The sequence below is a fragment of the Streptomyces sp. NPDC104381 genome (assembly GCF_055583745.1).
This window is the reverse complement of sequence record NZ_JBVJNK010000005.1, coordinates 332,363-447,318: the sequence shown is the minus strand read 5'-3', so window position 1 is coordinate 447,318 and position 114,956 is coordinate 332,363. Positions and strand designations below refer to the sequence as shown.

At 70.9% G+C, this 114,956-nt stretch carries 94 protein-coding genes, 3 pseudogenes and 1 riboswitch; of the genes and pseudogenes, 58 read left to right on the top strand and 39 right to left on the bottom strand.

The genetic code is table 11. The features are described 5' to 3' along the window. Positions 1–319: 319 nt before the first annotated feature. Positions 320–1,033, bottom strand: a complete 714-nt coding sequence (locus ACZ607_RS19740; protein ID WP_469736211.1) for a FadR/GntR family transcriptional regulator — start codon at positions 1,031–1,033, stop codon at positions 320–322. A gap of 171 nt (positions 1,034–1,204) precedes the next feature. Here ACZ607_RS19740 and ACZ607_RS19735 point away from each other — a divergent pair, with 171 nt between their 5' ends. Together ACZ607_RS19735 and ACZ607_RS19730 are read left to right on the top strand one after the other, a co-directional pair. Then, a complete protein-coding gene (locus ACZ607_RS19735) occupies positions 1,205–2,494 on the top strand; it encodes an SLC13 family permease (protein ID WP_469736209.1) in 1,290 nt (429 codons plus the stop codon). Positions 2,495–2,594: 100 nt separating this feature from the next. Then, the gene (locus ACZ607_RS19730; RefSeq protein ID WP_469736207.1) at positions 2,595–4,049 is read left to right on the top strand and encodes an acyl-CoA synthetase; all 1,455 of its coding nucleotides are present in this window, start codon (positions 2,595–2,597) and stop codon (positions 4,047–4,049) included. Positions 4,050–4,284: 235 nt separating this feature from the next. Here the strand turns inward: ACZ607_RS19730 and ACZ607_RS19725 are convergent, their stop codons facing one another. Together ACZ607_RS19725 and ACZ607_RS19720 are read right to left on the bottom strand one after the other, a co-directional pair. Then, positions 4,285–5,694: a cation:dicarboxylate symporter family transporter gene (locus ACZ607_RS19725; protein ID WP_469736205.1), complete on the bottom strand. Its 1,410-nt coding sequence runs from the start codon at positions 5,692–5,694 to the stop codon at positions 4,285–4,287. A 317-nt stretch (positions 5,695–6,011) separates the two neighbouring features. Further along, the gene (locus ACZ607_RS19720) at positions 6,012–7,076 is read right to left on the bottom strand and encodes a GNAT family N-acetyltransferase (protein ID WP_469736203.1); all 1,065 of its coding nucleotides are present in this window, start codon (positions 7,074–7,076) and stop codon (positions 6,012–6,014) included. Between the two features lie 30 nt (positions 7,077–7,106). On the opposite strand from ACZ607_RS19720, the gene ACZ607_RS19715 reads away from it, so the two are divergent. Beyond that, positions 7,107–7,562: a MarR family winged helix-turn-helix transcriptional regulator gene (locus ACZ607_RS19715; protein ID WP_469736201.1), complete on the top strand. Its 456-nt coding sequence runs from the start codon at positions 7,107–7,109 to the stop codon at positions 7,560–7,562. Between the two features lie 457 nt (positions 7,563–8,019). Here the strand turns inward: ACZ607_RS19715 and ACZ607_RS19710 are convergent, their stop codons facing one another. After that, positions 8,020–8,649 carry a TetR/AcrR family transcriptional regulator gene (locus ACZ607_RS19710; protein ID WP_469736625.1) on the bottom strand — a complete coding sequence of 210 codons (630 nt, stop codon included), beginning with the start codon at positions 8,647–8,649 and terminating at the stop codon, positions 8,020–8,022. A gap of 258 nt (positions 8,650–8,907) precedes the next feature. Next, positions 8,908–10,143, bottom strand: a complete 1,236-nt coding sequence (locus ACZ607_RS19705) for a helix-turn-helix domain-containing protein (RefSeq protein ID WP_469736199.1) — start codon at positions 10,141–10,143, stop codon at positions 8,908–8,910. A 330-nt stretch (positions 10,144–10,473) separates the two neighbouring features. Here ACZ607_RS19705 and ACZ607_RS19700 point away from each other — a divergent pair, with 330 nt between their 5' ends. Beyond that, a complete protein-coding gene (locus ACZ607_RS19700; RefSeq protein WP_469736197.1) occupies positions 10,474–11,082 on the top strand; it encodes a helix-turn-helix domain-containing protein in 609 nt (202 codons plus the stop codon). Positions 11,083–11,378: 296 nt separating this feature from the next. Here the strand turns inward: ACZ607_RS19700 and ACZ607_RS19695 are convergent, their stop codons facing one another. The 4 genes from ACZ607_RS19695 to ACZ607_RS19680 all read right to left on the bottom strand — a co-directional run bounded on the left by ACZ607_RS19695 (position 11,379) and on the right by ACZ607_RS19680 (position 15,521). Then, the gene (locus tag ACZ607_RS19695; protein WP_469736195.1) at positions 11,379–12,743 is read right to left on the bottom strand and encodes an NAD(P)/FAD-dependent oxidoreductase; all 1,365 of its coding nucleotides are present in this window, start codon (positions 12,741–12,743) and stop codon (positions 11,379–11,381) included. Between the two features lie 179 nt (positions 12,744–12,922). After that, positions 12,923–13,987 (bottom strand): dihydrodipicolinate reductase, encoded by a 1,065-nt coding sequence (locus ACZ607_RS19690; RefSeq protein ID WP_469736193.1) that lies wholly within the window; start codon positions 13,985–13,987, stop codon positions 12,923–12,925. Positions 13,988–14,188: 201 nt separating this feature from the next. Continuing rightward, positions 14,189–14,671 (bottom strand): hypothetical protein, encoded by a 483-nt coding sequence (locus tag ACZ607_RS19685; RefSeq protein WP_469736191.1) that lies wholly within the window; start codon positions 14,669–14,671, stop codon positions 14,189–14,191. 4 nt (positions 14,672–14,675) lie between these two features. Then, entirely contained in the window at positions 14,676–15,521 is an 846-nt protein-coding gene (locus ACZ607_RS19680; RefSeq protein ID WP_469736189.1) for an APC family permease, read from the bottom strand. A gap of 621 nt (positions 15,522–16,142) precedes the next feature. Here ACZ607_RS19680 and ACZ607_RS19675 point away from each other — a divergent pair. The 15 genes from ACZ607_RS19675 to ACZ607_RS19605 all read left to right on the top strand — a co-directional run bounded on the left by ACZ607_RS19675 (position 16,143) and on the right by ACZ607_RS19605 (position 34,778). Further along, on the top strand, positions 16,143–17,678 hold the full coding sequence (locus tag ACZ607_RS19675; protein WP_469736187.1) for a flavin-containing monooxygenase: 1,536 nt from the start codon (positions 16,143–16,145) through the stop codon (positions 17,676–17,678). Then, positions 17,671–18,606: an alpha/beta fold hydrolase gene (locus ACZ607_RS19670; protein WP_469736185.1), complete on the top strand. Its 936-nt coding sequence runs from the start codon at positions 17,671–17,673 to the stop codon at positions 18,604–18,606. Before ACZ607_RS19675 ends, ACZ607_RS19670 begins: the two co-directional genes overlap by 8 nt. Continuing rightward, entirely contained in the window at positions 18,590–19,984 is a 1,395-nt protein-coding gene (locus ACZ607_RS19665; RefSeq protein ID WP_469736183.1) for a flavin monoamine oxidase family protein, read from the top strand. The genes ACZ607_RS19670 and ACZ607_RS19665 overlap by 17 nt, the downstream gene beginning before the upstream one ends. Then, positions 19,981–20,685 carry a transporter gene (locus ACZ607_RS19660; RefSeq protein ID WP_469736181.1) on the top strand — a complete coding sequence of 235 codons (705 nt, stop codon included), beginning with the start codon at positions 19,981–19,983 and terminating at the stop codon, positions 20,683–20,685. The genes ACZ607_RS19665 and ACZ607_RS19660 overlap by 4 nt, the downstream gene beginning before the upstream one ends. 26 nt (positions 20,686–20,711) lie before the next feature. Further along, complete coding sequence (locus tag ACZ607_RS19655) at positions 20,712–22,070, top strand: NAD-dependent succinate-semialdehyde dehydrogenase (RefSeq protein WP_469736179.1); 1,359 nt, start codon at positions 20,712–20,714, stop codon at positions 22,068–22,070. Positions 22,071–22,098: 28 nt separating this feature from the next. Further along, positions 22,099–23,214 carry a Zn-dependent alcohol dehydrogenase gene (locus ACZ607_RS19650; protein ID WP_469736177.1) on the top strand — a complete coding sequence of 372 codons (1,116 nt, stop codon included), beginning with the start codon at positions 22,099–22,101 and terminating at the stop codon, positions 23,212–23,214. A 17-nt stretch (positions 23,215–23,231) separates the two neighbouring features. Then, positions 23,232–24,488, top strand: coding sequence for an aspartate aminotransferase family protein (locus ACZ607_RS19645; RefSeq protein ID WP_469736175.1), 1,257 nt, complete (start codon positions 23,232–23,234; stop codon positions 24,486–24,488). 98 nt (positions 24,489–24,586) lie between these two features. Beyond that, the gene (locus ACZ607_RS19640; RefSeq protein WP_469736173.1) at positions 24,587–26,143 is read left to right on the top strand and encodes a long-chain-fatty-acid--CoA ligase; all 1,557 of its coding nucleotides are present in this window, start codon (positions 24,587–24,589) and stop codon (positions 26,141–26,143) included. Positions 26,144–26,185: 42 nt separating this feature from the next. Continuing rightward, positions 26,186–27,859: a class I adenylate-forming enzyme family protein gene (locus ACZ607_RS19635; RefSeq protein ID WP_469736171.1), complete on the top strand. Its 1,674-nt coding sequence runs from the start codon at positions 26,186–26,188 to the stop codon at positions 27,857–27,859. Positions 27,860–27,870: 11 nt separating this feature from the next. Further along, positions 27,871–29,727, top strand: coding sequence for an SDR family NAD(P)-dependent oxidoreductase (locus tag ACZ607_RS19630; RefSeq protein ID WP_469736169.1), 1,857 nt, complete (start codon positions 27,871–27,873; stop codon positions 29,725–29,727). Beyond that, positions 29,724–29,915: a hypothetical protein gene (locus ACZ607_RS19625; RefSeq protein WP_469736658.1), complete on the top strand. Its 192-nt coding sequence runs from the start codon at positions 29,724–29,726 to the stop codon at positions 29,913–29,915. The genes ACZ607_RS19630 and ACZ607_RS19625 overlap by 4 nt, the downstream gene beginning before the upstream one ends. Then, the gene (locus ACZ607_RS19620; RefSeq protein WP_469736623.1) at positions 29,861–30,577 is read left to right on the top strand and encodes a phosphotransferase family protein; all 717 of its coding nucleotides are present in this window, start codon (positions 29,861–29,863) and stop codon (positions 30,575–30,577) included. The genes ACZ607_RS19625 and ACZ607_RS19620 overlap by 55 nt, the downstream gene beginning before the upstream one ends. 392 nt (positions 30,578–30,969) lie before the next feature. Further along, the gene (locus ACZ607_RS19615) at positions 30,970–31,836 is read left to right on the top strand and encodes a phytanoyl-CoA dioxygenase family protein (protein WP_469736167.1); all 867 of its coding nucleotides are present in this window, start codon (positions 30,970–30,972) and stop codon (positions 31,834–31,836) included. A gap of 73 nt (positions 31,837–31,909) precedes the next feature. Next, positions 31,910–34,099, top strand: a complete 2,190-nt coding sequence (locus ACZ607_RS19610; protein WP_469736165.1) for an ATP-binding SpoIIE family protein phosphatase — start codon at positions 31,910–31,912, stop codon at positions 34,097–34,099. A 52-nt stretch (positions 34,100–34,151) separates the two neighbouring features. After that, entirely contained in the window at positions 34,152–34,778 is a 627-nt protein-coding gene (locus ACZ607_RS19605) for a TetR/AcrR family transcriptional regulator (RefSeq protein ID WP_469736163.1), read from the top strand. Between the two features lie 64 nt (positions 34,779–34,842). Here ACZ607_RS19605 and ACZ607_RS19600 read toward each other — a convergent pair whose 3' ends face one another. After that, positions 34,843–38,058: a bifunctional cytochrome P450/NADPH--P450 reductase gene (locus ACZ607_RS19600; RefSeq protein ID WP_469736161.1), complete on the bottom strand. Its 3,216-nt coding sequence runs from the start codon at positions 38,056–38,058 to the stop codon at positions 34,843–34,845. A gap of 253 nt (positions 38,059–38,311) precedes the next feature. Here ACZ607_RS19600 and ACZ607_RS19595 point away from each other — a divergent pair, with 253 nt between their 5' ends. Next, the gene (locus ACZ607_RS19595) at positions 38,312–39,373 is read left to right on the top strand and encodes a zinc-binding dehydrogenase (protein ID WP_469736160.1); all 1,062 of its coding nucleotides are present in this window, start codon (positions 38,312–38,314) and stop codon (positions 39,371–39,373) included. 85 nt (positions 39,374–39,458) lie between these two features. On the opposite strand, the gene ACZ607_RS19590 is transcribed toward ACZ607_RS19595, so the two are convergent. Together ACZ607_RS19590 and ACZ607_RS19585 are read right to left on the bottom strand one after the other, a co-directional pair. Further along, positions 39,459–40,148, bottom strand: coding sequence for a DUF1345 domain-containing protein (locus ACZ607_RS19590; RefSeq protein WP_469736158.1), 690 nt, complete (start codon positions 40,146–40,148; stop codon positions 39,459–39,461). Positions 40,149–41,027: 879 nt separating this feature from the next. Further along, on the bottom strand, positions 41,028–41,279 hold the full coding sequence (locus ACZ607_RS19585; RefSeq protein WP_469736156.1) for a ricin-type beta-trefoil lectin domain protein: 252 nt from the start codon (positions 41,277–41,279) through the stop codon (positions 41,028–41,030). A gap of 852 nt (positions 41,280–42,131) precedes the next feature. Between ACZ607_RS19585 and ACZ607_RS19580 the strand changes: the two are divergent. After that, positions 42,132–42,278 (top strand): annotated as a pseudogene (locus tag ACZ607_RS19580) (IS701 family transposase); the annotation flags it as partial. Positions 42,279–42,733: 455 nt separating this feature from the next. Beyond that, positions 42,734–43,588 (top strand): DUF6924 domain-containing protein, encoded by an 855-nt coding sequence (locus ACZ607_RS19575; protein WP_469736154.1) that lies wholly within the window; start codon positions 42,734–42,736, stop codon positions 43,586–43,588. Positions 43,589–45,593: 2,005 nt separating this feature from the next. Here the strand turns inward: ACZ607_RS19575 and ACZ607_RS19570 are convergent. Beyond that, positions 45,594–46,559 carry a pirin family protein gene (locus ACZ607_RS19570; protein ID WP_469736152.1) on the bottom strand — a complete coding sequence of 322 codons (966 nt, stop codon included), beginning with the start codon at positions 46,557–46,559 and terminating at the stop codon, positions 45,594–45,596. A gap of 120 nt (positions 46,560–46,679) precedes the next feature. Between ACZ607_RS19570 and ACZ607_RS19565 the strand changes: the two genes are divergently transcribed. Then, positions 46,680–47,048 (top strand): tetratricopeptide repeat protein, encoded by a 369-nt coding sequence (locus tag ACZ607_RS19565; protein ID WP_469736150.1) that lies wholly within the window; start codon positions 46,680–46,682, stop codon positions 47,046–47,048. A 107-nt stretch (positions 47,049–47,155) separates the two neighbouring features. Here the strand turns inward: ACZ607_RS19565 and ACZ607_RS19560 are convergent, their stop codons facing one another. Beyond that, complete coding sequence (locus ACZ607_RS19560) at positions 47,156–47,851, bottom strand: TetR/AcrR family transcriptional regulator (RefSeq protein WP_469736148.1); 696 nt, start codon at positions 47,849–47,851, stop codon at positions 47,156–47,158. Between the two features lie 75 nt (positions 47,852–47,926). Continuing rightward, complete coding sequence (locus ACZ607_RS19555) at positions 47,927–48,679, bottom strand: SDR family oxidoreductase (RefSeq protein ID WP_469736146.1); 753 nt, start codon at positions 48,677–48,679, stop codon at positions 47,927–47,929. A gap of 188 nt (positions 48,680–48,867) precedes the next feature. Here ACZ607_RS19555 and ACZ607_RS19550 point away from each other — a divergent pair, with 188 nt between their 5' ends. After that, a complete protein-coding gene (locus ACZ607_RS19550; RefSeq protein ID WP_469736622.1) occupies positions 48,868–49,422 on the top strand; it encodes a GNAT family N-acetyltransferase in 555 nt (184 codons plus the stop codon). Between the two features lie 110 nt (positions 49,423–49,532). On the opposite strand, the gene ACZ607_RS19545 is transcribed toward ACZ607_RS19550, so the two are convergent. Both ACZ607_RS19545 and ACZ607_RS19540 read right to left on the bottom strand, forming a co-directional pair. Continuing rightward, the gene (locus ACZ607_RS19545) at positions 49,533–50,198 is read right to left on the bottom strand and encodes a 4'-phosphopantetheinyl transferase family protein (RefSeq protein WP_469736144.1); all 666 of its coding nucleotides are present in this window, start codon (positions 50,196–50,198) and stop codon (positions 49,533–49,535) included. Next, a complete protein-coding gene (locus ACZ607_RS19540; RefSeq protein WP_469736142.1) occupies positions 50,195–51,100 on the bottom strand; it encodes a metallophosphoesterase family protein in 906 nt (301 codons plus the stop codon). The genes ACZ607_RS19545 and ACZ607_RS19540 overlap by 4 nt, the downstream gene beginning before the upstream one ends. A 176-nt stretch (positions 51,101–51,276) precedes the next feature. Between ACZ607_RS19540 and ACZ607_RS19535 the strand changes: the two genes are divergently transcribed. The 4 genes and pseudogenes from ACZ607_RS19535 to ACZ607_RS19520 all read left to right on the top strand — a co-directional run bounded on the left by ACZ607_RS19535 (position 51,277) and on the right by ACZ607_RS19520 (position 53,611). Beyond that, on the top strand, positions 51,277–52,164 hold the full coding sequence (locus ACZ607_RS19535; protein WP_469736140.1) for an SDR family oxidoreductase: 888 nt from the start codon (positions 51,277–51,279) through the stop codon (positions 52,162–52,164). Positions 52,165–52,215: 51 nt separating this feature from the next. Then, positions 52,216–52,586 (top strand): annotated as a pseudogene (locus ACZ607_RS19530) (VOC family protein). A gap of 81 nt (positions 52,587–52,667) precedes the next feature. Further along, positions 52,668–52,769 (top strand): annotated as a pseudogene (locus ACZ607_RS19525) (cysteine hydrolase); the annotation flags it as partial. Positions 52,770–53,011: 242 nt separating this feature from the next. Further along, positions 53,012–53,611: a flavodoxin family protein gene (locus tag ACZ607_RS19520; protein ID WP_469736138.1), complete on the top strand. Its 600-nt coding sequence runs from the start codon at positions 53,012–53,014 to the stop codon at positions 53,609–53,611. A gap of 16 nt (positions 53,612–53,627) precedes the next feature. Here ACZ607_RS19520 and ACZ607_RS19515 read toward each other — a convergent pair whose 3' ends face one another. After that, positions 53,628–54,020, bottom strand: a complete 393-nt coding sequence (locus ACZ607_RS19515) for an SgcJ/EcaC family oxidoreductase (protein ID WP_469736136.1) — start codon at positions 54,018–54,020, stop codon at positions 53,628–53,630. Between the two features lie 34 nt (positions 54,021–54,054). Next, a complete protein-coding gene (locus ACZ607_RS19510; RefSeq protein ID WP_469736134.1) occupies positions 54,055–55,227 on the bottom strand; it encodes an epoxide hydrolase family protein in 1,173 nt (390 codons plus the stop codon). 158 nt (positions 55,228–55,385) lie between these two features. Here ACZ607_RS19510 and ACZ607_RS19505 point away from each other — a divergent pair, with 158 nt between their 5' ends. After that, complete coding sequence (locus tag ACZ607_RS19505) at positions 55,386–56,597, top strand: phospholipase D-like domain-containing protein (RefSeq protein WP_469736132.1); 1,212 nt, start codon at positions 55,386–55,388, stop codon at positions 56,595–56,597. A 78-nt stretch (positions 56,598–56,675) separates the two neighbouring features. On the opposite strand, the gene ACZ607_RS19500 is transcribed toward ACZ607_RS19505, so the two are convergent. Next, positions 56,676–56,963: a DUF4190 domain-containing protein gene (locus tag ACZ607_RS19500; RefSeq protein ID WP_469736130.1), complete on the bottom strand. Its 288-nt coding sequence runs from the start codon at positions 56,961–56,963 to the stop codon at positions 56,676–56,678. A gap of 175 nt (positions 56,964–57,138) precedes the next feature. Here ACZ607_RS19500 and ACZ607_RS19495 point away from each other — a divergent pair, with 175 nt between their 5' ends. Then, complete coding sequence (locus ACZ607_RS19495) at positions 57,139–57,567, top strand: hypothetical protein (protein WP_469736128.1); 429 nt, start codon at positions 57,139–57,141, stop codon at positions 57,565–57,567. A gap of 33 nt (positions 57,568–57,600) precedes the next feature. Here ACZ607_RS19495 and ACZ607_RS19490 read toward each other — a convergent pair whose 3' ends face one another. Next, the gene (locus ACZ607_RS19490; protein ID WP_469736127.1) at positions 57,601–58,557 is read right to left on the bottom strand and encodes a MerR family transcriptional regulator; all 957 of its coding nucleotides are present in this window, start codon (positions 58,555–58,557) and stop codon (positions 57,601–57,603) included. Positions 58,558–58,648: 91 nt separating this feature from the next. On the opposite strand from ACZ607_RS19490, the gene ACZ607_RS19485 reads away from it, so the two are divergent. The 5 genes from ACZ607_RS19485 (at position 58,649) to ACZ607_RS19465 (ending at position 65,225) form a co-directional block, all read left to right on the top strand. Beyond that, a complete protein-coding gene (locus ACZ607_RS19485) occupies positions 58,649–60,190 on the top strand; it encodes an alpha/beta hydrolase (RefSeq protein WP_469736125.1) in 1,542 nt (513 codons plus the stop codon). Between the two features lie 271 nt (positions 60,191–60,461). Next, complete coding sequence (locus tag ACZ607_RS19480) at positions 60,462–61,727, top strand: NAD(P)/FAD-dependent oxidoreductase (RefSeq protein ID WP_469736123.1); 1,266 nt, start codon at positions 60,462–60,464, stop codon at positions 61,725–61,727. Beyond that, entirely contained in the window at positions 61,724–62,932 is a 1,209-nt protein-coding gene (locus ACZ607_RS19475; RefSeq protein ID WP_469736121.1) for a lycopene cyclase family protein, read from the top strand. Before ACZ607_RS19480 ends, ACZ607_RS19475 begins: the two co-directional genes overlap by 4 nt. Further along, positions 62,929–63,663: a methyltransferase domain-containing protein gene (locus ACZ607_RS19470; protein ID WP_469736119.1), complete on the top strand. Its 735-nt coding sequence runs from the start codon at positions 62,929–62,931 to the stop codon at positions 63,661–63,663. Before ACZ607_RS19475 ends, ACZ607_RS19470 begins: the two co-directional genes overlap by 4 nt. Next, positions 63,660–65,225: an FAD-dependent oxidoreductase gene (locus tag ACZ607_RS19465; protein ID WP_469736117.1), complete on the top strand. Its 1,566-nt coding sequence runs from the start codon at positions 63,660–63,662 to the stop codon at positions 65,223–65,225. The genes ACZ607_RS19470 and ACZ607_RS19465 overlap by 4 nt, the downstream gene beginning before the upstream one ends. Positions 65,226–65,228: 3 nt before the next feature. Here the strand turns inward: ACZ607_RS19465 and ACZ607_RS19460 are convergent, their stop codons facing one another. From ACZ607_RS19460 to ACZ607_RS19445, 4 genes are read right to left on the bottom strand one after another with little or no spacing between them, the layout of a single operon-like run. Then, positions 65,229–66,236 carry a DUF5914 domain-containing protein gene (locus ACZ607_RS19460; protein WP_469736115.1) on the bottom strand — a complete coding sequence of 336 codons (1,008 nt, stop codon included), beginning with the start codon at positions 66,234–66,236 and terminating at the stop codon, positions 65,229–65,231. Next, complete coding sequence (locus tag ACZ607_RS19455; RefSeq protein ID WP_469736113.1) at positions 66,233–67,219, bottom strand: phytoene/squalene synthase family protein; 987 nt, start codon at positions 67,217–67,219, stop codon at positions 66,233–66,235. Before ACZ607_RS19455 ends, ACZ607_RS19460 begins: the two co-directional genes overlap by 4 nt. Next, positions 67,216–68,751 (bottom strand): phytoene desaturase family protein, encoded by a 1,536-nt coding sequence (crtI, locus tag ACZ607_RS19450; RefSeq protein ID WP_469736112.1) that lies wholly within the window; start codon positions 68,749–68,751, stop codon positions 67,216–67,218. Before crtI ends, ACZ607_RS19455 begins: the two co-directional genes overlap by 4 nt. Further along, positions 68,748–69,881: a polyprenyl synthetase family protein gene (locus ACZ607_RS19445; RefSeq protein ID WP_469736110.1), complete on the bottom strand. Its 1,134-nt coding sequence runs from the start codon at positions 69,879–69,881 to the stop codon at positions 68,748–68,750. Before ACZ607_RS19445 ends, crtI begins: the two co-directional genes overlap by 4 nt. Positions 69,882–70,300: 419 nt before the next feature. Here ACZ607_RS19445 and modA point away from each other — a divergent pair, with 419 nt between their 5' ends. Genes modA through ACZ607_RS19430 form a run of 3 tightly spaced genes read left to right on the top strand, consistent with a single transcriptional unit; the run spans position 70,301 to position 73,067 of the window. Continuing rightward, positions 70,301–71,125, top strand: a complete 825-nt coding sequence (modA, locus tag ACZ607_RS19440; RefSeq protein WP_469736108.1) for a molybdate ABC transporter substrate-binding protein — start codon at positions 70,301–70,303, stop codon at positions 71,123–71,125. Further along, the gene (gene modB / locus ACZ607_RS19435; protein ID WP_469736106.1) at positions 71,122–71,982 is read left to right on the top strand and encodes a molybdate ABC transporter permease subunit; all 861 of its coding nucleotides are present in this window, start codon (positions 71,122–71,124) and stop codon (positions 71,980–71,982) included. The genes modA and modB overlap by 4 nt, the downstream gene beginning before the upstream one ends. Then, positions 71,979–73,067: an ABC transporter ATP-binding protein gene (locus ACZ607_RS19430; protein WP_469736104.1), complete on the top strand. Its 1,089-nt coding sequence runs from the start codon at positions 71,979–71,981 to the stop codon at positions 73,065–73,067. Before modB ends, ACZ607_RS19430 begins: the two co-directional genes overlap by 4 nt. A 25-nt stretch (positions 73,068–73,092) precedes the next feature. Here ACZ607_RS19430 and ACZ607_RS19425 read toward each other — a convergent pair whose 3' ends face one another. Further along, the gene (locus ACZ607_RS19425; RefSeq protein WP_469736102.1) at positions 73,093–74,646 is read right to left on the bottom strand and encodes a glycoside hydrolase family 43 protein; all 1,554 of its coding nucleotides are present in this window, start codon (positions 74,644–74,646) and stop codon (positions 73,093–73,095) included. 317 nt (positions 74,647–74,963) lie between these two features. Further along, positions 74,964–75,183: riboswitch (cobalamin riboswitch) on the top strand. A 159-nt stretch (positions 75,184–75,342) separates the two neighbouring features. Here ACZ607_RS19425 and metE point away from each other — a divergent pair. Together metE and ACZ607_RS19415 are read left to right on the top strand one after the other, a co-directional pair. Then, positions 75,343–77,661, top strand: coding sequence for a 5-methyltetrahydropteroyltriglutamate--homocysteine S-methyltransferase (metE, locus tag ACZ607_RS19420; RefSeq protein WP_469736100.1), 2,319 nt, complete (start codon positions 75,343–75,345; stop codon positions 77,659–77,661). A 210-nt stretch (positions 77,662–77,871) separates the two neighbouring features. Then, on the top strand, positions 77,872–78,699 hold the full coding sequence (locus ACZ607_RS19415; RefSeq protein ID WP_469736098.1) for an aldo/keto reductase: 828 nt from the start codon (positions 77,872–77,874) through the stop codon (positions 78,697–78,699). Between the two features lie 86 nt (positions 78,700–78,785). On the opposite strand, the gene ACZ607_RS19410 is transcribed toward ACZ607_RS19415, so the two are convergent. Beyond that, positions 78,786–81,134: a GH92 family glycosyl hydrolase gene (locus ACZ607_RS19410; protein ID WP_469736096.1), complete on the bottom strand. Its 2,349-nt coding sequence runs from the start codon at positions 81,132–81,134 to the stop codon at positions 78,786–78,788. A 227-nt stretch (positions 81,135–81,361) separates the two neighbouring features. Here ACZ607_RS19410 and ACZ607_RS19405 point away from each other — a divergent pair, with 227 nt between their 5' ends. Beyond that, positions 81,362–82,537, top strand: a complete 1,176-nt coding sequence (locus ACZ607_RS19405; RefSeq protein WP_469736094.1) for a PP2C family protein-serine/threonine phosphatase — start codon at positions 81,362–81,364, stop codon at positions 82,535–82,537. 43 nt (positions 82,538–82,580) lie between these two features. Here ACZ607_RS19405 and ACZ607_RS19400 read toward each other — a convergent pair whose 3' ends face one another. From ACZ607_RS19400 to ACZ607_RS19380, 5 genes are all read right to left on the bottom strand, one after another. After that, positions 82,581–83,186 carry a class F sortase gene (locus ACZ607_RS19400; RefSeq protein ID WP_469736092.1) on the bottom strand — a complete coding sequence of 202 codons (606 nt, stop codon included), beginning with the start codon at positions 83,184–83,186 and terminating at the stop codon, positions 82,581–82,583. A gap of 89 nt (positions 83,187–83,275) precedes the next feature. Further along, entirely contained in the window at positions 83,276–83,662 is a 387-nt protein-coding gene (locus tag ACZ607_RS19395) for a hypothetical protein (protein WP_469736090.1), read from the bottom strand. 102 nt (positions 83,663–83,764) lie between these two features. Next, the gene (locus tag ACZ607_RS19390; protein WP_469736088.1) at positions 83,765–85,783 is read right to left on the bottom strand and encodes a sensor histidine kinase; all 2,019 of its coding nucleotides are present in this window, start codon (positions 85,781–85,783) and stop codon (positions 83,765–83,767) included. Beyond that, positions 85,767–86,489 (bottom strand): response regulator transcription factor, encoded by a 723-nt coding sequence (locus ACZ607_RS19385; RefSeq protein ID WP_469736086.1) that lies wholly within the window; start codon positions 86,487–86,489, stop codon positions 85,767–85,769. The genes ACZ607_RS19390 and ACZ607_RS19385 overlap by 17 nt, the downstream gene beginning before the upstream one ends. A gap of 138 nt (positions 86,490–86,627) precedes the next feature. After that, entirely contained in the window at positions 86,628–87,920 is a 1,293-nt protein-coding gene (locus ACZ607_RS19380) for a YeeE/YedE family protein (protein WP_469736084.1), read from the bottom strand. A 570-nt stretch (positions 87,921–88,490) separates the two neighbouring features. Here ACZ607_RS19380 and ACZ607_RS19375 point away from each other — a divergent pair. Beyond that, entirely contained in the window at positions 88,491–89,159 is a 669-nt protein-coding gene (locus tag ACZ607_RS19375) for a hypothetical protein (RefSeq protein ID WP_469736082.1), read from the top strand. Further along, positions 89,156–89,980 (top strand): class I SAM-dependent methyltransferase, encoded by an 825-nt coding sequence (locus ACZ607_RS19370; protein WP_469736081.1) that lies wholly within the window; start codon positions 89,156–89,158, stop codon positions 89,978–89,980. The genes ACZ607_RS19375 and ACZ607_RS19370 overlap by 4 nt, the downstream gene beginning before the upstream one ends. Positions 89,981–90,004: 24 nt before the next feature. Here ACZ607_RS19370 and ACZ607_RS19365 read toward each other — a convergent pair whose 3' ends face one another. Next, on the bottom strand, positions 90,005–91,144 hold the full coding sequence (locus ACZ607_RS19365) for an FAD-dependent oxidoreductase (RefSeq protein WP_469736079.1): 1,140 nt from the start codon (positions 91,142–91,144) through the stop codon (positions 90,005–90,007). A gap of 170 nt (positions 91,145–91,314) precedes the next feature. Between ACZ607_RS19365 and ACZ607_RS19360 the strand changes: the two genes are divergently transcribed. Then, positions 91,315–91,911: a TetR/AcrR family transcriptional regulator gene (locus ACZ607_RS19360; RefSeq protein WP_469736077.1), complete on the top strand. Its 597-nt coding sequence runs from the start codon at positions 91,315–91,317 to the stop codon at positions 91,909–91,911. 86 nt (positions 91,912–91,997) lie between these two features. On the opposite strand, the gene ACZ607_RS19355 is transcribed toward ACZ607_RS19360, so the two are convergent. Continuing rightward, the gene (locus tag ACZ607_RS19355) at positions 91,998–93,038 is read right to left on the bottom strand and encodes an NAD(P)-dependent alcohol dehydrogenase (RefSeq protein ID WP_469736075.1); all 1,041 of its coding nucleotides are present in this window, start codon (positions 93,036–93,038) and stop codon (positions 91,998–92,000) included. Between the two features lie 170 nt (positions 93,039–93,208). Between ACZ607_RS19355 and ACZ607_RS19350 the strand changes: the two genes are divergently transcribed. From ACZ607_RS19350 to manD, 6 genes are all read left to right on the top strand, one after another. Then, positions 93,209–94,192 carry a helix-turn-helix domain-containing protein gene (locus ACZ607_RS19350; protein ID WP_469736073.1) on the top strand — a complete coding sequence of 328 codons (984 nt, stop codon included), beginning with the start codon at positions 93,209–93,211 and terminating at the stop codon, positions 94,190–94,192. Between the two features lie 80 nt (positions 94,193–94,272). Continuing rightward, complete coding sequence (locus ACZ607_RS19345) at positions 94,273–95,064, top strand: FadR/GntR family transcriptional regulator (protein WP_469736071.1); 792 nt, start codon at positions 94,273–94,275, stop codon at positions 95,062–95,064. A 214-nt stretch (positions 95,065–95,278) separates the two neighbouring features. Beyond that, entirely contained in the window at positions 95,279–96,598 is a 1,320-nt protein-coding gene (locus ACZ607_RS19340; RefSeq protein ID WP_469736069.1) for an ABC transporter substrate-binding protein, read from the top strand. After that, the gene (locus ACZ607_RS19335; protein WP_469736067.1) at positions 96,598–97,557 is read left to right on the top strand and encodes a carbohydrate ABC transporter permease; all 960 of its coding nucleotides are present in this window, start codon (positions 96,598–96,600) and stop codon (positions 97,555–97,557) included. The genes ACZ607_RS19340 and ACZ607_RS19335 overlap by 1 nt, the downstream gene beginning before the upstream one ends. After that, positions 97,554–98,420 carry a carbohydrate ABC transporter permease gene (locus ACZ607_RS19330; protein ID WP_469736065.1) on the top strand — a complete coding sequence of 289 codons (867 nt, stop codon included), beginning with the start codon at positions 97,554–97,556 and terminating at the stop codon, positions 98,418–98,420. The genes ACZ607_RS19335 and ACZ607_RS19330 overlap by 4 nt, the downstream gene beginning before the upstream one ends. A gap of 36 nt (positions 98,421–98,456) precedes the next feature. Continuing rightward, positions 98,457–99,671: a D-mannonate dehydratase ManD gene (gene manD, locus ACZ607_RS19325; RefSeq protein ID WP_469736063.1), complete on the top strand. Its 1,215-nt coding sequence runs from the start codon at positions 98,457–98,459 to the stop codon at positions 99,669–99,671. Between the two features lie 54 nt (positions 99,672–99,725). Here the strand turns inward: manD and ACZ607_RS19320 are convergent, their stop codons facing one another. Further along, a complete protein-coding gene (locus ACZ607_RS19320) occupies positions 99,726–103,679 on the bottom strand; it encodes a glycoside hydrolase family 2 TIM barrel-domain containing protein (RefSeq protein ID WP_469736061.1) in 3,954 nt (1,317 codons plus the stop codon). 412 nt (positions 103,680–104,091) lie between these two features. Between ACZ607_RS19320 and ACZ607_RS19315 the strand changes: the two genes are divergently transcribed. From ACZ607_RS19315 to ACZ607_RS19295, 5 genes are all read left to right on the top strand, one after another. After that, complete coding sequence (locus ACZ607_RS19315; protein WP_469736059.1) at positions 104,092–105,309, top strand: WS/DGAT domain-containing protein; 1,218 nt, start codon at positions 104,092–104,094, stop codon at positions 105,307–105,309. Positions 105,310–105,358: 49 nt separating this feature from the next. After that, positions 105,359–105,769: a phage holin family protein gene (locus ACZ607_RS19310; protein ID WP_469736057.1), complete on the top strand. Its 411-nt coding sequence runs from the start codon at positions 105,359–105,361 to the stop codon at positions 105,767–105,769. Beyond that, positions 105,766–106,245: a DUF3618 domain-containing protein gene (locus ACZ607_RS19305; protein WP_469736056.1), complete on the top strand. Its 480-nt coding sequence runs from the start codon at positions 105,766–105,768 to the stop codon at positions 106,243–106,245. Before ACZ607_RS19310 ends, ACZ607_RS19305 begins: the two co-directional genes overlap by 4 nt. Continuing rightward, a complete protein-coding gene (locus ACZ607_RS19300) occupies positions 106,242–106,508 on the top strand; it encodes a DUF4235 domain-containing protein (protein WP_469736054.1) in 267 nt (88 codons plus the stop codon). The genes ACZ607_RS19305 and ACZ607_RS19300 overlap by 4 nt, the downstream gene beginning before the upstream one ends. Positions 106,509–106,736: 228 nt before the next feature. Further along, complete coding sequence (locus tag ACZ607_RS19295) at positions 106,737–107,339, top strand: histidine phosphatase family protein (protein ID WP_469736052.1); 603 nt, start codon at positions 106,737–106,739, stop codon at positions 107,337–107,339. Here the strand turns inward: ACZ607_RS19295 and ACZ607_RS19290 are convergent. The 4 genes from ACZ607_RS19290 to ACZ607_RS19275 all read right to left on the bottom strand — a co-directional run bounded on the left by ACZ607_RS19290 (position 107,334) and on the right by ACZ607_RS19275 (position 110,518). Next, positions 107,334–107,675, bottom strand: a complete 342-nt coding sequence (locus tag ACZ607_RS19290) for a hypothetical protein (RefSeq protein ID WP_469736050.1) — start codon at positions 107,673–107,675, stop codon at positions 107,334–107,336. The genes ACZ607_RS19295 and ACZ607_RS19290 overlap by 6 nt on opposite strands. Then, on the bottom strand, positions 107,672–108,430 hold the full coding sequence (locus ACZ607_RS19285) for a CbtA family protein (protein WP_469736048.1): 759 nt from the start codon (positions 108,428–108,430) through the stop codon (positions 107,672–107,674). Before ACZ607_RS19285 ends, ACZ607_RS19290 begins: the two co-directional genes overlap by 4 nt. A gap of 209 nt (positions 108,431–108,639) precedes the next feature. Further along, complete coding sequence (locus tag ACZ607_RS19280; protein WP_099175851.1) at positions 108,640–108,861, bottom strand: CbtB domain-containing protein; 222 nt, start codon at positions 108,859–108,861, stop codon at positions 108,640–108,642. A gap of 235 nt (positions 108,862–109,096) precedes the next feature. Continuing rightward, positions 109,097–110,518, bottom strand: a complete 1,422-nt coding sequence (locus tag ACZ607_RS19275) for a short-chain fatty acyl-CoA regulator family protein (RefSeq protein WP_469736046.1) — start codon at positions 110,516–110,518, stop codon at positions 109,097–109,099. A 434-nt stretch (positions 110,519–110,952) separates the two neighbouring features. Between ACZ607_RS19275 and aceA the strand changes: the two genes are divergently transcribed. From aceA to ACZ607_RS19260, 3 genes are all read left to right on the top strand, one after another. Beyond that, positions 110,953–112,245, top strand: a complete 1,293-nt coding sequence (gene aceA, locus ACZ607_RS19270; protein WP_469736044.1) for an isocitrate lyase — start codon at positions 110,953–110,955, stop codon at positions 112,243–112,245. A gap of 103 nt (positions 112,246–112,348) precedes the next feature. Continuing rightward, positions 112,349–113,929 (top strand): malate synthase A, encoded by a 1,581-nt coding sequence (gene aceB / locus ACZ607_RS19265; RefSeq protein ID WP_469736042.1) that lies wholly within the window; start codon positions 112,349–112,351, stop codon positions 113,927–113,929. Next, a complete protein-coding gene (locus ACZ607_RS19260; protein ID WP_469736040.1) occupies positions 113,926–114,795 on the top strand; it encodes a 3-hydroxybutyryl-CoA dehydrogenase in 870 nt (289 codons plus the stop codon). Before aceB ends, ACZ607_RS19260 begins: the two co-directional genes overlap by 4 nt. The last annotated feature ends 161 nt before the right edge of the window (positions 114,796–114,956 follow it).

Here is a 114,956-nt window from a genome sequence, read left to right as displayed (position 1 = left end):
CAACCGGAACGGCGACCACCGGAGGCGACCGCGGAGCCGGACCGATAGGGCTGTCGGGAGACCCCGGGGCCGCGCGTGGCCACCTGCGCCGGGGGCGCACGGCGCAGTCAGCTGGCAGCGGGCAGCTGGCAGGCGCTGGACCGATGGACCCGCCACTGCCCCGGAGGGAAGCCGACGCTCCCGTCACCGTCACCGTCGGCAGCGGGCATTCGGCGTGGAGCGAGCCGGCGCCCGGAGGGTTCCGGTTGTCCCGGTCAGGGGCGGCCTGGTCGGTCGACGGCAGGACCGGACCGCGAGCCGGTTGCCGGGACGGGCCGTGTCAGCCTTCTCCGCTCTCCGGGTCCCAGTCGAGCAGCCGGACCTTCGCGACCGTCCGCACATGGCGGCGCATCGCCGCGGCGGCCCCCCGCCCGTTGCCCGCTTCGATCGCCTCGAAGATGGCCATGTGCTGCGCGAACGACTTGGAGGGGCGCCCCGGTTGGCGCAGTGACTCGTGGCGGGACTCCGTGATCTGCTCGGCGATCGAGCGCATGAACTCCGCGAGGAGCGTGCTGTGGGCTGCTGCCGTCACGGCGGCGTGGAAGCGACGGTCGCCTTCGACGCCGTGCTCGCCTCGCTCGATCTCCCGCGCCATGAAGTCGAGGGCGGCGCGGACCGCGGCAAGGTCCTCGTCCGTACGGCGTTCCGCAGCGAGTTCGGCGAGCTTGGTCTCCAGGGCTTCGCGTGCCTCGAGAACGTCGGGCAACCGGCGCCGGCGTTCGACGAGCTGCTCGACGGGTTCGGCGACGTCGAGGCTGTCGCCGACGAGGTAGGTGCCGCCGCCGTGGCGTACTTCGACCAGGCCCTGCACTTCGAGGACGACGATGCCCTGTTTGACCGAGGCGCGGGAGATGCCGAGGCGCTGGGCGAGTTCGCGCTCGGGTGGGAGACGGTCGCCGGACGTGAGGCCGGACTCGGTGGCGTAGGTGCGCAGGCGGTCGATGACCTGTTCGTAGAGGCGCGTGCGCCCCACGGGCCGCAGTGCTTCAGACATGGCCCGTCCCCCTCCCGTGGATCTCCGCAGCGTAGCAGCGGAGTTGGACAAGTGGCTGAGCCAATGTGCGCGCACCCTCTTGACGAGGATGGACACGCCCCCGACTCTGTGGATCACCAATCGGCCGAGTGGCTGAGCCACTTGGCCAATCCTGCACCCGGGGAGCCCCCGATGTCCGCGGAACTGATCTCGATCCTTGTCCTCGTAGTGGTCTTCGTGATCGCCACCACCCGCTCGATCAACATGGGGGCGCTCGCCTTCGCCGCGGCGTTCGGCGTCGGTGAACTCGTCGCCGACCTCGACGCGGACGGCATCTTCGCCGGATTCCCGGGCGACCTCTTCGTCGTCCTGGTCGGCATCACCTACCTCTTCGCCATCGCACGGGCCAACGGCACCACCGACTGGCTGGTGCATGCCTCCATCCGCTTGGTCGGCGGGAGAGTCGCGCTGATCCCCTGGGTCATGTTCGTGATCACCGGCGCCCTTACGGCGATCGGCGCCGTCAGCCCGGCCGCGGTCGCCATCGTCGCTCCGATCGCGCTCAGCTTCGCCGCGCGCTACGGCATCAGCCCGCTCCTCATGGGCGCGATGGTGGTTCACGGCGCGCAGGGCGGCGGGTTCTCGCCCATCAGCATCTACGGCTCGATCGTCAACGGAATCGTCGAGCGCGAGAACCTCCCGGGCAATGAAGTCGCCCTGTTCCTGGCCTCCTTGGTGGCGAACCTGATCATCGCAGCCGTCGTCTTCGTCCTGTTCGGCGGCCTGAAGCTGGCCCGCCACCGCACCGACGCCGGCCGCACCGGCACCGACAGCGACAGCGACAGCGACAAGGGGGCGACCTCGGAGTCCACCGAGGAGAGCCGCCTCACTCCGCCCCGTATCGCCACCCTCATCGCCCTTGTCGCCCTGGTTGTCGCCGTGCTCGGCTTCGACCTCGACGCGGGTCTCACCGCCGTGACGCTCGCCGTCGCACTGAGCGCCATCTGGCCGGTCACCAGCCGCAAGGCCGTCAGTGAGATCGCCTGGCCGACCGTACTCCTCATCTGCGGTGTCATCACCTACGTAGGCGTCATGGAGGAGATGGGCACCATCAAGTGGGCGGGCGAGGGCGTCGGCGACATCGGCATACCCCTGCTCGCGGCCCTCCTGCTCTGCTACGTCGGCGCCATCGTCTCGGCCTTCGCCTCCTCCGTCGGCATCATGGGCGCCCTGATCCCGCTGGCCGTCCCGTTCCTCGCGCAGGGCGAGATCGGCGCGATCGGAATGATCGCCGCGCTTGCCGTGTCGGCAACGGTCGTGGACGTCAGCCCCTTCTCCACGAACGGCGCCCTCGTGCTGGCGGCCGCGCCGGATGTCGACCGTGAACGGTTCTTCCGGCAGTTGATGGTCTACGGCGGCGTCATCGTCGCCGCGGTCCCCGCCATCGTCTGGCTGGTCCTGGTGGTACCCGGATTCGGGTGACACGCCCGAGGAAGCCCTGCCCCGCCCGTGGAGCCGCCCGCCGACCGATGAGCGGCGGGCGCTCCGCGCCGCCTGAATTCCATGAATCGGAGTACGACACGTGAGTCACCGGACCACGCCCCTGTTCCCCGCCCTGGCCGAAGGCTCGTCCCGGCCGGCCCTGACCTTCGGCGCGCGCACGCTCTCGTACGAGGAACTGGCCGAGTCCGCCGGCTCTCTGGCCGCGCTGCTCGGCCAGGCTCCCAGGGTCGCCGTCTGGGCGACACCGACTCTTGAGACGGCGGTCGGCGTGGTGGCGGCACTGCTCGCCGGCATCCCTGCCATCCCGCTCAATCCCAAGGTCGGCGAGCGGGAGCTCACCCACATCGTCAGCGACAGCGAACCGTCACTGGTCCTGGCCAGGCACGGCGACGAGCTGCCGCCCGCGCTGTCCGAGTTGGTCCGCATCGACATCGAGGCCACGGCCACCACGGACCATGAGCACACCTGGACCGAACCCGCTCCCGACCATCCGGCCTTGATCGTCTACACCTCCGGCACCACCGGACCGCCCAAGGGCGCCGTCCTGCCTCGTCGAGCGCTGTCCAGCACCCTGGACGCCCTGGAGGACGCCTGGCAGTGGACCTCGCAGGATGTTCTCGTGCACGGGCTTCCCCTGTTCCACGTCCACGGATTGATCCTCGGCATCCTCGGCCCGCTGCGGCGCGGCGGATCGGTGCGCCACCTGGGCCGGTTCAGCACGGACGGGGTGACCAGGGAACTGAGCGCCGGGGCCACGATGCTCTTCGGCGTACCGACGATGTATCACCGGATCGCCGAGCGACTGCCTGAGGACCCCGCACTGGCCGAGGCGCTGGCGGGAGCGCGGCTACTCGTGTCGGGGTCCGCCGCACTTCAGGCCCGCGACCACGAACGGATCCGGACCGCGACCGGACGGGCCGTGATCGAGCGGTACGGAATGACGGAGACGCTGATGAACACCAGCGTCCGCGCGGACGGCGAACCCCGGGCGGCCGCGGTTGGCGTACCGCTGCACGGCGTCGAACTGCGCCTGGTCGACGAGAACGGCCTCGAACTCCCGGACGAGCCGGATCAGGTGGGCGAGATCCAGGTGCGCGGCCCGAACCTCTTCCTCCAATACCTCAACAGGCCGGACGCCACCGCCGCCGCCTTCACCGACGACGGCTTCTTCCGTACGGGCGACATGGCGGCACGGGACCCGGACGGCTACGTACGGATCGTGGGCCGCAAGGCCACCGACCTCATCAAGAGCGGCGGCTACAAGATCGGCGCGGGAGAGATCGAGAACGTCCTCATGGAGCACCCGGCCGTACGCGACGCCGCAGTGACGGGCGAGCCCGACCCCGACCTGGGCGAGCGAATCGTGGCGTGGATCGTGCCCGGGAATGCTGAACAGCCGCCTACGGAGAAGGAACTGGCGGACCACGTGGCGGCTCAGCTCGCCCCGCACAAGCGCCCACGCATCGTCCACTACCTCGCCGAGCTGCCGCGCAACGACATGGGCAAGCTCATGAAGAAGGCCCTCCATGCCTGACCCCGGCCCTGGGCCCCGCCTCACCGATGCCACCGCGTCCGCGGCCCACGTGGAGTGGTCCTGAGGTGTGCGCTGCTGCGCAGGAGCGGGCCGAGGTGCAAGTGGGGGTCCCAGCGACGGGACACGAGTGGCCGCCCGACGAGGAGCTCAGGCGGCCGCCACATCGGGCTGGCGTGCCGAAGCCACGCCTACGGCCTGGGCCGCCCACGCGCGGCTGGCCGGGCGTCGTGCCGAATCAGGACGGCAGCTTCTGCATGTCGCCGTCTGCGGACGCCGAGAACCCCTCTTCTCGCGCCGGTCCCTGCTCCTGCCCCTGCTCCTGCTCCTGCTCCTGCTCCTGCTCGGGAACGAACGCGATCTCACCGTCAAGGACCTTGCGGGCGCGTTCGTGGTCGAGGGCCTTCTCCCACGTGGACACGGCGAACACAGCTACGCAGTTGCCCAGGAGGTTGGTGGCCACCCGCATGGTGTCCATGATGCGGTCGACCCCGAGCAGCAGTGCAACGGCACCGGCCGGGATGACTCCGAGCGCGGAGGCGGTGGCGGACAGCGCCAGGAAGGCCGAGCCCGGAACGCCGGCCATGCCCTTGCTGGTCAGCATCAGGACGAGTACGACGGTGACCTGCTGGCCGAGAGTCAGCTCGACGCCTACTGCCTGAGCGATGAACAGGGTGGCGATCGACAGGTAGATGGACGCGCCGTCGAGGTTGAAGGAGTAGCCGGTGGGCAGCACCAGCCCGACCGAGTCGTCGCGGCACCCTGCCTGTCGCAGCTTTTGCATCATGCGGGGCATGACCGTCTCGCTGGAGCCGGTTCCCAGCGCCAGCACAAGCTCCTCGCGCGTGTAGCGCACGAACTTCCACAGGTTCACGCCGGTGAACAGTTTCAGGGTCATTCCCAGGAGAAGCAGGAAGAGCAGGGCTACGGCGTAACACACCCCGATGAGTTTCCCGTAGGTGGAGAGGGCGCCGAGGCCGTACTCCCCGACCAGGTGTGCGGTGGCGCCGAACACGGCCAGGGGCGCCAGGCGCATGACGAAGCCGACGATGGCGAAGATCACGTGCTGAACCTGGTCCACGGCAGGGAGAACGGCCGGCACCTTGGTGTGTCCCAGGTGCAGCAGGGCGGCACCCACCAGGCAGGCGAGGACCAGTACCTGCAGCAGGGAGTTCTCGGCGAAGGCGCCCACGGCGCTGTCGGGGAGTGAGTGCAGCAGAAACTCGCCGGTCGAGGGCAGTTCGGCGTCTCCCGTCTTCTCGTTGACGGCCGAGGCGTCCAGGGAGGCCGGATCGACGTTCATCCCGTCACCCGGCCGGACGAGGTTGCCTGCCAGGAGCCCGAGCACCAGGGCTACGGTCGTTGCCGCCTCGAACCAGATCAGCGCCTTGAGGCCGATCCGCCCGAAGGACTTGAGATCGCCGGCCTTGGCGATGCCGGTGACCACCACACAGAAGACCAACGGGGCGATCATCGCCTTGATCAGCCGGACGAACCCGTCACCGAGCGGCTGTACGGCGGAGCCGACGTGCGGCCAGGCAGCCCCCACGACGACACCGAGCACGAGTGCGCCGAGGACCTGCGCGAACATGGAACTTCCGAGCGCTTTGGCGAGACGACGGAGCGGGGACGGGCCGCGTGCCGGCATGTTCTACACCCTTCACTATTCCGCATTGTGGAATGAATATTCCGATGACCTTGGGTGCTTACTATTCGGCGGCCCGGTCACTCAGGGGAAGGGCTGAGTCCGCATCGGCAGAAATTTAGGTGGATCCTCCAACGACCTACGCGTCGAGGTTCGCCCGCCGCCCGGGTCGAGGGCCGTCGGTCGCCTGACGGGTCGTCTGAGCATGAGATCTTGGGCTGACGTCTCGGCCGAGATCATGCTCAACGGGCGACGGGACGGGGTGGCGCGCCAGTTCGGTCCCCGTCCCAGCTCGGCGAGTACACCAGCTGGACGGGCACTCAGGCACGAACGGGCTTCGCCAAGTTGACGTCGCCGCCCTCGCCGAGGCCGGCGACACGGACATAGCCATGGCGCCGGTAGAAGGAGAGATTGCGGTGGCTGGCAGCGCCGGTGGAGAGGACGATCCGGGTACAGCCCTCGCCAACCGACTCGGCTTCACGCAGCAGCCAGCCGCCTATGCCGAGTCCACGCAAGTCGGGGGCGACAGCGAGTCGCCCGATGCACAGGTCACTCCCGGCTCGTCGGGTGCGCACCACGCCCAGTAGCCGGCCGTCACGCCACAGGCCCGTCGTGTGCCAATCGGCCAGCCACACGCGGACATCTGCGAATGACTCATGGAGTGCGGGAATGGCCAGCGTCTCGTTGGCGAGCGCCTCCTCCATCCAGCAGCAACGCTGCAGCACGATCACTTCGGGGGCGTTGCGCGGGCCCAGCCGACGTGCGTACGAGCCGGGGAGTGGCCCTTGGACAGATGCCGGGTGCTCGCGCTCACGCATCGGGTTCAGGGCGTGAGCGAGCCGGACGAGTTCCGCCAGCAGACCCTGCGCCGCTTCCGCGTGACGGGGAGCAGGCTCCAGACCCTTGCCGCCCGTCACCTCCGCGATCCGCAACGCAACGGTGGCTCCCAGGGGGACCAGCCTCAAGGTACTCACCACCTGCTTGGCATGCTGAACCGCTCGGGTGCCGGCCGAGGTATGGCCGTAGCTGACGAAGCCCACCGGCTTCCAGGCCCATTCGGGCCCCAGGTAGTCCAGAGCGTTCTTCAGGGTCGCCGGCATGCCGTAGTTGTACTCGGGCGTCACGACTATGAAGCCGTCAGCCTCATCGACCATCCGGCTCCAGCGGCGGGAGTGCTCGTGGCGATGGATCCCGCTGGAGGGATGCTCCTCCTCATCCAGGAACGGCAGATCGAGGTCACCGATCGATACGGGGACAAGGTCCACCCCGAGCACCTCGGAGCTCGGCGCGAGCGTGTCCGTCAGCCAGCGCCCGACTGCGGGACCGAGCGCGTTGGGACGAGTGCTGCAGACCAGGACGAGGACACGCAAAATTTTCATTGACATGGAAACGAAAGTAGACAGTAGATTGATTACATGTCAACGAAAAATGAAAGCGACTGGCTCGCGCCCGACGAGGAGCGCGACTGGCGGGCGTACCTGCGTATGGTCGCCACCGTCCAGGTCCGCACCGCGCATGATCTGGCCACCCTCGGCCTCTCCGAGCCGGACTACGAGGTACTCAGCACCCTGTCCGAACGAACGAACGGCACCAGCACACTGCATGAGCAGGCCACCAAGATGGGCTGGTCGCGCAGCCGCCTGTCCCGGCACGCCTCCCGCATGGAAGCCCGCGACCTCATCCGCCGCGCACCCGACCCGGCCGACGGCCGAGGCTGTCTGCTCGCCCTTACCTCCACCGGCCGGCAAACACTCCGGGACGCCGCCCCCCACCACGTCGCGTCCGTGCGCCGGCACTTCGTCGACCGCCTCACACCCGACGAGCTCACCACCCTCGGCCACATCGCGCGCAAACTGTCGAAGGACGAGTAGGACAGCGCCGCACACGATCACCAAACCGGCCGCCGCTCAGATGGCCGCGAAACCCGAAGACAGCACGCGAGCATCCTGCGGGCACCCCGCATTTCGGGCGTGCGTGATGTCCGCACAGCTGGCCGGCTCGGCCGGACGGGCGGGCGCGAAGGTGCACGAGCGTGGCCAACAGGCGGTCATGACGACCAGATTGCGCTTGGCCCCGGCGCCAACGGCCCGGCGGCGAGGTCGAGACGTCAGCACAGCCTGGTGCCACTCGTGCCACAACAGGCCGAGTTCAGCGCCGAGTTCCGCGATCACGTCGGGCGTAAGCCCGGTGATCCGCCGGCTTCGGATGCTTGCCGCCACGCGTCCGGTTCCCCACCACACGGACCATGATCAACAATCAAGGTATCGACGCGCTACCGCCAACCATGCACGAGCTCGCGCGTCGGCTCCGGGTGAGGCATGGCTGCAATCACTCGTTCTGAAGCGGTGTCCCGTACGTGGCATCAAGCACCAGAGCGAGCAGCCGGTCGGGCTGTTCCGCGTCGTGGCTGCGAGCTGTGGACAGCGCGATCCCGACGACAAGTTGGATCAGGTCGTCGGCGGTCAGGCCGGCGCGTGCCGTGCCCCGCCGCTGGGCCTGGGCAAGAAGACCGGCTGCGGCGTCCAGGATCAGCCGGTGACAGTCGATCCCCAGCGCGACCGGCTCCTCCACCATCAACGCGCCCCCCAGGCCTTGGTTGAGCCTGGCATGAACGAGAAACGCGCGCAGCCATTGCGCCAGCGCGTCGTCGGCGGGTTCCGACGAGGACAGCGTCGCGGCGAGCTCGCACAGCGTCTCGATCCGGCCTTCGAGGACCGCGGTCAGCAGGGCGGAGCGGTTCGGGAAGTGACGGTACAAGGTGCCCGGGCCGACGCCCGCTCGGCGGGCGACCTCGTTGGAAGACGCCTCGGGTCCGGCTTCGGCAAATACTTCCTGCGCTGTGGCGATGAGACGTTCCCGGTTGAGTCGCGCATCGGTACGCCGCAGTCGTCTCGGCCCAGGTTCTCGGCGCCCTGTTGGGGTCGGTGCCGGTCGTGCTGCTCGGCTCGGCGTACGTATCCCGGACCGGGCGGTACGGCGCCTGCGTGCACTCATGTGGCGCAGTGGTTCGGTGCTGCTGGCGCAGGGCTGGTGGCCGGGCCCGGAGGTGCAGCTGCGCGTGGCGTCGGCGGTTCCGGGAGGGACGCCACTGGCGAAGGCTGGCTGCCTAGGCACCATCCGGGCGCCCGCGCGGTTCTGCCCGCCTTTACCCGTCTCCCCCTTCCGGGCTCTTCCCTCGGCAAGGAAGCTCGAGCACCGCGGCTGCGTGGCGTGAGCTCAGCTCGGGGCAATCGTCACGATGTCAGGCGCGATGTCCAGCACCAGGAGCGCCGCCGCCACGTGGGTCGGGTTGTTCTCCACCTTGACGGTCGAGAGCTCGTTGGCGCGTGAGACGCGCCGTTCGACGGTGTTGCGGTGCGCGTAGAGGTCGGCGGCCGCCCGGGTGGTGCTGAAGCCGCACTGCACGTAGGTGAGCAGTGCCTGCCGCAGGGCCGTGTCGGCTTCGGCCAATGGCCCGAGGGTGTTGATGACGAACCGACGTGCGCCGGGCCGGTCCTTCGTGAGCGCGTCGATCAACTCGACGTCGAGGTAGGCGGTGAACCGCCGGTCGGAACTCAGCCGGATGACCAGCGCCTGGGCCGCGAGGGCGTCCTGATGGCTGGAGCGGAATCCTTCGAGTCCACGTCCCGGCCTTCCCACCGCCGCGCGGACCTCGTCGGTCGCCGCGAGGTCCTTCTCCACGTGATGAAGGTCCGGGACGACTTCCCCCGAGAGCCAGATCCACCGCGACGTGGCGCTGGCGCGCGCCACCAGGGCGCTTCGGCCTCCGGTGGACGAGCGCACGGCGGCGATCGCCTCGTCCAGGGCATCGGCCTCCTGGGGATCGTCGACCCAGAGGACGAGGCCCACATGCCACCGTGCCATCCGGTAACGCAGGCGTCCTTCGGCGAGGTCCTCCGCCATCGGTGCCCCACTGGCGATCAGCTGGATCAGTGCGATCCCCTCGGCATCCGTGTTCCCCATCGCCGCGGCGAGGCCGGCCTGCCGCAGGGATGCGACGGAGTCGAGGGCGTACTGCACCAGCGACTGCGCCGTCACGTCCAGGATCCCCACGAGAAGATCGGGGTCCGCGCAGTCCGCCACGCATTCTTCCAGCCATCGCCGCCAGCCGATCCCCAGGGCCACACGCCAGGCAACGGCGAAATCGGGCGCGATGCCCCGCGAGACGAGATCGTTGATGTACGCCGTGGTCCTCGGACTGACGTAGGGCTCTACCCTCCGCCCCGGTTGCTGAACGTTTGCGGTCAGCCATTGGACCAGCTCGGAGCGGTTGAGCGCGCGATCCTCCTCGACCAGCGATGCGTCCGCGAGGAGCGCGGGATCGTTCTGGGCGACGAGGGACGGCCTTGCGAAGGCGTCGATCAAGGCGTCCGTCTCCGTCAGGAGGCGCTGACACAGTGACCTGATCGCATCGGCGACCTCACGCGAGGGCGGGGGCCACAGCTCTTCCATAATCTCAGTGTCCCTCTGCTCTCGGGGAGTCGAAGCTCCCGACATGCCGTGTCCGGACAGGCGAAGGGTCCATCGGCGGCCTGGCCGACGGCGAGGGCGTCACCACCCCTCGACCGCTGTTTAGTACTACTAAACGGCGGCAGGTTTACCACGCCCTCGACGGCGCCACAAGGGACTCGACGCCATCGCCTCACCCCCCCCTCTGCGAGGGCGCACCGATCCCCCCTGGCATGCATGCCTTAGCCTCGTGCCACGGAGAGAACTCGTCCGGGTCGGCCCGTCACATGACAGGCACACGACCTCGGCCTCGGGACGGGCGGTGAGCACACCATGTCCATCGGTGACGGTGGGACAGCAGATGGAGCGGAAAGGGGCGCCGCCGCCCTCGAAACTTCCACAGGCGCACAGCTGCGTAAGATCAGGCTCGACCGCGGGTTGTCGTTGACGGAGGTCGCGCACAGGGCGGAGGTCACCAAGGGCTTCCTGAGCCAGTTGGAGCGCGGGCTCACCAACGTGTCCGTCCCGACGTTGGTGCGCGTCTGCGAGGTGCTGCGGATCGGGGTCGGGGAACTCTTCGCGTACCCCCAGGAGAAGGTCGTGGACGGTGGAAGCCGGATCGGCATGGGCGGTGAGGGCGTGGCCGAACACCTGCTCACGCCCGCCGGCACCACGGCGTTCCAGGTCTTCCGTTCCGTGATCGAGCCAGGCGGAGGCACCGGAGGCCCCTATCGGCTCGACACCGCCACGATCTTCGCGATGGGGCTGAGCGGATCGACCCGTCTGATCGTCGGAGGCGAGACCCGGATGCTGTCGGCAGGGGCGTCCACTTCGTTCTCCGGGCAGACGCTTCACCAGTTCGACAATCCGGGTACGGCGGTGAGCGAGGTCCTCTGGGTCCTGTCGCCTCCCCTGCTGCGCGCCGCGCGAGGGCCCGCCTAGGGCCTCTCGTTTGGATCAGGCCGGGCTCGCGGGGTCTGGCACGCACATCTGCGGCGTTGTCGTCAGTCGGCAACGCTCCGCGTTGACTCCCTCCTCCGCCTTGCAGCTGCACGCACCAGACCCCGCTCCCTGATCCGGCCTGATCCAAACGAAAGACCCTAGATCCTGGCGTCGAACGCCGGGCCCGCATCAGGAGCGATGCGTGGGCGGCGGCTGTTTCGCAGGACCCGGCGGCGTTGTCGTAGCAGGCGGCAATCTCACACCGCGCCGTCACGGAGCAGGCGCCGCCCGGACCTTCAGGAGTCCCCGCGCCTGGCACGACGGAGTGCCCGCCGGGCCAGCGTCCTGCTGCCGTTGAAGAAGTCGTTGAACCGGTCCAGCCCCCAGACCGCTCGGAGGACGAACGGCTGCATCAGCAGCGACATCGACGCCGGGTACTTCGGGGCGTCCGACCAGATGCCGGCGAGGTCCTCGGACATCTCGCCGTCGACGATGTAGTCGGCGAGCTGGTGGGTCACGTACGGCACCTGGCAGAGGCCGTGGCCGTTGCAGGCCATCGCGTAGAAGACGTTGTCGCCCACCTGGCCGGCGACCGACAGCCAGTCCGGGCTGATGCCGATCCAACCGCCCCAGGCCCGCTCGATGGCCACGTCGGACAGCGTCGGGAACCGGTTGGCCAGATCCTTCCCCATGTCCCGCACGACACTGGGGTCCGGGACCCGGTCCGGGAGCGGGTACGTCTGGCCTCGCTGCGCTTTGCGGACCCCGCAGACAATGGTGTTGCGCTCGGTGAGCCGGTAGTGGGTCATCAACTGGTGCTGGGTGATGATGCCGGACCGACTGGTCCAGTCCAGCGCGGCGAGTCGTTCCGGCGCGATGGGTTCCGACTCGACCTCGATGACGTACAGCGGCGTCGCGAGGTTCTTGGGCGTGATGTCCCACTCGCCGCCGTAGACGCTGGTGGCGAGCAGCACCTTGGCGGCCCGCACGGTGCCGTGCGGTGTCGTGATCTCGACGGTGCTGCCGGTCCGCCGGACATCGCTCACCCGCGACTGCTCGAAGACCTTGGCCGAGGAGGCGAGCAGTGCGCGACGCACACCACGGGCGAGCTTGCCCGGGTTCAGCATCCCGCCGATGGATTCCCGCATCCCGCCCACGAAGCCGGCGGGGAGGCCGAGTTCCTCCCTGCTGCCGACGGTCCCGCCCCCACCGAAGGCGCGCAGGATCGCCGCCTGGGTACGCACCCTGAGCATCATGAGGGGTGAGACCGCACCCCACACCAGGCCGTTCGCCACGTAGTCGCAATCGATGTCGTGCGTCTTGATGAGGTCTTCCACGTAGTGGCCCGCGTGCTCCGCCAGTTTGGCCATGACCGGCATCTTCTTCGGGGACTGGAGGCTGAGCATCCGCAGGTCGCCACCCGGCGCCCCGGCGATCTGACCGCCGTTGCGCGAGGCCGAGCCGTAGCCGCAGAACTCGGCCTCCAGCAGGACGACGTCCTGGTCGCGCTCCGCGAGGCGCAGCGCAGCCGCCATGCCACCCATGCCGCCGCCGATGACGGCGATGTCACAGGTGAGATCACCGTCCAGCGCGGGCTGCACATCGTCCGGCCGGTCGATCCAGCCGGTGAAGCTGGTGTACTTCGTGCTGTCGGTCCTCATGCTGTCCCGATCTCCTTCCAGGTGAGGCGTCCGCCCCACTTCGTGCTCCGCGTCGAGGCGTGCTCGGCAGCACGCCCGAGCCCCCGTTCCCGTCCGGCGGATCGGCCGTGACGGGCGCTCTTCGGCGAGGCGCGTGAAGACGGCGAACAGGAGGTTCTCCGTCTTCACGCGTCTTCGTCTCAGTCCTGAGAAGCCGTGGCCCCGAGCGAGGCCCGGCCCGCTCGCCGCTCTCCCTTGGCCGCGACCGAACGGGCGGGCAGGTCCCCCATAGACAGGAGACCAGGACGCGCCTCGACGATCGCGGTGGAGGCGTTGACCGCCGCCGCGATGGTGCTGAGGAAGGAATCAAAGCCCACGGAGGAGCGGAGGTCGACTACCTGCTCCTCTCCGGCGATCCGGTAGTCATCGCCCGCGACCACCTCGTCGGCCGGCTCGAAGAACCCGAACGTGATCTCCAGATCGATCACCACGTCGCCCTTGAGCATGCCCCGGGCGGCGTGAGTGACCGCCGCGATCTGCCCTGGTTCGATACGCATGTGGTCCCCGACGCGCGGCGAAGTCGTCACGACGGCGGGTTCGACCTCTCCCACGTCCACCGAGTCGAGATCCCATCCGAGCCCTGCCGCGAGCGCCCCGACGGCCTGCTCGAAGCCGTGGTGCCCGACGACCTCGCCCCGGCTGCGAGCCGTCGCGAACTCGCGCGTGGTCAGACCGAGGCCGAACTTCGACAGGATCGCTCCGTAGCGCGACATGTTCGTCCGCCGGCGGATCCTCACACTCTGCACACGCTGGGTCAGTGCGGTCAGGAGGAGGGGAAGGGTGTCCATCAGGATGCCCGGGTTCGCCCCACTGCCCAGAACGGTCACGCCGTGCGCCTTCGCCGTGTCGTCGAGCCGTCGGGCCAGATCGGGGTGGCTCCGCCATGGATAGGCCAGCTCTTCGCAAATGCTCAGAACGTTGTACGAACCCTCCAGCAGCGGCAGCAGGACGTCGGCCGCCCTGTCCAGATCCGAGACGGTCGCCACGATCGCGAGGTCGGCGGCGGGCAGCTCGGCCGGGTCGCTCACGACGACGACACCGTTCGCGACGCCACCGAGGAGCACTCCGAGGTCTTGACCAGCCACGCGGGGGTCCCGGTCCGCCGCTCCCACGATCTCCACGTCCGCGCGCCGTAGCAAGGAAGAAGCGATGGCCCGGCCGGTGGCGCCGAGCCCCACCACGACAGTTCGGTTCTTCAACGTCACTCCTCTGGGCGCCCCGGTCGGCCCGCCCACGACACGGTGCTCGGCGAAACCGAACTTCGCCGGTGGCGGTTGCCTCGTACCTCCACAGTCACAGGCCACTGCCGCGGTGAGAACGACACCGTGCACCGGCCTCCCCCAGGGACGGTGCACGGTGCACAGAGCAGCCGCGTCCCTGCGCTCATGAGCTGACCAGCAAGTCGCTCAGAGTCGCTCGTAGACAGCCGGTCGGCGCGCTCGCAGGACGAGGGCCTGCACCGCGCCGGCCACGGCTGAGAGGGCGACGAGGGCGCCGATCACCCAGGCGCCCGTGGTGGTACCGACGAGGAGCGGGAAGTTGGCGACCATCAGGCAGACCACACAGGTCAGGCCGAGGAAGGCGACGGCCGGGGCCACGACCGTGCGCCACACCAACGGCCGCCCATCGGCGTGCCGGAAGAAGGCGATGATCGCGAGGCTGGTGGCCCCCATCAGCAGGACGATGCCGAGGGTGGCGGCGCCGGAGAACCACGCGTAGAGGTCCCCGATCGGGTCAAGGTCGAGCACGGCGACGACGAGCGTGGTGACGAACGCGACCGCCGAGGCGACTGCCGAGGACGCCGACGGCGCGCGGTGCTGGGGGTGGACAATGCCCAGCGGCGGCGGAAGCGCACCGGCCCGGGACAGGGCGAACTGGTAGCGCGTCACGACGTTATGGAAGGCCAGTACGCAGGCGAACTGGCTTGTAATCAGCAGTAGTTGCATGCTGTCGGCCCAGACGGGCGGCTCCGATCACCAGGATCGCGACGTACGTCGCCCGCGGGACCGTGACGTCGGGGTCCTTCGCTTCGTTGCGGAACACCGCCGTCGCCTCGAAGCCGATGAACCCGAAGAGGGCGAACATGACGCCGAGGCCCAGGGAACCGGTGCCCACGATCGAGGGCGACACCGGCTCGGCCGTCAGGCCGTGGGCGCCGCCGTGGCCCACGATGCCGAGGTCCATGACCAGGAGCAGCAGGGATTCCAGCACCAGCACGGCACCGAGCACTTTGGCGCTCAGCTCGATGTCGCGATAGCCGAGGAAGGCGATGACACCCAGCGAGAGGAACGCCCACGCCCACCACGGGGAGCCGACGTCGGCGTACCGCTCGATGACGTTGCTCGTCGCGACCCCGACATAGGCGTTCACCCCGACAAGAAGCAGCGTGTAGGAGAAGAGCGCGAGGGTCGCGGCCGAGAGACCGGGGATCCGGCCCAGCCCCGCCTGGACGTAGGCGTAGAAGGCCCCCGCGTTGCCTACCCGTCCGGCCATCAGCGTGAAGCCGACCGCGAAGACCAGCAGCAGCACGGTGGACAGCACGAAGTACAGCGGCATCCCCGGGCTGCCACTCACGGCGAAGGCGAGCGGCACCCCGCCGGCCACCAGCCCGAGCGGTGCCGCCGCGGCGACGACCATGAAAACGATCTGTGACACGCCGAGCCCACGGTGGAGCGGATTGGCCGATCCCGCTTCACCGCCGGGTGCTTCGGCGTGCCCTGTCTCGGAGAGGTCGGTCATCGCGACCACCTTTCGGTTCACGGGCCGGTGGCGACCCGTCATGGGTGGATGAAGGAGTGCGTGAAGCGGTACGCCTGCGTGAACGAACGGGTGCGGCTCCCTCGCAGCAGCTGAGCCGGAGCGGGAAGAGGCGGAGCGGGAAGAGGCGGAACCTCCCGCCCAAGATGGCGTGGCCCCGCACGGGTTCCGGGTCGTCGGCCGCTTCCTCCAGGCCGCGATCGTGGGAGCGACGGCGGCGATCCCCCGCGGCTCGGTACACCTGTGGGTCCCGGCACGGCCGTGACGACAGCGGGTTCGCGCTTGGCGCACGATCGCGACCCCGGCGTTTAGCACGACTAAACACCGGGGGCAAATCTCTACCACCCCGGTCCTGCTGCCGCAATGGCCGCGGCAGCAAGACGTCGCTGGACGGTCGTCTCCGACCGCCCTCCCGGAAGGGCCGAGGCGCCGGGCTCGACCGGGGCCCGGGCCCGAACGTCGGACACCGTATGGGCGCACCAGCCCGGCCCCCCTGTGCATCGTGCACCGAGCTCTGGCGAAGGAGGTGCCCGCTGTCGTTCTCGCAGGCGGTCGTGGCTCGCGACAGTGAGGTAACCGCCACAGGAACAGCGAGGAAACGCCATGACAGCTGAGGTGTTGGACGCCGTCGAGGAGTTCGACGTGGTGATCGTCGGAGCCGGGATCTCCGGGATCGGCGCGGCCACCTATGTCAGCCGGGAGCTCCCCGGCAAGTCGCTCGCCGTGCTGGAGGCGCGCGACGACATCGGAGGCACGTGGGACCTGTTCCGCTATCCCGGCATCCGCTCGGACTCCGACCTCCACACGTTCGGATACGCGTTCAAGCCCTGGCGCCACGAGGCCGCGATAGCCGACGCTCCCCTCATCAAGGGGTACCTCCACGAGACCGTCGAGGAGAACGGCCTGGAGCGCGTCCTCAGGCTCGGCCACCGGGTCGTCCACTCGGAGTGGTCCACGGCGGACTCGCGGTGGACTCTCACGGTTCAGACCTCGGACCCCGCCACGGGAGCGACCCGGACCAGGACGATCCACGCGGGATGGGTCTTCGCCGCCACCGGCTACTACCGGTACGACGAGGGGTTCTCCCCGGAGTTCCCGGGGCGGGACGACTTCGAGGGCCAGATCGTCCATCCGCAGCACTGGCCCGAGGACCTCGACCACAGCGACAAGAAGGTCGTCGTCATCGGCAGCGGCGCGACCGCGATCACGCTGGTGCCGGCCATGACCACCGGGGCGGGCGCCGCCCGGCACGTGACGATGCTGCAGCGCACCCCCACCTACGTCATGGCGCTCCCCCGTGTCGACAGGGTCGCCCTTGCGCTCACGAAACTGCTCGGAGAGAAGCGTGGGTACGCCGTGACGCGGTTCAAGAACATCTGGACCGAACACGCCGTCGTGAAGGGTTTGCGGAGGTTCCCCAAGGCAGGGCGGGCCTTCATCCGGCGCGAGAACGTCAAGCGCCTTCCCGAGGGATTCGATGTCGACAAGCACTTCAACCCGCCGTACGACCCGTGGGACCAGCGGTTGTGCGTGGCGCCGGACGGGGACTTCTTCGACGCGATCAAGGAAGGAAGGGCGTCCGTCGTCACCGACGCCGTGGCCCGGTTCAGCAAGCGCGGCATCGTTCTGGCATCGGGAGAGGAGCTGGAAGCCGATGTCGTCGTCACCGCGACGGGACTGAACCTGCAGCTCTTCGGCGGCATGCCCCTCGTGGTCGACGGACGCCAGGTCGACCTCGCGGACGCGCTCTGTTACCGCGGCATGCTGCTGAGCGGTATCCCGAACTGGGCGATGGCAATCGGCTACACCACCTCGTCCTGGACGCTCAAGGTGAGCCTGATGTGCCGCTACTTCGTCGACCTGGTCAGGCACATGGACGCCCGCGGATACGACACGGTGGTTCCGGTCGCACCGTCGGGAACGAAGCGCAGGCCCGTCATGGACCTTCAGGCCGGTTACGCCAAGCGCGGCGAGAAGCTTCTGCCCAAGCAGGGCCCCGAGAAGCCCTGGCGGATGGCGATGTCCTACCCCGAGGACGCCAAGGCGCTGCGCGGCCCGGTGGCCGACGAGAACCTCCGGTTCGGCGTCCGCCGGGCGGCCGCGCCGACGCCCGGTGACAGGCGGGCCACCCGTGCTTGAGACGAGCGGTGCCGAGAGCACCGACCAGTACGCGACCCTGCCGTCCGGGGTGACGATCTGCTTCCGGGACCACGGCGACAAGGACGACCCCGCGATGCTGCTCATCGCGGGACTGGGTGAAGACCTCACCTTCTGGGGCGACTCGTTCGTCGGCTCCCTGGTCGCCCACGGTTTCCGGGTCGTCGCGATCGACAACCGTGACGTGGGCCAGTCGACGTTCGTCGCCGCGCCCCCTCCCGGAACCTGGCGCCAGATCGCCGCGCGTCCGCGCGGCGACGCGTACGCGCTGGCCGACATGGCCCGGGACGCCGTCGGCGTGCTCGACCATCTCGAGATCGCGCGGGTGCACCTGGTCGGGCGGTCGATGGGAGGGATGATCGCGCAGACGATCGCGGCCACAGCACCCGAGCGGGTCCGGTCGCTGGTCTCCCTCTACTCCACGACCGGGGCACGCCAGGTCGGTCAGCCCGCTCTGTCGACGATCCGGCTCCTCGCCGCCCCGCCCGCGAGGAACAGAACCGCGGCGGTCCGTGCCCACCTGAGGCTCACCCGTCACGTCGCGGGAACGGGGCACCCCATCGACGACGCGGCAGAGGCGGCCATCGCGGCTCGCGGATGGGACCGCAGCGCCGGCGACCCGGCAGCCGGCACGGCGCGCCAGATCCAGGCCATCCAGCGTTCCGGAGACCGGACGGCCCAGCTGAGCAGCATCACCGCTCCGACTCTGGTCATCAACGGCGACCGGGACCCGCTGGTGAGCCCGAGCGGCGGCGCCGCGACCGTCAGGGCGATCCGCTCGGCACAGCACGTGGTCATCCCCGGCATGGGCCATCACCTCCCCGAGTCCCTCGTCGACCCCGTCACGACCTACATCGCGCAGCATGCGAGCCGCGTGGGCGAAGGAGGAAACCATGCCCGGATCTCGTAAGTCCGACTCCAGCGACACCACGGTCGACGTCGTGATCGTCGGCGCCGGCTTCGCCGGCCTGAGCGCCGCCGAACGGCTGGTGAGCACGGGGCGGTCCGTCCTGGTCGTGGAAGGCCGCGACCGGGTCGGAGGCCGCTCGCTCTCCGGCGAGGTGGCCGGCGTGAAGGTCGACCTCGGAGCGACGTGGGTGGCCCGGCGCCACACCGCCGTCCGGGACCTCGCGCGCCGGGTCGGGTGTACCACCACCGACCAGTTCGCCCAGGGCCGCAACGTGCTGTGGATGGCGGGCCGGCGCCGCACCTACAGCGGCACCATTCCCAAGGTCTCCCCAGCGGCTCTGGTGGACATGGCCCGTATACAGGTGGCGGTGAACAAGCTGGTCGCGACCATCGACGCCGACGCCGCCTGGGAGACGCCTGGGGCCGGCCGACTCGACGCGATCTCGTTCGGCGAATGGCTCGACCGGAAGAACGCGCTGCCCGGCACCCGCGCGCTGATGACCGTCATCAGCAAGGTGCAGTGGGGGTGTACCCCGGGCGACGTCTCCCTGCTGCACGCGATGCGCTACATCCGTTCGGCGGGCGGGCTCGATCACATGCTGGACGTCGAGGGCGGTCAGCAGCAGGACCGGATCGTCGAGACCACCCAGGAGATCGCCAAGCGGGTGGCGGAGCGGCTCGGTGCCCGCGTGCGCCTGGAGACACCGGTGCGCCGCATCGCACAGGACGATGACGGCGTCACCGTCCGCACCGACTCCGGCGAGATCCGCGCCCGGTACGCGATCGTCACGGCCTCGCCGGCGCACCGCGCCGCCATCGCGTTCGAGCCCGCTCTGTCCGAGCAGGGCGAAGGGCTCACGCGGACCTGGCGCATGGGCGTGCTGAGCAAGGCGTTCGTGGCCTACGAGAGGCCGTTCTGGCGGGCCGACGGCTGTTCCGGCGAGGCGGTGACCGACACCGGAACCGTGTTCATCACCTTCGACGTGTCCCCCGCCCCCGGCGGACCGGGCGTCCTGATGGCCTTCTGCGATCCGCGCGTCTTCGACGGCTTCGGCCCCGAGACCCGGCGCGACCGGGTGGTCCGGCAGCTTGCCGACCTCTACGGTCCGCAGGCGCTCACCCCGATCGACTACGTGGACCACTGCTGGGGAGCGGAGCCCTTCGCCCCGGGCGGCCCCAATCCCGCCGTCGCTCCTTACGCGACCACGAGCTTCGGCAAGGCGCTGTCCGAGCCCCACGGGCACGTCCACTGGGCGGGCTCCGAAACCGCCGGCGAATGGGCCGGAACCATGAACGGCGCGGTTCTGACGGGCCAGCGCACCGCGGAGAGCGTCCTCACCCTGCTGTCCCGCGCCGTCCGAGAGGGGGCGTCCCGATGAGGGAGATCCTGTTCCTGCTGGCCGACCTGTGGATGATCTTCGCCGGTTACTTCTACGGCTGGAAGTTCATCCGCCGTTACGGCAACCACCTCCTGGGCCTGGAGTGGATGGTCGTCGCCACGTCAGGCACCAACTTCCTGCTCTGGTCCCTGCTCGGAGCCAAGAACGACAGCGTCCTGTACGACGTGGCGTACTTCCTCGACGCGTTCTCCAGGTCGGTCGGCATCACCCTCATCCTGGTCCTGGGCCTGATGAAGGTCACCCATCGCTACGAGCCGAGCCGCGGCGTCGACGTCGCCGTGTTCGGAGTCGCGACCGTGACCGGTCTCTTCCTCCGTCAGTTCCACGGTGCGGACCTGCACACCGGCGGCATCGCGTTCTGGGTCGCCGCGTTCTACGTCGTCGTCAACCTCCTCACGGCGGTCTTCCTCGGGTACTTCGCCAAGCGGCTCTGGAACGCGGGGGCGAGGTGGCCGGCGGTCTGGACGGCACTGGTCACGGCCGCCGGGACCACCATCGCGATCACGTACGACTTCTTCCCCCTGCCGTTCGACGACGCGAACCGCACGATCTTCTACACCGCCGCGCTGGCGACCTGGGGCACCCAGGGATTCGTCTACTTCCGCGCCTACCGCGCACTGCACGACCGCAACGCGGCCTCGGACGCGAACCCGGCCCCCGCGACCGGGGCCCTCGCATGAACCCGTCACATCAACAAGGAGTCAACATGGCGAAGAGGCACGTGTACGCGGTGGTGGACCCGGCCACCGGCAAGCTGGTCAAGGAGTACCCCACCGCGACGGACGAGACCGTCGACGCGGCGCTCGACGCGGCGGCCGACGCCTACGCCCGCTGGTCGAGGCAGACCTCCGTGGCACAGCGCGCCCAGCTGTTGCACGCCGTCGCCACCCTGCACGACGAGCGCAGCCGGCAGCTCGCCGAGATCATCCACCGGGAGATGGGCAAGCCGGTGGACGAGGCCGTGGGGGAGGTCGAGTTCAGCGCCTCGATCTACCGGTACTACGCCGAGAACGCTGAGAAGTTCCTCACCGACGAACCGATCGAGCTCCTGGAGGGAGAGGGCACCGCCTTCGTCCGCCGCCAGCCGGTCGGCGTGCTGTTGGGGATCATGCCCTGGAACTACCCGTACTACCAGGTGGCCCGGTTCGCCGCGCCCAACCTCGCCCTGGGCAACACCATCGTGCTCAAGCACGCATCGCAGTGTCCGGAGTCGTCCGCGGCTCTCCAGCAGCTGTTCACGGACGCGGGTTTCCCCCAGGGCTGCTACGTCAACGTCCACGCCACCGGGGAGCAGATCGGCCGCGCCATCGCCGACCCCCGCGTGCAGGGCGTCTCCTTCACCGGTTCGGAGCGGGCCGGCGCGGAGGTCGCCGAGAAAGCCGGGCGCAGCCTCAAGAAGGTGGTGCTCGAACTGGGCGGTTCGGACCCCTTCATCGTGCTGTCCACCGACGACCTCGACGCCACGGTCCAGGCGGCGGTCGAGGCTCGGTTCGAGAACGCCGGTCAGGCGTGCAACGCGGGGAAGCGCTTCATCGTCGCCGAGGACGTCTACGACGCCTTCCTCGACAGGTTCACCGAGAAGGTGCTCGCAATGACCGACGACCTGGCGCCGCTCTCCTCGGTAGCCGCCGCCGAGTACGTCGAGGAACAGGTAGCGCGAATCGTCGAGGAAGGGGCGACCTTTGTCTCCGCACGACAGCGCGAAGGGGCGTACTTCCCGCCCGGCGTGCTGACGGGCGTCTCGCCGACGTCGCCGTCGGCCGCCGAGGAACTCTTCGGCCCCGTCGCGACCGTCTACCGGGTCGGATCCGAGGACGAGGCCGTACAGCTGGCCAACGAGACCCCGTACGGACTGGGCTCCTACGTGTTCACGACGGACGCCGAGCAGGCGCTGCGCGTCGCCGACAGGATCGACGCAGGCATGGTCTTCATCAACGGCGTCGGCCTCGAAAGCGCGGAACTGCCCTTCGGAGGGGTCAAGTTGTCCGGGTTCGGTCGCGAGCTGGGCCGGGCGGGAATCGACGAGTTCGCCAACAAGAAGCTCATCCGCACCGCTCGGACGTGATCGCCCAGAACACGGAAGGAAGACATTCATGACCATCGAATTCGACGCCGCCGTCTTCAGGACGCCGAACGAACCGCTGACCATCGAGCGAGTGACGATTCCCTCGACGCCCCCGCCCGGCGAGGTGCTCGTGCGGCTCCGGGCGAGCGGGGTGTGCCACAGCGACCTCCACGTCCTCCTGGGCGAATGGGAGGTTCCTTCGCCGATGATCCTCGGCCATGAGGGAGCCGGGATCGTCGAGAGCGTCGGCGAAGGCGTCACGACGCTCAAGAAGGGCGACCACGTCGTGTTGTCCTGGACGCCTTCCTGTCGCCGCTGCCGCTACTGCATCAGCGGCAGGCCGGTCCTCTGCGACATGGTGAGCGAGCACTCGGCGAACCACCTGTCGTTCGACGGCCGGTCCCGGATCACGTCCGCCGGCGAGGGCGACGTCTACAGCTTCGCGGGCCTCGGAACGTTCGGTGAGTACACCCTCGTGCCCGAATCGGGCGCGATCGCCATCCGGGACGACGCCCCGTTCCCGCAGTCGGCTCTGGTCGGGTGCGCCGTCACGACCGGTGTCGGCGCGGCCGTCAACACCGCCGGCGTGCGTCCGAGCGACACCGTGCTGGTCCTCGGCTGCGGAGGCGTCGGCCTGAACGCGATCCAGGGGGCCCGGCTCGCCGGAGCACGGAAGATCATCGCCGCGGACATCTCCGACGAGAAGCTGGAGCAGGCGCGCGTCTTCGGCGCGACCGAGCTGATCAACAACGGCCGCGAGGAGTTCGCGCACCGGGTGCGACAGCTCACCGACGGACGCGGTGTGGAGATCGCCATCGAGGCCATCGGACTGCCCCGCACCATCGAGGCGGCCTACGAGGTCCTGGCCCGCGGTGGCACGGCGGTGGTCGCCGGGCAGGTGGCAGACGGCTTGAAGATCTCCATCGACCCCTTCGTCATGTCCGATCAAGAGCTCTCGCTCATCGGCTCGAACTACGGCTCCAGCACGCCGGATTCCGACTTCCCGTTGCTGATCGACCACTACATGAACGACCGCATCGACCTGGATTCCCTGGTGACGAGCAGGATCGGTCTGCAGGACATCAACGAGGCGTTCGACCAGATGAAGCGCGGCATCGGCATCCGCTCGGTGATCACGTACTGAAAGGCAGGGGCGACCTCATGGCCCTGGAATCATCACGCTCGGCCTTCGAGCGAGCCCGCCGCAGCGTCGGCGGAGGTGTGGGGTCGGGCCTGCGCGCCGCGATGCCGCCTCATCCGCTCTTCGTGCGCGAGGCGCGGGGAGCACACCTCTGGGACCTGGACGGCGACCGGTACGTCGACTACGTGATGGCCTGGGGCCCGCTCGTCCTCGGTCACAGTGATCCGCGCGTGCTGTCAGCGGTCTCCGAGGTCGCGACGAAGATGCAGGTCGTCGGCACCGGCCACCCGCTCGAGTACCTCGCGGCGGAAGCGGTACTCGAAGCGGTGCCGCACGGCGAGCGACTGCTGTGGAGCAACACGGGGACCGAGGCGGTGCAGGTGGCGCTGCGCCTCGCGCGCGCCGCCACCGGGCGGCGCCGCGTCCTCAAGTTCGCCAAGAGCTACCACGGCTGGCACGACACCGTGTACGCCGGGATGTCCGAGGACGACTACGATCGCCCCGCCTCCCCCGGTGGGGCGGGTCAGTCGGCCAGCGTCCTGGACGACCTGGTCCTGGCGCGCTTCAACGACGTACAGCTGGCCGAGCGCCTGCTGAGGGAGTCCGTCGAGCGCGACATCGCGGCCGTGCTCGTCGACCCGGTGATGAGCAACGCCGGCGTCGAAGAACCCACACCGCAGTTCCTGTCGGCTCTGCGGACCCTCTGCGACCGGCACGGCGTCGTCCTGGTCTTCGACGAGGTGATCGCCGGGTTCCGGATCGCACGGGGCGGGGCGGCCGAGAAGTACGGCGTGCTGCCCGACCTGTCCGTCTTCGGGAAGGCGATGGCCGGCGGGTTCACCCAGAGCGCCGTCGTCGGCCGGGCCGAACTGGTCGATCAAGTGACGGCCGACGTCGTGCACGCCGGAACCTTCAACGCCAACCCGGTCGCACTGGCGGCCGTCGCGGCGACGATGCAGGCCCTGGCCGATCCCTCGGTCTACGAACTGCTCGAACGGACCTCTGGCGAGTTCGAAGCACTCGTCGGCGGCGCTCTCGGTCCATCCGCTGAGTTCGGCCGCTTCAACCGGGTCGGCTCGCTCCTCCAGTACGTCCCCGCCGGCGGGGCCACCGGACTGCACGGAACCAGCGGGCTCTGGGCGGTGATCCTCGAAGGGATGTTGCGTCAGGGCTTCCTGTTCATGCCGTCCGGCAAGGTCTTCCTCAGTACGGCACACAGCACCGCCGACATCGAGGCGACGGCCGAGGCCCTCGACCGGCTCCTTCGGACGCTGTGACGTCCACGTCGAGCCACGCGTAACCCCCACCCGCTCCGGGCCAGGCCGCGTGTCCCATTCCCTGCGACCTTGCCCGGTCCACCCTCCCGGAAGACACCATGCTGAACCTCGCGGTCCTGCTCGAGGACTCCGCCCGCACACACCCGGACCGGGACGCCGTCGTCCTCGGCACGACGCGTCTCACCTACGCGCAGATCGACGCCGCCGCCAATCAGGTCGCCAACCTCCTGGTCGACCGCGGCATCTGGCCCGGCGACAAGGTCGCGCTCAGTTGTCCGAACGTGCCCTGGTTCCCGATCATCTACTACGGGATCCTCAAGGCCGGCGCCGTTGTCATGCCGCTCAACATCCTGCTCAAGGGCCGGGAGGTCGCCTACCACCTCGCCGACTCGGAGGCCAAGGCGTACTTCTGCTTTGAGGGCGGCGAGGGCCTGCCGATGGGTGCGGAGGGACACGCCGGGTTCACCGGGACGCCCGGCTGCGAGCACTTCTTCCTCATCACCGCCGACCCCGCGGCGGAGAGCCCGATCGAAGGCGTCGAGACCACGGGCTCCGCACTGCGGGGTATCGCGGCGACGTTCGACAGCATCGGGACGTCGGGAGACGACCCGGCCGTGCTGCTCTACACGAGCGGTACGACAGGGGAGGCGAAGGGCGCCGAACTCAGCCACGCCAACCTGGTGCTCAACGCCCTCGCGGTCAACCAGCTGTTGGAGAACCGTCCGGCCCAGGACACCCATCTGGTCGTGCTGCCACTGTTCCACTCCTTCGGCGCGACCGTGCACTTGAACGCCGGCTTCTCGACGGCGAGCACGCTGGTGCTGCTGCCACGATTCGACCCGCGGCAGGCGGTGTCCCTGATGCGGCAGGAGGACATCACCGTCTTCGCGGGCGTCCCCACCATGTGGTGGGGTCTGTTGCAGGCGCTCACCGACGACGCCGACGTCGAGCGCATCGCGAGGAACCTGCGGGTCGGCGTCTCCGGTGGTGCCTCGCTCCCCGCGGAGATCGCCAAGCAGGTCAGGGAGCGGCTCGGCGTCCAGATCCTGGAAGGCTACGGCCTCTCCGAGACCTCGCCGGTGGTGACCTTCAGCGATCCGGCGCGGGAGCCCCGGCCCGGGTCGATCGGCGTGCCGATCTGGGGCGTCGAGGTCAAGCTCATCGACTCGGACTGGTCGGAGATCGAGGACGACGGCACGGGTAGCGCCATCGGGGAGATCGCGGTCAAGGGCCACAACGTGATGAAGGGGTACCACGGCCGTCCCGAGGCCACCACGGAAGCGATCCGGGACGGCTGGTTCCGCACCGGCGACCTGGCCCGCAGGGACAAGGACGGCTTCTACTACATCGTCGACCGGGCGAAGGACCTGATCATCCGCGGCGGCTTCAACGTCTACCCGCGCGAGATCGAGGAGGTCCTGATGACTCACCCGGCGGTCAGCCTGGCCGCTGTGATCGGCGTGCCGCACGAGAGCCACGGCGAGGAGATCAAGGCGTTCGTCATCCTCGACCGCGGCGCCGAGGCCCGTCCCGACGAGCTGATCGCCTGGGGCAAGGAGCAGATGGCCGCCTACAAGTACCCGCGCATCGTGGAGATCGTGCAGACCCTGCCGATGACGTCCACCGGAAAGATCCTCAAGCGCGAACTCACGTGACCGGCACGCCAAGCGCGCCGACATGGGTGGGAAGGACGGCAGATGACAGTGAATGAGAGCCGGCAGCGGGGGGACGTGTTCCAGGACGGATCCGGTACGGGTCCGGACACGGTTCCCGACTCGCTCGTGGCCGCCTGGAAGGCACGCGTGGCGAAGAACCCGGAGGGCGTCGCGCTTCGCTTCTTCGACGGTGCTCTGTCCGCGCGGGAGGTGGATGCGGCGTCGGACGCCCTGGCCGCCGCGTTCGAGGCCCGCGGGACCGGCCGGGGTGATCGCGTCGGGGTGTACCTGCAGAACGTCCCGCAGTACGCGCTGGTGCTGTTGGCCCTGTGGAAGCTGGGGGCCACGGCGCTGGGACTCAACCCGATGTACCGGCGCCAGGAGCTGCGCCGAATCGTCGAGGACTCCGGGGCGGTCGGCGTCGTCTGCGCGGACGAGGACGTCCACGAGACGCTCGGCACACTGGCGGGGAGCACGGTGCGATGGCTGATCAGCACATCGGCGCTGGACTACCAGTCGAGGAACGATCCGCGGGTCTTGGCGACGACGGAACGCCTGGCCCCCGCGCCGGACGGCGACCTGGTGGCCCTGATCGGCGAGTTCGAGGGCCGCGGTCCCTCGCCCGTGGAGCCGACCCGCGACGACGTCGCCTTCCTGACGTACACCTCGGGGACGACGGGCCCGCCGAAGGGTGCCATGAACAGCCACGGCAACGTCCTGAGCGTGGTCACGACCTGCGCGTCGTGGATGGGCGTGAGCGACGGAGACGTCGTGCTCGCCATGGCCCCGCTGTTCCACATCACCGGCGCGGTGGTCAACGCGACGATCTCCCTGCTCACCGACACCACACTCGTCCTGGCCGGCCGCTTCCACCCCGAGGTCGCCCTGGAGGCCTTCGCCGAGCACGGGGTGACCTACACGATCGGCTCCATCACCGCGTACAACGCGCTCTACGAGCTCCCGCAGGCCGGACCGGAGCACTTCGCGTCGGCGAAGGCCCTGTACTCGGGTGGCGCGCCGATCCCGCCGGCCACCGTCGAACGGTTCCGGGAGCGGTTCGGCGTTTACCTCCACAACGGCTACGGGATGACCGAGACGACGTCCGCCGTCGTCGCCGTGCCGCCGGGTGAGCGGGCGCCGGTGCATCTGCCGAGCGGGACACTGTCCATCGGCAAGCCTCTGCCCCACCTCACCGCGCGCGTCGTCGACCTGCAGGGCGATCCAGTGCCCTGTGGTCAGCAGGGTGAGCTGGAGTTGAGCGGGCCGCAGGTCGTTCCCGGGTACTGGGGCAAGCCCGAGGCCACCCGCCAAACCATGCCGGAGGGCCGGCTGCGTACCGGCGACGTCGCCGTCATCGACGAGGAGGGCTGGGTCTACCTGGTGGACCGGCTCAAGGACCAGATCAACGTGTCCGGGTACAAGGTCTGGCCGCGCGAGGTCGAGGACGCTCTGTATGAGCACCCCTCGGTCCTCGAGGCCGCCGTCATCGGACAGCCGGATGCCTACCGCGGCGAGACCGTCGTCGCCTACGTCTCGCTCAAGGCGGGTCTGCACGCCACGGCGGAAGAACTGATCGCCTTCTCCCGCGACCGGCTGGCCGCCTACAAGTGCCCCCGCGCGATCCGTTTCCTCGCCGACCTGCCCAAGACCCAGAGCGGCAAGATCCGGCGCGCCGAGCTCCGCGGCGCCGAGGGACCGGGGCCGGATTCCCTCTGAAGGACTGATTCATGAGTGAGAACCACACCGACCGGGGCCGTTTCGCGGGCCGCACCGCCGTCGTGACCGGAGAGAGCCGGGGCATCGGTCTCGCCGTGGCGGAGCGGCTCGTCGCCGAGGGAGCACGCGTCTGCCTCACGGCACGCAAGGCCGGACCGCTCGAGGAGGACGCCGCCACGCTTCCCCCGGGCAGCGTCGTCACCGTCGCCGGCAGGGCGGACGACCCCGTGCACCACCGCGAGGTCTTCGACACCGTCGCACGCGAGTCCGGGGGGCTCGATGTCCTGGTGAACAACGCGGGTATCGATCCCGCGTACGGTCCCGTCGTCGGCCTGGACCTCGACGTGGCCCGCAAGGTCCTGGAGGTCAACGTCCTCGCCACCCTCGCCTGGGTGCAGGACGCGGTGGCCCATCCGGAGCTGCGCTTCACCGAGCGCCACGGCACCGTCGTGAGCCTCTCCTCGGTGACCGGCGACACCCCCGCTCCCGGCATCGGTCTCCTCCGCCGTGGCGTACCTGGTCTCGGAGGACTCCTCCTGGGTCACCGGCCACGTCCTCACCGTCGACGGCGGCCTCACCGTCGCCGGCGGCACCGCGTAACCACCTCGCCCCTCCCACAAAGGACAGCCATGACCACCCCTGACCTTCCGCTGGAGCTCGCGGAGCTACGTGAGCGCACGCGCCGGTTCATCCGTGAGGTCGTCGTCGACGCGGAGCCCGTACCGGGCGGACGTCTCGACCAGACCACTCGCGACCGGCTGCAGACCGCAGCGCAGGAGGCCGGTGTCTTCGCGCCGCTCGTTCCGAAGGAGTACGGCGGGCAGGGCCTGCCCCTCGAACACTGGTCACCGATCCTGCAGGAGGCCGGGTACTCGCCGATCGGCCCCAGCGCGCTCAACTGCATGGCCCCCGACGAGGGCAACATGCACATGCTCCACCTCATCGCCACCGAGGAGCAGAAGAAGCAGTACCTCGTGCCTCTGGCGGCGGGGGACATCCGGTCCTGCTTCGGTATGACCGAGCCCCACCCCGGAGCGGGATCCGACCCGGCGGCGCTGCGGACCACCGCCGTACGCACCGACGGCGGCTGGATCATCGACGGCCACAAGCGGTTCACCAGCGGAGCCGTCGGTGCCGCGTTCTGCATCGTCATGGCGCGCACTCCGGCCGGCGACGGCTCCCCCGAGGGGGCCACCATGTTCCTCGTCGACCTGACGAACCCCGGGATCCAGGTCGGCGAGGCGATCCACACCGTCGACCGCGCCATCGACGGCGGCCACCCGCACCTGTACCTGGAGAACTGCTTCGTCCCCGAGGACGCGGTCCTCGGCGAGGTCGGACTCGGCTTCCGGTACGCGCAGGTACGGCTCGGCCCCGCGCGGCTCACGCACTGCATGCGGTGGCTGGGACTGGCACGCCGGGCGCACGACATCGCGCTGGATCGGGCCGGGAAGAGGGAGCTGTTCGGCGGTCCGATCGACTCGCTCGGCCTGGCGCAGCACCTGATCGCCGAGTCCGTCATCGACATCGAGACCTCCGACGCGATCATCACCAAGACCGCGGCCCTGCTGCACAGCGACCCGAAGGCGGGCTCAGCGATGTCCTCGGTCGCGAAGGTCCACTGCTCGGAGGCGATCTACCGGGTGATCGACCGTGCCGTCCAGATCTGCGGCGGCGACGGCGTCTCCGACGGACTCCCGCTGGCCCAGTACCTGAACGAGGTACGCCCGTTTCGCATCTACGACGGCTCGAACGAGACCCACCGGTGGGCCATCGCCCGCCGTGCCTCGGCCGGCCGGCGGGCCACCGTCCAGGCCGGTGAGCGCTACCTGGGCGACGCCGTCGTCGGCCGGGGCGGGGGCGCGTGATGCACACCGTCCCCGACGGCATGGAAGTCGTCGAGAGCCGCGAGCGGGCCCGTCATCTCGACAGCCCTCCACTCCTGGTCCTCGACGCGGTCACCGGCTTCCTCGACGCACACGGCGTCGGCACGACGGCACGATCGTCACCAACACGATCCCGCCCCACCTCTCTCCCGCCGAACAGCGCGGGCTGACCAGCGAGGCGGTCGTCGACACCCTCGTCGCCCTGCACGGCATCGACGTGACCGGAGGGGAACTCGCCTCCCTGGGCCGACCCGAGGGATATCTGCAGCGCCAGGTCGAGCGATTCCGCGGCCTCTGGGAGGTCAACACCACCCGAAGCCTGCCCGCGGTGGAGCGCATCGCGGACTGGCTCGCCCAGAACCTGCCGACGAGCCGGTCGGCCTCGGTGGTGCACGGCGACTACCGCATGGGCAACCTCATGTTCGCCCCGCAGGCCCCGGCCGAGGTCCTCGCGATCCTCGACTGGGAGATGGCCACGCTCGGCGACCCGCTCGCGGACCTCGGGTACCTCACCGCCACCTGGTCCGAGGCCGGCAGCCCTGCCACCCCGCTTGAACTCACCAAGGTGACCCGGTCGCCCGGCTACCTCACGCAGCGCCAACTGGCAGAGCGCTACCAGTCCCGTACGGGCCTCGATCTCACCCCGCTGCCCTGGTACCAGACCCTCGCCCTGTGGAAGGCGGCAATCTTCTGCGAGGCCATCCACACCCGCTGGCGGCGCGGTGAGCGTCCTCATGACACGGTCTTCGGACCGTCGCTCGCAACAGGCGTCCCCCGGCTCCTGGAGCGGGCCGGACACTACGCCGGCCTGAAGGCGACCAGCCACCGCTGACGCCCGACACCCGCGGTGCGAGGCTCTTCACCAGCCCCACCACGGCCGGGCCGTCTTGCTCTGACGTCACGCCGAGGCCGCCGTTCGCCGTAGAGCCGGCGCGACCTCCTCCGCGGACGTCGCGCCACCGTCCGGATAGCTCCGCCGTGCCCGCGACCGGACTGTGCATCGTGCACCGGGCCCGGGCGAAGCAGGTGCCCGCTGTCGTTCTCGCCTGCGCCACCGGCTGGCGACAGTGAGACGACCGCCACAGGAACAACGCGGAAACACCGTGCCCACCGAACCCACCCCACCGTCGCGCGGACGACGCGCGGGAAGCCCCGGAAGACGGAACGCCCGCGGCTGATCGCACGGTCGATCAACCGCGCTTCGGATCGAAGAAGAGGACACACATGACGGCACAGAAGAAGACCCAGGCACTGATGTCCGTGGCGAACGACACGCCGACGGAGGAGATCCTCGAAATCGTGACCCGTGACGGCGGCGTCATCATCAAGGGTTTCCTGACGCAGGAGCAGATCGTCCGCTTCAACGCCGAGATCGAGCAGCCGCTGCGGGCGCTCTCCCCGGGGTCCACCCACGAGGACGAGATCGTGGCCGCGTTCCACGGCAGCAACACCAAGCGCCTCACGAACCTCGTGAGGCACAGCGCCACGTTCCGAACCGAGATCATCGACCACCCCCTGGTCCACGAGGCCAGCGACCTGGTCTTCCTCCAGGAGTCGGGCACGTACTGGATGACCACCGCCCAGGTGATCGAGATCGGCCCCGGCAACAAGGCGCAGATGCTCCACCGCGACCTGGAGAACTGGTTCCCCTTCATCGGCATGGGGCCCGGCGGCCCGGAAGTCACCATCAACTTCCTGGTCGCCCTGACCGACTTCACCGAGGAGAACGGCGCCACCCGCGTCATCCCCGGAAGCAACCACTGGAGCGACTTCGAGGACCGAGGGACCCCCGAGCAGACGATCCCCGCCGTCATGAACGCCGGGGACGTCCTTCTCATCAGCGGCAAGACCGCGCACGGGGGCGGGTCGAACCGGACCGGCGACGAGTACCGGCGGGGCCTCGCCTTCACGTTCAACGCGGGCTTCCTCACCGGCGAGGAGGCGTACCCCTTCCTGGTCGACAGGGACCTCGCCAGGACGCTCTCGCCGCGCGTCCAGCGCGTGCTCGGCTTCCGCTCCCAGTACCCCACGGGCTCCCCCGGCCTGTGGCAGGTCGACTACGCCGACCTGGGCGATCACCTCGGTCTCTGAGGTCCGGGTCGATCAGAGGCCGAGCACAGCAGTCCGAGGAGCGCACACCATGACATTCCCGTACATTCGCACTATGGGAACCGAGGCCGATGCGTTCCTCGGTCAGCTGGCCCGGCACCTCAGACCACAGGTGAAGAAGCTGGCCGGCCTGCTGCTCCAGCACCTGAACGGCGAGTTCCCCGAGCTGTGGGAGAACGAGAACATCGAGGCCCTGACCCTGAAGGAGACGGCCCAGCACGTCACCGCCCTGCTGGACCTCCTGGAGGCCCGCCCCGGCGCGAGCGCGCCGGAAGCTCCTCCGGCAGCCTTGGACATCGCCTGCCTCTACGCCCGGCGTGGGATACCCGTGAGCCGGCTCCTCCGTGCCTACCGGCTCGGCCATCTCAGCCTGCTCGAACACCTGCAGGCCGAAGCGCCCCGCCTCACCACCGACTGGCACATGATCACCCAGGCCACGATGAGGCTGGTCGCGATCGGTTTCGACTACGTAGACCGTTCCTCGGAAGAGGTCGTCGCCGCCTACCAAGAGGAACGCGACCGTCTGCTGCAGCGTCGGCTCACCCTCACCGACAGGGCGAGCAAGCGGATCGGGACCACGCTCGACATCTCCCGTACCTCGGAGGAACTGACGGAGGTCTGCACCGAGGACTTCGCCGACTTCGTCACCGTCGATCTCTTCGACTCCGCACTCGAGGAGACCGGCACCGGCCCGTCGGAGGCCCTGGCTCAGCGCCGCGTCGCCCAGCGCTCCGTCATCGACGGCTGTCCGGAGTCCCCGCTCCGCGTCGGTGGGACCCATACCTACCCCGACGACTCCGAACCGGTTCGCGCACTGACCACCGGACGATCCGTCCTGCACCACGTCGCGGGGACCGAGATGCCCAGGTGGGCGGCACCGTCGGAGTCCCACGGCCGGGTACTGCGCGACCTCGGTCTTCACTCCGTACTCCTCGTGCCTTTGCACGCCCGCGGGGAGATCCTCGGCCTGGTGCAGTTCGTACGCCATCGCACCTCGGCCCCCTTCGACGACGACGACCTCCTGCTGGCGCAGGAGATCGCCTCCAGGGCGGCGGTGTCCATCGACAACGCCCGCCGGTACACCCATGAGCGTTCCACCGCGCTCGCCCTCCAGCGGACCCTGTTGCCCCGGAACACGGTGGAACACCCGGCTGTCGAAACCGCCTCGCGTTACCTGCCTGCCGGGTCCCGCGCCGGCGTGGGCGGCGACTGGTACGACGTCATTCCCTTGTCCGGGGCACGCGTCGCGCTGGCCGACGGCGACGTGGTCGGTCACGGCCTGCATGCCGCCGCCACCATGGGCCGGCTCCGCACGGCCGTCCGCGCCTTCGCCGACATCGATCTCATGCCCGACGAACTTCTCACCCATCTGGACGATGTGGTCATCCGCATGCAGCGCGAGGAGTCTGCGGACGAGGGCGAGACCAGCGCCACCTGCCTGTACGCGATCTACGACCCCGTCTCCCGCCGGTGCTCCCTTGCCAGTGCCGGACATGTCCCGCCGACCGTGGTGACCTCCCCGGCGCGGGGCGGGACCGCCCGGGCCGCCAGGGTGGTCGAGTCGCCCGAGGTACCGATCGGACCGCCCCTCGGCCTGGGTGGACTCCCCTTCGAGACGGTGGAGTTCGAGCTCCCGGAGGACAGCCTCCTGGTCCTGCACACCGACGGGCTGATCGCCGGCCGCACGCGAGACGTGGACCTCGGACTCGCCGCGCTGCACGACGTCCTCACCTCGGCGCCGGATTCACTGGAGGAGATCTGCGACCGGCTCTTGGCCGCACTGCCGCCCGGACGCCCTGCCGATGACGTCGCCCTGCTCGTCGCCCGGACCCATGCCCTCGACCCGAACCACGTCGCCACCATGGACCTCCCGTCCGATCCGGCAGCCGTGTCCGGGGCCCGCCGCTTCGCCTCCGACGTCCTGGCGGCCTGGGAGCTGGAAGATCTTTCCTTCACCACGGAGCTGGTCGTCAGCGAACTGGTCACGAACGCGATCCGCTACGGCAAGAGCCCCATCCAGCTGCGGCTGATCCTCCAGTCGACGCTCACCTGCGAGGTCTCCGATGCCAGCAGCACTGCCCCGCATCTGCGCCGTGCCCGGATCTACGACGAAGGCGGCCGCGGCCTGCTCCTCGTCGCCCAGTGTGCGGAGCGCTGGGGGACGCGGCACGGTCGCGAGGGAAAGGTCATCTGGGCCGAGCAGGCTCTCCCCGCAGACAGAGCGTCGACGGCCGAAGTGACATAATGCCTGCTCGGGGGCCGACTTGATCGATCGACTAAGTCGATATAGTGGCCGTATGGCTCATGTTTCCGCGGCGGAGCGCCGCCCCCAGTTGATCAAGGCGGCCATCGACCTCATGACCCGGGAGGGCGTCGCCGCGGGGAGCACCCGCGCCATCGCCGCGGAGCTCGGTGTCGCGCAGGCGACGGTCCACTACACCTTCGGTACGAAGGAGGACCTGTACCGAGCCGTCATGGACCAGATCACCGACGAACTGGTGACGCAGGTACGGCTGTCGGCTCCGGAGAACGCGGGCTTCGAGGAGACCTTCAGCGCCCTGGCGGGTGCCCTGTGGGGCACCGTGCGTGAGCCGACGTCGCACCACCAGCTGCTCATTGAGCTGACCCTGTTCGCCCTGCGCGTGCCCGGTCTCGACGAGGCACGGCAGAGCCACTACCGGCGGGTCATCGAGGTGACCGCGCAGATCATCACGGAGACGGCCGAGAGGGCAGAGCAGGAACTGGCCGAGTCTTCGGAGACGGTGGCACAGTTCTTCCTCTCCGGCTTCGACGGACTCACCATGCAGGTCCTCCAATGCCTGCCGGACGAGGCCACCGAGCGGACGGGGCTGAGGGCACTCGTGGCCGCAACCGTGGCGCTGGCCAAGGGGGACCTCGACCTCCCCGACGTACCGATGGCCTGACACGACGCGAAAACGGTGGTGGGCACACCCGGAAGGTGCGCCCACCACCGTTTCTGCGTGAGGATCAGCCGGCCCAGACGTCTTCGACGTAGCGTCCGGACGCGACGAGCTCCGCCAGCCACGCCACGGCCTGCTCGTCGCTCGCGCCGGTCCGCTCGCGGTGGATCGCCATGAACGCCTCCCGTACGGCGGGGGCCATGCGACGGCCGTCGCCGCAGATGTAGACGCGTCCGCCCGCCTCCAGGACCGACCACACCTCCTCGCTCTCGCGGGCGATGCGCTCCTGGACGAAGCGGGCACCGTTCTCGGGCGCGTGCATGAAGGTGGGGCGCATGCTGACGGCGCCGGCCGCCTCGGCCGCCTCGAACTCGTCCCGGTGCAGGAAGTCCACGTCGGGGTGGTCGCAGCCGAAGTAGCAGAGCAGGGTGCCGGTCGAGCCCGTGTGGTGGCGGTCCAGGACGGCTCCGCGGAACGGTGCGAGGCCGGTACCCGCGCTGACCAGGATCACCGGCACGGAGGTGTCCTCGGGAAGCCGGAAGGACTCGCTGCACGGCAGTACCCGGGCCTGGATCACGTCGCCCGCGTCCACGGTCTGCAGGAAGTGCGAGGCGATGCCCCGGAAAGTACCCTCGCCCGACCGGTGAGGCGCGGCGAGCAGCGACACCATCAGGTCGGCCTCGCCGGGCCGGGCCGCGGGGGACGACGAGATCGAGTAATGCCGGGGACGCAGCACAGGCAGGAGCTCCAGGAAGCTCTCGAAGGGCAGCTCGCACGCACCGTAGCGCTCCACGAGGTCCAGGACGCTGAGCCCGGCGACGGTCACCTGCTCCCGGAAGGTCTCGGGATCGGCGGTGGCGAGGGCGGTGAGCGGCTGCTTCTCGGGCGGGCAGGCGGTGTGCTCGGCGAGCACGGCGACCTGCTCCTGGGTGGCCGCGTCCTGGAGCTCGACGAAGTCGGTGAGCAGGCGGCGCAGGGTCAGCGGCCGGTCGACGGGCAGGGCGGCCCGGCTCCGGCGGCGGGCGCGGAGCCGGACGGTGCGGTCCAGGTCGAGGCCGAAGCGGTCGGCGACGCGCTGGACGAGGGCCTCGGGGTTGCTGGGCAGGACGGCCAGGTGGTCGGCGGTGCGGTAGGTGACGCCCTCGGGCAGCCGGAGTCGCAGGAACCGCTTGGAGCGGCCCAGTTCGTGGTCGGTGTCGACGAGTTCGTACGTTTCGAGGACCTCCATCGGCTGGACGCCGTGCCGTTCGGCGAGACCGCCGAGGACCGACTCCGAGGTGTCCTCCAGCTCGTACAGTCCTTCCCCTTCCGCCTCAGGCGCAGGGCCGACCGCTTCACCGGCGGTCGCCTCGCCGTACTCCTCCAGGAGCGCCTTCCACAGGTCTTCCGTCCACTGGTCGACCATTCCGCCGAAGTCGCCGGAGGCGTCGGCGCTGCCGCGCTCCAGGAGCGGGACGGCGCCGGCGGCGGTCAGACGCTCGTCGATCAGGGTGGGGATCCGCTGGTAGGTGGCTGCCCAGTTGCGGTCGCCGACACCCAGGACGGCGTAGCGCAGCCCGGTGAGCGAGCCGGGGGCCAGGTTCTCCAGGGAGGCGACGAACCCGGCGGCGTCGTCGGTCGGGCGACCGTTGTAGGAGGCGGCGACGATGACGACGGGGCCTTTGGAGTCGGCCAGCCTCTCTGTGTACTGGTCGAGGGAGGCGACGGTCGGGGCGAAGCCGTGCTCCTCGCCGTCCGTGCCGAGGTCGCGGGCGATGCCGGCGCAGGTGCCGAGGTTGGAACCGTGGAGCAGCGTCAGCGCGGTGCCGCTCGCCCGGCGTGTCACGACCGCGGTCCGGCCCCTGGCGGGATCCGCCGCTGCGGCGGCGGGCAGGCGCCGTTCGTCGCTGGTGCGGCGGGCGAGCCTCAGGCTGAAGCCGTCGGGCTTGATCGTCAGCGTCGACTTGATCTTCATCTGGTAGTCGGTGTGGTCGATCAGACGATAGCGGTGCACCAGCAGGCCGAGCAGCAGAGTGGCCTCGTGCAGCGCGAACTGGCGCCCGATGCAAGCCCGTTCGCCGCTGCCGAACGGCTTGAAGGCGTGCACCGAACGGGCCGCCTCCCGCTCGGGGGTGAAACGCTCGGGATCGAACAGCTCGACGTTCTCCCCCCAGGTCGCGTCGCGGTGCAGAGCTGAGGCGATCACCATCAGCGATTCACCCTTGCGTACGGGGTACTTGCCGCCGATGACGGTGTCCTCGATCGGCTCGACGGCGTACGCGGGCGCCGTCGGCCACAGCCGCAGGCTCTCGTTGAGCACCTGGCGGATGTAGGTGAGCTTGCCGATGTCGCCGTACTGGGGGTCCGGGGATTCGGTGTCGCCCCACAGGGCGTCCACCTCGGCCTGGGCCCGGGCGAGCACCTCCGGATGCTTGGTCAGGTAATACAGGGCGAAGGAGAGCGCACTACTGGTGGTCTCGTGGCCGGCGATCAGGAAGGTGATCACCTGGTGCCGGATGTTGACGTCGTCCAGGAGCTCGCCGGTGGCGGGGTCCTTCGTGTGCAGCATCAGCCCCATCAGATCGTCCGTGCTGGTGTCCCCGGAGGCGCGGCGCTCCTTGATCACGTCGTCGACGAGGTCCGTCATCAGGTCGATGTCCGCGCGGAACTGCTCGACCTTCTTCCTCTTGAACAGTTCGGAGCCAGGGATGGACTCGCCCTTCTCCTGAGCGAAGACGAGAGCCCGGGACATCGCCTCGACGAAGGGGTGCAGGTCGTCGCGGCGGAAGGACTGGAAGTCGTAGCCGAAGCCGCACAGGCCGATCGTGTCGAAGGTCAGCCGGGTCATCTCGTCGGGCACGTCCACCGTCTGCACCCCGGCCAGCCGGTCCCACTTGCCGATCAGCGAGCGGGCGACCTGGAGCATGGGGGCGTGGTAGCTGCGCATCGAGCCGAGCGAGAACGCGGGCATCAGGATGTCGTGGGCCTTGCGCCAGTTCGGCTCGTGGTTGTAGGCGGTGAACAGGCCGTCTCCGGCCAGAGCCCGCACCTCGACCAGGTCGGTGTGAACGTGCTTGCGGAACCGGCTCTCGTCCGACAGTTCGGTCACGAGGTCCAGACCGCCGACCATGACGGTGTCCCTCCCGAAGAGCCGCAGCCGGTACACGGGCCCGAATTCCCTGAACTCCTTCAGCAGGTAGGCCAGGAAGTCCGCGCCCGCGGGAACGTTGAACGCGTGGCCTACGAGGGGCAGCGGGGGGCGCTCGGGGATCGCCCGTGCCGCGCCTACGGACACCTGAGTCATGAGCGTGCCTTTCGTTGCACTCCAGCAGTCACCAGCCAACATACATGCGACTTTGTCGGGTGAACATGTCGGGTGACTGTATTGAATGACACAGCCATGGGGCGGAACTCGGAACCTGCCGCGAACGTACGGCGGAAGCGGCTTGACAGGCGACCTCACCAATGGACACGGTTAAGCGACATGGTCACTCGACCACGTCAAGCGCCTGAGCTACGTGCGCGCTTCTCTTCACCGAGCACATCGAGGTTTCCGCATGAACACCATGCTGGCCGGGCGGCTGCGCCTGGACACCCGTACCTTCGCCGTCGAGGAGGTTCCGATCCCGGTTCCCGGTCCGGGCGAGGTCCTCGTGGAGGTGCGGGCGGCGGGCGTCTGCCTGTCGGACGTCCACCTGATCGACGGCAGCCTGAGTCCCTTCTTCCCCACCGACGCGGTCACTGAGGCGGGCGCCGTCACCCTCGGCCACGAGGTGGCCGGAGTCGTCCATACCCTCGGCCCGGACGTGAAGGGCAGCTGGACGCCCGGGCAGCGCGTGGTCCTCCAGGCCGGCGAGGCGTGCGGCGACTGCGGCGGCTGCCTGCGCCGGATGACGTGCCACCGACCGCTCACCCGCGGCCTGGACTACGACGGCGGCTGGGCGCAGTACACGATCGCCCGCGAGGGCACGCTGCTGCCCATCCCGGACGACCTGCCCTTCGATCAGGCCGCGATCATCCCCGACGCGGTCTCCACCCCGTACGCCGCAATCGTGGGCACCGGCGCCGTCCGCCCCGCCCAGGCGGTCGGTATCTGGGGCGCGGGCGGCCTCGGCGCCCACGCCGTACGGCTCGCCCGGATGGTCGGCGCGGCCCCGATCATCGCGATCGACCCGCTGCCATCGGCCCGCGAGCGAGCCCTCGTCTTCGGCGCGGACGCCGCCCTCGACCCGCTCGCCCCAGGCTTCGCGGAGGCGGTGCGGGAGGCGACGGCCGGGCGCGGCCTCGATGTCGCCTTCGACTTCGCCGGCGTGGGCGCCGCCCGCGCCCAGGCCGCGTCGGTCCTCGGTCCGTTCGGTTCGCTCGTCCTCGCCGGACTCACTCCGGAGCCGGTTACGATCGCCGACAGCATCGGATTCTGCTTCAACGTCAACCAGGTTCGCGGCCACTACGGCTCCGAGCCCGAGCACGTGGAGCAGCTCGTCGGCCTGGCCTCCGCCGGACGCATCGACCTGGCCCCCTCCATCACGGCCCATGTCCCGCTGGCCGAGGCCGCGGACGCCGTCGCCCGCCTGGAGAAGAAGGTCGGCGACCCGATCCGCCTGGTGCTCACCCCCTGAGCAGGAGGGGCGGCGGCCGGCTCTCCGCGCACGGCGCGGACGATCCGGCCACCGCCCCCACCGTCCGGGGATCAACAGCACCCCGTCAGGCGCCCTTCCCCCCGTCCAGCGCCGCGACCATGCCGGCCACGATCACCGTGTTGAAGACGAACGCGATGGTCGCGTTGGCCGCCACCGTCCGGCGCATCTCCCGCGACATCACCGTGACGTCCGTCGTACCGAACGTCGTCATGACCGACAGGGCGAAGTACACGTAGTCGGCCCAGGCCGCCGTCTCCCCACCCGGGAAGTCCAGCGCCGCCTCGTCCTCCACGAGGTTGTCGGCGTAGAACGCCACCGTGAAGGCGACCAGAACGGAGATCCAGGCAACGGCGACGAGACCGAGCGCCATGAGAACCCGCACGGTCGCCGGGAAGGCGGAACCCAGATGCCCGGGACGCCACACCGCCGACACCACGAGCGCCGCCGACGCGATGAGGACCGACACCCCGGGCCCCGGCGCGGTCCCGAGGAGATAGCGCTGCAGCACGGTACCTCGCGCCTCCCGCCGGGTCCACGCGCGAATCCGTTCCGGCGGCGCGGCCGAGAAGGCTCTCAGCGTGACCACCAGATAGCACAGCAGGTAGGCGAGCAGTGCCACCACGCCCAGGTCTGCACTCGAGGCGAACACCGACCCCGGCGCGAGAACCCCCAGCAGGCCAAGAAGCACGGCGACACAGACCCCGACGACCGTGCTCACAGCGGACCGGCGGCGCTCAGAGAGCCATGAATGCACCGGCAGTGCCTCCTCTCGAACGCCCTACGCATACGGCGACAACTGCACGGCTCGGCGAAGGAACGTGAATCACAGCGCGATCGCACGAAAGAACGCAATGACACCAACATGACATGCCGTTGGGCTTGCTGGCGTCACGCACCCCGGAAGCATCGCACCGACCCGGCGTCGACACATCTTCGGACGTCATAGGCATGCGAACCCAGGCAGGCGGCAGGTCGTTCAACGCTCCCTGAAAGGTCACGGAACGTCACTATCGAGAAGCGGATGAGGCGAGGGACAGCCAGCGGCTCGGCAGCCACCGCCACACAGCCGAGGGTTCCGACCGTCACTCATAACGACCCATCAGAAATTGTACCGCCCGTGCGTCACCTGCGTCAGATACCGCACTTAACACTCATAACACACTCGATAAAGCCGCAGGTCAGCGACCCTTTTCGGCGGGCTCAAGGATCGCGACACACTCGATATGGTGGATCATCAGGAACATGTGGAGACAAGCCGAACAAAGCAGGATAGACGTCAATGGCCGGTTTCCGAAACCGGCGATCGTCCGGATGATCTGAAGCAACCAAACCCGAAAGGCGCTGCTGACAAGAATGCCCCACCAGAGCAGCGGATCGCCGCATGATCCATTCAGTCCAGATCGCATCCGCGCCACCTGGAGTGGTAAAGCGAGTGTCGAAGACGCCGCCCGAGCATTTGGCATGTCGAGGTCGAAGGGATACGACCTTCTGCGCCGCGGAGAGTTCCCTTGCCGTGTGCTACCGATCGGCCGCGCAGCACGAGTCGTTGCCGCCTCGCTCCTCCACGTCCTCGAGAGCGGTGAACCCGAGTACGACGAAGCCATCAGCGCGCACCAACCCAACCTGACCAGCCTTACGAGGAAGCCCCGCCGAAGCAAGTCGGCGGGGCCTTCTTGGCGACGGGCGCGCTCCAGGTCCCGCTGGGCTGGTGGCTGCCGCAGGCGTAGGTGGTGACGGCGGCCCTGGTGTCGTCGAGGGCGCCTCCGTTGATGTCGGCGCACTGGCCACCGGCCTTGAGATTTCCGGGGCGGTTGTAGGTCCAGCTCTGCTTCGTGTCAGTGGTGCTGCACGTGCGGAGCTTGAGGCCGGCGCTCTCGCCAGACATACACAGGCCGGGGTCGGGGAGGGAGGCAAGACGGCCATCGGAGTGACGCTGGCACTGCTGGTTGGTCGGCCCGCCGGTAGATATCGAGATGATTCGGCGCGCCGAAGACGTGCTCCAGGTTCGCCTAACCGCAGAGCTATGTCGACCTGCTGTTCGTCCAGAACGGCGGTATTTTGAGCAACCGCTGTTTCCCCACAAGCTTTCCCACGTCACGGGCATCGGATCATGCGTGCATCGATGCGATCTGGGGAGTGGGAGGCGCGTACGGAGTGGATGCCATGTCACCTGAAATATCACAGAGTGGTGATATCCGGAAGTTGGCGCAGTATTCGGAATGACTCCCTCCGGAGGGCACGACACCGTGATGTTCGACTACTCCTCGTGCGGTTCGAACGGCGAGCCTGCCATTTCGTACGTCGACGAAGACAGGTAGCCGGGACAAATTGCGAATTCGTTTTCAGAATTTCTGCACGAGCTCGTTTCGTGCCGGGGATACGGCGATGACGCAGACTAATTGAATTCGGTGAACCATTACGGTGGCGACCGGATCGGCAACCGTGGCCCGCGACGCACGTCGCGCTAAGGCGACAGCCTTCAGCACTCGTTCAGAGTGAGACATAACGGCCGCAAATGCAGACATGAAGCCCCGCCGGATCTATTCTGGCGGGGCTTCGGCGTGGGTTGACAGCATCAGTTGAGGGCAGCGCCAGCGGACGCCGGTCGTCTCGGTGGTCTTCAGGTGGCCGAGCGCCGTGCTGCGGTGTCGATGGCCTGGCGCTGGAGGCTGCGTCGGACGGGAACGTACAGTCACAGCCCACAGCGTCTGGACGGTGCGGGCGAGCACATCCCGCGACCGACCCCGCCCCGGGCCACCACCAGTTGCTGATCCGCCGCAACCGCACCACCGGCGAACTCGCCTACTACCGCTGCTTCACACCCCAGCCGGTTCCGCTGACCAAGCTGGTGCGAGTCACCGGATCCCGATGGCGGGTGGAAGAGCCGCCATCAAGCCCGGTCCCGCACCAGTCATTACCGGCGACAAGCCGCATCCCAAACATGAAGATCACGATCTACAGCTGGAGTGTGGAGCTTGAATGAAGTTTCACTCACGACGGAACCTGCTGCAGGTCTCACGCTTCCACTGAAGCTCTTAGTGAAAATCAACACCAGCTAACCAGTTCATTTACATCTAAGCGTAACGGCGGGGTCAGGCGCTACAACCACGCCCTTTCTCTTCCTGGATTTTTCGATCAGAAAAAGACCGATTCAGCACCCTCACCATGTGGAATATGGATTGCGAATACCACCAGCCGCACGACGGACGGCCACCAGCATCCGAAGCTGTCACATGTCAGCAACAGCCTGGCCCCTGCAGCAGCCACGAGGTGTATCCTTTTTCGGCATCTGCTGGACGCCCACCTTCCGCCTCAGACCGATAACAGAAAGGCACTTCCGTGACCTTATTTCCGATACGGGAAGGAAATCCCGTAGTTCGAACAGATTTCACCAATCAACAGGATTGGGACACCCTGTGCGAGTTCATCGACCAACGCAACCTGGAAGGGCTGCTCACCACCGTACGGATCATTGACGATCATCTGTACGAGGCGATGACAGCGGACCAACTCCTCGGCTTGATACCCAAGGATAGCGACTGTGTATACATCGCCGTGCCTGAAACGTGTACCACTGAGTCTGCGGGCCGAGGCGAGGACCGAACGCTGCTCTTCGTGAACGCAGACCGCGAAAACCAGGGACACGGAAGATCATTTCGCGCCCGCCTCCGCGACTGGGCTTCTATCGATGCCAACCTTTCGGCAGCGAACATGGAGTTCGAGGAGTACCGCGAGCTGATGGAAAGCGTCGGCGCCGTCCCAGGCTCCGGATCCGGCGCCCCGGACTCCGGGGCCAATCGATCCTTGATGCGGCGCAAGATGGAGGGCCTGCCCGTACTGGCCGAGATAGAGGTCGGCTCCTCCCTCCGGCGCGGCCTGCTGTCCTCAAGGTCCGGCAGCTACCTTCTCATCAATCAGGATGACGGCGACGTGGTCATCTATCGCTCGGAAGACGGCGCGCCGGTGTGGCGAACCGGCACGCATCTTGAGGACGAACTGACCGGTCTATCTCAACGGCTGGCCCTCCAAAGCGACGGCGACCTCGCGCTCTTCGCCCCCACTGGCGTACGGGTGTGGAGTGCTGGCGCGCAGGGCCGGGGAGGCCGGCGTGCGATTCTCAGCGACCAAGGAAGGCTCGCAGTTCTGGACGCAGATGGTCGTGAAGTCTGGTCTTCCGGTTTCCAGGCCCTGTGAGAGGGCTGCCCGGGCATGAGGGTGTTGCAACCCTGGCGACGTGGACCCCTGCCCAGGGTGTCTGGGATACACCGCAGGCCAGCCTGCTCTGCGGGCACTCGGTGCCGTACTCGGATCCCTGGCCGACCTCGGGTACGACGCGAAGTGGCTCGTGCTTCGCGCCTCCGACGTCGGGGCCCCCACACCGCAGCGAGCGGACCTTCCTCGCCGCATGGCCCACCGGACACCCTGCTGAGGACGCCAACCAGCAACATCGGGAACGACAGGGGCTCGCAGCATCCGTCGAAGCGGAAGAGCGGGGGGCACGGTCCGAACCTGGCCGACGGGGTCGAATGGCTGCTGCTGCCGACCCCGAAGGCATCGGACGGAACCAAGGGCTCGCCGAACCAGCGGCAGGGCAATGGCGACATGACCCTGCCCAGTGCGGCGGCGCCTCTGTTGCCCACGCCGAGAGCCAGCGACACGGGCACCGCGGGCCGCCGCCCCGAGAAGGGATGGCGGCCTCCCTTGTCGGCGGCGGTCCTACCCCTCTGGGCGGAGGAGACGCCGGAGGCCGGGGCCGCGGGCCAGCGATGGGCAACGTACGCAGCCGCCATCACCCTATGGGAGAAACTCACCCGTCCCGCGCCCGAGCCAACCGATGCGGCCGGACGGCTCCGCTCGGACTTCGTGGAGTGGATGCAGGGCCTCGACCCCGGCTGGGTCACCGGCACCCCGGGCCTCGGACGCCCGGCACAGCTCACCGCGCTCGGCAATGGCCTCGTCCCCCAACAGGCCGCCCGGGCCCTACAGTTGTTGAACTCACCACTCCACCCGTGCTGTTGCTGCACGGCGCCGTGGCACTCTGTGCCGTACACCGGCACCGTCGCTACCACCACGACGGCGCCGGAGGCCGGCCGGGCTCTGCTACTGGCTAAAGACCGCCCACAGAATGATCACCCCGTCCCCCTCGCTGCTGATCCTGACCGGCAAATCGGCGTTCGCCGCGACGGACGCGATCGCCGGCCCGCAGGGCGTCGCAGGGGAACGGCGGCCTACACCGTCCGCAACGACCTCGGTCGACGTGACTGTGGCGCTCTTCCCACGGCATCGGTAGGCAACACGCAGCATCGGCTCCCCCGGCCCTTCGGGTAAGCGGATCACCACCGACTCACCCGGGACAGACCTTCCGGAGTCCAGGATGCGCCCGGGGCCGTGCTTGTGGAGATCAGAGAGGAAAACCCGCAACGCCTGGGCGACCGCGTCATCTCTGACGCGGTCCCGCGCGGTGATGCGATGGAGCCCGTGGCGACAAGCGCGGGGGCAGCTAGCCCCGAGACGGAGAGCGCTATGAAGTTTGCGCGCCGTCGGAGAGGACGACGGTAGAAGGTCTCTCGCTCATGCCCGGGCATTTCGGGGAGGCCCTGATTTCTGGTCACGAATTGTGTTCCTGCACGGCCGGTCCGATGGCACGGGCAGGGAACCGGCTCAGGTTTTGGCGTAGGAACGCAGAGCTTCCGCCAGAATCGTGAAGAGAAGACCTGACCGCCGTACACAGCCAGCTCCTTAAGGCGGGCAAAGTCGTTGAGGTAGAGGGGGACTTCGTATCGCTGCTTGACGGTGAGGTGGGCCGAGACGAGTTCGACGTTCATCTGCCGGCCGTCGAAGACCCAGAAGTCCTCCACGGCCGGCATGCGACTGCGGTCGGCATCGCGCGGGATGATGCCGATCAGGGCTAGAGCCTCACCACTACGCGCCTCAGGGTCACGCCTACGTCGCGCTGACCCGCTCACCGCAGTCAGTCGATCGCTCGATCTCACCTTGCCGGCTCCTGACGCTCCGTCAGTCAAGTCAGCATTGGGTCAGCATTAGGTCTACCAAAGCGGCCCAAGCACGAGCACACCTTGGAATCCTGGGCACGTGAGAAGGAAGCCTTTCCTGGGAGGGAGAAATGATTCCGCTTCCACTTGTGGGGCTCCACTGCCGCGACCAGGAGCGCATCAGCCCCCGTTCACATCATCGCAGCTCAACGCACCCTTCCCCGTGGTGTCAGCGCCACCGGCGGGAGTTGGGGAGCGGGCAGTCGGCCTCCGTCGTAGCCCTTCACCTCCCCGAACCGGGTGCTGGTCATCCAGTCCGAGCGCGCCTGCTCGATCTCTTCGTGGGAGCGCCCCACGAAGTTCCACCACATGACGAGCTCCTCCTCGAACGGCTCGCCGCCGAGCAGCATCAGCCCCGCGTCGGAGTCGGCGCGCAGCGGCAGTTCCGTGCGGCCGCAGCCGAGGTAGAGCATCGAGCCGGGGACGACCGGGACACCGTCGACGTGGGCCTCGCCGGACATCGACAGCACTGCGTACTCGAAGTCGGGGTCCAGCGGCAGCCGGGCTTCGGCGCCTGCGGTCAGGGACAGGTCGGCTCCGACGATCGGGGTGTAGGCCGTGCCGGGTGAGGTGGCTCCGTCGAGTTCTCCCAGGATCACGGTGGCGGTGAATCCCGGTGCCGTGACGGCGGGCAGGTCGGTGTGGTGCTGGAAGTGCGGTTCGACGTGCCGGTGGGCGTCGGGAAGGGCCACCCAGAGCTGGGCCCCGTGGAGAAACCGGGCGTGCGGTTTCGGGCTCTCCTCGGAGTGGCTGATCGCCCTGCCGGACGTCATCAGCCCCAGCTCACGCGGCCGGATCTGCTGGAGGCTGCCCAGGCTGTCGCGGTGCAGGACCTCCCCGTCGTGCAGCCAGCTGACCGTCTGCAGACCCATGTGAGGGTGCGGCGGCACCTGCATGCCCGGTTCGTCGGCGATGTCGTCGGGGCCGTAGTGATCCACGAACGCCCAGGCGCCGACCATACGACGCCCCAGGTTGGGCAGCAGTCTGCGGACCTCGGTGGACTCGCCGAGCTGGACACGGCGCGGGGTGAGGAGTTCACGTACGGGTTCGGCGACGACGAAGCCGCGTCCTCCGCAGACGGAGACACCGGCCTGGCGATCGAGATTGCTCATGGCGCACAACCTATTCCCGTACGGTCATGGAGCGCCTGCCCCCACGCCGAAATTTTAGTGGAATGTTCAACCACCTTGGTGTGTTGACGCCGCTGGAAGCATTTCGGCCGAGGAGGAGAAGTGGACGAGACCTACTACGAGTTCGGTACGCCCGCCGACCGGTGGGACCGGGCCCAGCTGTTCTTCGAGGCGAAGGAGTACCTGACGGCGGCGCGGATCCTCGGCGGGCTGGTTCAGGAGGTACCGGAGCAGGTGGCGCCGAGGCTGCTGCTGGCGCGCGCCTACTACCACTCGGCCCGGCTCGCCAAGGCCGAGGCGGAGCTGCGTGAGGTCCTGGAGCTCAACCCCGTCGAGGACTATGCGCGGCTGATGCTCGGGCGCACCCTGGAGCGTCAGGGCCGGCCCGTAGAGGCGGCCACACATCTGCGGATGGCTCAGGCGATGACGGGAGACCTCGACCCGGGCCTTCAGGAGGGTCAAGAGCGGTAGGAGCAGCAGGAGCGGTAAGCGCACCAGGGGCAGCAGAGGCAGGCGCGACACGCGGGCAGGGAAGCGGGGGCCGAGGAACATCGCTTCCCGGCCCGCACGCGACCGGCTCATCGCTCCGCGTTCGACACCCGGTCCAGCCATTCGGTCATCAGCGCGGATTCAGCCGTGCTGAGCCCCGATCCGTGCGACCGGCGCAGGAGCGCTCCGAGCCGGGCGGCGGCGGAGGGGACTTCTGTGTCCACCGGCCCGCTCGCGCTGACGTCCGGGACGAAGACGGAGGCGTGCACGGCGTCGCGCAGACGCGCCGAGATCATGGCGTCCGGGAAGGTCGCGGGCCGGGAGACCAGCATCAGCGCGACGCCCGTCGTCGCCGACATGATCATCTGGGCGGCGAGTTCGGGTGCCACACGCAGCTTCCCCTGCGCGGCCGCCCGCTCCAGGTCCCGTGTCAGGATGCGGTGCGACTCGAGGGCGGCCGCCGGTGGCGTGCGCATCGCCGGGGAGTTCATCAGCCGGTACAGATTCGGGTTCCGGAGGGCGAACTCGACGTGACTGTCCCAGCCGTTACGGAGATCCTCGACGGGGTCGGTCGTCTCGCCCCGCTCCCGCTTCGTCGCCAGGTAGGCGTCGAAGCCGTGGTCGACGACGGCCGACAGCAGGCCTTCCTTGTCACCGAAGTGCCGGTAGAGAGCAGGCGCGCCGACCTGTGCGGCCTCGCACACGGCCCGCGTGGAGATGTCCCCGTCGGGGGACTCCGCGACCAGCCGTGCCGCGACTTCGAGAATGCGCGCTCGTGTACTCATCGGAGGGACGCTATCAAGCGGATCACGCACCGCATGGGGCGATCCCGACGGTGGGGGCCGGGGGCCGGGGGCCGGTCAGATGATTCCACCGTTGGCACGCAGCACCTGGCCGTTCACCCAGCGCGCGGGGCCGGCGAGGAAGGCGACGACCTCCGCGATGTCCTGAGGAGCACCCAACCGCTCCAGGGGAGGCTGCGCGGCCATCCTCGCGATGGTCTCCTCGTCCTTGCCGTCCAGGAACAGGGCGGTCGCGGTCGGCCCGGGCGCTACGGCGTTGACCGTGATGTCCCGGCCCCGCAGCTCGCGGGCGAGGATCAGCGTCATCGCCTCCACGGCTCCCTTCGTGGCGGCGTAGGCGGTGTAGCCGGGAATGGCCAGGCCGAGCACCGAGCTCGAGAAGTTGATGATCGCTCCCCCGGTGCGCAGACGGCGGGCCGCCTGCTGGTTTACGACGAAGGTGCCCCGGATGTTGGTGCGGTACATCCGGTCGAGCGCCTCCAGGTCGAGGTCGACCAGCGGCGAGAGTGACATGACGCCTGCGGCGTGGACGACCACGTCCACTCCCCCGAACGCTGCCTCTGCGGCGTCGAAGAGGGCTGCGACCGCCGCCTCGTCCCCCACGTCCGCCTGGTGTGCGAGGGCCGAACCGCCCGCGTCGGTCACCGCAGCGACGGCGGCTTCGGCCTCCGCCTTGTTCCCCCCGTAGCTGATGACCACCGCGAAACCGTCGGCCGCGAGCCGCTCGGCGCTCTCGCGGCCGATGCCGCGTGACCCGCCGGTGACGAGAGCGACCCTGCGTACGGGGGTGGCGTGCTGCTGCTCGGTCATGACGATGCTCCTGTGGCAGAGAGGTTGCCGCTGGTTCCACGAACCCTGACCGAATCAACGCTACCACCATGGTGGTAGCGTCGCTACCTCAACGACGTAGCGCTGTTCATAACGTCGCTACCACGATGTGGGTGCGCATACTCAGGTGCGCCCGTCCTCCATCGGGTGATAGTCAGGCCGCCATGGACCTGGACACCCTCATGACCGCCCGGCTCGCACTGCACCCGCTGACCATCCCGGAAGCGCTGGTGGTGGAGGCCGCCGATCCGGGCAACCCTCCGGACGGAGTGCGGTGGGCACCCGGGTACCCGGACGACGGCGACCGGGCGGGCGCCCGGCGGTTCCTGGCCGCCTGCGCGAGCGTGGGCGGCAGCACCCAGCCCTTCGGTCCGTACGAGATACGACGCCGGTCCGACGGATCTGCGATCGGCGGCGCCGCCTTCCACGGCGGACCTGACATCGCCGGCCAGGTCACCGTCGGATACGGACTCATCGAGTCGGCGCGTGGCCGGGGCTACGCCTCCGAGGCGCTCAGGGCGCTGCTCGCCTTCGCCCGGTCCCAGGGGGTTCTCTCCGTGAAGGGCGACGCCGACCTGGACAACGTCGGGTCCCATCGCGTCATGGCATCGGCCGGCATGCGGCTGGTGGCGGTGGACGACCGGCTGAAGCACTACCGCGTCGACTGGCGCGGCACCCCGTCGGCCGGCGGCCGAGAGCCGTGGCCCCACGACACGGCCCGGTGAGCCGGGGCCCGCCGGGTACGTGCCCCGCCTGAGACGGAGCCCGCCGGGTTCCGTGCGGGACACCGATCCCTCCGCCCCCACGCGCTACCGGCGTCGGCACCGCGCACCCCTCATGCGGAAGGGGCCGCCGGAAGCACGATCGCCGTCACCACGAAGCCGCCGTCGATCAGCCACCTGCCCTCGTACGACCTCGGCATCCCCGGCGCCGTCAGCGCGAGCGAGGCGACGAACGTACCCTCGGTGGCGCCGCCCGCGCTCGTACGGAACTCGATCTCGGCCTCGTCGAAGTCGAGTTCGATCCGGGTGAGCGGGAACCATGTCTTGAAGACGCTCTCCTTGGCGCTGAACAACAGCCGGTCCCAGTGGATCGCGCCCGCGCCCAGCGGCAGCCTTTCCCGTTCCGCGGGCACCGAGATCGCCTCCCACACGCCGGGCGGAAGCGGTTCGTTCGGCTCGGCGTCGATACCGACCGCGCGTACGTCGGACGCCCTCGCCAGTGCCGCCGCGCGATAGCCCTCGCAGTGCGTCATGCTGCCGACGGTCCCCTCCGGCCACAGCGGCGTGCCCCGGTGACCGGTCATCACCGGCGCCGGGGGCAGCCCCAGGGCGGCCATGGCCCGCCGCGCGCAGGCCCGTACCGCCGCGAACTCATGCCGGCGCCGGTCCACACTCGTGGCCACCAGCCGCGCTTCCTCCGGGTACAGGCTGCCTGCCGGAGCGTCCGTCTCGTGGGTGTCCGCGCACGCGACGTACGCGGGGAGAAGCCGTTCGATCACGTGATGTCGCCCTTCGCGGCCACGGGCCGCTGTTCCTCGTACGGCAGGATCTGCCGCAGCAGCCCGCGCGGGTGCCCGCGCTTGCGCCACTCCCTCGGGTAGCCGATGGAGACCTCCTCGAACCGCACACCGTCGTGCCAGGTCGTCCGGGGGATGTGGAGGTGTCCGTAGACGACGGCGGCCACGTTGAACCGGCGGTGCCAGTCGGCGGTGAGTTCCGTACCGCACCACTGGGCGAACTCCGGGTACCACATCACGTCGGTGGGCTCGCGCAGCAGCGGCCAGTGCCCGGCGATGACGAGCGGGACGTCCGGGTCGTGTGCGGTCAGCCGCTCCTCGGTCAGTGCCACCCGGGCCCGGCACCAGTCGTCCCGGGTCGGATAGGGGTCCGGGTGCAGCAGGTACTCGTCGGTGCAGACGACGCCGGCCTCGTGGGCGCGGGCGAGGGACTCCTCCTTGGTCGCTGTTCCCGGTGCCCTGAAGGAGTAGTCGTACAGGAGGAACACGGGCGCCACCGCGACGGGTCCGTCCGCGCCCTGCCACACGGGGTACGGGTCCTCGGGCGTGGTCACGCCCAGCTCACGGCACACCTGGACGAGGTGGTCGTACCGCGCCCGGCCGCGCAGCCGTACGGGGTCCTTGTCCACCGTCCACAGCTCGTGGTTGCCGGGGGTCCACACCACGTGGGCGAATCGGGCCGCGAGCAGTTCCAGTGCGTGTTCGACCTCTTCCGCCTGCTCGGCGACGTCTCCCGCGACGATGAGCCAGTCCTCGTCGGACGAGGGGTGCAGCCGGTCGGCGACGGGGCGGTTGTCGGCGATCCCTACGTGGAGGTCACTGACCGCGAGAAGGCGGCCGCGGCCTTCCGGCCGAGGGGGCACGGACCCGGTGGTGGAACTCATTGTTCGAATTTACAGTCTCCACGGTCCCGCCGTGGCCACCCCGCTCGACGTGCCCGCCGTTCACCCACCCGGGATGATTGACCAGCCACCACCGGGGAACGCGGCGCGACATGACCGCACGCCCGCCGCCGTCGGCGAAGAGGCGGCGAGCGGCCGAGCCGAGGGAGATGACGCAGATGACTGACGCCGAGCGGCCGCAGGACCCGACCCAGCGCCATCCGCGGCCCGATTTCCCCCAGCAGGAGCAGGAACATCCGGGCCGGACCGGGCCGATGGAGCCGGCGCCGGACCACGGGGAGGACTCCTACCAGGGCAACGGGCTGCTGCTCGACCGCAGGACCGTCATCACCGGCGGCGACTCAGGTATCGGCCGCGCGGTCGCCCTGGCCTTCGCGCGGGAGGGGGCGGACGTGCTGTTCACGTATCTGCCCTCCGAGGAGAGCGAGGCGGAGGAGACCTCCCGGCTCGTGGAAGAGGCCGGGCGGAAGGCTGTTTCCGTCGCCTGCGACATCCGTGACGAGAAGCAGTGCCGGGCCCTCATCGAGAAGGCGGTCTCCGAGTTCGGCCGGATCGACATCCTGGTGAACAACGCCGCGTACCAGATGTCCCAGCCCGACGGGATCGCCGCCATCTCGACCTCCCAGTTCGACCGGGTGGTGCGGACCAATCTGTACGGGATGTTCTGGCTGTGCAAGACCGCTCTGCCGCACATCCCGGCCGGCGGCTCGATCATCAACACCACCTCGGTGCAGGCCTACAAGCCGAGCCCCCACCTGCTGGACTACGCGATGACCAAGGGCGCCATCGTCACGTTCACGCAGGGACTCGCCCAGATGCTGGCCTCCGACGGGATCCGCGTCAACGCGGTCGCGCCCGGGCCGGTCTGGACGCCCCTCATCCCCGCGACCATGCCCGACACCACGGAGTTCGGGAAGCAGAGCCCTCTGGGCAGGCCCGCCCAGCCCGCGGAGATGGCGCCCGCCTATGTCTTCCTCGCCTCGTCGAACGCCTCGTTCATCACCGGCGAGATCATGAACGCGACGGGCGGCACACCGCTGCCGTGACCGTGATGGTCCCGGGCGGACACCCCTTGGCATCTGACGAAAGGACCGGACATGCCCGTCGCGACGTACGGCCTCGTGGCTCTCGACTGCCGTGACCCGCCTCCCTGGCCGGCTTCTACCAGGGTGTTCTGGGGGGTGAGGTCTCGAAGTACGACGAGGACTGGTACGACCTCCGTGTCCCGGGCGGCGCACGCCTCTCGTTCCAGCGGGCGGCCGACCACGTTCCCCCGGAGTGGCCCCGGGGCGACAGGAATTCGCAGCAGGCGCACCTGGACCTCGATGTGACGGATGTCGAGCGCGCGCAGGAGGAGGTGCTGGCGCTGGGTGCGACGCCGCTGGACCTCGACGACCGGGGCGGTGAGCGCCGCTTCCGCGTGTACGCCGACCCGGCGGGGCATCCGTTCTGTCTCTGCTGGGAGTGAGGCCGCGCACCCGCCGCCCGATCCGACGACGAGCCGTGTCGCCCCCGCGCGGCACGTCACGCACGGCGAGAACGAGGAGCTATGAGCCGAAGTGCCCTCATCGTCATCGACATGCTCAACACGTACAGTCACCCGGATGCCGACCTTCTCATCCCGTCCGTGCGCGATGCCCTCCCGCACCTCCCGACGACGCTTCGCTGTTCGTGGTCAAGGCCGGGGCGCAGGCTTCCCCCAGATGATGGAGCGGAACATGGCCGCGTCGATCAGCAAGGCCGCGAGCGTCGAATTCTGAGTACCGCCACGTGCGGGCGCTTCCTGTTCCGTACGGTGCATTTCCGGGGCCGCGCCGAATCGGTCACGTCCGCCGCGGGCACAGTGGCGCCGAGACCGACGTACGAACACCCTCCCGAAGGAGTGTCCCCGCCATGCGTGCTCTGGCCTTCGTCTGCACCTTGAACTCCTCTCCCACGCCTTCCAGCAGCCATCTCATCGCCGACCAGGTGATGGCCGAGTTCGAGGAACTCGGGGTGAGCGGCGAGGTGGTGCGGGTGGCCGACCACGACATCCGGCCGGGGGTGGGGCTCGACATGGGCGACGGTGACGCCTGGCCCGCCCTGCGGGAGAAGGTCATGGCGGCCGACATCCTCCTCATCGCCACCCCCATCTGGCTCGGTCACCCGTCCAGCGTCTGCCAGCGCGTCCTGGAGCGTCTGGACGCCGAACTGTCCGAGACCGACGAGCAGGGCCGGCTGCTGACGTACGGAAAGGTCGCCGTCGCGGCCGTGGTGGGGAACGAGGACGGCGCCCACAAGGTGAGCGCCGACCTGTTCCAGGGCCTCAACGACCTGGGCTTCTCCCTGGCCCCGGGAGCCGTCACCTACTGGGTCGGCGAGGCCATGCGGGGCACGGACTACAAGGACCTCGACGGCCCGCCGGAGACGGTCGCCTCGACGACGCGCACCCTCGCCGTCAACGCCGCTCACCTGGCCGGGCTGCTCAACGGCGGCCCGTACCCCGCCTCCTGACAGGCCGTCGCCCGGGCTATCCGGTGTGGACCTCGGTGTTCTGGCAGGCGTGCAGCAGCCATGGGCCGTCGTCACGCTTCGTCATGACGTAGAGCGGGGCGCCCTCCGAGTCGCCCTGGGCCGAGTGGTACACCTGCCGGACCTTGACGGCCGCCACATCGGACCGCAGGAACTGGACGTGGACCACCCGGTAGGTGACGTCGCCGTCCCACTGGGCTGCGGGCAGTACGGCGCGGGTGAACTCGGCGATCGCGTCGAAGCCGATCAGGACCTTGCCATGGCCGGTCGTCCAGAGGGCATCGGGGTGGAAGAGCGCGAGGAAGCCTTCGGCGTCCTTGGCTCGCTGAGTCGCCTCGACGGTGGCGACCACCTGTTCGATGGCCTTGATGTCAGCTGCTTCGGTATGCATGCGGCCCACCCTGTGACCTCGACCGCGCTTGAGGTCAAGCGGCTGCGGCCCGGTAGGGGCGGAAGAAGGCGCGGAGCTCCTCCGCGTAGATCTCCGGCTCCTCGAACGCAGCGAAGTGTCCGCCGCGTGCGGGCTCGGTCATGCGCACCATGTTCGTCGTGCGCTCCAGCCAGGCCCTCGGCGGTCGGACGACGTCACCGGCGAAGATCGAGAAGCCGGAGGGCACCTCGACCCGCCGGGCGAGCTGGGCGGGCGGGATGGCGGCGTTCGCGCTGTACATGCGCATGGATGATCCGATCGTTCCGGTCAGCCAGTACAGCGTGATGTTCGTCAGGATCTCGTCCTTGGTGAAGCTCCGCCCGACGTCACCGCCGCAGTCGCTCCAGGCGCGGAGTTTCTCCAAGGTCCACGCGGCGAGCCCGGCCGGTGAGTCGTTGAGCCCGAAGGCGGCGGTCTGGGGTTTCGTCCGGTGGATCGCGGCGTAGGCGCCCTCGGCTCCGCTCCAGGCCGCGACGTCCTCCATCCAGGTCCGTTCCTCGGGCGTGAGGTCCGCCGGGTCCCCGGTGAAGACGGGCAGGCCGCCGTCGGTGCGGTGGACGGCCACGACCCGGTCGGGGTGGTCGAGGCCGAGATAGCGGCTCACATGGCTGCCGACGTCCCCGCCCGCCGCGCCGAACCGCTCGTAACCGAGGACGGTCATGAGCTCGGCCCACAGACCGGCGACGGCGATCGAGTCGAGCGGCCGGCCGGCGGGCCGGTCGGAGTAGCCGAAGCCCGGCATGTCGGGGACGACCACGTCGAACGCGTCGGCGGGGTCCGCGCCGTGCGCACCCGGGTCGGTGAGCAGCGGGACGACCTTCGAGTAGCGCCAGAAGGAGTCCGGCCATCCATGGCTCAGGACCAGTGGCAGCACCGGCCCGGCGGGCGCGACGGCCTTGGCGTGCACGAAGTGGATCCCCAGCCCGCCCACCGGGACGCGGAAGCGGGGAAGCCGGGCGAGCGCGGCCTCCTGCGCCGGCCAGTCGAAGTTCTCCGCCCAGTGGGTGACGAGGTCGCGGAGCTCGTCGAGGTCCGTCCCCAGCGACCACCCGGCGTCCTCGGGTGCGTCGGGCCAGCGCGTCGCGCGCAGCCGCGTGCGCAGGTCTTCGAGGGCGGCGGGCGGCGTGCGCGGGAGGAAGGGCTCGGGGCGGGGCTGGGCTTCCGGCATGAGCGCATCCTAGAGGGCCGTGACCGCGCTGTGACCGAAGGTTCTGCGGCGTTCCGCCCGGCGTGGGGCCCGCCCCCTGACTCGCCCGTTCGGGGTGCGCGGCTCCCCGGGAGTACAGTCGCTCTCTGCCCCCGTCGCCCCAGTTCACCAGGTGAGAGATGTCCAGCCACATAGATGAGAGATCCACGCAGGACAGAACCGATGACGCGGTCTACGCACAGCGCACGCACCGGCTGCGGCGGCGGCTGGAACGGCTGATCGGTATCGCCGCGACCGAGGGCAACAAGCTCGTCCCCCTCCGCAACGGGAACGAGATCTTCGCCTCGATGCTGGAGGCCATCCGCGGCGCGCAGCACACCGTGGACATGATGACGTTCGTGTACTGGCGGGGTGACATCGCCCTCGAGTTCGCCGAGGCGCTGTCGGAGCGGGCGCGTGCCGGTGTGCGGGTGCGGCTGCTGCTGGACGGGTTCGGTTCCCGGCTCATCGAGAAGGACCAGCTGGCACTGATGGACGAGGCCGGGGTGGAGGTGGCCTGGTTCCGTAAACCGCTGTACCTCTCGCCGCTCAAGCAGAACCACCGCTGCCACCGCAAGGTCCTCATCACGGACGAGGAGTCGGCGTTCACCGGTGGGGTCGGCATAGCCGAGGAGTGGTGCGGCGACGCCCGCGACGAGAGCGAGTGGCGGGACACCCACGTACGGGTGCAGGGTCCCGCGGTGGACGGTCTGGCCGCCGCGTTCGCGCAGAACTGGGCCGAGTGCCACGACGAGTTGTTCACCGAACGTGACAGGTTCGTCGACGCCACGCAGCAGGGGGACGCGATCGTCCAGGTCGTGCGCGGGTCGGCCGGCTACGGCTGGCAGGACATGCAGACCCTGCTCCGTGTCGTCCTGGAGTCCGCCGAGGAGCGGATCCGGCTCACCACGGCGTACTTCGCGCCCGACGCGTACTTCATCGGTGTGCTGTGCGAGGCCGCCCGCCGGGGCGTATCCGTGGAGATCCTGCTCCCCGGCCCGCACACCGACAAGCGGGTGTGCCGGCTGGCCGGTCAGCACTTCTACGAGGAGCTCACGGCCTGCGGGGTGAAGATCTACCAGTTCCAGCCGACCATGCTCCACACCAAGGCGCTGACGGTCGACGGAGTCGCCTCGCTGATCGGTTCGACGAACTTCAACCGCCGCTCCCTGGAGCACGACGAGGAGGTCATGCTCGCCGTCCTGGACCGGGAGTTCACCGTCACTCTGGACGGTCACTTCGATGAGGACGTGGAGCGCAGCACCCTGATCGACGGGGCCCGGTGGAAGCGGCGTTCGCCCGTGCAGAAGATGCGCGAGGCCGCCGTCCTGCCGATCCGCCGCTGGCTGTGACGCGTACGGGTACGGGCACGGGTATGTGCGCCACCACGGGGAGTGGTGGCGCACACGTTCCTCCGGTCGTACGGCGGGTCAGCCGCCCACGTACCAGCTGAAGCCGCCGGACGAGGCGGCCACGGCCATCAGGACGATGAAGAGGATCACGTCGATGATGCCGAGGACCAGTCCGGCCTTCGCGATCCCTGAGCCGCCCTTCGCGGCGACCTGACGCAGGCCGAGGGCGCCGAGAACGATGGCTACCGGGCCGAGGATCACGCTGAAGAAGATGAGGCCCACGATTCCGCAGACCAGGCTCGCGATGGCGAGGCCGTTGGTCCCGGACCTGGGAGTGGCCATGGACGAACTGTCGTAGTGCGACATCACTCTCTCCCGTCGGTTCGTCGTACTGGTGCTTGCGATCGTGCTGTGTGCGTGTGGTGAAGTGCGGGTGCCCCTCTTACGACCGCCCAATCACCCGGTTCTGCCGGGGTGTGCCGGGTCCCGCCGGGGGCATACGGGCTGTCACCTGCCGTTTGACGGGTGAAGGGAGTGGTCCATGAGCGAGTCTGTCGAGACACGGCCGGAGACGACGGCGGTGGTGACGGAGCCGGTACCCGATCTGCAGCTTCAGCTGCTCATCCAACTGCTGGACAGAGAGCTGCGATCCAGTCTGCCGATCACCCTCACGCTGGCCGGTGGCGTGCTCCATGGAGACGTGATCGGCCACGAGGCGTGGAAGGCGGACTGGGCGCGCAGCCTCCGCCAGGTCGAGGGCGAGGGCGCGAACCTGATCGCCGAGTTCCCGGAGACGGTGGACCAGGGGATCAGGGAACTGAGCACCGGCGAAGGCGCCACGCAGTTGCCGCGCTGGATCCATCTGAGGGACGCCACCCTGGTCCTCGGCGGAACGAGTTCCCTGCGCCTGCCTCTCTGGCGTGGCCGGCTCTCCGATGTGTCGGGCTGGGCGCTGGGGCGGCCGCAGTGAGAGGAACCGTCCGGGGCGCCCCCCCCCGTCGGCCTATGCGGTGAGCGCGGGTCCTTGGGATTGCAGCGCGGCGAGCAGCCAGTCGTGCGCGGATCCGGGCGTCGGCTCGGGCCGGCCGGCCGGTGCGCCGAGCAGTTCGGCCGTCAGTTCCCAGTAGCGGTCGATGCGCGGGTCCGCGGCGAGCTGCCGGGCGAGCGTACGGCGGAAGCCCGGGGTGTCCGCGGTGTCCCGGGCACTCGCGTACGCGTCCACGAACCCGTCGAGCGCCTCCCCCGCGTACGGCGCCCTGCCCCGGCGCATCTCGGTGCCCGCCAGGTCGTACGCCTCGGCCAGCCCTGCGTAGAGCACGGCCGACGCGCGGGCTCCGGCGGACTTGTGCGCATGGGGCTGGGTCGGCTCGTTCCCGTCGCAGGGGCGGGACACCATGGAGCACAGCCTGGCGAAGGCGAGCACCTGGGCCGGGGCCGGTTCCTCCGGGGGCTCCGGGACCGCTGCCTCCAGGAACGCGGAGACGGCGCGGGCCGGCATCCTCGGCGGCAGCCAGCCGCGCCAGAACCTGGCGAGGGGCGCCGTGCTGGGCGGTGCCGTCACCGCGCCGATCAGCCTGAGCCGGTCGGCGCGTTCGGCCGGCGGGCACTCCTGCACCGAGCGCAGCGCGGCCTCTCTCCAGCGCAGGGCCCTCAACTGGGAGCCGAGTGCGCGTAGTTGTCCGGCTACGGCGTCCTCCAGGGCGCCGCCCTCACGCCCCGCCGCGTCCTCCTCGTCCAGGACGCGACGCACCGCTGCGACCGATAGGTCCATGGCGCGCAGGGAACGGATCATCCGCAGCCGGTCGAGGGATTCGGCGCCGTACCGGCGGTGTCCCCCGGCGCTGCGGGAGGCCTCGGGGAGCAGGCCGCTGTCGGAGTAGAAGCGGACCGTCTTGACGCTGACCCCGGCCCGCTCGGCGAGTTCGCCGATACCGCACAGTCCGTCGTACGACTGGAACACTTGAACCTCCCTCAGGGGGAGTTCCTACGGTACCCGCGAGAGGGGCCGGTCAACGGGCCGGTCCCGGGCCACGGCGTATCGAGGAGCGACCATGACCGTGTTCATCCTGGTGTCCGGTGTGTTCACCGGCCCGCAGGTGTGGGACGACGTAGCCGCGCGGCTGGCCTCGGCGGGGGCGGGGGTCCACGCGGTGGCCCTGACCGGACTCGGCGGAACCGGCCCCTCCACCGCCGGTGGGGCCGTCGATCTGGAGACACACGTCGCGGACGTCATCGCGGTGATCGACTCGGTGACCGACTCCATCGACTCGGCGGGAGAGGGACCGGGCCGGGAGATCGTGCTGGTCGGCCACGACTACGGCATCCATCCGGCCCTGGGGGCAGCCGACCGGCGGCCGGAGTCGATCGCCCGGATCGTGTACCTGGACTCCGGCCTCCCCCAGGACGGCGCCCCGGCCCTGGCCGCCGTGGCCGACCAGGGTCTGCGCGAGGAGGTGCTGCGGGCCGCCGAGGCCGGAGAGGGCGCGCTTCCGCCGCCCGCACGCGATGCCTGGCGGCTCTGGGGCAGCACCTCTGACCTCCCCGAAGCGGCGCTCGACCGGCTGACGGCCCTCGCCGCACCGCAGCCGCTGGGCACACTGCTCCAGCCGCTGCGGCTGACCGGCGCGGCGGCCACGGTGCCCATGGCCGGGGTGCTGTGCACCGGCAACGGGGCGAGCATCGCGATGGTCCAGGCCCGCGTGGACCTCGGTGAGCCGAGCTTGCGGGCGTTGGCGGACCCCAGGGTGACCTTCTTCGAACTGCCCACAGGGCACTGGCCGATGCTTTCCGGGCCCAGGGCACTGGCGGTGACGCTGCTGAAGGCCGCGGCGGGCGAGGGGCACCGGCTGTCCCTCGCGGACACCACCGAGCCGCCTGCCCACCTGCGCCCGTTCCTGCTGGACGTGCCCGAGCTGCCCCGCGAGCGTAAGGACAACCTCGACCTGTACCTGCCGCCCTCCGCCCAGGGCCCCCGTCCGGCGGTGGTGTTCGTCCACGGCGGCCCCGTGCCGGCCGAGGCACGCCCCACGCCCCGGGACTGGCCGGCCCTCCGGGGGTACGCGCGGTACGCCGCCGACCGGGGCGTGGTGGCAGCCACGCTGGACCACCGACTGCACGCGGTGGCCGACTACGAGCGGGCGGCCGCCGATGTGGCGGACGCGGTGGAGCGGGTCAGGGCCGATCCGCGGGTGGACGGGGACCGGGTCGCCCTGTGGTTCTTCTCCGGCGGCGGCCCGCTCACCGCGGACTGGCTGGGGAAGCCCCCGCCGTGGCTGCGCTGCCTGGCCGCCGACTACCCGATCATGGCCCCGCTGCCGAACTGGGGCCGGCTCGCCGACCGGTTCCACCCGGCGGACGCGGTCGCCCACGCGGGGTCGCTTCCCCTGGTGCTGGTGCGGGCGGGACTGGAGTCGGCCGAGATCGCCGCGACCGTCGAGGCGTTCCTCGCCGCCGCGCGCCGGAGCCGGGCGGACATCGAGGTGATCGACGTACCCAACGGCCACCACGGCTTCGAGACGATCGATCCGACCGACGAGTCACGCGAGGCCGTGCACCGTGCGATGGGTGCGGTTCTGCGGCACCTGACGGCCTGACCGGGTCGTACGCCCAGGGGCGCCCGGCGGGTCGTGCGGTGCGAGGCCGGTGCGGGTCCCCGTCCGGGTGCGTGGGCGCGGGATCCGCACGACGCCGGAAGAGGGACCCGACGGGGGACGGCCGTGGGCGAGGAGCGGCGCACGGCCGCTCGGGCCACACGTACGGGTCAACCGAAGAGGCGATCTCCGTGGCGGCTCCTGGCTTCGGCGCCCGGAACGTGATCGGGTTGACAACCCGTCAGCCGTACGGGGCCGAGCCGAGGGACCCCGGATGACGAACCGACCGTATCCACCGCCGCCGGACGCCGTCGTCGTCGGTGCCGGACTGGCGGGGCTGGCCTGCGCACTCGACCTCGGTGAGGCGGGCCTCCGCGTCGAGCTGCTGGAGGCGTCCGACGGGGTGGGCGGCCGGATGCGTACGGACCGCAGGGACGGCTTCCTCCTGGACCGCGGCTTCCAGGTCTTCAACACCTCCTATCCGCAGGTCCGCAAGCGCCTCGATCTGCGGGCCCTGCGTCTGCGCCCGTTCACCCCCGGCCTGATCGCCCGCACGTCCTCGGGGCGGGTGCGCCTCACCGACCCCACCCGCCGGCCGGGGGACGCCGCGCAGCTGATGCCCGGACGCGTGCTCCCCGCCCGGGACCTCGCCGCCCTCGCGGCGCTGACGGCCCGTGACGTCCTGCTCCCTCCGGGGCGTCTGGGGCACATGCGCGACCGTACGGCGTCCGAGGCGCTCGTCCGCGCCGGGCTGTCGCCGCGCGCGATCGAGGACCTCATGCGGCCGTTCCTGTCCGGGGTGTTCCTGGAGGAGGGGCTGGAGACCTCGGCGCGCTTCCTGCACCTGGTGTGGCGGAGCATGGCGCGCGGCACGCTCTGTCTGCCGGCCCACGGCATCGGCGCCGTGCCGGCCCAGCTCGCCGGACGGCTGCCCGAGGGCGCCCTCCGGCTCGGTTCGGCCGTCGCCGAGGTGACGGACTTCGGGGTGCTCCTCGCGGACGGCGGCGAGCGCCCGGCGGCCTCCGTGGTGGTGGCCACGGACTCCGCCACGGCCGCCCGGCTGCTGCCCGGGCTGCCGGTGCCCGACAGCCGTACGGTGACGACGTACTACCACGCGGCCGCCCGGTCCCCGCTGTCCGAACCGACCCTGGTCGTCGACAGCGGCCTCGCGGTCCTCAACAGCTGTGTCCTCACCGAGGTGGCCCCCTCCTACGCTCCCCCGGGCACGGCGCTGGTGTCCACCTCCGTCCTCGGTGCCGGCCCGCCCGGCGGGGAGCACACGGTCCGCGCCCGGCTCGCCGAGCTGTACGACACGGACACGAGCACCTGGGACACGGTCGGCGCCTACACCGTGGAGGGCGCCCTGCCTGCCATGCGGCCGCCCTGGCCGCTGAGCCGTACGACCCGTTTCGCACGGGGCCGTTACGTGTGCGGGGACCATCGGGCCACCGGGTCGGTGCAGGGCGCCCTGGCCTCCGGCAGCCGCGCCGCACGCGAGGTGCTGGCCGACCGGGCCGCCGCCCGGACCCCCAGGACGTGACCGGGGCCGGCCGGGAGCGGGTGGACGACGCCGTCGTCGTGGGCGGTGGCGCCGCCGGACTCTGCCTGGCCCACTGCCTCACCGAGGCCGGTGCGGAAGTGACGCTGGTCGAGGCACCCGACGGGCCGCTGCGCCCCGCCGAGCGCACCTGGTGCTACTGGGAGGCGGGCACCGGCGAGTTCGAGGAAGCCGTCGTCGCCTCCTGGCAGCGGCTGCGGGTGCGCGGCCCGGACGGCGACGTGATCGAGTCGGATCCCGCGCCCCTGCGCTACCGCATGGTGCGCTCGGGGCCGTTCGAACGGCTCGTCCACTCCCGGCTGGCGGCCTCCCCGGCGGCCCGCGTCCTGCGGGCCACCGCCCACGAGGTGCGCGACACCCCGTACGGCGCCGAGGTGCGCTGCACGACGGCCGACGGGCAGCCGCTCACCGTGCGCGGTGGCTACGTCTTCGACTCACGGCCCGTGCGGCGCGCGCCGCCGCACCGCACGCTGCTGCTCCAGCACTTCCGCGGCTGGTTCGTGCGCACCGACGTCCCCCGGTTCGAGCCGGGCGTCGCGGATCTCATGGACTTCCGTGTCCCGCAGCCCGGCCACGGTCTCGCGTTCGGCTATGTGCTGCCGCTGGCACCCGACCGGGCGCTGGTGGAGTACACCGAGTTCTCCCGTGCCCCGCTCACGACGGACGCGTACGAGGCGGCCCTGCGGCAGTACACCGAGGGGGTCCTGCGGCTCGGCCGGTTCGTGGTGGAGTCCGCCGAGCAGGGCGTCATCCCGATGACCGACGGGCACTACCCCCGGCGGACCGGCAGCGCCGTCTTCCGCATCGGCGCCGCCGGGGGCGCCACCCGCCCGGCGACCGGCTACACGTTCGCCGCGGTGCAGCGGCAGAGCCGGGCGATCGCGGCCGCGCTGCGCCGGGGGTCCCCCGGGGTGCCGCCGCCGCACGGGCGCAGGGCTCTGGCGATGGACGCCGTGCTGCTCCGGGCCCTCGACACGGGGCGTGTGGACGGGCCGCGCTTCTTCACCGATCTGTTCCGCCGCGTCCCCATGGAGCGTCTGCTGCGCTTCCTCGACGGCGGGAGCACGCCGTGGGAGGAGTTCGGGATCGGTCTGCGTACGCCCGTGGGCCCGATGCTGCGCACCGCGGCCGAACTCCCCTTCCTCGCCCGCCGGGAGACCGGCCGATCCGAAGAGAGCCCCCGATGACCCTGCTCCGGGACCACGATCTGGCGCGCGCCTTCGACCACGCGTCACACACGTACGACCGGCTCACCGCGCTGAATCCGGGCTACCGGTCCGATCTTCTGCGCTCCGCGCACCGGCTCCGGCTGCCCCGGGGCGGCCGGGGGCTGCGCGTGCTCGACCTGGGCTGCGGCACGGGCGCGTCCACGCGTGCGCTGCTGCGGGCCGCGCCGTACGCACGGATCACGGCGGTCGACGCCTCCGCGGGCATGCTGGAGCGGGCGCGGGCGAAGCGCTGGCCCGCGAACGTCCGCTTCGTGCACCGGGCGGCGGAGGAGATCCCCACCACCGAGGACGACGGTTCGTACGACGCCGTGTTCGCCGCCTATCTCTTCCGCAACGTCGCGGAGCCCGGCACCGTCCTGGAAGCCGTGCGGGCGCTCCTGCGTCCGGGCGGCCGTCTGCTGGCGCACGAGTACAGCCTCAGTGGCTCCCCTGTGCACCGGGCGGTGTGGAACGCGGTGTGCCGGGGTGTCATCGTCCCGGCGGGCACGCTGACCGGCGACCGCGCGCTGTACCACCATCTGTGGCGCAGTGTCCTGGACTTCGACACGGCCCCCGTCTTCGCGCGGCGGATCGGCCGGGCCGGCTTCCCCTTCGTGCGGACCGTGCCCGTCGGCGGCTGGCAGACCGGGATCGTCCATGCCTTCCTCGCCCGGCGCGGCGAGGAGCCCGTAAGGGCCGACGCCTCATGAGTGCCCGCGGGCGGCGCCCCGACGCGGCCCGGCGGCACGGGCGTGACCGCAGGGCCGAGGTGCTCCTGCCGGAGCCGGGGCGCGCCCGCTTCACCGGCGACGCGCCCTCCGCCGCGGTGGTCGGCGGCGGGATCGCCGGTCTCGCGGCGGCGACCGCGCTCGCCGAACGCGGTGTCCGGGTGACGCTGTACGAGCAGGGGGAGAGCCTGGGCGGGCGCCTCGCAGGCTGGCCGGTCCAGCTCGCCGACGGGGCACCCGCGACGATGAGCCGGGGCTTCCACGCGTTCTTCCGGCAGTACTACAACCTGCGTGGACTGCTGCGCCGTACGGACCCCGGGCTCTCCATGCTCACCCCGCTGCCGGACTATCCGCTCCTGCACCGCGACGGCATGGCGGACGGCTTCGCACGGGTGCCGAGGACCCCGCCGTGGAGCGTGCTCGGATTCGTGGCGCTCAGCCCGGCGTTCGGTCTGCGCGACCTCGCCGCGCTGAACCCCCGCGAGGCCCTGCCGCTGCTCGACGTGCGGGTCCCCGAGGTGTACGAGCGGTTCGACGAGGTCGGCGCCGAGGAGTTCCTGCACCGGATCAACTTCCCCGAGGCGGCCCGTCATCTGGCCTTCGAGGTGTTCTCGCGCAGCTTCTTCGCCGACCCGCGTGAGCTCTCCGCCGCCGAGCTGCTGCTGATGTTCCACATCTACTTCCTCGGGTCGTCCGAGGGGCTCCTCTTCGATGTGCCGCGTGAGCCGTTCCCCCGGGCGCTCTGGGAACCGCTGGCCGCGTATCTGCGGCGGCTCGGCACCGAGGTGCGCACCGGCACTCCGGTCCACCGTGTCCGCCCGGCCGGCGGCGGGGACCTGGTGGTGGAGACCGACGGGACGGCCGCCCTCCACCAGGCCGTGGTCCTCGCCCTGGACACCCGAGGTCTGCGCCATGTCGTCGGCGCGTCCGAGCAGTTGGGGGACGCGCCCTGGCGTGCGGACATCGCGGCCCTGCGGACGGCGCCCCCGTTCCTCGTGTCCCGGCTGTGGCTGGACCGCCCCGTGCGCGGGGACCGGCCGGGGTTCCTCGGCACCAGCGGCTTCGACGGGCTCGACAACGTCAGCGTCCTCGACCGCTGGGAGGGCGAGTCGGCCCGGTGGGCCGCGCGGACGGGCGGTTCCGTGGTCGAACTGCACGCCTACGCCGTCGAGGAGGGCGCCGAGCGGAAGGAGGTCCAGCGCCGCGTGCTGGAGCGGCTGCACGAGATCTATCCGGAGACGGCGGACGCCCGGGTCGTCGACGCCCGCCACGAGTGGCGCGCCGACTGTCCCGTCTTCTCCGTGGGCGGCTACCGGCGCCGGCCCGCCGTGCGCACCCCTCACCCCCGGGTCGTGCTGGCGGGTGACCTGGTCCGCACCGGTCTTCCCGTCGCCCTGATGGAGCGTGCCGCGACCTCGGGCTTCCTCGCCGCCAACGCGCTCCTGGCCGGCTGGGGCATCCGGGGGCAGGTGCTGTGGACCGTTCCGCGCGCCGGGCGCTCCCCGGCCCTGCGCGCCCTCGCGGGCCTGGCCGCGCGGCGCTGACGCTCAGCCGAAAAAACGCCCGGTGCTCCGCAGCGACCAGCGGCGCTCGGCGTACGCCAGGTCGTCACGCCAGAGCCGGCCGGCCGTCCGGCGCATGAGAGGGCGCAGGACGGGCGCCGCGGCACGGGCCAGGGCGAAGCCCCGGCGGTCGGAGGCCGCGACGACGGCCTCCACGACCGCGGTCCTGGGGGCCGCGGCGCCGGGCGCGGTCAGCGGGGTGGCATGGGTCTCCACCACCGACCCGGCGCCCTCCCCGTCGGTGATGTGCATGACCACGGTGCGGGGCCCGGGTGCGGTGAACACCGCCCGCACCGGCACCACCAGCCGGCCGGCCACCTTGAACGAGACGTCGACGGTGAACGCGTCCTCCCCGCCGCCCTCCGGGGTGCCGGCCACGCTCAGGCCGACGAACGCGTACGGGTGGAACCACGAACCGTGCCAGGGGTCGAGCCGGTTGGCGACCACGTCCTCGGGTTCGCACCGGCCCACGGCGGTGAACACCGCGTCCACGGCGTCCGCCGGTACGGGCCGCGGCGGGACGGCGGGGCGCTCCAGCGGGGGCTCGCCCCCGGCCCGGTCCAGCCTCACCCAGACCAGGACCCCGTCGTCGTGCACCGGGTACGGTTCCCACCCGGCGAACGGCCCTCCGTCCAGGGCCAGTCCGTGCCAGTGGCACAGGAGCGTCCCGCACACCACCCGGCTGTCGCGCAGCGGGGCTCCCAGATGGGGGCACTCCCCCGGCCCGGCGTGCGGGGTGCCGTCCTCGGACCGCCACAGGACGACTTCGACCCCGGCGATCGTCCGGCCGTACGGGCGGTCCCTCGCCCCGATCTCCCGGGAGGCGCCGGCGACGTACCAGTTGCCGGACGGGCGGGCCGTCGCCCGCTTCAGCGCCTCGGCGATCACGGGGGGCCGCGCCTCGCGCCAGGTCGGTGCCTGCCGTTCCCAGCGGGGGGCGCGCCGCACCCGCAGCGGTGACGTCCATCGCGTCGTTCTGCGCGGGGTGTTCATCGCAGGGAGCCCTCCGCCCCGGCGGACGCGCCCCGGGCGGGCGTGGACGGTCCGGGGCGCAGCCGCGCTCCCAGGATCCGTACGAGCCCGCCGGCCGCGGTGACGGCCCGGCGGCGGCGCGGCACCACGGCACGGCGGTGCAGCACCCGGTAGTCGTCGGCGGCGACCGCGTCGAGGATCCCCCGGTACAGGACGAAGGCCGTACGGATGCAGGGCCGCACCCGTGGCTCCAGCATGGCGATGCCCGGTTCCGCCTCCCTGTACACGGCCCGGATCACCGTGTCGGCCTCGGCGAACGCGGCCCGCAGGCGCGGGTCGTGCCGGCCGGTGCGGCGGCTCCACTCCAGCAGGGGGCGGTCCACGGCGTGGGCGGCGAGCAGGTCCGCCGGCAGGTAGACACGGCCGCGGTCCAGGTCCTCGCCCACGTCCCGCAGGAAGTTGGTCAGCTGGAAGGCCACCCCGAGCGAGGCCGCGTGCGGGGCCGCCTCCTCACGGGCCACGACCGTCCCGAGCACCGGGAGCATCTGGAGGCCGATCACCGCCGCCGAACCGTGCATGTAGGCACGCAGATCGGCGTACGTCGGATACTCGGTGACCGTCAGGTCGCTGCGCATGGACGCCAGGAAGTCGGCGAACAGTCCGTGGTCGATGGCGTAGCGGGCGGCGGTGTGCGCCACGGCCCTGACGACGGGCTCGTCGCCGTCCCCGGTGCGCAGGCCGTGGGCCAGGTCGCTCTCCAGCAGACGCAGCAGGCGGTCGCGCTCCTCGGGGGGCCGGCCTCGGTCCAGGTCGTCGACGATGTCGTCGGCCCACCGGGCGAAGCCGTACAGCGCGTGGACGGCGCAGCGGCGTTCGACGGGCAGCAGCCGGGTGGCGAGGAAGTAGGTGCGGCCGTGCTGGGCGTTGAGCCGCCGGCAGCGGGCGTAGGCGGCGCGCAGGGCCGGTGCGGTGATCCCGGCGGCGTCGAGTTCGCGGTGGTTCATCGGCTCTGCCCTTCGAGGACGGGGGGACGGCGGCGCGGGCCCGCCGCGCGGGGAGCGCCCGTGATGCGGGCCGCGGCGAGCTTGCCGCTGACCAGGACGGTCGGCACGCCCACCCCGGGGGTGGTCCCGCATCCGGCGAGGACGACGTTGTCGTAGCCGCGTACGAGGTTGCGTGGCCGGAAGGGGCCGGTCTGCGCGAAGGTGTGGGACACGGAGAACGGGGTGCCCGCCGCGTGGCCCTGTGCCGTCCAGTCCACCGGGGTGACGAGCAGTTCCCGGTCGACGGATGCCTCGAAGCCGTGGAGGCCCCGGCGTTCCAGCTCGGCCAGCAGGCCGTCCCGGTAGCGGGGGCCCAGATCGCGCCAGGCGGGGGCCGGGGGGCCGGTGGTGGTGTTGGGGCAGGGGGCGAGGACGTAGTGCAGGTGTCTTCCCTCGGGCGCCAGTGCCGGATCGTGTGCCGTCGGGCGGGTGATGAGCAGCGACGGGTCGCTCATCACCCGCCCGGTCCGGGTGAGTTCGTCGAAGGTGCTCTCCCAGGCGGAGCCGAACGACAGGGTGTGGTGGGCCAGTTCCGGCCAGGTGCGGTCGGTGCCGGCGTGCAGGACGACGGCCGACGGAGCGTGGCGCAGCGCTACGGGCCGCCGGGGCGCCCGGCCCAGGAGCCGGTGGACCACGGGGAGGTCCGGGGTGAGGACGACCGCGTCGCAGGCGATCCGCTCGCCGGACGCCAGCCGGACGGCCCGTACCCGCCCGGACGTACGCTCCAGTGCGGTCACCTCGGCCGACCAGCGGAACTCCCCTCCCGCGTCGGTGGCCGCGTCCGCCATCGCCCGGGGCAGCGCGTGCATGCCGCCCTTCGGGAACCAGACGCCCGCGACCGTGTCCATGTAGGCGATGACGGCGTAGGCGGCGAGGGCACGGGCCGGGGCGACGCCCGCGTACAGCGCCTGGAAGGAGAACACGCGGCGCAGCCGTGGGTCCGAGAGGAACCGGCCGATCTGCGGGTCGAGCCGGCCGAAACCGCCCAGGGCGGCGAGCCTGGCGAGGTCCGGGTGCAGGAGCTGGAAGGGCGAGTCGAAGTTGGTGTCGATGAAGCGGCGCATCTGCGCCCGGTACAGCCGCTCCAGCCAGCGCCGCAGCCGCCGGTAGCCCTCGGCCTCCGTGGCTCCGGCGAACCTGCGGACCTCGGTCTCCATCGCGTCGCCGTCCGTGTGGACGTCCAGCCGGCTGCCGTCGGCGAAGAGGGCCCGGTAGGCCGGGTGGAGCGGGATCAGCTCGACCCTCCGGTGGAGGCTGTCCCCGACGGCGGCGAAGGCCTCGTCGGCCAGATGGGGCATGGTCAGCACCGTGGGTCCGGTGTCGACCCGGTAGCCGCCGAGTTCCAGCCGGCCCGCGCGGCCGCCGGGCCCCGGGTCGCGGTCGACCACGGTCACCCGTCGTCCCGCGCCCAGCAGGTGAAGGGCGGCGGCGAGGCCGGACAGTCCGGCGCCGACCACCACCACATGGTCCGTGGGTCCGGTGACGGTCCTCATGCGCCCGCCCCGTTCCGCGCGGCGCCCACGGCTCTGGCCACCAGCGCGGCGAACTCCCGCCGGGCCCGCGGGTCGGCGCCGGTGTCCGCGAAGTGGCGCAGGCTCGCCTCGGAGAGCCCGGTGATCTCCTCCTCGACCGCGGCCCGGGCGCCCGTACGTTCCAGGGCGGCGCGCATGCGGTCGACCGGGCCCTCGTCGCCGCCCCCGGGGCCGAGTACCGCCAGGGCCTCGGTGTCGCCCGACTCGGTGGCGAGACGGATCGCTGCCGCGAGGAGGCAGGTGAGCTTGCGTGACCGCAGGTCCTCGTCGGCGGGCTTCCCCGTGACGGCGGGGTCCCCGAAGGCGCCCAGCAGGTCGTCGCGGAGCTGGAAGGCGAGTCCCGCGCATCGCCCGGCGGACCGCAGCCCGTCCACGACGCCCGCGCCGGCCTCCGTCAGGCTCGCGCCGAGGGCGAGCGGCCGCGCCACGGTGTAGAGCGCGCTCTTGAGGGTCGCGATGGTCCTGGCCTCGGCGGGGTCGGAGGATCCGGTCGCCTGGGCCCGCATGTCCAGGTACTGCCCGGCGACCATCTCGCCCCGCATCGCCTGCCACTCCCGGTGGAGCCGTTCGCCGTAGGGGGAGGCGAGCGCCGTCTCGGTGAGCAGGTCGTCGGCCCACGCCAGCGCGAGGTCCCCGGCGAGCACGGCGGCGGTGGCGGAGTAGGACGAGGCGGAACCCCGCATGCGGCCGGCCCGGTGGGCACGCTCGAAGTCCGCGTGGACGGCGGGCGCGCCCCGGCGGACCGGCGATTCGTCCATGACGTCGTCGTGCACCAGTGCGCAGGCCTGCAGCAGTTCCAGGGCGGCCCCTACGCGCAGTGGTGTCCCGGGGTCGCCGGTCCCGCCGGCAGCCAGCCATCCGCACCACACGAAGGCCGTCCGCAGCCGTTTGCCGCCGCGCAGGACGAACGCCGCCACCCGGGAGGCCACCTCGTCGGCGAACACGGCGTCCACCTTCCGGGCTTCCGCCACCCGGTCGTGCAGGTGCTCGGCGAGGACGGCGTCGACGGCCGCTGCCGCCTCGGCCGCCGTGCGCGGGACCCCGCCGGGGCCCGCGTCCGCGGTGTCCCTCGTCGCCCGTGGACCGAGCATGGACAGCCCCTTTCGCTCGGTTGTCCGCTTCCGCGTCCACCGGTGCTTCCGGCCGCGAGGACCGCGGATGCCCCTATGCCTGCCCGTCGCCCGGCCCGGTCGGAGCGGAGTTCACCCGTACGGCGGGCCGAACGGCGTGGTGGGGGCGGCGGGCGGAGCGGGGACCGGTCCCCCGCCGGTCCGTGACGCACCTCCGGCCTTGGAGACCGTACGAACGCACATGCCAACCACGGCGATCACGATTGCGCGTCATGCGAAGTGACAAGGGACTTTTCCCTCGCATCTGCGGCAGTATGATCAGCCTATGCACGCCTGCCGGACCGGGGGCGCCGCCGCGCGTGCGCGCACCGGTCCATGAACGGGTCCGCCAGGACCGCAGGTGGTCGTGCCCGTCAGGACGAAGAGGGAGCAGACCCGTGATGACCCGTACCGCGCGCCGGACCCGCCGGACCCTTCAGACGGCCGCCGCGGGGGCCGCCGCCCTGCTGGCCCTGAGCGCCTGTTCGTCGTCCGACGACTCCTCGTCGGCGTCGGACTCCTCGGGGTCCGCCTCCCCGTCGGACAAGCTGTCCGGCACGGTGACCGTGTTCGCGGCGGCGTCGCTCAAGGAGAGCTTCACGACCCTGGGCAAGGAGTTCGAGAAGGAACACCCCGGCACGAAGGTCACCTTCAGCTTCGGCGGCAGCGACTCCCTCGCCGCGAGCATCACCGGCGGCGCTCCGGCCGACGTGTTCGCCTCGGCCAGCCCCAAGACGATGAAGATCGTCACCGATGCGGGGGACGCCTCCGGCACGCCCGCCACCTTCGTCCGCAACCAGCTGGAGATCGCCACACTGCCGGGCAACCCCGACAAGATCTCCTCCCTGAAGGACCTCACCGACTCCGGCCTCAAAGTGGTCCTCTGCGACAAGGAGGTGCCCTGTGGCGCCGCCGCCCAGAAGGCCCTCGACGCCGCGGGGCTCAAGCTCACCCCGGTCTCCTACGAGCAGGACGTCAAGTCCGCTCTGACCAAGGTCGAGCTGAAGGAGGCCGACGCGGCCGTCGTCTACAAGACGGATGTGCACGCGGCGGGTGGCAAGGTGGAGGGCGTGGACTTCCCCGAATCGGCCGACGCCATCAACGACTACCCGATCGCCCGGCTCAAGGACACGCAGAACGCGGACGCCGCCGAGGCGTTCATCGCCCTGGTGCAGTCCTCCGAGGGCCAGAAGGTCCTGACCGAGGCCGGGTTCCTCAAGCCGTGACCGAGCTCGACCGGCCCGTCGCCGCGGCCGGCCCCCTCCGGGGCGGGCCGGGGCGCCGGCGTGTCCGGACCGGCGGCGCCCGGAGTGTTCCGCTGCCGCTCCTGGTGCCCGCCCTGCTCGGTCTGGCGTTCCTGATCGTGCCGCTGGTCGCCCTGCTCGTACGGGCTCCTTGGCGCAGTCTGCCCGAGCTGCTGACCAGTGCCGAGGTCTGGCAGGCGCTCCAGCTGTCCCTGGTGTGCGCCACGGCCGCGACGGCCGTCAGCCTGGTCATCGGGGTGCCGCTGGCCTGGCTGCTGGCCCGCGTCGACTTCCGCGGGCGCGGTCTCGTACGGGCCCTCGTCACCCTGCCGCTGGTCCTGCCCCCCGTGGTCGGCGGTGTGGCGCTGCTGATGGCGCTCGGCCGCAACGGGATCGTCGGGAAGTCGCTGGACGACTGGTTCGGGATCACGCTGCCGTTCACCACGGCGGGGGTCGTGATCGCGGAGGCGTTCGTCGCGATGCCGTTCCTCGTCATCAGCGTCGAGGGGACCCTGCGCGCCGCCGACCCGCGCTTCGAGGAGGCCGCCGCCACGCTCGGCGCCTCCCGCTTCACCGCGTTCCGCCGGGTCACGCTGCCGCTGATCGCCCCGGGCATCGCCGCGGGCGCCGTGCTGGCCTGGGCCCGCGCCCTCGGCGAGTTCGGTGCGACCATCACCTTCGCCGGCAACTTCCCCGGCCGCACCCAGACCATGCCGCTGGCCGTGTACCTGGCGCTGCAGAGCGACCCGGAGGCGGCCATCGCCCTCAGCCTGGTCCTGCTCACCGTGTCCGTCGCGGTGCTGGCCGGCCTGCGCGACCGTTGGATGACAGCAGGATGACCGACACCCACGACACCGCTCCCGGCCCCCGCCCCGATGTGCGCGGAGAGGGCCTCGACGCCCGTCTCGTCGTCCGGCGCGGCACGTTCCGCCTCGATGTGGCGCTGGCCGTCGCGCCCGGCGAGGTCGTCGCCCTGCTCGGCCCGAACGGCGCCGGCAAGACCACCGCCCTGCGGGCCCTCGCCGGTCTGACACCGCTCACCGAAGGCCATCTGCTGCTGGACGGACAGGCGTTGGAGCGTACGCCCCCGGAGTCCCGGCCCGTCGGCGTCGTCTTCCAGGACTATCTGCTCTTCCCTCACCTCACCGCGCTGGACAACGTGGCCTTCGGACCGCGCTGCCACGGCTCGGGCAAGGCGGAGGCCCGGGCGCAGGCCTCCGAGTGGCTCGGCCGTCTGGGACTCGCGGACCATGCCGGCGCCAGACCGCGCAAGCTGTCCGGCGGGCAGGCCCAGCGGGTCGCCCTGGCCCGCGCGCTGGCCACCCGGCCCCGTCTGCTGCTCCTGGACGAGCCGCTGGCCGCGCTGGACGCCCGCACCCGCCTGGAGGTGCGGTCGCAACTGCGGCGTCACCTGGCCGAGTTCGAGGCCGTGGCCGTGCTGGTCACGCACGATCCGCTGGACGCCATGGTGCTGGCCGACCGCCTGGTCGTGGTCGAGGACGGCCGGGTCGTCCAGGAGGGCGCGCCGTCCCACATCGCCCGCCATCCCCGTACGGACTACATCGCTCAGCTGGTCGGCCTGAACCTCTTCCGGGGGACGGCGGACGGCCACACCGTCCGGCTCGACGCCGGTCCCAGCGTCACCACCACGGAGGACCTGTCCGGCCCGGTCTTCGTCGCCTTCCCGCCGAACGCGGTCACCCTCCACCGTGAGCGGCCCGCCGGTGCGAGTGCCCGCAATCTCTGGCACTGCGAGATCGCGGGCCTGGAGACCCACGGTGACCAGATCCGCGCCGACCTCACCGGGGAGCTTCCGCTCGCCGCGGACCTGACGACGGTCGCCGCCGCGGAGCTCGACCTGCGCCCCGGCGCGGCGGTCTGGGCGACGGTGAAGGCGACGCAGACGCACGCCTATCCGGTCTGAGCCCCTCCTTCGGGGCCGAGGACCGTCATGCCGGCTCCGGGTGGGCCGGCCTCAGCTCGAACCAGTCGAAGGCCGGCGCGCCCCGGGTCGCGTACATGCCGACGACACGGCCGGTGAATCCGCCCGCGACCTCGGTGGTGAGGTAGCGGCCGTCGAGTTCGGCGAGGATCTCGACGTGCCCGTCGTCGGTCTCGTACCCGAGGCGGAGGGTGTCGGGGCCGCCGACGCGCAGGCCCGACTGCTCCGCGTGACCGGGATCAGTGGGTCGTACGGTGACGGTGGGCGGCAGGACGTCCGTGGTGGTGACGTCGACCCGCAGCGTCAAAGGCCCGGCGGGTACGTCCCGTTCGGCCACGGTCTGACGCAGGGGACCGATCCGGGCGACCACGCGCACCGTGCCGTTCTCCGTCTCCACCTGGTAGTGGTGTGCCTCGTCGAGCCGTACGGCGAGGCCGCCCCGGCCTCCTTCACCGGTGTCGACCCGGGTCCGCGCCACGCAGTCGGCGTCGCGCTGGCGCCGCCCGACGAACAGCGCTCCGGGCTTCTCCATGCCGTCGGCCCGGGCGTGCAGCACCAGATGGCCCGGCCGCTCGTCGAGGCGCGCGGCATCCGGGTCATGACGCCTCAGCGACACCCAGCAGGGTGCGAGGGCGGGGGTGTCGAAGTCGTCCCGGTGCGGCTCTGCGGGCCAGGGGTGCGGGGTCAACCCGGGCGCCTGGGAACGGAGTTCGAGCGGTCCCGGCAGGGGCCAGCCGTCCTCCCAGCGCACCGGTGCCAGGAATGTCTCCCGGCCCATGCCGTGGTACCCCGGTGTGTCGCCTCGGGGCCTGGTGCCCAGCAGCACCATCCACCAGGTGCCGTCGTGCGCCTGCACCAGGTCACCGTGGCCGGTGTTCTGCACGGGGTGTCCGGTGCTGCGATGGGACAGGACGGGGTTGTCCGGGTGCGGTTCGAAGGGCCCCGGCAGGGTGCGGGCCCTGGCCACGGACATCGCGTGCCCGCGTTCCGTGCCGCCCTCGGACAGCAGCAGGTACCACCAGTCGCCGATCCTGTAGAGGTGCGGGCCCTCGGGGTACTGGAGGCCGCTTCCCGACCACATCTCCACGGGCTCGCCGAGCAGTTCGCCCGTCCCCGGCTCGATGCGCACCCCGCGGATCCCGTCGTGGGAGAACACGCACCAGCAGTTCCCCTCGTCGTCCCAGGCCAGATCGGGATCGATGCCGGGTATGCCGACCGGCACCGGATCCGACCACGGCCCGGCGGGATCCTCGGCGGTGACCAGGACGGTGCCCGCGCCGGCCACCACGGTAGTGATCATCAGGAAGAGGCCGTCGTGGTGCCGCAGCGTGGGCGCGTACACCCCGCAGGAGGCGGGAGCCGTGTCGGGGAGCGACAGGTGCGAGGGGCGGTCGAGGGCGTGCCCGATCAGCCGCCAGTGCACCAGGTCCCTGCTGTGCCACAGCGGCACTCCGGGCACGTATTCGAAACTGGACGTCGCCACGTAGTAGTCCTCGCCCACGCGGCAGATACTCGGGTCCGGGCTGAAGCCCGGGATCACGGGATTGTCGAAGAACGCCACGGTCCGTCCTCGGGGTCGGCCAGGGCCGAGACCCACGGCCATGATCGTTGAAGCGCTTCGACGGTGCCAGTCCACCGGAAGGGTGTCAATGGACAATTCCGGCCCTGCTGCTCCCGGTTGCCTGCCGGGGTGGCGTGTCGAATCGCTTCGACGCCCGTTCCCGACCCGGCCGCTCCGGAGCGCGGACATGGGTGGAGCGGCCGGACCCCCGCCCGTGACCGCCTCCGCCCGGTGGGGCCGGATACGGGACCCGCGTGAGCCCGCGACGCGCCATCCGCATGCTGGACCTGACGCACCGCGCCCTCGGAACGCCCCGTAGGCTTGCGGGTGCAGCTGGTTCGCCCCGTCCGCCAGGCGGGATGCGTCGTAAGAGGGAACCCGGTGGAATTCCGGGACTGCCCCGCAGCGGTGAGCGGGAACGACCGCCGTCATGAGCACTGGGTCCGACGTACCGGACCTGGGAAGCGACGGCCATTAGGTGTCCTCACGGAGGACGTGCCCGCGAGTCCGAAGACCTGCCAACTGCCCGCGCACGGACGAATCGTGCGCGGACATCCCGGTGACCTCGTGGGCGGGTCGGCGTGCACACCTGGCGGATCTCCGCGTCGTCCGACGCTTCCCGCCCTGTGCGTCACCCCTTCGTGCCCTCGTCCCGTCGCCGGGATCTCAGGGATTCATCTCGCGAAGGAGATCTCCGTGACCACCGAGCACGCGACCGCGGCAGCGCGGTCCACCGTCCACGGCTACCCCCGGCAGGGACGGAACCGGGAACTGAAGAAGGCCGTCGAGGGCTACTGGAAGGGGCGGGTCACCGCCGACGCCCTCCGCGCCACAGCCGCGGATCTGCGCCGTACGAACTGGCGGCAGCTCGTCGACGCCGGCGTCGACGAGGTCCCGACCGGGGACTTCTCGTACTACGACCACGTACTGGACACCACCGTCATGGTCGGGGCCGTCCCCGACCGGCACCGTGAGGCGGTCGCCGCCGATCCGCTGGACGGCTACTTCGCGATGGCGCGCGGAACCCAGGACGTCGCCCCGCTGGAGATGACCAAGTGGTTCGACACCAACTACCACTACCTGGTCCCGGAGCTGGGCCCGGACACCGTGTTCACCGCGGACTCCGCCAAGCAGGTCGCCGAGCTCAAGGAGGCCGTCGCGCTGGGGGCGGCCGCCCGGCCCGTCCTGGTCGGCCCGGTCACCTATCTGCTCCTGGCCAAGCCCGCCCCCGGTGTGGCCGCGGACTTCGACCCGCTCACCCTGCTGGACCGCCTGCTGCCGGTGTACGCCGAGGTGCTCGCCGACCTGCGGGCGGCCGGCGCCGACTGGGTGCAGCTCGACGAGCCCGCGCTCGTCCAGGACCGCACCGGGGCCGAACTCGACGCCGCCGAGCGCGCCTACCACCGTCTCGGCTCGCTCACCGACCGGCCCAGGCTGCTCGTCGCCTCCTACTTCGGCCGGCTCGGCGAGGCCCTCACCGTCCTGGCCAAGGCGCCGGTGGACGGGCTCGCGCTGGACTTCACCGGTGCAGCCGCCACGAACCTGGACGCCCTGGCCGCCGCCGGCGGGCTCCCCGGGAAGCGGCTGGTCGCCGGTGTGGTCGACGGGCGCAACATCTGGATCAACGACCTGGAGAAGTCGCTGTCCACCCTGGGCACCCTGCTCGGGCTCGCCGGACGCATCGACGTGGCGCCCTCCTGCTCCCTGCTGCACGTCCCCCTGGACACCGCCGCCGAACGGGACATCGAGCCGCAGGTCCTGCGCTGGCTGGCCTTCGCCCGGCAGAAGACCGCCGAGATCGTCACCCTCGCCAAGGGCCTCACCCAGGGCACCGGCGCCATCGCCGCCGAACTCGCCGCCAACCGGGCCGACCTGGCCTCCCGCGCCAACTCGCCCGTCACCCGGGACCCCGCCGTACGCGCCAGGACCGCGGCGGTCACCGACGCCGACTCCCGCCGCTCCCAGCCGTACGGGGAGCGTGCCGCCGCCCAGCGCGCGCACCTCGGGCTGCCCCTGCTGCCGACGACCACCATCGGCTCGTTCCCGCAGACCGCCGAACTGCGCACCGCCCGCGCGGACCTGCGGGCCGGACGCATCGACGCGGCCGGGTACGAGGAGCGCATCAAGGCCGAGATCCAGGAGGTGATCTCCTTCCAGGAGAAGACCGGCCTGGACGTCCTGGTGCACGGCGAGGCCGAACGCAACGACATGGTCCAGTACTTCGCCGAGCAGCTGACGGGGTACCTCGCCACGCAGCACGGCTGGGTCCAGTCCTACGGCACCCGCTATGTCCGCCCGCCGGTGCTGGCCGGTGACATCTCGCGCCCCGAGCCGATGACGGTGGGCTGGACGACGTACGCCCAGTCCCTCACCGGCCGGCCGGTCAAGGGCATGCTCACCGGGCCCGTCACCATGCTCGCCTGGTCCTTCGTCCGCGACGACCAGCCCCTCGGCGACACCGCCCGGCAGGTCGCCCTCGCGCTGCGGGACGAGGTGGACGACCTGGAGGCCGCGGGGACGTCGGTCATCCAGGTCGACGAGCCCGCGCTGCGCGAGACGCTGCCGCTGCGGGCCGCCGACCACGCGGCCTATCTGGCGTGGGCGACGGAGTCGTTCCGGCTCACCACCGGCGGGGTGCGGCCGGACACGCAGATCCACACGCACATGTGCTACGCCGAGTTCGGCGACATCGTCCAGGCCATCGACGACCTCGACGCGGACGTGATCAGCCTGGAGGCGGCGCGGTCGCACATGCAGGTCGCCCATGAGCTGGCGGAGCACGGGTATCCGCGTGAGGCGGGGCCCGGCGTGTACGACATCCACTCCCCCCGGGTACCGAGCGTCGCGGAGGCGGCCGAGCTGCTGCGCACCGGGCTGAAGGCGATCCCGGCCGAGCGGCTGTGGGTCAACCCGGACTGCGGGCTCAAGACCCGCGGCTGGCCGGAGACCCGTACGTCGCTGGAGAACCTCGTGGCCGCGGCGCGTACGGTCCGCGGCGAGCTGTCGGCGTCCTGACGCTCCGGGGCGGCCGGGGCCGGAATGTGTCCCGGCCCCGGCCGCCCCTGCCGGGTGCCTCGCTCAGCCGGGCAGGTATTCCGTCATTTCGACCTGTTTGTGCTGTTTGATGGCGGGTACGCCGCAGGGAGGGCGGAACACAGCGCTCCGCTGCGTGCCGCGAGCCACCGCCCGCAGACCGGCCCCGACACCCACGAGAAGGAGTCATCCGTGCCCTCCGTACCCGCCATCACGCTCAACAACGGTGTGGAGATCCCCCAGCTCGGCTTCGGGACCTTCCAGATCCCTGCCGAGGACACCCGCGAGACCACTCTGGCCGCTCTGGAGACCGGTTACCGTCACATCGACACGGCACAGATGTACGGCAACGAGCAGGAGGTCGGCCAGGCGGTCAGGGAGTCCGGCCTCGACCGTGCCGATGTCTTCGTCACCAGCAAGCTGAACAACGACGCCCACGCGTACGACGACGCCCTCCAGGCGTTCGGGCGCACCATGGACAAGGTGGGGCTCGACTATCTGGACCTCTTCCTCATCCACTGGCCGCTGCCCGACAAGGGTGACTTCGTGGAGACCTGGAAGGCCCTGGAGGAGATCTACCGTTCGGGTCGCGTCAAGGCCATCGGAGTCTCGAACTTCCAGCCGCACCATCTGCGCCGTCTGCTGGACGGCAGCACGGTGGTGCCCGCCGTCAACCAGATCGAGGTCCATCCGTACCTCACCCAGGACGCCGTCAGGGCCTTCGGTGCCGAACACGACATCGCCACCGAGGCCTGGTCGCCGATCGCGCAGGGCAAGGTGCTCGACGACCCGGCGCTGACGCGTATCGCCGAGCGGGTGGGCAAGTCGACGGCGCAGGTCACGCTGCGCTGGCATCTGCAGCGCGGGGACATCGTGTTCCCCAAGTCGGTGACGCTGCGGCGCATCCAGGAGAACTTCGACCTCTTCGACTTCGAACTCACCGAAGGGGACATCGGCGAGATCAACGCCCTGAACCGTGACGAGCGCACCGGGTTCGACCCGGACCGTTTCAACGGCTGAGCCGTCACGGGCCGATCGGGCACAGGACCCGCCCCCGGCGAGGGGCGGGTCCTGTGTTTCCGTGCGCGGGGAGGTCGCTCAGCGCGTCACTTCAGGGCGGGCGGTGCCGCGTCCGCCGAGGTGCCCCACTCCGAGGGCTCCGTACCGACCTCGAAGGACAGGTCGCGTGTGCGGCGGATGTCCTCGGTGGTCAGGTACGTCTTTCCGTACGCCGCCCCGTCCGTACGCGCCGACTGGATGTAGCGCGCCGTGTCGGAGGTGCCGGGAGCCCGGACGGTCAGGCTGCCCCTGGGGTAGTAGCGCCGGTCCAGGGTCAGGTCGACGCGCTCGAACACGGGTGTCGACAGGCCCCAGGTGTCGGTGCCCGGCTGGACCGGGAAGATCCCGATCGAGGACAGGACGTTCCAGGCGGACATCGTCCCCAGGTCGTCGTTGCCGGTCATGCCGGTCGGGGTGTCCGTGAAGAGCGTCAGCGCGGCGTGCACCACGTCGGTCGTCTGCCAGGGCCGGCCGGTGGACAGATAGGTGTAGGGCGCGATGAGGTCGGGCTCGTTCTGCGGGTTGTACTTGTCGGCGTTGTAGTAGTCGTACGGCCCGTTCACCCACACCTCGCGGGCGGTCTTCGCTGGGTCCTGGAGCAGCTGCTCGTACGCGAAGAACGAGTCGAGCCGTTCGTTCGCGGCCTCGGTGCCGCCGATCAGGGAGACCATGCCGGGCAGGTCCTGCGGGACGAGCCACTGGTACTGCCAGGAGGTGCCTTCGTGGAAGCCCTCGCTCTGCGCCGGGTCGGCGGGGCCGGTGAAGGCACCGCTCGCGTCCCGTGCGCGGAAGAAGCCGGTCGAACTGTCGAAGATCTTCCGGTAGTTCTGTGCCCGGGCCGCGTAGCGCGCGGCGTCGTCCCGGTGCCCCAGCTCCTTCGCCATCTGTCCGAGCATCGCGTCGGACAGCGCGTACTCCAGGGTCGCGGAGGCGCCGTGGTCGTAGTCGGAGTCGCCGGGCTTCACGTGGTCGCGGCCCTTGATGTACGGCGCGAAGCCGTCCGCGAGGTACTCCTTGTTGGCCTCACGGCCCACGGGGGCGGAGTCGGCGGGAGGCACACCGTCGGCGTTCTTCTTCAGCGCGCGGTACGCCTTCTCCTCGTACCCCTTGAGGAGGCCCTGCTGGTAGGCGTTGGTGAGGAACGGGGTGACCGGGTCACCGGTCATGATGTTCGTCTCGACCGTGCCGTAGCCCCACTTCGGCAGCCAGCCGCTGTCCTCGTCGATCTTGATGACGGAGATGGCCATGTCGCGTGACTCGTGAGGTGCGAGCAGCGAGAGGAGCTGGGCCTGGGTGCGGTAGGTGTCCCAGAGCGACCAGTTCTGGTAGTAGGTGAACCCCTTGGCGCGGTGGATCTTCTGGTCCCAGCCCGTGTAGCGGCCGTCGACGTCGCTGCCGATGTTCGGCGCGAGGAACGAGCGGTACAGGGACGAGTAGAAGGTCCGGCGCAGCGTCTCGCTGCCGCCCTTGGCCCGGACGTCGTCGAGGCGGTCCTCCCAGGCGTCCCGTGCGGCGTGTGCGACACGGTCGTACGAGCGGCCGCCTTCGGCACGGAGGTTGAGGGCGGCGCCCTTGGCGTCCACGTACGAGATCGCGGTGGTCGCCTCGACGGTGCGGTCCTTGGTGGTGTCGAAGCGCAGGAAGGCTCCGTTGCGCTCGGCGGCGGCGGTCGAGGAGGTCGACCCCTCGGTGACCTTGTCGCCCTTCCAGGTGCCGGAGGTGGTGAAGGGCCGGTCGAAGCGGGTGATCGTGTACACGGTGTACGGCTTGGTGTCCTGACAGAAGCCGCTGCCGGTGATGGCCGTGCGTACGGTGCGGTTGTCGAGGATCTCGACCTCGGTGTTCAGGGTCTTGTGCAGCGACTGGCCCGCGTTGACGAGGACGTTGGCCTTGTCGGTGGCGGGGAAGGTGTAGCGCTGCACCCCGGTGCGCTCGGTGGCGCTCAGTTCTGCCTTGATGCCCGTCTTGAGGCCCACCTCGTAGGTGCCGGGGCCGGCCTTCTCGTCGTCGTGGCTGAACTCCGCCGCGTAGGCGGCGTTGTCCGTCGACGTGATGTCGCCGGTGGTGGGGAGCACCGGGAGGTCACCGCCGAGGCCGCAGCCCACGCCGGAGATGTGGACGGTGGAGAAGCCCCGGATGTGGGTCTCCGAGTAGTCGTAGCCGGTGTTGTGCCCGGTGTCGGGCGAGAACTGCACCATGCCGAAGGGCACCGCGGCGCCCGGGTAGGTGTTGCCCTCGTTCTCGGTCCCGATGAACGGGTTGACGAGATCGGTGAGCCGGCCGCGCTCGGCGTGCCCTCCCCCGTCCGCAGCGGCGGGTGCGGCGACGGCGCCGCCGAGGAGGGCTGCCGTGGCGGCCGCCGTCCCCGCACCGCGAATCCAGTGGGTCCATCTCATGGAATGAGCGCCTCTCCGACATAGACAACGTTGTCATACGCACTGCGCGATCATTCTTCGTCCGCGTGCGTGTACTCGTCAAGAGTCGCGGAGGTGTGCGTCGGTCACTCCCCCTTGCTCCTCGGCACCCGCTCCGCGTGCGGGGCGGGGCTTCCGGCGCGAAGGTCGAATGAGGAAGCAGTGCCTGCCGGGCGGCAGACTGCCCGTTTCGTCCCGGAGGCGATGCCGTGAGCCCGAACCGCGCCGCGACGGGGCTGACGTCGCACGCCCCGCAGAGCGAGAGCGACCTGCTCCCGCGCTGGACGCGGTTCGCGCCCCTGGTCCTGGTGGCGCTCGGGCTGGCGATCGACCTGCCCACGCCGGGAGCGTACAGCGGGGACGTGTTCCTGATCCTCAGCTCCATGATCGCCGCCTGCGTGTACTCGCTGCGGGCGGTGGTGTGGGTGGCCGCCCTGAACAGTGTGGCGGGGCTGGTCTTCCTCCTCGTGAGACATCTGCCCTCGGACGGCCAGCACGCGGTGGTCGACTTCGTCGCCCTCGTGATCCTCGCGTGGGCGTCCGTGCCCCTGTGCAGGCTGCGGCTGTTCCTGCGGGACCAGCTCCTCGGGGCCCAGCGGGTGGCGGAGAGCGCCCAACGGGCCGTTCTCCCGCCCGTACGGGCCTGGTGGGGGAACACCTGGGTCGCGGTCCGCTACGAGGCCGCGTCCGCGGCGGCCTCCGTCGGAGGTGACCTGTACGCGGCGGAGCACACCTCGTACGGCGTGCGGCTGCTCATCGGTGATGTGCGGGGCAAGGGGCTGAACGCCATTCCCAGCGTGGCCGCCCTGGTGGGCAGCTTCCACGAGGCCGCCCACCACACCCCGACCCTGCCCGAGCTGGCCCGGCACCTGGACCAGGCGGTGAGCCGTCACATCCGGGAGGCCGCGGCGGTCGGCGGTGGGGGCGAGGCCAGCAACGAGCACTTCATCACCGCCGCCATCGCGCAGATCCCGGACGACGGTACGGAGGTACGTCTCATCAGCCGCGGGCACTGTCCGGCGTTCCTGGTGAGCGGTGCCGCCCTGCGGGTCTGGGAGCCCGAGCACCCCGGCATGCCTCTGGGGCTCGGTGAATTCGACACGGGCCCGTGGGTGGACGAGGCACACCCCTTCGGCCCGGAGAGTCTGCTCCTGCTGTGCACCGACGGGCTCCTGGAGGCCCGGGACGCCGGCGGACGTTTCTACACACCGGACGAGGACCTGCGCAGGTGCTGGCGCCACGGGCCGCCGGCCGTCGTGGAGCGGCTGGCCCATGCGGTCCACTCCCATACGGACGGCGTCCTGACCGACGATCTGGCCCTGGTGGCCGTCACCCGCGCGGAGCACGCACCGCCGTGGGACGGTACGGGACCTCCGTCGCCGTGAGGTGCCGAGGTGCCGGCCGGCGGGTCTTCCGGCCGGCCTCGGGTCAGCGCAGCTTCGCGTAGACGATGAGGTTGTCCACGGGGTGGCCGTCGGCGTCGAAGGCACCGTCGCACGTGATCAGCCGGAGCACGCGCTCGTCGGTGGAGCCGTAGACCTTCTCGGTGGGGAAGGCGTTCTTGCGGACGGTCTCCTTGCCGGTGACCGTGAAGTGGGCCGCCTTCCCTCCCCCGGCGGACACGGCGATGTCGGCTCCTTCGGCGATCGTGTGCAGCTCGTGGAAGACGGCCTTGCCGAACCGTGTGTCGTTGTGGCCGATGAGGACGGCGGCACCGGGCTCGCCCGGCACGGCTCCGCCCGCGTACCAGCCCGCCGTCATGCCCTGGTCGGCCGGCGGGACCTCCACCGTGCCGTCCTCGTTCAGTCCCAGCCGCAGCAGCGAGCTGTCTATCCCGAGCGACGGGACGGTCAGCCGCGTCGGTGCGGGCGCCTTGGGGACTTCCGGGGAGGGGGACACGTCCGAGGCCGTCCCGGCCGCGGCCGACTGCGTGGGCGCGTCGGCCGCGCCGCAACCGGTGGCGGCGGTGAGCAGCAGGCCGGCTGCCGCCACGGACACGGCGGTCCGCCAGGACGAGTTCGATGTAAAGGGCATGAGCACTCCGGTGCGGGGACGAACGTAGGCGGGAGGGGAACGACGGGTGGCGCCGCACCCCGGGCGGGGTGCGGCGCCACCGTGCGGGATCAGCCGTTGCGCTGTGCGGCGGACCGGCGGCGCAGCACGAGCACACCGCCGCCCGCGAGCAGGGCCGCGCCGGCCGCGGAGCCGTACAGCGCGGTGGCCGCGGAGCCCTGCGCCGGACGCTCACCCGCGTCGACACCGCCTCGCGGCACCGTGCCGGCCGGCACGGACTCGGCGGGGACCGGGGTCGCCGACTCGGCGCCCGCGGGGGCCGGGGCGGCGCTCTCGGGGGGCTCCGTGCCCTCGGGCGCGGGGGTGGGGCTCTCGGTGCGCTCGGCGGGTACCGGCGTGGGCGACTCGTCGGCGGTGGCCGCGGTGGACGGCAGCAGGACCGCGCCGATGCCGACGGCGGCGAGGACCGCGGTGCGCAGGGTGGGACGAAGGGACATGAAGAACTCCGATTCCAGCTAGGCGTTGGTGGTGCCCCCCGCGCGGATGCGCGTCGGGCGCCGGGCATGACCTCAGACTGGAGCGAAGTTGTGAGGAAGCTGTCAGACCGCCATGTTCATCGGATCAGGGCCGCCCGCCGGCAGGCGCAGGGTGAACACCGAGCCCCGGCCCACCGTGCTGACCACCCCGGTCGTCCCGCCGTGCGCCTCGACGAGTTTCCGGACGATCGCCAGTCCCAGGCCGCTGCCCCCTGTGCGGCGGCTGCGTGACTTCTCCGCGCGCCAGAACCGGTCGAAGACGTACGGCAGGTCCCCGGCGTCTATGCCGCTTCCGGTGTCGGCGACCTCCAGGACGAGCTCGCCGCCCTCTCCCCCGGTGCGGTCGGCGTAGGCCCGCAGCGTCACCCGCCCGCCCCTGGGGGTGTGGCGTACGGCGTTGGAGACGAGGTTCCCGATCGCCTGCCGCAACCGGACGGGGTCGGCGGTGAGTTCGGGGGCCGGTTCGTCCCCGTCCGCGACGGTCACGGTGAGCCAGACCCCGGCGGCGTCGGCCTGCGCCTGATGGGCCGCCACGGCGTGGGCGAGCAACTCCTCGATCCGGAGGGGCTCGGGGTGCAGCCGCAGGGCTCCGGCATCGGCCGCCGACAGGTCCTGGAGGTCGTCGATGATGTGCTGCAACTGCACCGCCTCCTCCAGGAGCGAGGAGAGGAACACCGCGTCCACATCGGCGATGCCGTCCTGGGCGCCCTCCAGCCACCCCCGGATGTTGGACAGCGGGGTGCGCAGTTCATGCGCGACGTCGCTGACCATCACCTTGCGCTGCTCCTCCAGCCGGGCACGGTGCACCGACATGTCGTTGAAGGCGGCGGCCAGTCGGCCGATCTCGTTGTCCGCGGCGACCACCACATGGGACGGTTCCTCGCCGTCGCGCATGCGCTGGGCCGCTCCCGTGAGGGCGTGCAGCGGGCGGACCAGCCGGGCTCCGGCGAGGATGGAGGCGCCGACGGTGAGGGCCAGGACGAGCGCCGCGACCCCGATGATCTTCGCCGTGTTGGCGGAGGAGAGCGCGAAGCCGGGCACCGCGCCGCCGCGCGGGTCGCTGATGAACAGCAGCGCGGGTGAGGCGACGTACGAACTGAGCTGCTCCTGCCGGGCGATGCCCACGCATGAGGCGATGTCGCGGTCGTTCTCGCTGTCGAGCGGCGCGGGGGTCGCGGCCTCCGAGGGCTGGGGCTCCCGCGGCCTGCTGATGCTGGGCTCGGGCGACGGCACGGGCGCGGCCGTCGCGGTGCCGGACATCTCCCCGGTCCTCCACGAGAGGTCGAGAGCGAGCCGTACGCCCTCACGGCCCTGCCGGTCCAGACACGCGTTCACCAGGTCGTTGAGGGCGGTGAGCGCCTTCGTCTCCGTCTCGGTGGGGCTGTCCAGGGCGTCCGTCGAGCACTGGCTGCCGCGCATGCGGTCGGGGTCGTTGCCCACGACCTGGATACGGGGGCGCCCGCTCGGCCCCTCGACGACGTCCGAGGCGATGCCCGAACGGCTGAGGCACTGCACCGTCTCGTCCGCGCTGCGCCTCAGCGACGTACGTTCGGTTCCGGGCAGCCTGAACGGGCCGACGGCCCGCGGGTCGACCCGGTCGTTGCCCGAGCGCTGCTCGCCGTCCGTGCCGGGTGCCGCGACCGTCACGGAGCCCGCCCCCGCCTCCGTCCCGGTGGTGGCGGCGACCGAGAGGGGATCCACGACCGCCGACGCCTGGGGCGGCAGGGCGGGGGGCGGCGGGGAGGAGGACGCGGAGTCCGCGAGGATCTGCCGGCTCTGGGTCGTCAGGGTGATCCGCCGGTCGGAGGAGTCGGCGAGCTCGCGCACCGTGGCGTCCACCCCGTCCCAGGAGGGGTGTTCGGCCGCGTAGCCGAGCAGGGCGTCGAGGACGCGGGTGTCGGCGGCGAGGTTGCGGCCCTGCTCCTGCTCGATCGCACCGGAGGTGGTCTGTACGGCCAGCCACGCGGTCGCGGCGACCGAACAGGCGGCGACGAGCGCCGACACCGCCAGCAGCCGGCCGAGGAGACTCTTGCGCAGCGGGAGCCGCAGGCGGGCTCCGCCGCGGTCAGCGCGCCGAGGCACCGGGGGCGCCCTTCAGCGGGTCCATGAGCTTGTAGCCGACTCCGAAGACGGTGAGCAGCCGGGCCGGGCGCCGGGGCGCGCGCTCGATCTTCTTGCGGAGGTTCATGATGTGCACGTCGACGGTGCGGCTGCTGATGTACCGGTCGAACCCGTGGAGTTCGGCGAGCAGTTGTTCACGGGTGAAGACCCGTCCCGGCTCGGCGGCCATCGCGGCGAGGAGCCGGAACTCCCCCGGTGTGCACTCGACTCCGACACCCTCGACCGCCACCTCGTGGCGCACGGGATCGACGGCGAGCGATCCCACCCGCAGGATGTGGCCGTCCTCGCGTCCGGTGTCCCGCCGGGTGCGCCGCAGCAGCGTGCGCACCCGTGCCATGAGCTCGCGCGGGCTGTAGGGCTTGGTCATGTAGTCGTCCGCCCCCAGGTCGAGACCGAGCAGCAGATCGTCCTCCGTGGCCCGTGCGGTCAGCATGAGGACCGCCAACTCCCGCTCCTCGGCGCGCAGTATGCGGACCACGTCGAGCCCGTCGGCCCGGGGCATCATCACGTCGAGCACCAGCAGGTCCGGCCTCCCCCGCCGTGCCTGTTCGAGCGCGGAGAGGCCGTCGGACACCACCGTGACGGCGTGGCCCTCGCGTTCGAGGTAGCGACGGACCAGCTCGGCCTGTTTGGCGTCGTCTTCAGCGACTATGACGTTTGCGCACACGCGGACGATCGTAGAGGAGGCGGGTCAGGGGCTCTCCGTCCCCGAGGCGACCCGGGTACGCCGCCGGGCCGCCCCGCCCCGCAGCGTCGGGTCGGGCGGCCGGGCGGCCGGGCGGCCGGGCGGCCGGGCGGCGCCGGGTCAGCAGACGCCGTCGCCCGGCTTGGGGTTGCCCAGGCCGAACAGCGGGCGGAGCCTGAGCCCGACCCAGGTGCCGGCCAGGGCGACCGCGCCCCACAGCCAGCCGCTGAGGCTGCCCGAGGCGATGCCCGCCAGGTAGGCGCCGATGTTGCAGCCTCCGGCAAGTCGCGCGCCTATGCCCATCAGCACCCCGCCGAGCACCGCCGCGACGGCCGTGCGCCACGGGATGCCGCGGTGCAGGGCCCAGGTACCGCCGAGCGCGGCGGCCACCGCAGCGCCGATCATGATGCCGATGTCGGTGAGGCTGGTCTTGTCCGCGAGGACGGGCCCCGCCAGCATCTCCTTGTTGCCGGCCTGCTGCCACCAGGTCCAGTTCTCCGGGTGGCCGCCGAGGGCGCCCACCAGCTCCGAGCCCCAGAGGCTGAACGCGCTCGTGACGCCCCAGGCGCCACCCGACACCAGCAGCACGCCGGCGCCGAGCACGGCCAGCACCAGGGCGCCGGCGGCCAGCGGCCAGGAGCCGCGGAAGGCCCGTACGGCCGCGGTGCGTGCCGAGGGCACGGTGCCGAGGGGAGGCGGGTTGCGCCGGGCCTGGACGCGCCGGGTGACCACGACGACCAGGAGCAGCGCGGCGATCGTCACCGCCCACGAGCCGGCCCAGCCGATGTGGTCGGAGAGGACGACCGGTTCCCAGGCGGGGAGGTCCTTCCACAGGTCGAACTGCCAGGCGGCGAGCGTGGCACCCACGATGAAACCGCCGAGGGTGAGGAGGATCGAGCTCTGCCCCGAGCCGACGGCGAACAGGGTGCCCGAGGCGCAGGCACCGCCGAGTTGCATCCCGATGGCGAAGAGCAGGGAGCCGACGACCAGACCGGTCCCGAGCGGCCCTGCGGACGGCGCGGGCTGTGAACCGAACAGTCCGGTGCCCGTGCCGATGACCAGCGCGAACAGGGTGGCGGTGGTCCCGAGGAGCAGGGCGTGTGCCCGTAGCCCGGCTCCGTTGCCGACGGCGATGAGCTGCCGCCATGCGGAGGTGAAGCCGAACCGGGAGTGGAAGAGGGCGACGCCCAGGCCGAGTCCCAGCAGGAGCAGCACGCCCGGCTTGGCGCCGTGCGCGGACCACACGTACGCGGTGAGAGCCACGGCGAGCAGCCCGGACACGACGAGCGGGGCCCTGCGCACCGGCGGCAGGGGCGGCGCCTCGGGGCGCGGCACCGAGGTGGGAGAGGGGACGAACAGGGCGGGCAGCGCGCGCGGCGGCGCGGCCTGCCCGGCGGGAGGCGCGGTGATCACGAAGGTCTCCGGGAGGGTGCTCGGCGGACGGCGGTCTCGGTTGTCGACGGAGCGCGGCAGGCGCTGCCGACGGGATTCAGCCGCTACAGAGGCCGTCGTCGACGCACCAGGCCGAGTGCGCGAAGAGCGCGAGGCACAGGGGCAGGGCCGATGCAGACATGCGTACGAATATACGGACGGCTTTCCTCCGTATGCCTGGCCGTCTCGCCATGCGGAAGGCCGCGTCCACCGGGGCCCGGAGGACGGTCGCGGCCCGCTCCGGCGCCCGCACCGTACGGCGGCTGCCGGAAGCGACCGGGAGGCCCGCCGCTGGAGGTGCGCGGTTCCCTGCGCGGACAGCGGGCCTCCCGGCCGCACAGTGCCCCTGCCCCGCTCCGGGTCCGGCCACCTCACGCATGACGCTTTTTCACACAAGGAGCACACAAAAGACGCGGGGCGTGTACGACGTCTCCCTTATGGCTCGATCGGACCAATCCGCGGCACGTACGGGTCCGAATTCCTCGGGAAGTCCGGCGGGGAGGCCTCGCCGACGCGGGGCCGGCAGGCCCGTACAGAGGGAGACGGACGCACATGGGCATAGGCGACGCAGCAGTGAGCGACGTACGGGAGACATCGGAGGCCGGGGTCGTCGCACCGTCCGCCGGGCCGGTGTTCGTCGACGCCACCGGGAGACGAAGCCGGACGTGGCGCCGCGCGGGAGCCGTCACGGCGCTGTGCTGTGTCTGCTACGCCACGACGGTGGCCGCCTCGCTGGTCGGGGGCGATTCCACCGCTCCCTTCCTGCAACTGCCCCGGGCGATGGGACTGGAGCGCGGCACGGATGAGCCGTCGACCCCTGTCGAGGACGAGGAGCGTACGGTTTCGGCCACCGGGTCCGTGCTCGGCACGCCCGGCCCGTCCGCGCCGGGTCCGGTGCTCCTCGGCCCGATGAGCCCTGATGGGGCACAACCGTCGACTGCCGCCAAGGCCGCCGTCCCACGGCCGGAAGATTCCTCACCCGGCCCCGCAGACACGCCCTCAGCCTCGGGCGCCGGGTCCGGGAGCACGCACCCCGCGCCTGAACCGACCGCGCGGGACGGCGGGGAGGGCGAGGGATCGGCTCCCGCGCCCGTGACCGAACCCTCCGGACCCACCCCGGCGCCGGAGCCGGGGTGGGAGGCGGAGGAGACCACCGCGCCCGGCGGACAACTCGGTGACCTGCTGGGAGGAGTGCTGGGAGGGCTGCTGGGAAGGCATTGAGTCCCGCAGACCGTGTCCGGAAGGGAAGAACCGCACTCATGACAGCGATCGCCGCCTCGGAATGGCAGCGCCTGCAGACCAGTTGGGACCGGCAGCAGGAGTGGTACATGCCGGACCGGGAGGAACGCTTCCGGGTCATGCTCGACACGGTCGAGGCCGTGGCGGGCCCCGCCCCACGCGTCCTCGACCTGGCGTGCGGCACCGGCAGCATCTCGGACCGGCTCCTGCGGCGGCTGCCCGGCGCCCGCAGCACCTGCCTGGACATCGACCCGACGCTGCTGACCATCGCGCGCGGGCACTTCGCCGGTGACGACCGGGTCACCTTCGTGGAGGCCGACCTCACCGGCCCCGGCTGGACCGACCGCCTCCCCCACGCGTCCTACGACGCCGTGGTGACGGCCACCGCCCTGCACTGGCTGGACACCGAGCCGCTCCGCCGTCTCTACGGGTCGCTCGCGGGGGTCGTGCGCGAGGGCGGTGTCTTCCTGAACGCCGACCACATGGAGGACGGGTCCGCCCCCCGTCTCAACGCCGCGCTCCGGGCCCTGCACGCCGGGCGCCAGGAGCGGCAGCGGCAGGAGGGGGCCGTGGACTGGGCGGACTGGTGGGACGCGGCGGCCAGTGACCCCCTCCTCGCCACGGCCACGGCCGAGCGGTTCGCCCTGCTGGGCGATCCACGGCGGCCCAGGGCGGACGCCGCCCGGCGCGATCGCCCCACCCTGACCCGCTGGCACATCGAGACCCTGCGGGAGCAGGGTTTCGGCGAGGCCCGGCAGGTCTGGTGCTCGGCGAGTGACGCGCTGGTGGCAGCGCTGCGCTGAACCGTCCCGGTCGCCGTACGCGAGTCAGTGCGGGGGGTGGCCCGCCTCCTCGTCGTCGGGGACGGCGAGGAGGTGCTCGGCGCCGCCTTCGAGCTGCCGGGCCAGGTCGGCGGAGCGCGGGAGCATCGTCTTCTCGTAGCCGCGCACCGCGTCGTCGACGGTGGACGCGCCGGCGAGTGCGAGCGCGAGTTCGCAGGCGTCGAGCATGGCGAGGTTGACGCCGACGCCGAGCGGCGGCATGAGGTGCGCGGCGTCCCCCAGGAGCGTCACCCCGGGCGTGTGTTCCCAGGTGTGCGGCACCGGCAGGGCGAACAGCGGACGGTCGACGTAGGGGCCGTCGTTGTCGGTGATCATGCGGAGCATCCTCGGTGACCAGTCCGCGTAGGCCTTCAGCAGGTGTGCGCGGATGCCTTCGGTGTCCTCGGGGCGGAGCCCGTTCGCCGCGATCCAGTCCACCGGGACGCGCCGCATGAGGTAGACGCGCATGTGGCCGCCGCTGTTGCGCTGCGCGAAGAGGCCGCGCTCGCCGTCGCCGGCGTGGGCGCTCCCCCTCCCGACCAGTTCGGAGAGCTCGGGGTGCGCGGTCTCCATGTCGTCGAACCATGCCTCCAGGAAGCTGACCCCGGTGTACCGCGGTGCGGCGGCCGAGACCGCCGCGCGGGCCCGGGAGGAGGCGCCGTCCGCACCGATCACGAGATCCGTCTCCACGGATGTCCCGTCGGTGAACGTCAGGGTGCGCGGTCCGTCGGCCGGTCCGTCCACCGAGGCGAGGGTGCTCCCCCAGCGGACGGTCCCCGGCGCGAGTGAGCCCACCAGGAGGTCGCGGAGCTGGCCGCGGTCGATCTCGGGCCTGGCGGTCTCGCCTTCGTCCGGCAGGTGGTGGCCGACGAGGCGTCCCGTCCGGTCCATGCTGCGCATCTCCTGCCCCTCGAACCGGGCGAGTGCGAAGAACTCCTCCAGCAGCCCGGCCTCGCGGAGCGCGAGCTGGCCGTCCTCCTCGTGCAGGTCGAGGGAGCCTCCCTGGTTGCGGGAGCCGGCATCCGGATCCCGGTCGTACACCGTCACCTCGATGCCGTGCCGCTGGAGGATACGGGCGCAGGTGAGGCCCCCGGGGCCGGCTCCGATGATGCTGATCCGCGCGTACGGCGGCGTCGGAGAGTTCATGGTGGATTCCCTTCGTCGGCGGGGTCCCGGGCGCCGGAGCACGGCGATGACCGGGTGGCCGCGACCAGGACGGGCGGCAACCCCCGCGGAAGCCACCAAAGCAGAAACGAGTCAATAAGTGCAACCGTTCAAGTTTCTGCTTCATTCCAGCTATGGGGTACAGTGACGTCATGCCCGAATCCCCGACCGTCGGCCGTCGCGAGCGCAAGAAGGCCGCGACGCGGCAGGCCATCGCCGACGCCGCCCTGGAGCTCTTCTTCGAGCACGGTTTCGAACGTGTGAGCGTCCGCGATGTCGCCGAGCGCGCGGACGTGTCGACGACCACCCTCTTCGCGCACTTCCCGAGCAAGGAGGCGCTGGTCTTCGACCGTGAGGCGGACGTGGAGGCGCAGCTGACCGCCGCCGTGCGGGACCGGCCCGAGGGCCAGGGTGTGGTCGAGGCGCTCCGCGCCCACGCGCTGGCTTCCTGGGTGGCGCTGACCGCCGACCCCCGCCGGGACAGGTTCACGGCCCTGGTCGACGGGACGCCCGCGCTGCGTGAGTACGGGGAGCGCATGTGGATGCGGCACGCGGGCGCGCTCAGCTCCGCGATCGCGGAGGAGCTCGGCCGGGACCAGGACGACCTCGCGTGCGCGGCGCTCGCACGGTTCGTCCTGGAGGTCCCGACCCTGGCCAAGGGCCGGCATGACCCCGTCGCGACCGTGGAGACGGTGTTCGACCTGCTGCTCAACGGCTGGCGGGCCCAGCCGGCCCCCGAGGGGGATTGACCGCTCGTACGGAACGGGCCCCGACAGTCGTGACTGTCGGGGCCCGTCCCCTGTGCCCGGCCCCGTACGGGACCGTGGCGGAGACCTCAGATGGTCGCGGCGTCGATCACGAACCGGTACCGCACATCGCTGTTCAGCACCCGCTCGTACGCCTCGTTGATCTCGGACGCGCCGATCAGTTCGATCTCCGCGCCGAATCCGTGCTCGGCGCAGAAGTCCAGCATCTCCTGGGTCTCCCGGATGCCTCCGATGCCGGAGCCCGAGAGCGACTTACGGCCGCCGATCAGCGAGAAGAGGTTGACGGATATGGGCTCCTCCGGGGCGCCGACGTTGACCAGCGCACCGTCCGTCCTGAGGAGCGAGAGGTACGCGCCGAAGTCCAGCGGCGCGGACACGGTGGACAGGATGATGTCGAAGGTGCCGCGCAGCTCCTCGAAGGTCTTCGGGTCGCTGGTGGCGTAGTAGTGGTCGGCGCCGAGCTTCAGGCCGTCGTCCTGCTTGCGCAGGGTCTGGGAGAGAACGGTCACCTCCGCGCCGAGCGCGTGCGCGATCTTGACGCCCATGTGCCCGAGCCCGCCCATGCCGAGGACGGCGACCTTCTTGCCGGGTCCGGCGTTCCAGTGCTTCAGCGGGGAGTACGTGGTGATGCCCGCGCAGAGCAGCGGCGCCGCCTCGTCGAGGGAGAGGCCGTCGGGGATGTGCAGGGTGTAGTTCTCGTCCACGACGATGTGCGTGGAGTAGCCCCCGTACGTGGGGTCGCCGTTCTTGTCCAGAGCGTTGTACGTGCCGGTGTTGCCCTTGGCGCAGTACTGCTCCAGGCCGGCCTTGCAGTTGTCGCACTCGCGGCAGGAGTCCACCATGCAGCCGACTCCCACCCGGTCGCCGACGGCGAATTTGGTGACGCCGGGACCGGTCTCGGTGACGATGCCCGCGATCTCGTGACCGGGCACCATCGGGAAGATGCCCTCGGCCCAGCCGTCGCGGGCCTGGTGGATGTCCGAGTGGCAGATGCCGGCGAACTTGATGTCGATCAGGACGTCGTACTCGCCGACCGGGCGTCGCTCGATGGTGGTGCGCTCGATCGGTGCCTTCGCGGAGGGGGCGGCGTACGCGGCGACAGTGGTCATGCGAATTCTCCTAAGGAGGTGGTCCTGCGCCCGGCGGCTTTCTGTCCGGGCACGCCGACCAGCCTGCCCCACCTCAGCGCGTTCACCCAGGCCACGGCTCTGCCTACGTCCAGTGGTCCTACCACTGACGGGGTCAGGATCGTGTGCGTACGACCGTGGATACTGGACACATGGACGAGCAGCCCGCACCCCGACGGCAGCCCGCCGGCGACCCCGGTCCCGGTGGCCCCGGCCCTGGTGGCTCCGGTTCCGGTGGCCCCGCTGGCGGCGCGGGTCACACCCTCGACCGGCGTGCCGAGCTCAGCGAGTTCCTGCGCAGCCGGCGTGCCCGGCTCAAGCCGGAGGATGTGGGGCTGCCCGACTTCGGGCGGCACCGCCGGGTCCCGGGGCTGCGCCGCGAGGAGCTGGCCCAGCTGGCCGGGGTGTCCGTGGCGTACTACACACGTCTCGAGCAGGGCAACGGGCAGAACGTCTCCGCGGAGGTGCTGGGGGCGATCGCGTCCGCGCTGCGGCTGACCGATGCCGAGCAGGCGCATCTCACACACCTCGCGAAGCCCAAGCAGCACAAGAAGAAGCCGTCGGCCCGCCAGCAGCGGGTGCGGGGAGGCCTCAGCCGACTGCTCGACACGATGGACGGCGTTCCCGCGTACGTCATCGGGCGGCGTTCGGAGATCCTCGCCTGGAACCGCATGGCGGCCGCCGTCTTCGGCGACTGGTCCCTGCTGCCGCCGCAGGAGCGGAACTGGGCGCGGCTGACGTTCCTGAAGCCGGAGTACCGCGATCTGTTCGTGGAGTGGGACCAGAAGGCGTCGGACATCGTGAGCTATCTGCGGATGGACGCGGGCTGCCGCCCCGACGACTCCCGGCTCTCCGCGCTCATCGGTGAGCTGTCCGTGAAGAGCGAGGAGTTCAGGCGGCTGTGGGCCAGGCACGACGTCAAGGAGAAGAGCCACGGCGTGAAGCGGCTCCGTCATCCACTGGTGGGTGAACTGACGCTCGACTACGAGACGTTCGCCCTGCCCGACGACGCGGAACAGTCGGTGGTCGTCTATCACCCGGAGCCGGGCTCGGCGTCCGCCGACGCCCTGCGCCTGCTGGCGAGCTGGGGCGCGGATGCCACGCGGGCCGGCGCCTCCGCTCCGGGAACTCCCTGAGCCGGACGCGAAGTCCGTGGGCCGGACGGCTCCTCGGGATCGGCCGCGTACCGCCCGGGACCAGCCTGTACGCTGCGGGGATGCAGCCGTCCGCCTCTTCCTCCTCCGCGCGGCCCGGCCGGTCCGCGACTCCCGACCGGCGTGGACTCCTGACGGAACGGATCGCGCGGGAACTCGAGCACGACATCCGGTCCGGTGACATCCCCGTGGGGACCAAACTGCCCTCGGAGCGCGAGCTCGCGGCCCAGTTCGGTGCCAGCAGGAACGTCGTCCGCGAGGTCCTGCGCCGGCTGGAGGCGCAGCTCCTGATCGAGGTGGCACCGGGCCGCGGCTCCTTCGTGCGTGAGCAGAGCTCGGGCCAGGCCCGGGGGTACGACGCGTTGTACCGGGCCGGCCGCCCCACCGTCCGGCAGCTGATCGAGGCCCGGCTGCCGCTGGAGGTCGAGACGGTGCGCCTGGCGACCGAGCGCGCGACGGACGAGGACATCGAGGCGTTGAGATCCGCCCGGGACGCGCTCGAATCGGCGAGCGACGTCGTCGTCAAGGCCCGGGCCGACATGGCGTTCCACGACGCCGTGGCGGAGGCGAGCAAGAACCCCGTCCTGAGGATCATGCTCTCGTCGATCAGCGGGATGATGTTCGAGATGATGCTCCGCTCCAACTCCGACCCGTCGATCGGGGAACCCGGGGTCCCGCACCACCCCGAGATCTTCGAGGCGATCGAGGCCCGTGACGTGGACCTGGCCGGGGAGCGGATGCGGGAGCACCTGATGCTCGGTCTGCGGACCTACGGGAAGGACCTGGACGTCCAGGTCGACACCATGGCTCGCAACCACATCGAGGCGCTGCTGGACGGAACCGGGAGCCGGTAAGGCCCTGGCTCCCCGGGTCCCGCGTCGCTGCGGGATCCTCGCACTCCGGTGGATCCGGGGTGCGAAAGGGCTGTTCGGGAAGCGTCTCCCCTGCTAACGTCCGTCTCTGGTCGAACTGGTCCTACCAGTTGGGCCAGACGAACGGACGCTGCACCCGGGTGGTACGCCCCCGGGTGAGCAGGACGCACGACAGCGCAGAGAGACGAGGACGACGATGTCCACGAGCAGCCAGCTCCTCAGCCGGCGCTCCTTCGGCAGGCTGGCGGCGGGAGTCGCGGGAGCCGCCGGGTTGGGGGCGCTCGGCGCGTGTACGACCGGGGGCGGACGGCCCTCCGCGGACACCCCGTTGCGGATCATGGCGATCAACCATGTGTGGTCGCAGGCGATCCGGCGCCGTACGAAGGAGTTCGAGGAGCGCATCGGCCGGCGGGTCTCCATGACCCTGCTCACCGCGGACCAGCTGGCGAGCAGCTACAACGTGAAGCTCAACGCCTCGGGCACCGACGTGGACGTCATGATGGTCCGCGCGCTCCAGGAGCAGCTGCTCTTCGCCCACAACGGCTGGCTGGCCGACCTGAGCGACCGCGTCACCCAGGACGAGGACTTCGCCTGGCAGGACTTCCAGAAGGCCCCGCGCGACGCCTCCGTCACGGCGGGCCAGGTGCTGAGCGTCCCCGTGGTGACCGAGCGCCCGGCGCTGTACTACCGCAAGGACCTGGTGCGGGACCTCGGCGGACCGCCGGGCACCCTGGAGGAGCTGATGTCGGCGGCCGAGGAGCTCACCGACAAGAAGAAGGGCTTCTACGGGTTCGTCGGCCGGGGGCAGCGCAGCGGCGCCGTCTCCCAGTGGTCGAGCTTCCTGTACTCGCACGGCGGGGACTTCGTCGTGGACGGCAAGTCCGGCATCGGCACCCCGGAGGCTCTCGCCGCGTACGAGTACTACGGCGGGCTCCTGGCGAGGACGGGCCCGCCCGGGGCCACCAACATGAGCCTCGAACAGGCCATGCCGATCTTCGCGCAGGGCAAGGCCGCCTTCTACATCGACGCCGACGCGATCTACAGCAGCTTCCTCGACCCGAAGGTGTCGACCGTCCGCAAGTCCGTCGGCTTCGCGCCCTTCCCGGCCGGACCGGCCGGGGCCCGGCCGCACAACATCCCGTCCTGGAGCCTCGGCATCAGCAAGTTCTCCCTGCTGCGCGACGACGCCTGGGAGTTCGTCAAGTGGGCTGCCGGCACCGAGATGACCGCCGAGCTCCAGAAGGGCGGCATCCCCGGCGCCCGTAGCTCGGTGTGGTCCGACCCGAAGTCACTGGCCTCCTTCCCGCCCGATCTCGCCGAGGCCATGCGGCTCAACGCGGAGCGTGGTCTCGGCTACGACCGGCCCCGGGTCCTCCAGGTCGGCCGGGCCAGGGACATCGTCGGGCGGCCCCTGGTCGCGGGCATCCTCGGCAACGACGTACGGCCGGTGGCCCGTGACGCCGACGCGGAGTTCGCCGATTTCCTCGTCCGCGACAACCGCCACAAGGAGTCCTGATGTCCACCACCGAGGTCTCCCCCGCCCGCGCGTCCTCCGCGCCCGGCACGGGACCGGCCCCCGCGCGCCGTCCCCGCACCTTCGAACAGGCCAACCGGCGGCTGAAGTGGACGATGCTCGCCCCGGCGCTGCTGTTCGTCGGCCTGATGATCGTCTTTCCGCTGGTCTACACCGTCAACCTCAGCCTGACCGACGCCTTCGGCGCGGTGAACGCGGGCAAGGCCCATGTCGGACTGCAGAACTTCGCCGACGCCCTCGGTGACACCCGCAGGTTCTGGCCCGCCGCCCGGCGCACGCTGGTCTTCACGGTCGGCGCGGTGGTCCTGGAGACGGTGCTCGGACTCGCCCTGGCGATGCTCATGCGCAAGCCGTTCCGGGGCATGCGGTGGGTGCGTACGGTCCTCATCATCCCGTTGCTCACCACTCCGGTGGCGATCGGCATCCTCTGGCTGCTGATCCTCGACCCCACCAACGGCATAGCCAACCATCTGCTCGCGGGAGTGGGCCTGCCCCGGCAGGAGTTCCTCGGCTCGGTCAGCCAGTCGCTGCCCACCCTGATGCTCATCGACGTCTGGCAGTGGACGCCCATGATGACGCTCCTGCTGCTCGCCGGGCTGACCACGCTGCCCGAGGAGCCGGAGGAGGCGGCGCTCGTCGACGGGGCGAACGGCTGGCAGCGGTTCCGGCACGTCGTGCTCCCCATGCTCGGCCCGACGCTCGCCACCGCCCTGGTGCTCCGCGCCGTGGACGCCCTCAAGACCTTCGACATCCTCTACGCCACCAAGGGTGCGGGCGGCGGCTCGGACTTCGAGGTGGAGACCCTGAACGTCTACGCCTACGGGCTGACCTTCGACTACCAGGAGTACGGCCTGGCCGCCGCCGTCCTGGTCCTGTTCACGCTCTTCATCATCGGCGTCGTGGTGCTGCTGCGCCGCCGGGGCGGAAGGAAGACCGCATGACTGCCACCGTCACCCCCGCGCCCGCCCCCAGCCCCGCCGTCCGGCACCTGCGCCGGCGCGCGGTCGGGTCCTGGCTGCGCGGAATCGCCATCGGCATCGTGACGCTCGTCTTCGCCCTGCCCCTGGTGTGGATGTTCGCCGCCGCCTTCAAGACCAACGTCCAGGTGACCGACCCGTCGGTGGGGCTGTGGTTCCGCCCCACCCTGGAGAACTTCCGCAGCATCGTCGAGGCCGGGCAGATCGTGCGGTCCATGGGCAACTCCCTGCTCGTCGGGGTGGTCTCGACCGTGCTCTCGGCCATCATCGCGGTGCCCGCCGCCTGGGCGGTCGGACGGTTCGACATGCACCGCACGGGGTCGCTGATCCTGGTCGCGCGCATCGTGCCGGCGATCTCCCTGCTGGTCCCCTGGTACTACCTGTTCGCGCAGATGGGCCTCGTCGGCTCCTACACCGTGCTGATCCTCAGCCAGATGTTCGTCTCCGTCCCGCTCATCATGTGGATCATGATCAGCTTCTTCGCCGGCCTGCCGGTCGAACTGGAGGAGGCCGCGCGCACCGACGGTCTGAGCGCCTTCGGGGCGTTCTGGCGCATCGCCCTGCCGCTGGCGGCCCCCGGGACGGCGACCGCGTCGCTGCTCGCCTTCGTCTTCAGCTGGAACAACTTCATGTTCGCGCTGATCTTCGCCGACGACCGGACCCAGACGGTGCCGGTCACCCTCTTCAACTTCATCTCGTACGCGAGCACCGACTGGGGCGGCCTGATGGCCGCGGCGACGCTCATCACCGTCCCCGTCGTCCTGGCCGCCGTCCTCGGACAGAAGTACCTGGTGGCCGGTCTGACCTCCGGCGCCACCAAGGGCTGAACCACCTCACCACCGCATTCGGAAGAAAGTACCCCCATGAAAATTGTCGACGCGAAGGTCCTCGTCACCAGTCCCGGCCGGAACTTCGTCACGCTCAAGCTGACGACCGACGACGGGCTCACCGGCCTCGGCGACGCCACGCTCAACGGCCGGGAGCTGGCCGTGGTCAGCTACCTCCAGGACCATGTGGCGCCCCTCCTCCTGGGTCTCGACCCGCACCGCGTCGAGGACACCTGGCAGTCGCTGTACCGGGGTGCCTACTGGCGGCGCGGACCGGTGACGATGGCCGCGATCGCCGCCGTCGACGTCGCGCTGTGGGACATCAAGGCGAAGGCCGCGGGCCTGCCGCTCTACCAGCTCCTGGGCGGCGCGAGCCGGGACCGGGTGGGGACCTACGGCCACGCCAACGGGCGTGACATCCCCGAGCTCCTCGACTCGGTCCGGGCCCGTCTCGCCGAGGGCTACCCTGCCGTCCGCGTGCAGTCCGGCATCCCCGGGCTGAAGGCGGTCTACGGGGTGTCGAGCACGGACGGGAACGGCTCACCCGTGCTGCACCAGCAGGCCCGTCCGCTGGTGGAGGACTGGGACACCGACGCCTATCTGCGTCACATGCCGGACGTACTGGAGGCCGTGCGCGCCGAGTTCGGCCCCGAGCTGCCCCTCCTGCACGACGCGCACCACCGGCTCACCCCCGTGCAGGCCGCGCGGCTGGGCAAGGACCTGGAGCCGTACCGCCTCTTCTGGCTGGAGGACTGCACGCCCGCCGAGAACCAGGAGGCGCTGCGGCTGGTCCGCCGTAACACGACCACACCGCTGGCCGTCGGCGAGGTCTTCAACACCGTGTACGACTACCAGGCTTTGATCACCGAGCAGTTGATCGACTACGTACGCTCGGCGGTCACGCACTTCGGAGGCGTCACGCCGCTGCGCAAGCTCTTCGACTTCGCCGCCCAGTACCAGATCAGGAGCGCGATCCACGGGCCGGAGGACATCTCCCCCGTCGGGATGGCGGCAGCCGTCCACCTCGACCTCGCCGTGCACAATTTCGGCATCCAGGAGTACTCGGGCCACACCGCGCTCACCGAGGAGGTGTTCCCCCACGCCTACACCTTCGAGAACGGGTATCTGCACCCCGGCGAGGCACCGGGCATCGGGGTCGAGCTGAACGAGGAACTGGCCGCCGCGCACCCCTACGAGGCGGCCTACCTCCCGGTCAACCGGCTGCACGACGGGACGGTCCACGACTGGTGAACCACCGGGCTGGGCTGTTCCCGGAGCCCGGGAACAGCCCAGCCCGTCGCCGTGTCAGCCGGGCAGCTCCGTCGAGGTCGGCCGGCGCGACGCCGCCGTCGCGTCCCCGGGGCCGGTCAGCGGACGCAGCCGGTAGGTGTAGGAGTAGTCCCGGTCGGCGAACAGCTTGTACTCGTCGTGCGTGGGCGCGCCCCAGCTGTCGTCGCCGCCCACGCCCATCTGCCGGTGGTTCAGCCGGAGTACGACCTCGTCCCGGGGTGTCAGCTGGTAGTCGTGCCGGATGCCGGCCGACAGGTCCTCCGGGGTGAAGTGCGAGGCGTTGAACTCGATCAGCGGCTCACCGGAGGCGAGCAGTCCCCTTCCGCCGCGGTCCGTCAGCGCCACCCACCGCACGTCCGTCCTGTTGCCGTTCTCCTGCGGACGGAGGTACGGGGTCCGCTTCGCCGGGACGGTGAGGGAGTGGAGCCCCACGTCGGTGCCGTTGTTGCGGTCCCAGTAGTTCTCGTCCGGACCGCGGCCGTAGTAGCGGACCTGGTCCAGCCGCCCGGGCAGCAGGAGCAGGGAGCCGACCTCCGGGATGTACGGAAGCCCCGCCGCACCCGGGTGCAGGGTGTGGTCGACCTTGATCTCGCCGTTGCCGAAGACCGTGTACACGGTGGTGTACGTGGACTCGGCCGAGGTGGGCAGCGTCCCGCCGACGGTGATCTCGACGGCCCGGTCCCCCAGCGTCCGCACCTCGACGCCCGTCACGGTGCGCTCGCTGCCCGCGTGGCGCCAGGTGGCGTTGCGGGCAGGCTGGCCGGTGCCGATGTCGTTGTCGGTGGGGGCGCGCCAGAAGTTCGGGGCGGGCCCCGAGACGATCAGCTGGACGCCGCCGGCCTCGTACGAGGTGATGACGCCGCTGCCCCTGTCGACGGTGACGGAGAAGTCCTCGCCGGTCACGGTCACGGCGTCGTCGCCGTCCCGGTGGCTCAGCGGCCGTACGGAGTCCAGCGGCCTCGGTGTCACGGCCGGGCTGCCGGCGTCGATCGCCAGCTGGTGCCTGGCCACCTCGAATCCGGCCTTCGCCCACCTGGTGGGCTCCTTGGTGGTGAAGGACAGCTGGAGGAAGTACTCCGTGCCGGGTGCCGGGTCGGCGGGCAGGGTGAGGGGGACGGTGACGGATGTGCGGGCCAGTGGGTCGATGTCCAGCTGGGTGCGGGTGAGCTTTCCGCGCCGGACCACCTCACCGTCGGCCACCAGTTCCCAACTGCCGTTGAATTCGCGCAGGTTGGTGAACAGGTATTCGTTGGTGACGGTGATCCGCCCGGCGGCCGCCTCGCTCCTGTCGGCCGTGACGCCGATCGCCTGGTGGATGCGTTTGATCTCCGTGGCCTTGCCGGTGTGGCCGCGATCGGCGGTGACGATGCCGTCGCCGGAGAAGTTGCCGTCGTTGGGGTTGTCGCCCCAGTCTCCGCCGTAGGCGAGGAACGTCCGCTCGGAGGGCTTGCGTTCCTCGAAGCCGACGGTGGCGGCGTCGAACCAGAAGCGCACGCCGTCGTCGCCGGGGCCCCGGGAGCCGGAGGCGAGTTCGGCGGCGGTCAGGGCGCGGGCGTAGACGCGCGCCCGCCGGATCGTGCCGCTGAACTCCCGTGTCGGGTCCTCCCCGTCGGTGGCGAGCGCGAGCGGCGCGGTGTTGCTGCCGGGCGGTTCGGGGGCGGCCTTGGTCGCCCTGGCCTCGCCGTCGACGTAGAGGGTGAGGGTGCCGGCCTCGGCGTCGTGGACACCGGCCACATGGTGCTCGGTGCCGGTCCAGTTCTCCGGCAGCTTCCAGCTCGCGGTGGTCCACCGGCCGCCGGCGTGGATGAAGAACTCCAGGGTGCCGTCGGTCTGTTTCAGCGCGTACTGGGTGTCGCCCTTCGCCAGGAACGGCTGATGGCCGCCGGTCACCTTCTGCGTGATCCAGGCCTCCAGGGTCAGCGAGCCGGTGAGGTCGAGCCCTGCGTCGCGGGCGAAGACGGTGCCGCCGTACACGCCCTTGTCGCGGTCGAAGGTGCCGCTGGGGGCGAGGATCTCGCCGAGGACCGCGCCGGGGCCGGATTCCGTGAACAGCTTGCGCGTCGGCGTGGGCCAGGTGAGGGCCTGGTCGGCGAAGTCCCAGATCCAGCCGCCCTGGAGGACGTCGTAGCGGCGGATGAGGTCCCAGTACTTCTTGAAGTTGCCGTTCGAGTTGCCCATGGCGTGGGAGTACTCGATCAGGACGAACGGCCGGGTGTCGCCGGTGTCCTTGGCGCGCTCCTCGACCTGGGCGGGCCTGGTGTACATCTCGGAGCGGATGTCGCTGATCCCGGGGCGGTCGTCGCCCTCGTACTGGATGACCCGGGTGGTGTCGTAGGAACGGATCCAGTCGTGCATGGCGACGAAGGCGGATCCGGTGCCCGCCTCGTTGCCGAGCGACCAGATGACGGCGGAGGCGTGGTTCTTGTCGCGGTGGACCATGTTCCTGGCGCGTGCCACGCACGCCTCGGTCCAGTCGGCATGGTCGCCCGGGTACTCGTCGCGGATGCCGTGGGTCTCCAGGTTGGTCTCGCCCACCAGGTACAGACCGTACTCGTCGGCCAGCTCCAGCCACAGCGGGTTGTTCGGGTAGTGCGAGGTGCGGACGGTGTTCATGTTGAGCCGTTTGACGGTCTCGATGTCCTTGACCATGTCCGCGCGGGTCAGCGCCATGCCGTGCTCGGGGTGCATCTCGTGCCGGTTCGTGCCGCGCAACGACACCGGCTTGCCGTTGATCCGCATCAGCCCGCCCTCGATCGCGAACGTGCGGAAGCCCACCCGGTGCGACAGCGTCTCGGTGACCCGGCCCGCGGGGTCCCGCAGCCGCAGGAGGGCGGTGTAGAGGTACGGGCGCTCGGCGGACCAGAGGTCCGGCCCGGCGACCGCCTTGTCGGCCCGTACGGTCACGTCCTTGCCCGCCGGTACGGATCCGGGGTCGGCGGACTGCCGCAGCGGGCGGGACCAGACCGGGTGCCCGTCGGCGTCGTAGAGCTGGGTCTCGACGGTGTACGTCCCCTTGCCGGGGGCGTCGCCGTACGCGCGCACGGAGGCGGTGACGGACAGCGCGGCCGACGCGTGGTCGTCGCCGAGCGGGGTTTCGAGCTTGAAGTCCCGCAGGTGGACGGCGGGGGTGGAGAAGAGGTGGACCGAGCGGAAGATCCCGCTCAGCCGGATCATGTCCTGGTCCTCCATCCAGTCTCCGTCGGAGAACCGGTAGACCTCCACCGCGATCTGGTTGCGGCCCCGCACGAGGTGGGGGGTGATGTCGTACTCGGCGGAGGTGTAGGAGTCCTCGCGGTAGCCCACCGGAGTGCCGTTGATCCAGACGTAGTGGGCCGACTTCACCCCCTCGAAGTGGAGGAACACCCGCCGCCCCGTCCACCCGCGCGGGACCGTGAAGGTGCGGCGGTACTGGCCGACGGGGTTGTAGCGGGTCGGGGCGAACGGCGGCCGTGCCTCCTCGCCGAGGCCGTTGGCGCCCGCCCAGGGGTAGGTGATGTTGGAGTAGATGGGGAAGTCGTAGCCGTGCAGCTGCCAGCACGACGGTACGGGGATGGTGTCCCAGGAGCGGTCGTCGAGGTCGGTCCGGTGGAAGTCGGGGTCGCGGTCGTCGGGGCGGTCGGCGTAGGCGAACTTCCATGTCCCGTCGAGGTCGAGGCGCCACGGGGAGCGCGTACGGTCGCAGTCCAGGGCCTGGTCGACGTCCTCGTACGGCATGAGCGTGGTGTGGGGCGGCTCCGAACCGACGTCGAAGACCGCGATGTTGTTGCTCCACTCCGGGTGGCCGTTGGCCGGCGGTTCCCAGGCGGCGGGGGTGGAGTCCGCGCGCGCGACCGCGCCTGCGGGCAGCGCGGCGGGAAGACCGGAGAGGGCGAGCGCGCCGAAACCGGCGGCGCCGCCCTCCAGGAGCCGGCGGCGGCTCACGCCCCGGGACGGGTGGGTCTGCGGGTGGGGGGAAGGCGAGTGCTCCATGGCAGTGGACCCCTAGGAATGGCCGTGCCGCTGTACGTCGGTGGGGCGTACAGCAGTAGGCGTGTCGAGTTCCGTTCGATATATCGTCTGGCGTTCGAAATCCTGCCGTGACGGTAGTGACGGGTGAGGAAGGGTGTCAACGGTCGTGCACGGAGAGTGTGTTGGTCCGGCCTCCCCGCGGTGCGGTGCGGGTCCGGCGTCCACCCTGTGCCCTCGGCCCTCACCTGCGCGAGTGATCTCCGGGGGCATTGTGCGGGCGGCGCGCTACCGGACGGCCGCGGCGCGGTTTGTCCGTGCACGGGCTTCCGAGGCCCGGACCCGGGTCGCCCGGTGGCCGGTTCCGCAGACAGGACGTGAGGAACGCATGCAGTCAGGTACGCCCCTTCCGGCGCAGGCAGGTGACGTGGTGCTCATGGATATGGCACCGCTCACGCACGCGGCCCAGATGTACATCGCCACGACGCTGATCCTGGAGGGCGAGGCACCCGGCGCGGCGGAGGTCGCCGGGCACCTCGCACCGCGCGTGGCGCGGGTGCCGGGCCTCCGGCACCGTTACGCCGAGCGTGCGGGACGCCCCGTCTGGCAGCCGCAGCGGGTCCGTGCCGCCGACCACGTCGCGCTGCTCCCGCTCGGCGCCGACGCGGCCGACGCGGGGCTCGACGGACTGATGCGGGAGGTCCGGCGGCGGCCGCCCGTCTCCCCCGCCGGGGCGCCGATGTGGGATGTCCTGATCGCCACCGGCTTCGCACCCCGGCGGTGGGCGCTGGTGTTCCGCTGCCATCACACCCTCATGGACGGCGGGGCCATCACCCACACCCTCGACCATTTGTTCGGTGACGGTCCGAGAGCCGAGCGCCGTCCCCTGCTGCGGGGCGCGGTCCTGCCCGCTCTGCCGCGCCTTCCGTCCGCGGCGGTCTCGGTCCTCCGGGCGGCCCTGCCCACCGCGCCCTGGCCGGCGCCGGTGGCGGCACGGGCCGAGGGCGCGGCGACGTACGCGGTGACCGAGCCTCTGGAGGTGGAGGCCGTCAAGCGGCCGGGGGCCACGCTCAGCCAGGTCTTCGCCGCGTGCTTCGCGCTGGCCGCCGACTCCTGGTGGCCGCTCCCCGGTGACCGCGAGGTGCACGCACTGGTCCCGATGGACCTGAGGGTGCCCGGCGAACAGCGGGCGCTGGGCAACCACTTCGCGCCGATGCGCCTGGCGCTGCCCACCGGGGACCCCGCACACGTACTCCGTGGGACCGGCGCGCAGATGGCCGCGTGGCCGATGCCCGGGTTCCGGGCGGCCCTCGACCTGACGATCCGGCGGATCACCCCCTTTCCGGCCACCCTCGCCCTGGGGCGGCGCATCAGCTCGGGGGTGTGCTGCAGGGCCGTGGTCACCTCCGTCCGCTCCAGGAACCCCCTGTCCTTCGGCGGTGCGCCGGTGCTGGACCTCGTTCCCGCGGTCCCCACCTTTCCCGGGCACGCCCTGTCCTGCGTGCTCTGGTCCTACCAGGGGCGGGCCAGGGTCGCCTTCGGTTCGCACACCTCCATGCCGGGAGTCGCCGCGCTGCCTCAGGCGTGGGAGCAAGCGCTCAAATCGATCCAATCCCTTCCCGCTGAGGCGGGTGCCGGAGCGGTTGCGGGGTAGTCGGGCCAAGACACCGGCGACAGACCGAGGAAGGCAAGGTGACCTCGCCATGACGGCAGAGCGACAGACCCACGCCACCGACGAACCGGTGGGCGTGCTGGTGTCGCGGGCCTCGCAGCAGATTTCCGAGCTGGTTCGCGAGGAGATGCAGCTGGCCCGGGCGGAGATGACCCGCAAGGGCAAGCGCTTCGGGAAGGGCGGTGGCCTCTTCGGCGCCGCCGGCTTCATCGGCATCCTGGCCGCCCAGGCGCTCGTCGCGACCTGTATCGCGGCTCTCGCACTGGTGCTGCCGGTGTGGGCGTCGGCACTCGTCGTCACGGCGGTGCTGGCGGCTGTGGCCACCGTGATGGCCCTGGCCGGGAAGAAGGAGATCGCCGAGGCCGGGTCCCCCGCCCCCGAACAGACCGTCGACAGCGTCAAGGCCGACCTGGCCGAGATCAAGGAGAAGGCACACCGATGAAGGAAGAAGCCCGGACCAACATAGGCACCCCCGTCCCCGACGCCTCCGACCCGGAGGAGCTGCACGAGCAGGTCGAGCGCACGCGCGACGAGCTCGGACGGACCGTCGAGGCGCTGGCCGCCAAGGCCGACGTCAAGGCGCAGGCCAAGGAGAAGACGGCCGCCGCGAAGGAACAGGCCTCGGAGAAGGCGGCTCTGGCCGCCGATCAGCTCCGGGGGAAGGCCGAACAGGCCACGCGACTCGTCAAGGACAAGACACCCGACCCCCTCCTGGAGCGGACGGCCCAGGCGGCCGCCCAGGTACGGGACACCGCGGCCAAGGCGGGGCAGTACGCGGCCGACAAGGCACCCGAGCCACTGCTCGAAAAGGCCGGCCAGGCCGCGTCGTTCGCACGCGCCAACCGCGGCCCGCTGGTCGTGAGCGGTACGTTGCTCGCGGCCTTCCTCCTGGTGCGGCGGGCCCGGGGACGCCGATGAAGGTGTCCAGGATCGCGTACAAACCCGTCGGGATGGCGCTCGGCGCGGCGAGCGGCATGATCGCGGGTGCCGCCTTCAAGCAGACGTGGAAGGTCATCGAGGGTGAGGGCGACGCGCCCGACGCCCTGGACGAGGACCGTTCCTGGCGGCAGATCCTGCTCGCCGCCGCCATCCAGGGTGCCGTGTTCGCCGTGGTCAAGGCCGCGGTCGACCGCTCGGGAGCCGTGGCGGCACGGCGTCTGACGGGCACCTGGCCGGGCTGACCCGCCGCGGCGCCGGTCCCGCCTCCACGGCGGGCCGGCGCCGCCCGCCCGTCGACCGTGCGGGAGGAGGACACCGGGGCGTGTCATAGCCCTTGATGCCGACGTCGCGGCGGCAACCGGCCCTGCATGCGGCGGAGTCCCGCGCGGATCGCCACACGTCCGGCACCCCCGTGTGGCCTACCGTGGTGAGACCCGTACACCGGGACCGCATCAAGGGGGCCGCACCACGTGACCAGTCGAGTCACCTTCATCTCACCGGCGACGAACGCCTCGCTGCGCCGGGCCCGCTTCGACGACGGCGCCTCGATCGACGCCGGCGGGGAGGCCCTGGCGCGTGCCGCGGCCGGAACTCTGCCCGTAGCGGCGCGTGTTCTCATGTCACCCAGCGTGCGCTGCCGGGAGACGGCGGCCGCGCTCGGGCTCCACGGTGCGGAGGCCGCCGACCTGGCGGGGCTGGACATGGGCCGGTGGCGAGGTTCGAGCCTCGCCGAGGTCGGCGGTGACGAACCGGACGCGGTGGCCCGCTGGCTCGCCGATCCCTCGTGCGCCCCGCACGGGGGTGAGTCGGTCGAGGATCTGTGTGCGCGGGTGGCGCGCTGGATGGAGGCGTCACTGGACGCCGAGGGCCGCACCCTCGCCGTCGTCGAGCCGGAAGTCGTACGAGCAGCGGTGACGTATGTGCTGCACGCACCGTCGGCGGCCTTCTGGCGGCTCGACGTACCCCCGCTGACGGCGACGGCGGTCAGCGGGCGCGGCGGCCGGTGGAACCTGCGGCTGGGGCGCCCGCTGGGGACGGCCGGGGCCTCCCCCGGCCCCTCCGGCGACTCATGACGTGGCACCCCGATAGCGGCGTACGAGCGCGATGACCGCGCAGCGCAGGCAGCCGGTGCCGGGCTGCGCGCCGTCCGTGACGGCCTCGGCGGTCGCGCACGGGCCGTGCGCCCCGGCTCCCCGTCCGCATCGCTCGTCCGGGGCCGTGACCAGCGCCTCCAGATCCCGCAGGAGTTCCTCGGCCTGCCTCAGCCGCCGGCCGAGCGCCCTCACCCGGGCGCTCTGGCCGCCGATCTGACGTCGGCTCGCGAGCAGTCGCTCGTACTCCTGCGGGGTCAGGGCGACCGCCTCGCGGCCTCCGAGCGTGATGCGGCGCGGCTGGGGCCGCCCGGTCACTGCGGGGCGGGTACCGCCGCGCCCGCGGACACCGTGGCGGGCCTCGGGCGCAGCAGCCGGTGCGCCAGTTCACCGAAGAGGAGGCCGAAGCCTCCCCAGAGCGTGGCCTGCATGGCGAGTGCGGACAGACGGAAGCGCCACAGCAGGGTGGCGGGGAAGTCGCCCGGCACCTCGTTGATCGTGGGCAGGAAGGCGTACGCCAGCCCGGTCGCCACGGCGAAACCCAGGACGGCGACGACGGTGGCGTACCAGTTGCCCAGTCCCGGCGCCAGCCGCTTGCCCGCGATCACCGCCGCGACCGCGAGGAGCACGCTCAGGACCGTCATCAGGAAGTAGAGGGTGGTCCGTTCGCCGATGGTGTCGGGGTCGCCGACCGCGGGCGGGTTGGCAGGGTACTTGAGGAACGGGACGACGTAGACGGCGAGCAGCGCGGTGCCCGACAGCAGCAGCGCGGTGGCACGCGGACCGAACCGGCCCACCCGGCCGAGCGCGAAGCAGTAGGCGAGTGCGGCGATGCCGCCGAAGGCCACCCCGTAGATCAGGATCCCGGTGGCCAGTCCGGCGGTCGACTGAAGACCGCGGGAGACGAGTTCGACCTCGTGCTCGTGGCCGTGGGCGTGGGATTCCTCGAAGCCGATGGCGCTGTCGACGTTCGGTTCGCCGAGGAAGTAGGCGACGACCAGGGCGATCACGCCGGCACCGAGGCCGGCGAGCATGCCCCGGACGAGCAGATTTCTTACGGTTGCGGAGTTCATGGGTGTGCTGTGTCCCTCGTCGGTGGCCGGGCGTGCCCCCTCACCGGGCGTGCGCCGTGGGCGGGCACGCCTCGGTGGCAGGGCAGGCTTCGGTGCGGGAGAAGCCTCGGTGGCGGGCGAAGCCTCGGGGCGGTGGGCGCCTCGTGGCGGTAGATGCCTCGTGGCGGTGGATGCCTCGGTGGCGGTGGGTGCCTCGGTGGCAGGGCGCCTCAGTGGCAGGGGAAGCCGAGGAGGTGGCGGGCGTCGTGCACCCACTCGTGGACTTCCTCACCCGAGACGACGGCGGTGGCGCCCTGCTCGGCGCCGACGAAATACAGCAGGACCAGCATCAGGATGCCGAAGAAGACGGCCCAGGGGGCGATGTCCTTCAGGGGCAGCTTTGCGGGAACGACGGGGTGTGCGGCTGTCGGCTGAGCGACGTGCTGGGCCATGGCAGGCCTCCTCTGGGAGTTCGCGTCCCAACTCGGTGGTGCACAGGACGAAGGCCCCGGGTCTGACTCGCGGCGCCGCCCCTCGGGGCTGCACCGTCCACAGTGGCGCGACCGTGCCGGATTCCCACCGGCTTCCGTGTCGCCTTCGTTCGATATCGGACCGACGGTACCGCGCGACGCTCCCATGGCCAATACCGCACCCCCCGGCAAGCGCGGAGCGGTGGTGCCGGGCGCTCTACCGCGCCTCGCCCTGATGCTTTCCGGCCACCGGGTACGGGATGAAGGTGCTGCTGTTCTCGTCGATCGCCAGCCGCCGGTCCAGCGGCGGCACGGCCCGCTGGGGGCAGTCGGTGCGTTCGCAGAGGCGGCAGCCCATGCCGATGGGCACGGCCGACGAGACGTTGCCGAGGTCGAGGCCGTCGGAGTAGACGAGCCGGGAGGCGTGCCGGATCTCGCAGCCGAGCCCGATCGCGAAGGTCTTGCCGGGTTCTCCCCAGCCGCCCCGGTGCCGGGTCACCGCCCGGGCGGTCCACAGGTAGCGCTGCCCGTCCGGCATGGAGGCGACCTGGACATGGATGCGTCCGGGGGCGGCGAAGGACTCGTACACGTTCCACAGGGGGCAGGTTCCGCCGGCCCGCGAGAAGTGGAAGGCGGTCGCGGACTGGCGTTTGGACATGTTGCCCGCGCGGTCGACCCGGACGAAGGAGAAGGGCACTCCGCGCAGCCGGGGCCTCTGGAGTGTGCTGAGCCGGTGGCAGACCGTCTCGTAGCCGAGGCCGAAGTGGTCGGTCAGCCGCTCGATGTCGTAGCGGAACTCCTCGGCGGCCGCGTGGAAGCGTCGGTACGGCAGGATCAGTGCGGCGGCGAAGTAGTTGGCGATGCCGATGCGGGCGAGCGGCCAGGCGGCCGAGTCCGGTGCGAAGTCCTCCGAGGCGAGCGCGGAGAGATCGTCGGCGTATTCGAGCAGCGCGAGTTGGGTGGCCATACGGAATGCCTGCTGACCGGGGCGCAGCCGGCCGGAGAGGTGGAGGACGCGGTCCTTCGGGTCGTAGTGGTGCAGCAGTTCACCGGAATCGGTGGCCAGGCGGACACCGTGGTGGCCGGTGAGACGGGCGGCGAGGGCGCGCACGACCTCGCCGGGGCGTACGCCGATCGCGGAGGCCAGCTGCTCGGCCGCGAGGTCGGTGTCGTGCAGGTAGTTCTGGCGCCGGTAGAAGAACTCCCGGATCTCCTCGTGTGCGGAGCGGGGCTGCGCCGCCGTTCCCGCTCCCCGGCCCTCGACGGATTCGGAGAGCTGCTCGGTGAGGTGCTGGTTCCGCCGGCCCAGGTCGACCAGGAGCGCCGCCACGGCAGGCGTTCGGGTCGCCAGGTCCGAGAGGTCGGAGGCGGACACCCTGCCGGCGGCGACCTCGCCGGTGAGGGCGTCGCGCAGATCCGCCACGAGCCGGCTGGTGTCCCGTTCGGAGAAGAAGCCCGGGTCGACGCCGAACTCCTCGGTCAGCCGCAGCAGCACGGGGACGGTCAGCGGACGCGAGTCGTGCTCCATCTGGTTCAGATAGCTCGGCGAGATGGCGAGGGCCCGGGCCAGTTCGGCCTGGCTCATGCGCCGCTCCTCCCGCAGCCGGCGCAGCCGCGTTCCCGCGTACGTCTTGCTCACCCTGTGCTCCTCTCCCCCGCCTTTGACCCGCGATGACCCGCCGATGACCCGCCGGACGACTGCCCGGGCCCCTGCCCGGACGACCGCGCGGGCCCTGCCCGGCCTGCTCGTGATCGTAACCATGACGAGGCTGATGCGGGCGTTGGCAAAATTGGCAGAAGAGCGTCCGAAGATTCGCAGAAGTTAGCAGATTTCCCCGCTTGTTGGCACTGCGTGCCGATGCCAGAGTCGTACTGCGGCCCGCCGGACTTCGCCGGACGGGGTGGAACCGGGGCACGATTCACTGCCCTGACGTCGGAGATCCCGGCCTCCTCCGCCCGGCCGGGCGACATTGCTTCGTTTGCCGACTCCGGAGCCGGTGGGCCGCACCCCTCGATCGATAGGGCACTCAGTGCCATCTATTCGCATCATTTACGAGCCTCCGGGAGACACTCATGGCGCAGACCGCGACGACGACGAAGGAAACGGCCGAGGAACTGGCCCGGCGGTGGGCCACCGACCCCCGGTGGCAGGGGATCGAGCGCACCTATGCGGCCGAGGACGTGGTCAGGCTCTCCGGCAGCGTCCGCGAGGAGCACACCCTCGCCCGGCGAGGGGCCGAGCGGCTGTGGCGGCAGCTCCACGAACAGGACTACATCCACGCGCTCGGGGCGCTCACCGGTGGCCAGGCCGTGCAGCAGGTGAGGGCGGGGCTGCAGGCGATCTATCTGTCCGGGTGGCAGGTGGCCGCCGATGCCAACCAGGCCGGGCACACCTACCCCGACCAGTCGCTGTACCCGGTCAACTCGGTGCCCCAGGTGGTCCGCCGGATCAACAACGCGCTGCTGCGCGCCGATCAGATCGCCACCGCCGAGGGCGGCCAGGACACCACCGACTGGCTGGCGCCGATCGTCGCGGACGCCGAGGCCGGTTTCGGCGGTCCCCTCAACGCCTTCGAGCTCACCAAGGCCATGATCGCGGCGGGTGCCGCGGGCATCCACTACGAGGACCAGCTCGCCTCCGAGAAGAAGTGCGGCCACCTCGGCGGGAAGGTCCTCGTCCCGACCGCCCAGCACATCCGCACCCTCAACGCGGCCCGCCTCGCGGCCGACATCGCCGATGTCCCCACCCTGATCGTGGCGCGGACCGACGCCCTCGCCGCGAACCTCCTGACCAGTGACGTCGACGAGCGCGACGCGCGGTTCGTGACGGGCGAGCGTACGGCCGAGGGGTTCTACCGGGTGGAGAACGGTATGGCGCCGGTCATCGCCCGCGGCCTCGCCTACGCCCCGTACGCGGACCTCATCTGGGTGGAGACCGGGACCCCGGACCTCGCCCAGGCCCGGGAGTTCGCCGAAGCGATCCACGCGGAGCACCCCGATCAGATGCTGGCGTACAACTGCTCGCCGTCGTTCAACTGGAAGGCCGCGCTCGACGACGACCGGATCGCCAAGTTCCAGCGCGAACTGGGGGCCATGGGCTACCGGTTCCAGTTCATCACGCTGGCCGGCTTCCACTCCCTCAACCACGGGATGTTCGACCTGGCCCGTGGCTACGCCGAGCACGGCATGACGGCCTATGTCGACCTCCAGGAGCGCGAGTTCGCCGCGCAGGAGCACGGATTCACCGCGGTGAAGCACCAGCGCGAGGTCGGCACCGGCTACTTCGACCAGGTCTCCACCGCCGTCAACCCGGCCTCCTCCACCACCGCGCTGACCGGCTCCACCGAGGAACAGCAGTTCCACTGAGCCAGGGACGGGCCGGACCCCGCTCCCTCTTCCCGCCGCCCATCCGTCCGGGCCGGGCGGCCGTCCCCGCCCGGCCCGGACCGTTCCTGTTGAGGAGACCCGCATGACCCTCTCCGCTCCGACCGCCCCCGCCCAGGTCCTCGGCATCGCAGGGGACCGGCACGACGAGATCCTCACCCCCGGCGCCCTGGAGTTCGTCGCCCGCCTGGTCCGCGCCTTCGGGGGACGCCGGCTGCGCGCCCTCAGGGAGCGTGCGAGGGTGGCCGCCCAGCTCACGTCCGGCTCCCGTTTCGACTTCTCCCTCACCGGCGCCCGTATCCGCGCGGACGACTCCTGGCGCGTGGCTCCTCCGGCGCCCGGGCTGACCGACAGGCGGGTGGAGATCACCGGGCCGCCGGACCGCCGAACGGCGATCGACGCTCTCAACTCGGGCGCCCAGGTGTGGATGGCGGACTTCGAGGACGCCACCTCGCCCACCTGGGACAACATCGTCGGCGGCCAGCTGACGCTGGTCGACGCCGTGGAGCGCAGGATCGGCCGCACCACGCCGGAGGGCGGCCGGCCCCATCCCCCGACCATCATGGTGCGCCCCCGCGGATGGCACCTGGTCGAGGAGCATCTGTACGTCGACGGCCACCCCGCCCCGGCGGCACTGGTGGACTTCGGGCTCTACTTCTTCCACTGCGCCCGGCGCCAGATCGACGCCGGGCAGGGGCCGTACTTCTACCTCCCGAAGCTGGAGAACCGCGACGAGGCACGCCTCTGGAACGATGTGTTCGTCCTCGCCCAGGAGCTCCTCGGCATCCCCCGTGGCACGATCCGGGCCACCGTCCTGATCGAGACCGTCACGGCGGCCGTCGCGATGGACGAGATCCTCCACGAACTGCGCGAACACAGCGCGGGCCTCAACGCGGGCCGCTGGGATCACCTCTTCAGCCTCATCAAGACGTTCGGCCACCGCACCGACTTCCTTCTGCCCGACCGGGCGCAGATCACCATGACGGCCCCCTTCATGCGCGCCTTCACCGAACTCCTGGTGCGCACCTGCCACCGGCGCGGAGCCCACGCCATCGGTGCCATGGCCGCCCAGGTGCCCGGCGGGGACACGGAAGCACAGGGGGCCGCGCTCGCCAGGGCGCGCCTCGACAAGGAACGTGAGGCCGAGGACGGGTTCGACGGCTCCTGGGTCGCCCACCCCGGACTCGTGCCCGTCTGCCGTGAGGCCTTCGACGGGGTCCTCGGTACCCGGCCGCACCAGATCGAACGTACGCGTGACGACGTCGACGTGTCCGCGGCCGACCTGCTGGCGGTGCGCCGGATCAGCGCCCGCCCCACACCCGAGGGTGTGCGCACCAACGTCTCCGTGGCCGTGCGCTACTTCGCCGCCTGGCTGGGTGGCCGGGGGGCCGTCGTGCTGGACGGTCTGCGGGAGGACGCCTCGACGGCCGAGATCGCCCGTGTCCAGATCTGGCAGTGGCTGCGCCACCGGGTGGTCGACCGCATGACCGTGGTGGAGCTGCTCGACGACGAGCTCGCGGCTCTGGGCGCCGCGTACCCGTGGGCCCCCGTCGAGGACGTCCGTGCTCTCTTCGAACGCGGTGCGATGGGCCGGCATCTGCCCGCCTTCTTCACCACGGACGCCTATGTCCGCCATCTCGTGCACCGCGCGGAGGGACCGTCATGACCACGGACATCCGACGGATCGGGGTGGTGGGGGGCGGGCAGATGGGCGCCGGTATCGCCGAGGTGTGCGCCCGCTCCGGCCTCGACACCGTCGTCTGCGAGACCGACGCCCTGGCCGCCCGCGCCGCACGTGAACGCGTGGCACGCTCCCTCGAACGAGCCGTCCGGCGAGGCGGACTTGACCGGCTCTCCGCAGAGGACGCGCTGGCCCGGATGATCTTCACCGGCAGCCTCGACGAGCTGGCCGACCGTCAGCTCGTCGTCGAAGCCGTGGTGGAGAACACCCAGGCGAAGACGGAGGTCTTCACAGCCCTCGACAAGATCGTCGAGGACCCCCGGGCCGTCCTGGCCACCAACACCTCCTCCATCCCCGTCATGCGCCTGGGCATGGCCACCCGGCGCGCCGACCGGGTGGTGGGCCTGCACTTCTTCAACCCCGTACCCGTCCTGCCTCTCGTGGAGGTCGTCCCCTCCCTGCACACCTCGGCCGACACGGTCGCCGCCGTGACGCACTTCGCCGAACACACGCTGGGAAAAACGGTCGTCCGCTCCCACGACCGGGCGGGCTTCGTCGTCAACGCGCTGCTCATCCCCTACCTCCTCTCGGCGATCCGCATGGCGGAGTCCGGCTTCGCCACCCCCGCCGACGTGGACGCGGGCATGGAGCTCGGCTGCGCGCATCCGATGGGCCCGTTGAAGCTGGCCGACCTGATCGGCCTGGACACGGTCGCGTCCATCGCCGCCTCCCTCCACGACGAGTTCAAGGAACCCCTGTACGCCCCGCCGCCCCTGCTCCGGCGCATGGTCGAGGCGGGGCTGCTCGGCCGCAAGAGCGGCCGGGGGTTCCACACCTACGACCGGAGCTGAGGGGCTCCGGTCCCGCCGCCGGTCCGAGGGCCGCGGTGCCGTGGAGGAGGGCGTGCGGCGGACGGTGGTCCGCCGCCCCCCCGTTACGGCATTATTCAACCATAGGGGAGGGAGTACAGACATCATAAAGTCAACTGCCTACGAGCCCGATATAACGACCC

What these genes read in the sequence shown, in the direction of transcription:
- ACZ607_RS19740 (WP_469736211.1), bottom strand. Translation starts at nt 1,033, where the DNA reads ATGTCTGAAGCACTGCGGCCCGTGGGGCGCACGCGCCTCTACGAACAG.
- ACZ607_RS19735 (WP_469736209.1), top strand. Translation starts at nt 1,205, where the DNA reads ATGTCCGCGGAACTGATCTCGATCCTTGTCCTCGTAGTGGTCTTCGTG.
- ACZ607_RS19725 (WP_469736205.1), bottom strand. Translation starts at nt 5,694, where the DNA reads ATGCCGGCACGCGGCCCGTCCCCGCTCCGTCGTCTCGCCAAAGCGCTC.
- ACZ607_RS19720 (WP_469736203.1), bottom strand. Translation starts at nt 7,076, where the DNA reads ATGTCAATGAAAATTTTGCGTGTCCTCGTCCTGGTCTGCAGCACTCGT.
- ACZ607_RS19715 (WP_469736201.1), top strand. Translation starts at nt 7,107, where the DNA reads ATGTCAACGAAAAATGAAAGCGACTGGCTCGCGCCCGACGAGGAGCGC.
- ACZ607_RS19705 (WP_469736199.1), bottom strand. Translation starts at nt 10,143, where the DNA reads ATGGAAGAGCTGTGGCCCCCGCCCTCGCGTGAGGTCGCCGATGCGATC.
- ACZ607_RS19700 (WP_469736197.1), top strand. Translation starts at nt 10,474, where the DNA reads ATGTCCATCGGTGACGGTGGGACAGCAGATGGAGCGGAAAGGGGCGCC.
- ACZ607_RS19695 (WP_469736195.1), bottom strand. Translation starts at nt 12,743, where the DNA reads ATGAGGACCGACAGCACGAAGTACACCAGCTTCACCGGCTGGATCGAC.
- ACZ607_RS19680 (WP_469736189.1), bottom strand. Translation starts at nt 15,521, where the DNA reads ATGACCGACCTCTCCGAGACAGGGCACGCCGAAGCACCCGGCGGTGAA.
- ACZ607_RS19675 (WP_469736187.1), top strand. Translation starts at nt 16,143, where the DNA reads ATGACAGCTGAGGTGTTGGACGCCGTCGAGGAGTTCGACGTGGTGATC.
- ACZ607_RS19665 (WP_469736183.1), top strand. Translation starts at nt 18,590, where the DNA reads ATGCCCGGATCTCGTAAGTCCGACTCCAGCGACACCACGGTCGACGTC.
- ACZ607_RS19660 (WP_469736181.1), top strand. Translation starts at nt 19,981, where the DNA reads ATGAGGGAGATCCTGTTCCTGCTGGCCGACCTGTGGATGATCTTCGCC.
- ACZ607_RS19655 (WP_469736179.1), top strand. Translation starts at nt 20,712, where the DNA reads ATGGCGAAGAGGCACGTGTACGCGGTGGTGGACCCGGCCACCGGCAAG.
- ACZ607_RS19650 (WP_469736177.1), top strand. Translation starts at nt 22,099, where the DNA reads ATGACCATCGAATTCGACGCCGCCGTCTTCAGGACGCCGAACGAACCG.
- ACZ607_RS19645 (WP_469736175.1), top strand. Translation starts at nt 23,232, where the DNA reads ATGGCCCTGGAATCATCACGCTCGGCCTTCGAGCGAGCCCGCCGCAGC.
- ACZ607_RS19640 (WP_469736173.1), top strand. Translation starts at nt 24,587, where the DNA reads ATGCTGAACCTCGCGGTCCTGCTCGAGGACTCCGCCCGCACACACCCG.
- ACZ607_RS19635 (WP_469736171.1), top strand. Translation starts at nt 26,186, where the DNA reads ATGACAGTGAATGAGAGCCGGCAGCGGGGGGACGTGTTCCAGGACGGA.
- ACZ607_RS19630 (WP_469736169.1), top strand. Translation starts at nt 27,871, where the DNA reads ATGAGTGAGAACCACACCGACCGGGGCCGTTTCGCGGGCCGCACCGCC.
- ACZ607_RS19615 (WP_469736167.1), top strand. Translation starts at nt 30,970, where the DNA reads ATGACGGCACAGAAGAAGACCCAGGCACTGATGTCCGTGGCGAACGAC.
- ACZ607_RS19610 (WP_469736165.1), top strand. Translation starts at nt 31,910, where the DNA reads ATGGGAACCGAGGCCGATGCGTTCCTCGGTCAGCTGGCCCGGCACCTC.
- ACZ607_RS19605 (WP_469736163.1), top strand. Translation starts at nt 34,152, where the DNA reads ATGGCTCATGTTTCCGCGGCGGAGCGCCGCCCCCAGTTGATCAAGGCG.
- ACZ607_RS19600 (WP_469736161.1), bottom strand. Translation starts at nt 38,058, where the DNA reads ATGACTCAGGTGTCCGTAGGCGCGGCACGGGCGATCCCCGAGCGCCCC.
- ACZ607_RS19595 (WP_469736160.1), top strand. Translation starts at nt 38,312, where the DNA reads ATGAACACCATGCTGGCCGGGCGGCTGCGCCTGGACACCCGTACCTTC.
- ACZ607_RS19585 (WP_469736156.1), bottom strand. Translation starts at nt 41,279, where the DNA reads ATGTCTGGCGAGAGCGCCGGCCTCAAGCTCCGCACGTGCAGCACCACT.
- ACZ607_RS19570 (WP_469736152.1), bottom strand. Translation starts at nt 46,559, where the DNA reads ATGAGCAATCTCGATCGCCAGGCCGGTGTCTCCGTCTGCGGAGGACGC.
- ACZ607_RS19560 (WP_469736148.1), bottom strand. Translation starts at nt 47,851, where the DNA reads ATGAGTACACGAGCGCGCATTCTCGAAGTCGCGGCACGGCTGGTCGCG.
- ACZ607_RS19555 (WP_469736146.1), bottom strand. Translation starts at nt 48,679, where the DNA reads ATGACCGAGCAGCAGCACGCCACCCCCGTACGCAGGGTCGCTCTCGTC.
- ACZ607_RS19540 (WP_469736142.1), bottom strand. Translation starts at nt 51,100, where the DNA reads ATGAGTTCCACCACCGGGTCCGTGCCCCCTCGGCCGGAAGGCCGCGGC.
- ACZ607_RS19535 (WP_469736140.1), top strand. Translation starts at nt 51,277, where the DNA reads ATGACTGACGCCGAGCGGCCGCAGGACCCGACCCAGCGCCATCCGCGG.
- ACZ607_RS19520 (WP_469736138.1), top strand. Translation starts at nt 53,012, where the DNA reads ATGCGTGCTCTGGCCTTCGTCTGCACCTTGAACTCCTCTCCCACGCCT.
- ACZ607_RS19515 (WP_469736136.1), bottom strand. Translation starts at nt 54,020, where the DNA reads ATGCATACCGAAGCAGCTGACATCAAGGCCATCGAACAGGTGGTCGCC.
- ACZ607_RS19510 (WP_469736134.1), bottom strand. Translation starts at nt 55,227, where the DNA reads ATGCCGGAAGCCCAGCCCCGCCCCGAGCCCTTCCTCCCGCGCACGCCG.
- ACZ607_RS19505 (WP_469736132.1), top strand. Translation starts at nt 55,386, where the DNA reads ATGTCCAGCCACATAGATGAGAGATCCACGCAGGACAGAACCGATGAC.
- ACZ607_RS19500 (WP_469736130.1), bottom strand. Translation starts at nt 56,963, where the DNA reads ATGTCGCACTACGACAGTTCGTCCATGGCCACTCCCAGGTCCGGGACC.
- ACZ607_RS19495 (WP_469736128.1), top strand. Translation starts at nt 57,139, where the DNA reads ATGAGCGAGTCTGTCGAGACACGGCCGGAGACGACGGCGGTGGTGACG.
- ACZ607_RS19485 (WP_469736125.1), top strand. Translation starts at nt 58,649, where the DNA reads ATGACCGTGTTCATCCTGGTGTCCGGTGTGTTCACCGGCCCGCAGGTG.
- ACZ607_RS19480 (WP_469736123.1), top strand. Translation starts at nt 60,462, where the DNA reads ATGACGAACCGACCGTATCCACCGCCGCCGGACGCCGTCGTCGTCGGT.
- ACZ607_RS19470 (WP_469736119.1), top strand. Translation starts at nt 62,929, where the DNA reads ATGACCCTGCTCCGGGACCACGATCTGGCGCGCGCCTTCGACCACGCG.
- ACZ607_RS19465 (WP_469736117.1), top strand. Translation starts at nt 63,660, where the DNA reads ATGAGTGCCCGCGGGCGGCGCCCCGACGCGGCCCGGCGGCACGGGCGT.
- ACZ607_RS19460 (WP_469736115.1), bottom strand. Translation starts at nt 66,236, where the DNA reads ATGAACACCCCGCGCAGAACGACGCGATGGACGTCACCGCTGCGGGTG.
- ACZ607_RS19455 (WP_469736113.1), bottom strand. Translation starts at nt 67,219, where the DNA reads ATGAACCACCGCGAACTCGACGCCGCCGGGATCACCGCACCGGCCCTG.
- crtI (WP_469736112.1), bottom strand. Translation starts at nt 68,751, where the DNA reads ATGAGGACCGTCACCGGACCCACGGACCATGTGGTGGTGGTCGGCGCC.
- ACZ607_RS19445 (WP_469736110.1), bottom strand. Translation starts at nt 69,881, where the DNA reads ATGCTCGGTCCACGGGCGACGAGGGACACCGCGGACGCGGGCCCCGGC.
- modA (WP_469736108.1), top strand. Translation starts at nt 70,301, where the DNA reads ATGACCCGTACCGCGCGCCGGACCCGCCGGACCCTTCAGACGGCCGCC.
- ACZ607_RS19430 (WP_469736104.1), top strand. Translation starts at nt 71,979, where the DNA reads ATGACCGACACCCACGACACCGCTCCCGGCCCCCGCCCCGATGTGCGC.
- ACZ607_RS19410 (WP_469736096.1), bottom strand. Translation starts at nt 81,134, where the DNA reads ATGAGATGGACCCACTGGATTCGCGGTGCGGGGACGGCGGCCGCCACG.
- ACZ607_RS19400 (WP_469736092.1), bottom strand. Translation starts at nt 83,186, where the DNA reads ATGCCCTTTACATCGAACTCGTCCTGGCGGACCGCCGTGTCCGTGGCG.
- ACZ607_RS19395 (WP_469736090.1), bottom strand. Translation starts at nt 83,662, where the DNA reads ATGTCCCTTCGTCCCACCCTGCGCACCGCGGTCCTCGCCGCCGTCGGC.
- ACZ607_RS19375 (WP_469736082.1), top strand. Translation starts at nt 88,491, where the DNA reads ATGGGCATAGGCGACGCAGCAGTGAGCGACGTACGGGAGACATCGGAG.
- ACZ607_RS19365 (WP_469736079.1), bottom strand. Translation starts at nt 91,144, where the DNA reads ATGAACTCTCCGACGCCGCCGTACGCGCGGATCAGCATCATCGGAGCC.
- ACZ607_RS19360 (WP_469736077.1), top strand. Translation starts at nt 91,315, where the DNA reads ATGCCCGAATCCCCGACCGTCGGCCGTCGCGAGCGCAAGAAGGCCGCG.
- ACZ607_RS19355 (WP_469736075.1), bottom strand. Translation starts at nt 93,038, where the DNA reads ATGACCACTGTCGCCGCGTACGCCGCCCCCTCCGCGAAGGCACCGATC.
- ACZ607_RS19350 (WP_469736073.1), top strand. Translation starts at nt 93,209, where the DNA reads ATGGACGAGCAGCCCGCACCCCGACGGCAGCCCGCCGGCGACCCCGGT.
- ACZ607_RS19345 (WP_469736071.1), top strand. Translation starts at nt 94,273, where the DNA reads ATGCAGCCGTCCGCCTCTTCCTCCTCCGCGCGGCCCGGCCGGTCCGCG.
- ACZ607_RS19340 (WP_469736069.1), top strand. Translation starts at nt 95,279, where the DNA reads ATGTCCACGAGCAGCCAGCTCCTCAGCCGGCGCTCCTTCGGCAGGCTG.
- ACZ607_RS19335 (WP_469736067.1), top strand. Translation starts at nt 96,598, where the DNA reads ATGTCCACCACCGAGGTCTCCCCCGCCCGCGCGTCCTCCGCGCCCGGC.
- ACZ607_RS19330 (WP_469736065.1), top strand. Translation starts at nt 97,554, where the DNA reads ATGACTGCCACCGTCACCCCCGCGCCCGCCCCCAGCCCCGCCGTCCGG.
- manD (WP_469736063.1), top strand. Translation starts at nt 98,457, where the DNA reads ATGAAAATTGTCGACGCGAAGGTCCTCGTCACCAGTCCCGGCCGGAAC.
- ACZ607_RS19320 (WP_469736061.1), bottom strand. Translation starts at nt 103,679, where the DNA reads ATGGAGCACTCGCCTTCCCCCCACCCGCAGACCCACCCGTCCCGGGGC.
- ACZ607_RS19315 (WP_469736059.1), top strand. Translation starts at nt 104,092, where the DNA reads ATGGATATGGCACCGCTCACGCACGCGGCCCAGATGTACATCGCCACG.
- ACZ607_RS19310 (WP_469736057.1), top strand. Translation starts at nt 105,359, where the DNA reads ATGACGGCAGAGCGACAGACCCACGCCACCGACGAACCGGTGGGCGTG.
- ACZ607_RS19305 (WP_469736056.1), top strand. Translation starts at nt 105,766, where the DNA reads ATGAAGGAAGAAGCCCGGACCAACATAGGCACCCCCGTCCCCGACGCC.
- ACZ607_RS19300 (WP_469736054.1), top strand. Translation starts at nt 106,242, where the DNA reads ATGAAGGTGTCCAGGATCGCGTACAAACCCGTCGGGATGGCGCTCGGC.
- ACZ607_RS19285 (WP_469736048.1), bottom strand. Translation starts at nt 108,430, where the DNA reads ATGAACTCCGCAACCGTAAGAAATCTGCTCGTCCGGGGCATGCTCGCC.
- ACZ607_RS19280 (WP_099175851.1), bottom strand. Translation starts at nt 108,861, where the DNA reads ATGGCCCAGCACGTCGCTCAGCCGACAGCCGCACACCCCGTCGTTCCC.
- aceA (WP_469736044.1), top strand. Translation starts at nt 110,953, where the DNA reads ATGGCGCAGACCGCGACGACGACGAAGGAAACGGCCGAGGAACTGGCC.
- aceB (WP_469736042.1), top strand. Translation starts at nt 112,349, where the DNA reads ATGACCCTCTCCGCTCCGACCGCCCCCGCCCAGGTCCTCGGCATCGCA.
- ACZ607_RS19260 (WP_469736040.1), top strand. Translation starts at nt 113,926, where the DNA reads ATGACCACGGACATCCGACGGATCGGGGTGGTGGGGGGCGGGCAGATG.